Origin of the sequence: Alkalibacillus salilacus, from assembly GCF_030812915.1 — a bacterium.
Classification (GTDB): domain Bacteria; phylum Bacillota; class Bacilli; order Bacillales; family Alkalibacillaceae; genus Alkalibacillus; species Alkalibacillus salilacus.
This window is the reverse complement of record NZ_JAUSTQ010000006.1, coordinates 1-115343: the sequence shown is the minus strand read 5'-3', so window position 1 is coordinate 115343 and position 115343 is coordinate 1. Positions and strand designations below refer to the sequence as shown.

Sequence of the window (115343 nt, the reverse complement as noted above, 5' to 3'; positions counted from 1 at the left end):
AGAGTTAATTCCAAGTGCCAAAAAACCAGTTTATAGCAAAGCCATCTTTGAAGATGTTTTACATCGCTATCAAGTTGCACCGGAGAAAGCTATTTCAATCGGCGACAATTTCATGAATGAAATCGCCCCAGCTCTTCAATTAGGAATGTCAGCATTATGGCTAACAGATACGCAAGTAAAACCAGTCGATGACAATCGATTAAAACTAGTCGAAACGTTAAGCAACCTTTAATTAAGAAGATTCTTCAATCCATTCTCTTAAAAATACTGGCAGAAGATTGTATTCAAAAATATCATCTGGATAATCGATGACACCGTCGTACTCTGTCGCAATGTCCTGAGCTAATTCATTTAAATTGCCCATGTAATCTTGGTAAAGAAATTCGAAGCTCACCGTTTCTTCTGGCACAAGATTATGTTCGCAAATTTTCGGATCCATATAATTGACATACGTACGACAAGGAAGCGGTCGTGATTCATAGGCTAGGCATGTATTTGTTTCAGTGTCTAATAAGGGGCATGGTAACCATTGTTTACGGTAATCAAATTTAAACTGTTCATCGTCGAAATCAAGCGATTCAACATGTGCTAATTTGTCTTGATACGTGTCGAAATACTGCTTCAAATGCGCTTTAATATGCTCTCGACGCTCTGGTTCCATTTGATTAATCGCTGTTTTTAATAAATCTGCTTCTAGTCTCGTGACAATAATCGGAAAATAACAGCAAAACGCACAGCCCATGAAACAGGTCGGTGACATTCCCATATGATGATCCATTTGGTTCATTTGAACCGATACTTCACCTAGTAATTTATGGTAACCAGCTACAAGTTGATCTTTCGGTTGTTTATAAGTTTTGGCTTCATCTTGTTTCGCTTCAAATTCTCCTTCATCTAATTCGTAGGTTTGGAGCGTTTCAAGACGGTTTTGCACGTCTTTAAGTGAGCGGTGTGACATAATATTAACCTTTCTAAACTTTATTATTTTCATCGACATGAATTCATGTTATAGTTTATTTTGGTGCTTGATTTGTTTTCATTATAACGAATCAAACAACACAATACCTAATAAATTCTACGGTTAACACTTTTGTCTGTAAAGTTTTGATGGTAGAATTATCTCTGCATACTTTTAACGTGAAGAAGGAGGGCTTGATCATGTACGTAGGCACAAAAGGTTGGTACGTATCTGAGCTTAAGAAATTAGGCATTAGCAATTATGAAGGTCGTAAAATAGAGAAATATGACGCATCTACACTTGCAAACGTGTTACAAAGCAAGCAAAAGTAAAATGTTACAGAGGTCAGAGCCTCTGTAATTTTTTTGTCAAATTTTCTTAAACGCATAGGTTCATAAATCATGATACACTTACGAAATGTATAGGTAGATTAAAAATAGAGATGGAGGCATCATCATGTTTGCAAACGCAGAAATAGGAATCGACTTAGGGACTGCAAACCTGTTAATATATAGTAAAAGTAAAGGTGTCGTCTTTAATGAACCATCTGTTGTTGCCGTTGATTCACAAACTGGTAACGTTTTAGCAGTGGGACATGAAGCGAAAGATATGATTGGTAAAACACCTGCCAATATTACATCAATTCGCCCTTTAAAAGATGGTGTGATTGCGGATTATGAAGTCACATCACAAATGTTGAGTGAAATGTTGAAAAAAGTTAGTAAGAAACTAGGCATGTCGATGCGTAAACCGAATGTCATTGTTTGTGCACCAACCGGATCAACTTCCGTTGAGCGTCGTGCAATTGAGAATGCGATTAAAGAATACGGGGCAAAACAAGTCCATATCATTGAAGAACCACTCGCAGCAGCTATTGGAGCAGGTCTACCAGTAGACGAACCAATCTCAAGTGTTGTTGTTGATATTGGTGGGGGCACAAGTGAGGTCGCCATTATTTCTTTCGGTGGTGTCGTTTCTGCACAGTCCATTCGCGTTGGCGGTGACCATATTGACTCAGCAATTATTCAATATGTTCGTAAACAATATAATGTGCTTATTGGTGAACGAACGGCTGAAAACATTAAAACAGAAATTGGATATGCTCTCGTTGAACACGAACCTGTTATTATTGAGGTCCGTGGACGTGATCTAGTCGCAGGACTGCCTAAGACTGTGACATTGGATTCACATGAAATTCAATCAGCTATTCGTGAAACACTCGAAAACATTTTACAAGCCATTAAAGCAACACTTGAGAATTGCCCACCTGAATTAAGCGGTGATATTGTCGACCAAGGTATTACTGTAACTGGCGGTGGCGCTTTGTTAAATGGCATGTCTGAGTGGTTATCAAGCGAAGTTGATGTTCCTGTTCACATTGCTGAAAACCCACTTGAGTGTGTTGCAGTTGGAACTGGTAAATCACTACAAATGATTCACAAATTACAAAAAGCAAATAAATAAACGCTGTACAATCCCTACAAAATGATTTTTGTGGGGATTTATTTATCTAATCAATAGCTCTAACACTTGAAAAGATTTAGTTTTAGTTATATACACCGTGCTCCTCTCTTCTCGCTCTATAGCCTATGAGTTGCTTAATGATACACATGAATACTCAAGTAAATGTTTACAATATAAGAGCCTTATCCGATCTACAGCACATCTCACGATAAATTGTCACACTTATGATAAAATTATATTAGTAGTCAAAGGGGGTAGGCGATGTTTTTACAATCTTTCGGTAATGACGGCATTATTTTCCTCGCCGCATTATTGCTTCTTAGCGGTATTATTGCTGCTAAATTCTCTAGCCGCTTAGGCCTCCCGTCACTCGTTCTCTTTATTGCTGTTGGAATGATTATTGGTAGTGATGGTTTAGGTATTATTTATTTCGATGATGTAGAAATGGCACAACTCATCGGTATTCTCGCACTTATTATCATTTTATTTGAAGGTGGTCTACAAACGAAGTGGTCAACGGTCCGCTCTGTAGCATTTTCTTCAATTTCCCTTGCCACATTAGGTGTACTTGCGACAGCTATGCTAACAGGGGTGTCTGTTTACTTTGTACTCGACGTTTCTTGGCTTGAGGCCTTTCTATTCGGGGCAATCGTAGGCTCGACAGATGCTGCTGCCGTATTTGCGACATTAAAAGAACGAAACATTAAAGCTAAAATGGGCGCCACTCTCGAGGCAGAGTCAGGTACAAACGACCCAATGGCGATTTTCTTAACTCTCATGTTCATTGAATTGATTACCAATGAAAGCACTAGTTTCTGGTTAATGATTCCTTCCTTCTTCTGGCAAATGGGAATAGGGCTCGCTTTAGGTCTTGTATTTGGTAAATTAGGTTCATTAGCTATTAATCGAATCAACTTAGAATCAGGAGGCCTTTATCCAGTCCTAGCGATTGCATTTGCATTAATAACTTATAGTACCGCTTCAGTCATTGATTCAAGTGGTTTTCTTGCTGTTTACGTGGCAGCACTTGTGATTGGTAACTCTGAACTTACTTATCGCTATTCTATTTTCCAATTTAATGAAGGAATTGCTTGGACCGCTCAAATCATGATGTTTATTATCTTGGGGCTTTTATCTTTTCCAGAACAAGTCTTTCATCCAAGTAATATTTTCGCAGGTCTAGCCATTTCATTCGTGCTTATTTTTATTGCAAGACCTATTGCTGTTTTCATTTCAACTGTCTGGCTCAATTACAAATTCCGCGAAAGGTTATTCCTATCGTGGGCAGGTTTACGCGGGGCTGTACCGATTGTTTTAGCGACATTTCCAATTGTGGCTGGAATTAATGGGGCAGATGAATTTTTTAATATCATATTTTTCGTTGTCTTAACATCCGCATTAGTACAAGGTTCTACCATATCTTATGTAGCAGAAAAACTTGGCTTAATGGGACCTAAGAAAGACACACCACACCATTCAATCGAGCTTGTATCGATTGCTAAGGCGAATGCTGACATGGTCCAATTCCAAACGAACCGTGATAATGCAATCGTCGGTTATAAATTACATGAAATCGATTTTCCTCAAAAGGCTTCAATTGCAGCTATAGTAAGAGGCGATGATCTCGTCACACCATATGGTGACACCGAGATTAAAGCTGGCGACTTTTTATACATCCTCGTATCTAAACGAGAGCATGCCGACCTAATGAAGTTACTTAATCAAAAAATTAGTGGCCCTCAAAAAAGTAAACGTAAAACGAAAAAATAAGCAAGCGACACCAATCCGTGTCGCTTGCTTATTATATAGGGAGATATTTACGAGCTCTATTGGTAATATAACACGCGTTGATCATCATTGTGGTTACACAAAAATTAATTATATATGACAAATGTTACAATTTACAAAATAATTAAAATAGTAACGATGAAGCCAAGCACAATCACAAATAAGCCAATATAAATTTTAATTAAATTAGGTATGTTCTTCCTTAGTGATTCTGTTTCATATTGCTGGGATTGTTGAATCTCATCTTCAGCCGTCACGCCTCGTTGTTCACGACTCTCTATTTCACGATTTTGCTGTTTCGCCACTTGAAGCGTCATGACTAAGGCAATGACGAATAACACAGCTAACAGTAACAAGGTAATCCAAAGCATTCTCCATTTCCCCTTTCTTGCTGCCATTATAGCATTTAAAAAAGAAAAGACGGTCTAAACCGTCTCTAATTAGTCTACTGTCATTAATTGATACGTATCTTTCCCAAGTGCTTTCGCTCCATATAACGCGTTATCAGCCATTTTGATTAAATCTTCATCAGTGATTTGATCATGATTTGGAAAAACAATCCCTATACTTGTTGTTAAATTGACAACCTTATTATCAATATACCAATTACCTTCTAGTGTGTCTTGAATCCGTCTAACGACCTGAATGACATCATCTTCTGAGTGAAGCCCTGTAAGTAATGCTATAAATTCGTCTCCACCCATTCGGGCAACTAAATCGCCGTCTCGTAAATTGGACTCAATCCGTCTGCCAAACTCCTTAATCACTTCATCACCAAAATCATGTCCATGTGTATCATTGATAGGTTTAAAATCATCAATATCAAACATGAGAACAGCAAATTGTTCCTCACCACGGTCTTCACTTAAGTAATCAAGCATTTTCTGTTTAAATTTACGGCGGTTAGGCAAATTAGTTAACGGATCATGATAAGCAAATGATTTCAATTCGTCTTCATAGGCTTTACGCTCAGAAATATTTCGGGTAACAACGATCATTTGGTAAAAATGACCATTTTCATCAAATATCGGCTTCGCCTGTAACTCGAACCACAACCAATCTCCGTTTATATGTTGTTGACGGAAATCCATCGCAATCGGCTGAGCCTTTCGCTTAGCATGATCAAAAGCATTCAAAATGCGACTACCATCTTCTTCATGAAGTTTATGCAAGAGTGATTCTCCAATAAATTGATCTTCTGAATAACCTAAAATAGTTCTATACGATGGGGAGGCGTATTGAATAATGCCATGATCATCTACAAGCGTAATTAAATCATGAGAACTTTCAGCAATTAATTGGAAACGTTCTTGATTCTTCATTAGAGTCCGCTCAGCATGTCTTTGTTCTGTGATATCTTTTAGGATCACATAAACTCCGACAACTTCTTCTTCCACAATGATTGGTGTCATTTTAATATCTATATCTAGTTGATAACCATTAAAACTTGTATTTAACTCAAAAGATTGAGCCTGTTTTTCTAACACCATTTCGAACGCCGCAAATCCATATTTACGTTGTTCTTCGTCCGCAATAACAGTTGCTGGTTTCCCTAATAATTCCCCTCTATGATAACCTGTCAATTGTTCAAAGGCTCGATTCACTTCTAACATTATACCTTCTAAATCTACCGAAACAATTGCATCAGTATTATCAGAAAACAATGATTTATAGCGCTGTTCACTTAGTTGAATATGACGTTTGGACTGTTCTTTTGCTAACTCAGCATGTCGATAATCCGTAATATCACGCACAGAAGCAAGGATGTGAGTACACTCACCATCTTCATTTACTAATGGCATTAATGTTGTTTCACTAATTAATTCATTGTGACTAGTCGAATGAAAGTAATCCTCATATACTACTTTTTCATTCGATTCCGCTGCTTTTACATACTCAGGGTACATATTATAATAATGCTCTTCAGATAATACTTCTTGTAATTCTTTACCTATATCTTTATCAGTAATGCCTGTTTTCTCTTTAGCTAGATCATTAACCATTTCGTAATAGAATAGGGTATGACCCTCCACACGCATCAAGAAAATTAAATTGTCGAAGCCACTTTGAACAACTTGATTTAATAGCTGTTTATCTAGCATATAAATCCTCCAACAAACTAAACAATAGCTAGCCATAACAAACCAGCCTACATTCTAATAGTTATTACTACCTATTGTAAAACAAAATCTTTGAATTTGCTACCATTCGCGGTATATAGGCGTTTTAAAAATTATGACATCTTTCGATAAATTTCACAGATAAGTATATATTGACACATTTTCGACAACCTTAATGAGTATATAGAATTATACTCGTGAAAGGATTGACATTATGAATGCGCAAAACCATGAACCTATCTGGAACCAAACTCGTCATTTAAAAGAATACCCTCCCCTCTCTCAAAACGAATCAACAGAAGTCGCTATTATTGGCGGAGGAATCACAGGTATTACGGCCGCTTATTTACTCCAAAAAGCAGGTAAACAAGTCACCATTGTGGATCAAGGGCGTTTTTTAAACGGTACAACACTACATACCACCGCTAAAATCACAGCACAGCATGGTTTAATATATGATCAATTGATCAACAGCTACAATTACCAAACAGCACGGCATTATTACGAAGCTAACCACGAAGCCATGCAGCTTATTCAGTCACTTATCCAAGATGAACAAATTAATTGTGACTTACAACAACACGATGCTTATCTCTACACTGAAACAACAGAAGGAATCACCAAAATTGAAAAGGAGTTCGAGGCTTATGACCGACTTAACATCAATAGTCAATTAGCGGATAGTATTCCATTTAATCTAGAAATTGAGAAGGCTTTAATAATGAAGAATCAGTGGCAATTCAATCCGACTGCTTACTTAAGTTATTTAATACAACGGCTTGATCAAGGGAGTACTAAATTATACGAGCATACAGCGGCCAGGACGATCGAAGAAAAATCTGTGATTATGGAGGACAATACGGAATTAACAGCAGATCGGATTCTCATTTGTACGCACTTCCCTTTTTATACCGAAAATAAATTGTTTTCAACACGGCTTCATGCTGAAAAATCATACGTGATCGCTTTTCCAACAGCAGATCCTTACCCAGGTGGTATGTATTTAAATATCGATTCACCTAAGCGTTCAATTAGAGAAACCACAATCAATGACCAGTCATACATCTTGTTTGGTGGTGAAGGTCATAAGGTGGGACAAGGCGAAGATATGTCAACGCATTATGACGCCTTAAAACGGGATGCTAAAGCCATTTTTTCCAAACAACCCATTGATTATCAATGGTCGACTCAAGACCTTGTTACCGTAGATAAAATTCCTTATATCGGTCCAGTTTCAAAAGAACAACCTCATATATTATTAGCGACAGGTTACCGGAAATGGGGTATGACTAATGGTACGGCAGCAGCTAAAATGATGGCTGATGATGTATTAAATAAAACAGATCATAAACAAAATATTTTTTCACCCTCCAGATCGAGTGTTACTAAAGGAATAACTTCATTCATTAAAGAAAACACAGATGTTACGAAGCACTTGCTCAAAAACAAATTAAGTCATCCTAAAGGGGATTTAGAGGCTTTAAATCCTGGCCAAGCAACGACCTTGTTATTGCATGGACAACGTAAAGGCGTTTATAAGGCTGATACTGACCAGATTTATATGGTCGATACCACTTGCACTCATGCAGGATGCGAAGTAAATTGGAATAGTGCAGAACATACTTGGGATTGCCCTTGTCATGGTTCACGTTTCACATATAAGGGTGAAGTTATTGAGGGACCGGCCAAAGAAAACTTACACCATGAACAATTCTCTATAATTGATTTAATGAAGTTAAATGCATCACAAGACAATAAATAATTTTCTAATAACTTTTAAAGTTGAGTTTTGTTAAAATCCAGAGTTAAACCTTTCAAATTTAACATTAAACTTTACCAAAGTCTTGAGTTAAAATAGGGATGGAAAAACAAAAATTCTTATAATTTCCAAAAGAGTTATTAAAAAATTCATCCTAAATAATTGCAACTGAACCGTCCAGATAGTATAGTATTGAAAGGGAAAAAGCTATATACCAAAGAGGGATGATGCTATGGGGAAAAACTCTAGAAAGATTGAAATTCTGAACGCGGCCTCGCGGATCGTTGACGACAAAGGTATTTTTAACTTAACACTTGAATCAGTAGCAAAAGAAGCAGGCATTAGTAAAGGTGGTCTTCTTTATCACTATCCTTCAAAAGAAGCGTTAGTTCAAGGGATGGTTGATCACTTAGCTAATAACTACCGCACCAAAATTGCACAAAACGTTGAAGATGACCCGCTTGATAAAGGAAAATGGACGCGTGCTTTCTTAAATGTCACCTTTAATCAAGGCTATCCAAATAAAGAAATGCATTCTGGTCTACTAGCAGCAAAAGCTGTAAAACCTGAATTATTAGAACCCCTTCATGATGCCTACGAAGAATGGCAAACTAACATTGAAAATGACGGATTAGACCCGATAGATGCCACGATTATTCGTTTAGCCACTGATGGAATTTGGCTATCAGAACTGTTCGAAACCTATCAAATCGACCCAGAACAAAAGAAAGAAGTTTATAAACGGCTTCATAAGTGGATTCAAGATATGTACATTTCATCCGAGCACAATCCATAATTAACTACTCATTTGAACGACCACTGCTAATTGGCAGTGGTTTTTTTATTTTTCTTCACCCTCTTTCAAATCCCTTGCAAATCAACACTTCTCACCACTTCACTTTCGACAATATTCCCAAAAATTCAAAACTAGCTGTTGATTAAAAACCGTCCAGATGGTAAAGTACAAAACAGAGTTTCATACCGTCCGGGCGGTAAAGTAAATAACCTTACGAATAAAACATTGATTATGAGGAGGATTCAATTGGCACAAAAAGTAATGTTAACTTCCGCTGTCACAGGTGCTGGTGATACTACTGGAAAAAATCCAAACGTACCAGTTACACCAAAAGAAATAGCCGAATCTGCAATCGAATCAGCCAAAGCTGGTGCAACAGTTGCACACGTTCACGCTCGTGACCCTGAGACTGGTGGCATAAGTCATAATCTTGATCATTATCGTGAAATTGTCGATCGCATTCGCGAATCAGAAACAGATGTTTTGATCAATATCACCTCAGGTGGTGGCGGCGATTTCATTCCTAATCTAGACACACCAGCTGCTGGCGGTGATGGCACTGATATCCAAACACCACATGAACGTCATGAACCAGTTGGCGAATTATTACCTGAGATGTGCACGCTTGATTGCGGAAGCACAAATTTCGGCAATATGATTTATATGAGCCCAACTGATTGGCTGAGAGAGCAAGCCAAACTCGTTAAAGATAGTGGCGTCAAACCTGAATTAGAATGTTTCGATACTGGGCATATCCGTTTTGCAAATCAACTCGTTCAGGAAGGACTAATCGATGGCGATCCAATGTATCAATTTTGCTTAGGTATTCCTTGGGGCGCAGCATCAGATGTCGAAACAATCAGCTACATGAAAGGTCGTATTCCAGAAAACGCTGAATGGTCAGCATTTGGTATTGGACGGATGCAGTTACCAATGGTGACTCAAGCTGCTCTATTAGGTGGAAATGTTCGTGTTGGATTAGAAGATAATATCTTCTTGAAAAAAGGTGTGCTCGCAACCAATGAACAACTCGTCGACCAAGCTGTCCAACAACTTCAAACGAACAATATTGAAATCATGACACCACAAGAAGCACGTGAGAAATACAACTTAAGACAACCACACGGAGGCAAGTAATATGGCGAACGAACAAACATCTAGAAAAGTCGCAATCATCGGAACTGGTGTCATCGGTAATGGCTGGATCACTCGTTTTCTCGCTAATGGATTCGATGTCGTAGCCTTTGACCCAGCTGATGGTGCAGAAACTCGCGCAAGGCAATCAATAGATCATGCATGGGAATCCGTTGAACAACTCGGCCTCCATGAAGATGCTAGTCGCGACCGCTTAACATTTGTTTCTTCCTTAGAAGAAGCTGTACTTGATGCGGATTTAATTCAAGAAAATGTGCCTGAACGAACAGAGCTAAAGCAAAATGTTTTGGCAGAAATCGATCAATTCGCTAAACCCACTGCCATAATCGGTTCAAGCACTTCAGGTATTAAACCAACTGAACTACAAGAAAAGATGAAATACCCTGAGCGATTCGTTGTGGCTCATCCATTTAATCCTGTTTATCTATTACCACTTGTTGAAATTGTTGGTGGTGAAGAAACCACAAAAGAATTTGAGCAACAAGCTTATGCATTCTATGAGTCAGCTAGCATGAAGCCAATGATTATAGAGAACGAAATCGAAGGATTTGTAGCTGATCGTCTGATGGAAGCTTTATGGCGGGAGGCTTTACATTTAGTTAATGATGGCATTGCTACAACGGAAGAAGTAGACAAAGCTATCACTTACGGTGCAGGACTCCGCTGGGCACAAATGGGTCCATTCATGACCTTCCATTTAGCTGGAGGTCAAGAAGGCATGCGCCATATGCTTAAACAGTTTGGTCCTGCGCTAAAACTACCTTGGACTAAATTAGAAGCGCCTGAACTGACCGAAGAACTACAAGAACGAGTCATTGCAGGTTGTGAAACACATGCTGGAGATCGGTCAGTAGCTGAATTAGAACGACAACGCAATGAATTTCTCGTTAAACTCATTGATTTAGTAGAAGATTATTGGCCTTAAGCGAGGTGAAACCATGCAACCATTCAAGTATCAAGATCATGTTCATCCAGAATGGGTCGATTACAACGGACATATGAATGATGCCGAATATGCTCGGATGTTCAGTCATGCTGTAGATGCATTTATGGACCATATCGGACTAAACCATGAAGTCATTGAACAGGAAGCCTATACAATTTTCACACTTGAAACCCATTTATGCTACTTAAAAGAAGCACACGAAAATGAACCGTTAATCGTACAAGTGCAATTAATTGATCATGATGCCAAAAGATTACATGTGTTATTTTCCATGACTAATGAACAAAACGCACTGATTGCAACAAGTGAGCAAATGCTAATGGGAATCGATCAATCGATCGGCAAACCAGCACCATTTATCGAACCAGTCCAAGCCAATATTCAATCCATTTGGCGTGAACATGAACATTTAGACAAACCGAAACAAGTTGGAAGAACGATAGGGATTAATCGTCAAAAATAATCCTCCTCTTCCCTTTCGAAAAAGGAGAATGTTTATGAGTAAAATTTCTGTAAGTCACATTACAAAAGTTTTTGGTCAAAACCCGAAACAAGGATTAGAACGATTAAATCAAGGCTATTCAAAAGATGAGATATTAGCTGATACAGGCAACACTGTCGGTGTAAATCAAGCTTCCTTCAATGTGGAAGAAGGTGAAATATTCGTTATTATGGGCCTTTCTGGCAGTGGTAAATCAACGCTCATCAGACTTGTGAATCGTCTGATTGAACCGACATCAGGTCATGTTTATATTGATGATGAAGAAATCACCAATATGAATAAAGAAGACTTAATTGAAGCCCGACGTCAGAAATTAGGCATGGTTTTCCAAAACTTTGGCCTATTCCCTCACCGAACTGTGATCGGTAACGTCGCTTATGGTTTAGAAATTCAAGGTGTAGAGAAAGAAAAACAAATTGAAAAGGCTAAACAATCCATCGCAGACGTTGGTCTTAATGGTTACGAGAACAGTTACCCTAGCGAATTAAGTGGTGGGATGCAACAACGTGTAGGTCTTGCTCGTGCACTTGCAAATGATACAGATATATTACTAATGGACGAAGCTTTCAGCGCACTCGATCCACTTATTCGTAAAGACATGCAAGATGAACTACTTCGTTTACAAAAACGACTCGGCAAAACCGTATTATTTATTACACACGATTTGGACGAAGCACTTAAGCTAGGGGATCGGATCGCTATTATGAAAGATGGCCAAATCGTACAAATCGGTTCGTCTGAAGAGATTTTAGAAAATCCTGCAAACGATTACGTGAGCAACTTCGTTAAAGACGTTGACCGTTCCAAAGTATTAGATGCATCACAAGTCATGAGACGACCTGAAGTATTAACGACATATAAAAACGGACCACGTACAGCCGTCCGTAAAATGGAAGAGTTTGGAGCATCAAGTATTTTCGTAGTTGACCGTGATGAACGTTTCCAAGGTTTATTAACGATTGATGATGCGATCCGCTCTCACAAAGAAGACATACCTATGGAGGACGTATTAAAACAAGATATTCATAAGACAACACCTGACACACCTTTAAATGATTTGATTGGGATTGCTGTAGAAACGAAGTATCCGATTGTTGTACTCGATGAAGACAACAGATTACTCGGAATTATTTCTCGGGTCTCTATTCTTTCAGGGCTTGTTCTAGGTAAAGAACATGACGAGGAGGTGACTGAAGCATGAACTATTTCTACTTTCCGTTAGAACAATGGACAAATACTTTCGTGAATGAATGGTTTCTACCAACATTTAGTAGTGCATTTGAGTCAATTAGTGTTGTCTTGAATAGTTTCGTTGATTTTGTAACCAGTTCATTATTATTTATTCCAGCTGAATTATTCACATTGATCCTGGTTATAATCGCTTGGCGACTAGGAGGTAAAGGTCTAGCCTTCTTTACATTAATTGGCATGCTTTACCTGGGCTCCGTCGATATTTGGGAAGAGTCAATGAATACACTATCCATTGTCATTGTATCCACCTTTGTCTCATTAGTAGTCGGTATTCCAGTCGGTATCTTTAGTGCTATGAACAATAAGGTTCAAGCGGTTGTAAGACCGACATTGGATTTCATGCAGACACTACCAAGTTTCGTTTACTTAATCCCTGCCGTTTTACTATTCGGTTTAGGTGGCGTGTCAGCTGTGATTGCAACATTTATCTTCGCAGCTCCACCTGCTGTCCGTATGACAAACTTAGGCATTCGACACGTACCAAAAGAAGTAATCGAAGCATCAAAAGCATTCGGTTCTACGTCAAAACAGCTTCTATTTAAAGTCCAATTACCACTTGCTGTACCAAGTATCATGGCAGGTGTGAACCAAACGATTATGTTATCACTATCGATGGCTGTAATCGCTTCAATGATTGGCGCTCCTGGACTGGGAGCAACAGTATTAACATCCATTTCACGGGTTAATATTGGCCTCGGCCTTGTTGGTGGTTTAGGAATTGTTGTACTAGCGATTATTTTAGACCGAATCACTCAAGGAATCGGTCAAAATACAAAATAAATCTATAAAACTATAAAGGAGAGATTTTTCATGAAGAAACTATTAATAACGTTTACAGCATTTGCTCTAATCGCTCTTGCTGCGTGTGGCGGATCTGGCGACAGTAACGGTGAAGGTAGTGGTGACAATAGCTCATCAGAAGATAAAGGGACTATTACGATGGGAGTTACCCCTTGGAGCAGTACTGTGCCTCCTACAAAGATTGCAAAATTAATCATTGAAGATATGGGTTACACAGTTGAAGAGACACAAGCCGATGTAAGCTCGATTTTCATGGGACTTTCCCGTGGTGATATTGATGTATACATGGATTCTTGGATGCCTGTCCACGAGAACTACTTTGATGAATATGAAGACTCAATCGAAAGCACTTCTATCAGTTATGAAGATGCTTCATCAGGTCTAGTTGTTCCTTCATACGTTGAAGGTATCGAAACTACGGCTGATCTTGAAGGAAATGAAGATATGTTTGGCAATGAGATTTACGGTATTGAAGAAGGTGCTAGCGCAACAGAAGAGATCGATAACTTTATTGAAGCAAACAATCTTGATTTCGAACAAGTTAACTCATCTGAAGGCGGCATGATCGCTGAAGCACAACGTAAAATCAGCAATGAAGAACCAGTTATTTTCTATGGCTGGAGACCACACACGATGTTTAATGAGTTTGATTTGAAAGTGGTTGAAGATGAATCAGGTGAATTTTTCGAATCATCAACTATTCATGTTGTAACAAACAATCAAGTTTCTGAAGATCATTCTGACGTATATGACTTCCTTTCTAATTGGAACATTGCGATTGAAGATGTCGAAGAAATGATTGTTAAAATTGAGGATGGACAAAACGAAGAGGAAGTTGCACAAGAGTGGATCGATAATAACCAAGATAAAGTTGATGAAATGCTAGGTAACTAAACTCCCCCTTTTAAATAATCAAAATTGGTCTGCCTTTATACAAGGCAGACCTTTTACTATCAAATTCTATTAAGGAGTGACATGATGTCTGAACAAATCATAATCGAACGTGATGTCCCTTGCGAATTACGTGATGGTACAACATTATACGCCAATGTCTATCGTCCGAATCAAGACGGTGAATGGCCAGCTCTTTTAACTCGATTACCCTACAACAAAAATCTACCCAACTTCTCTCATCGTTATATTGATCCAATTCGAATTGCATTAGCTGGTTATGTCGTGATTATCCAAGATGTACGTGGGCGTTTTTCATCTGAAGGAGAATTCCATCCCTTTCAACAAGAATTCTATGACGGACATGACAGTGTCGAATGGGCTGCTTCATTGCCCTACAGCAATGGTAAAATAGGTATGTTTGGCTTGTCTTATTATGGGTTCACACAACTATTTGCTGCGATGACAAATCCTCCTTCGTTAAAAGCCTTATTTCCTGCATTTACAGGTCATGATGTTGTGAATGGCTTCTCACATCGAGGTGGTGCAATCGAATTAGGTAAGCTACAAACTTGGATCTTGGACTCAGTTGCACCCGATTATTTAAAACGCAAGCAGTCAGATACAGAGTACGAAAAAACAGAAGAAATACTGATAAATGACCTAGACCAAATTTTACAGTGGCATTCCTACACACCATATGAAGCATGGCCACCCGCTAAAAAACATTCCGCCTTATATGATTTATACGTTCGTTACATGAACAATAATCTAATGGAGAATGAGGATCAATTTTCGATTGAGAATGTGAATATTCCCGGGCTGCATTTGGCTGGTTGGTATGATTGTTTTCTAAACCAAACCATTGATAATTATGCTAAAATACATCCTCAAAATGAAAATCAAAAATTAATCATCGGTCCTTGGGGGCATGGCGTTTTTAGTCCTTTTTTCGGTGAGCGTTATTTCGGATTAAAAGCATCAGATGACCAGATAAACGGCCAATACGATCTCACGTCACTTCATATTGAATGGTTTAATTATTGGTTAAAAGGAACTTCTAGCGATTTAGTTGACTATGAGGCACCTATTCAGTTATTCGTTATGGGAGACAATCAATGGCGTTCTGAATATGAATGGCCACTAAATCGAACAAATTACAAACCACTGTATGTCACCAATGAAGGACTAGACTTTCAACATCCAAATGAGACGAATAGTTTTTCAACATATGATTATGACCCTAAAGATCCAGTGCCTACAAAAGGTGGTCCAACGTTATTAATGCATAATGTCAATACAGGACCACTTGATCAACAAAGTATAGAATTACGAGATGATGTACTTGTTTTTACAAGCGAGAAGCTACAGAAACCTCTTGAAGTCACTGGACCTGTAAAAGCTAATATTTACGCATCATCAGACGCCATTAATACAGATTTTACTGTAAAAATAACAGACGTACTGCCAGATGGTCGTTCAATCAATGTCACTGAAGGAATCGTTCGAGCCACACATCAACATCCCGATTTTAAAGCTAATCAAATAACTTTATTCGAGATTGATCTTTGGGCTACAAGTCAGGTCTTTTTACAAGGGCATGCCATACGCATCCAAATCTCATCAAGCAACTTCCCTGTGTATGACGCGAACCCAAATACAGGCGTAACACTCAAAGATACAACTGAAATCCAAACCGCTCACCAAACTATTTATCATGATCATGAACACCCATCGCATATCCTTTTACCGATTATTCCAAGGTAATTAAAAAGTCGCACCCTTAACTGGATGCGACTTTCTTATTTGCCGATAAACATTTGTGTCCAATAAGTTTGACCGCCGTCTTTTACATAACCAACCCCAATATGAGTAAAGTCTTCATGTAAAATATTTTCGCGGTGACCTTCGCTGTTCATCCAACCTTCCATCACTTCTTCAGCCGTACGCTGACCTTTTGCTAGGTTTTCTCCAGCTTGTCGGTAAGTTAATCCAAATTCATCCATCATATCGAACGGACTACCATAAGTTGGTGATTCGTGAGCGAAGTAATTATTAACTGCCATATCACGCGATTTTTCTCGCGCTACAACACTTGCTTCTTCTGAGAATTCTAAACGATTCAGATCATGTTCTGCTCGTTTTTCATTTACAAGTTCATGAACTTCTTTCTCTAATTCTTGGATCTCAAAATCAGCCGTATCTATATCATTCGTCGTTTCTTGGTTTTCCATCTGACTTGGGTTAAACGTTGGTGTCGCCTCTTGATCGAGGTTCATTAACCTATCTGCCATATCGTCTACTGTATTAACAACCTGCAAAGCCACTGACTCGAAATCAATCGACGAAAAACGTTCTTGCGCATCTTCAGTCGCTTCACCGATCGTAACACGGTCTTCTCCATCTGTGATCAGCTGTTGAACCGGAAAGAAATATAAAATTCCGAACACAATAGCTACGACCAACAACATTCTAATCATAGTTATGGCCCCTTCTGTATAGTAACTAACTACATTATACGCTATTTCTCCCTATAATTAACATGAAAAGCTTGGGAAATCGAAAAAATGATGCACGAGTGGGAGGACTTGATATTGAGATCATGAAAATAGTCTACTGAATTGACATTAATCTTCCTATTAGTACGAGTAAGTCAGTTGTGGTTTTATTAAAAAACACAAGCCAGAATGTTCCGCTTGTGTTGATCGATGGAGCATATCGGGCTCGAACCGATGACCTTCGCGCTGCCAGCACGACGCTCTCCCTGCTGAGCTAATGCCCCGTATTCAATTCCAAAAATATTATAGCACACGACTTATTCGCTTTAAAGAACTTAGGTAGATTTCGAATTAATTTCAAATTTCCCCTCAGTTTTGAAATAATCAATCGAATTTATCTCATAAATCAACTTAGTATTGAAATAACTTAGAGAAGTTATTTCAAAATTAAAGAGGATGCACTAATAGCACATCCTCATTCTATGAGCTTCTATTTAGTAATGAACATTTGTGTCCAATACGTTGTTCCTTGTGATTCTACATAGCCAACGCCGATATGCGTGAATTGGTCGTTTAAGATGTTTTCGCGGTGCCCTTCACTATTCATCCAACCTTGCATAACAGACTCTGGAGAGCGCTGTCCTTGCGCAATGTTCTCCCCAGCACGACGGTAATCGATTCCGTAATCTGACATCATATCAAATGGAGAACCATACGTCGGCGACTGGTGACTGAAGTAACCTTGGTTCGCCATGTCTTGTGATTTATCGCGAGCCACGTTACTTAGTTCCTGTGAACGTGTTAAAGGTTGTAACCCACGTTTCTCTCTTTCTTCATTCACTAGATTGACAACCTGTTCTTCGAATGAATGCCCTTCTGTTGACTGATCGACTTGCTCTTGATCTGTTTGATTAGATTCTTCTATTTGATCATTCGCTTGTTCTTGCTCTGTTTCTTGTTGATCAGTTTGATCGGTGTTTTGATTCTGCTCAGGCTGGTTAAACCAATCCCAAACATTGAACCAATTTGTATTATTGAATTGTACTTGTTCATACTGTTGTTCAATATCAGCTGAACTTGGTGTGACAACAAACACCACTGACAACATGACCATTAAGATCGTTAATCCTGTTGTTCTTAACATCATAAGTTCCTCCTTTTTGTTGACCCCCAACGCCTATCAGTATGGGGGGTGACCTCGCAACAGGACAAGAGTATTAAGGAAACCAAATTATGGATGCTACTCAGAATCATTCAAATTCCTGACACAACAGGATTTCATAGCTTTTTGGTAAGTTATTCAAGTGTCTTTGTCGTTCGTCTCTGTTAAAGTTTAGCATTGCTTTTATATTGATCTAGCACTAAGTTGTTGAATTGTGAGAAGCGAAGGTGGCGACTCCTGGTCGGCTAAAAACGGTCACGTCCTGTGACCAACGTCGACATTAGACCGTCCGGGTCGTCACGGGAATAGCACGAGTCTCGAGACCCCGCAGGCTGCGCTTTTTGGCTGAGGAGGCTCGAGCTGTGCCCGCGGAAAGCGTCCACCGGGAGCGTATCACAATCTCGACAACGGACTTTAACAAAGGTTGTCATTTAAAATCACCACTATTAAAACTGCCATTCAGGTTTCATTGACCAGACTAGTAGACCAATCCAGGCCACTAACGTCCATCCAATTAATAGATTAGCAACAACAATCAAGGTACGATGCGGATGCTGATTATTGATCGCAAAAAATGTTGGTGTTAAATAAAGCAGTAAGCTCATAACACCTAAGATCACGATTGCTATTACTAAACCTGTCATCAAACGTCACCTCATTTAGCTCTCATTCATGTTAAGATAAAATCAAACTTTTTTCTAAAGGAGAAATCAATATGTTAAAAACATTCCAACTCAAAACAGACCATCATGACCAAATGGTTGATGTCACTGACGAAATCAGATCATGGATCAAGCAGATTGGCTTACAAGACGGCGTTATTGTTGTTAGCTCCATGCATACCACAGCTGGTTTAACCGTGAACGAAAACGCCGATCCTGATGTCAAAACGGATATGCTTAGACGATTCCGTGAACTTTATCCTTGGAATGACTCACAAGACCGTCATATGGAAGGCAATACAGCTGCACATATGAAGACAAGCACAGTCGGCCATGCTCAAACATTGATTATTGATCAAGGTGAACTCGTCTTAGGCACCTGGCAAGGCCTTTATTTCTGTGAATTTGACGGTCCACGTAACCGCAAATTTATTGCAAAAGTGATCGGGTAATGACAAAGCGTAGCCAAATGACTACGCTTTACCCGCTTCTTTTTTAGCTTCTTCTTCGACGCGTTCCATAAACGTCGTGAGTACTTGATCATTACTTTTTCGAGACATCAGCTTCATCATCAATTTTCCGAACCAATTAGTCCCTTCATTTTGCCCTTCATAAATAAAAAGTGTCTCTGATTCACTTTGTTTTTTCAGTGTATATTCGGTTTCAATTTTAAATGCCTTTCCAATCGAAAACTGAATACGCCAATTTTTTTCATCTGGTTGGTCGCTATGTTTAATCGTTTCAACAATGTATGTCTCAATACGTTTCCCTTCTTGATAAGATTGTTCGTATTTTGCGCCGACTACACCCGGCTCACCTTCAATTATTTCGTGCTTCACAACGTTTGGCATAATTCGTTGAAGTTGATCTGGTTGAAATAACGTCCATACATAATCAATATGGACAGGAATCACTCGCTCTTCTTGCCATTGCAACATCAAATATCAGCCTTTCTTTCGAAAATGATAGTTTAATTGTTACATAATTGTTATGACAACACAACGTTTAGTCTTTAGCTCCATCGGGAAATAATCAGATACTGAGGTGATCAAATGACACAACATATTTATATCATTCGTCATGCACAAGCGACTGGTCAAGAACCTGAAGCACCCCTAACCACAATAGGTGAACATCAAGCAGACAGTTTAGCTAAATTTTTAAATCAATACGAGATCGATCGAATTGTAACCAGCCCATTTATACGTGCTGTCCATACGATTGAACCCTTCGCCCGAGAACACGGTTATCCGATTGAACTAGATCGAAGAATTAGCGAAGGATTAATTAAAGAGAGGCAATTTTCACGATGGCTCACACATTTAAACAATCAATTTCAAGATGTCTCGTTCACACCAATCGAAACTGATTCGCCAGAAAATAAACGAAAGCGTGCGATTGAGGCCATAGATGATATTAAGAAACAGTCTAACACCCCAACAGCTATTGTATCTCACGGTGGCATTATTCCACTGCTGTTCCACCATTTCGGTTACGGGGCTGCCTTCTCTCGTCTCACAAACCCAGATGTTCATCTATTAACGATTTCTGAAACGGATACTACAATCGAAAGAATTTGGCAACCTTACTAACCTACATCTCAACTAGATGTAGGTTTTTTGATTAAAAACCGAACAATTTTAATTAAACTTATAATAAAGTTCATTTTTTACCTCAAGCCTATTGAATTATTATACTCAATCCGTTATCGTATTACTTGGAGCGAACAAAAACCAACAAAGATTATAAAACATTCGTTTTTAGGAGTGATTTATCATGAACACATGTTTCGATTATGAAGATATTCAATTAATCCCGAATAAATGTATTGTCCAAAGCCGTAAGGAATGTGATCCATCTATTCAATTTGGTCCACACTGGTTTCGTCTTCCTGCCGTACCAGCCAATATGCAAACGGTGATCGATGAAGACCTAGCTCAAACCCTAGCCCAAAACCATTACTTCTATATCATGCATCGTTTTAACCCTGAACGTCGTTTCAATTTCGTGCAAACAATGAAACAAGAAGGGCTAATTGCATCTATAAGTATTGGTGTCAAAGAAGAAGAGATCATGCTTATCCAAGATTTAGCTGCTGCAGAACTCGAACCAGACTATATTACAATTGACGTTGCTCACGGGCATTCCGACGCAGTCATTCATATGATTCAAACGATTAAGCGTGAACTACCTAACAGTTTTGTCATCGCGGGTAATGTCGGCACGCCTGAGGGTGTAAAAGATTTAGAAGAAGCAGGTGCTGATGCTACTAAAATTGGAATTGGACCTGGGAAGGCTTGTATCACGAAGTTAAAAACTGGCTTCGGTACAGGTGGGTGGCAATTAAACGCTATTCAGTGGTGCGCTGAAGTGGCCACCAAACCGATTATCGCAGACGGCGGCATTCGCACTCACGGTGATATTGCTAAATCAATTCGTTTCGGCGCATCTATGGTGATGATTGGATCACTTTTCGCTGGCCATGATGAATCTCCTGGTGAACTCGTGACTGTAGAAGGTACTACCTTTAAGACTTATTTCGGCTCTGCTTCTGAATTTCAAAAAGGCGAACGAAAAAATGTCGAAGGTAAGAAACTCCATGTACCATATAAAGGCGCTCTACAAGACACTTTGCAAAGCATGACTGAAGATTTACAGTCAGCGATCTCTTATGCAGGTGGCACAACTCTCGAAGCACTAAGAACAGTTGATTATGTCATGGTTAACAATACGATTCGTAACGGTGATTAACTTTTGACAGCGACTTAGTCGTATCGGTTATACTATAAATCATAGTATAACGACAACGAGGTGAAACAAATGACCAAACAATCATTCCATACACAAATCGTGCATCAACAAATTAATCAGTCTGAAGCAACGACATCGAAAACAACGCCGATCTATCAAACTTCAGCCTTTACATTTAACGACCTTGACCACATCGAACAGTATTACGATGGTGAGGTGCCGTATCTTTATACACGCGAGAACAATCCCAACAACGCAGAATTAGGCCAAACCATTGCCCAGCTTGAACAAGCACCAGCTGGGGTTGCGTCCTCTTCTGGCATTTCGGCGATTATGGCCGGAATTTTATCCGTCGTTCAAGCAGGCGAGCACATTGTCGCGGCACAGGATCTATATGGCGGTACGCAACAATTAATTACCAAACAATTATCAAGCTTAGGAATCGAGTATACGTTAGTCGACTTTAGTTCTTCTGATGCTATTAAAGAAGCAATTCAGTCGAACACGAAGCTATTGATGACAGAGTCAATCACTAATCCATTTTTACGTGTCGAGAATTTAAAAACAATCGTCGAGATTGCAAAGGGTCATAACCTCAAAACAATGGTCGACAACACATTCGCCACCCCATATTTATTAAACCCTTATACATGGGGAATCGATTTAGTTGTACATAGTGCGACGAAATACATTGGTGGTCATAGCGATGTGACATCTGGTGTCTTAGTCGGGGATAACGATTTAATCGCCCTAGCCAACAAAAAAGTTGTTGGACTTGGTATGAATCTAAGTCCTTTTGAGGCATGGCTAACAGAACGCGGGGCGAAAACGCTGGCTTTACGTATGCGTGAGCAATCTGCCAATGCTCAACAAGTGGCGATGCATCTCGAAGAAAATAATAGCGTGAAGCAAGTCTATTACCCTAAGAATGTTTCAAGTCGTGGCAATGGTGCAATCGTCACGATTGAATTGGCACATGACCTCGATGTAGCAACATTTTTCAAATCACTTGGTTGGATCAAAATTGCTCCAACATTAGCTGGTGTAGAAACAACTGTGTCCTACCCAAGCAAGACCTCGCACCGAGCGTTAACGGATACAGAAAAAGAAAATCTCGGCATTAATGATTACGTCGTTCGTATTTCAATCGGTATTGAAGAAGGCGATGATATTGTTAGTCAATTAAATGAAGCCATTGCGAATGCTACAACAACTTAATGTATTAACCAATTCGTCCACCCCGCTTCGCTTTATAAATAACAAACTAAAGCGCTCAGAAAATATTCTGAGCGTTTTTTAATCATTAATTTCCAGATTCAATGACAGTACTCGTTACTTGAACACGGCTCCTTCTAGTATTTCAATCACCCTTACAAATTGTGTATTCTGATCATTTCTCCAATATTTAAGCCTAACCAAGCACCCATAAACGGAAAAGCATCGATAGGAAAGTTAAAGATTGCAGTTTCATAATCCTCAACAAACGTTAAAACTGTGACAATGATACTTAACAAACTCATGAAAAGTAACTCGATTATTCTTCTTCTTTTCCAGCGTTTCTCTCCTAATTGAGTTCTATCAAACTCCTGCACCCGCCTATTTGTCTTTGTACCAACAAACTTTCCTGTCGTTAGAATGTACAAAGTGCCAGCTACTATTATCCATAATAATACACAAAACATTCCATAAAGAACGAGTACATTTCTATTCTCGGCAAAATAACCGATCAGCACGAATAACAACAGCATCAAAAGATTGAATTGGATTAATTGCTTCGTTTTTAAATGTTTAACTTCTTCTATATCCCATTCTGTTTCCCCCATTTTATCTCCCCTTTTTTCAACTCTACAACTTATTAGACATAACTACTCCACCTGTTTAAGAACATGATTTATAATTTTTGTAATAAAATCGTTTTATATTGAAAAATCAATAGGCTTTTCAATACATTATTTAATCAACTTTTCTTAAGGTGATTTTTTCTTCTTTCTTAGAGTTTTTATCCCCTTCCCTCCACTTAAAATCGACAAGAATATCATGACCTTGCTCATTCAATAACCAAAACCGATAATTTCCATAGTTAGATTCTACTTTTTCGTCACCTGATAGATGATCCAACTCTTTAGAAATTTTTGCTCGATTTCCTGTCGTATATGTACTAATAACGATGGACCTTATATCCTCTTCTCCTTTATAGGTGAATGTCGCATCAGCATTTCCATAAACATCCTCTGCCCCCTGGGAATAAACCCCGGTAATATTTACTGACCAATTATCTGATTCACCTTCAAATGTAAATTCACGTTCGTGTTCATCTTCTGAACAACCAGTTATAGCAATTAAAATGATCAAAAATAACACTATAAGTTTAATCCTCAAATTATTCTCCCCTTTATTTAGCATTAAACCTAACCGTAAAAGTTTTATCTTTTTCAACCAACATTACATCCGTTAACACAATAAGCTAGCATTTCCGAAGAAGACAATATAATATTTAAATAAGTTTTATCACGGTTTAACGATCGTGCCCTGATGAAAGAACATTTGCCACCTACCATCTCTAAATTTCCAGATGGTACTTCTTAACGTATCCTGTTGGCGTGTTTTATCTTTAACTCGGTATGTAGCTAATACAACATCAGAAGATAGTAGGCTTATTTCAAAGTCATTAAGGGATAAGTCTCGAACCCCAACTCCATCTTCTCCTATACAATCCTTCTTATAACTAACGCCCCCAGAACTTCCAAATTCAATGAAATCATCTGCTAGCAATTCTTCAAAAAAGTCACTAGAAATTCGGTTATCTGGCTTTAAATGACTTCGCTCCATATTTTCTAGATGCTCTCTAAGAGTTGCTTTATCAATTGTCAACTTCTCACACCCACTTTTTCTAGATTTTTTACACAAAAATTCCAAACGCTAGTTTAAGTACAACTTTTTACACTAATTTCTCACACCCAATTTTAACATAATTTTCTTTTTATCTAGATTTATATAAATATTTAATAGAATGATTAACTAGCACTCAATTAAATCGGTATTACAACAAAAAAACACGTGAATTCGATTGAGAATTCACGTGTGAAATAGCCTATTTTAATGTCAGTGTGCACCTTTATGCAGAAGCTGTTAGGCAACCGCAACCATCTTAAATCAACCCTAATTTTTTCAATCCTTGCTCAATACCATCTCGGTCAGCATCAGGCGTTATATATGATGCGGTTTCTTTCGCACGGTCGTGACCATCCTCCATCGCAAAGCTGTGCTTGAATTGCGCTAACATTTCTAAGTCGTTCAGAGAATCACCGAAGACAACGACGCGGTCTTCTGGTAAGTCAACTTGATTGAGCACATGTTGGATCCCTTCTGCTTTTGATCCCCCTTGAGGAATAACATCAACTGAATAAGGGTGCCAACGGATAAAGTCAAATTCAGGATAAGCCGCTTCATACTCTTGCTCTTCTCCTGCTTTACAAAACAGTAACCCTTGATATATATCACGTTCTTTATATGTCGGGTCATAATCAGCTATTTGTCCAAGTTTCAATGTCGCAATCGCCTCTGACACATAACTACTCGATTGAACATTGGCTTTCATATCTTCTTGATCGAGGTACACCATAGGATGATCGTTTGCATTTGCTTGTTCCACCATACGTTCTAAACTGTTAGGCTTAAGTGGATTGTGGTAAATTGCGTCTCCATCTAACACTACATATTGCCCGTTAAAACTAATATATGTATCAATGTTTAGCTGCTTCCTTACATGTTCGTACATAAACGGAGCTCGTCCAGTTGCAATCGCGACGATATGCCCGTTTTCCTTTAACGTTTGGACCGCTTGTCGTGCTGATTCAGGTACACTTTTAGACCGATCAAGCAATGTCCCATCTAAGTCAAAAAAGATGATGTGTTGGTCCATCTAACTCCCTCCTATTTCCTTAACTGTCATCTAATCATTCAAATTTTAACATATTTCATTTATTCCATGCTCACTTGTCATAAAAGCGTTAAGTTTTCGGGTAAATAACTTGTTTTAGTACGGGAACTTTGGTACAGTAAAATTACAACTTAAACGTTCTTATTTTAAACGAATTTAAAGTAAGGATAGAGGCGCAAACACCATAAGTACTTGTGTTGAGGAGAGTGAGCTCTTGCGATGCATGAGGAAAGGGGGATTTGCCGAAGCTTTATGATGCTCACAGTCATGAAGCTGGTTCTGCATTAAAGAAGTGCAGGGCTGTCATATAGGCTACTATATGGAGGGCTATCTGACTTAGGACATTTTGACGTTCTAAAGCAACAACGGGCCCAGTCGCTTCGTTGTTGCTTTTTTGGTCCTCCACACCTAGAAGGACAGGAAAAATATTAACAAAAGGTGTGTGATTAGATGAATTTCGGACAAGTATTAACAGCTATGGTAACCCCATTCGATCAACAAGGTGATGTTGATTTTGATGCAACACGTACACTCATTAATTATTTGTTAAACAATGGTACTGACGGTTTAGTCGTAGCCGGCACAACAGGTGAATCACCGACATTAACACATGAAGAGAAGTTACAGCTTTTCCGTTTTGTAACAGAAGAAGTCAATGGCCGCGTTCCCGTCATTGCCAATACAGGATCTAATAATACGCGTGCATCTATCCAGTTATCACAAGAAGCTGAATCCATTGGTGTCGACGCAGTTATGCTCGTAACTCCTTACTACAACAAACCTTCTCAAGAAGGAATGTTCCAACACTTCAGCACAATCGCCGAAAGCATTGAAACACCTGTGATGCTTTACAACATTCCAGGCCGTAGTGCTGTTGGTATGACAGCTGATACGATTGTTCGCTTATCTCAAGTTGATAACATTGTATCTATTAAAGAAGCGAGCGGTGATCTTGATCAAGTAACGACAATCATTAATCAAACTAGTGATGATTTCACGCTTTATACAGGCGAGGACAGCCAAACACTTCCTACATTCGCAGTTGGCGGTATTGGTGTGGTATCTGTTTCATCGCATATTCTCGGCAATGAAATGCAGGATATGTTAAACGCACATCGAAATGGCGACACGGCTTATGCTGCTAGAATGCATGGATATGTGATGCCGTTTATGAATGCAATGTTCTCAGCACCAAGTCCAACTCCAGTTAAAGAAGCACTTAATCAAATTGGAGTACCTGTCGGAAGCGTCCGTCTCCCTCTCATCCCATTGAATGATACGGAACGCCAAGCCTTAACACCTCTTATCCAAAGTTATACAACGAGCCAAGATGTTGGCTAATATAATAGACCAGCTAAAGATTTAAACTTTAGCTGGTCTACTTTTTTGTTTATTGTTAAACTAATATAAAATTGTTGCCGCTAGGAGGATCACTTTGGTTGTTACATATATTCTTATCGCTCTTGTTACTTTTGGCGTTTTGACCGAGACGATAAAAATGATTGTGCGTCGAACTTTAGGCGTTTCTAAAAGAAAATTAAAACCATTTCAACTTTATCGCATAAATGACAGACAAGGAACAATCATTATCTGGATACGTTTAATAGCTGGTTTTCTATTGTTATTCATTGGCCCAATAGCTCTACCGTACTTTACTTTCCATTTTTTATATTTTTTAGTTGGGGTAATTATTTCTATTGGACTCATCGAATTATTAACAACTGCTCATTTCGAATATTGGCACTCAGACACACCGCGCCAAGCATTTGTTACAGTGAGTGAAGCTGGCATGATTTTACTAGCTGGCGTTTTGTTCTTTGTATTCAATGTTCCTGAATTAGTCTTGGCGTATAAAGATTAACGCTCTATTAATGGGTGAATTTGATAGTTGTTTTTACCACTTTGTTTAGCTTGATACATAGCCACATCCGCTAGTTGCAATAATAGATCACCATATTCGCCATCATCTGGATAAATACTCACGCCAATACTCGGTGTCATTTGAAGCTCTGTTTCACCCAAATCAAACGGGGCTTCAAACTGACTCATAATCTCAGCCACTAAATGATCCACATCTTTTTCTAATCGAGGTACTAATACAATAAATTCATCACCGCCTAAACGGTAAAGTATCCCTTGATCTCGAACCCCTTGAGTAAGTCGTTCAGCGACATGCTGTAGCAATGCATCTCCAATTGGATGACCAAATTCATCATTAACGGGTTTGAAATTGTCTAAATCGATCATAATTAATGCCATTCGCTCGTCTTTTTGCTCAGTATTATTCACCAACTGGGTTAAATCTTCATTAAACTTCGAACGGTTCCGTAATCCTGTTAAATAATCATGGTAAGCTAAATACTGATATTGGGCTACTAATTTGAAATTTTGTCTGATCAAAAAAATATTACGAACAATCGTGATGACAAGAATAAATGCTAGTCCTAAACTCAGACTATTTAATTCCCAACCATAACTATGAAAAACAAACATTATCAGGATAAAGATGACGACGTATGATAGAATTTCTTGTCGTATTGAGAACTGATGGCCATGCTGGGATAAGTGAACGCCTTCATGGTCACGAGCGTAAAATCCAGAAACACCAATCAAAACAACCCCCAATAACCACAACGGTTGAATATAAATAGTCTCTATAAAACTTTCTATTGTCACAAAATAAAAATAAATTAAATCCCCTAAGATTAATATAAGCAGTCCGAACATACTGTACCACTTCTCATTTTCCGTTTGCCACGTCAAATTAAGTAATATAAAAACCGTAACCAAAATGCTTAAATCCAGAAGCGGATAAATGATCTCAATACTATCAAACCCAATTGACTGCTGACTCAAATCAAATAGAGGCATTATTATAAAATGCAAGCTCAATGCTAAAACAAACGTCAAGAAAACTAAGATGTTAAATACGAGCTGTTGACTTGTGTAATAACTTGTTAGAATTAACAATTTATAAATCAATGCGATAAAAAAGACTAAATAACTAAATGCCCATAACCAATTAGTTGCGAGTGTGAATTGGTCAGTTGACTGTACCGTGAAACTAATCACGTCATATAGGTTGGCTAAACCAAACAGCATCGCTCCAAAGCTTAATAATAACCAAAAATACCGATTTTGCGTGGTAAGCAACCAATATTGGCGAAATAACCAAAAAGAAACACCTATCGCAGCAATAGCGATGCTTATCGACCCTATCATTTGTCTTATTACTGAATCATCTGGTAAACCAGCAATTAAAAGAAAGTAGATACTTAACCACACGATGCTACCTATTAGAATTTTTTGTTGTTTTAGCATGGTCATCCCTCATTGTAATCGATTTCATCGCATCAAATTCATAGTCCTATATTACTATAACAATAAAACATAAAAACTGCTACTTATTTTATTGATTAATTTGTTTTTCCATTTGAGACTCATTAACACTTCAAAGCTTCAAATATGGTAAAATAGTTAAGATATGCATTATTTAACTAAAGGATGAACACTTATGTTTTCGATATCAGAAATACAAAGAGAGATTCCGTCTCATATATATTCACGCGGTTTAAACTATTATCATCAGGGGAACGTCATCCATTTTAAACACAACCCCAAAGAAAATACTTATCATGCTTGGGTTTCGGGAACTAAAATTTATCAAGTTAGAGCCTCGATAGAAAACAATACGGTTAATTGTAGTTGTAATTGCCCTGCGTTTGAGGATAACATTCCTTGTAAACACGTGGCTGCTGTTCTAATTAAAATGGCCAAAGACACAAACGCTGAACAAGATCATTATGAATCTGGCTTTGACCGATATTTGCGGCAGCAGGAACAACGCGCCAATCAAAAACGCGACTATTCGAGTGAGTTGATTCAAGCACTATCCAATCGACCAACGACAGGAAAATATCAACGGGAAACATTAAATGTAGAATTCACCATACGTCATTTCCGCCAACTTAGATTTGATGATAAATTATCAATTGAAATGAAGGTTGGAACGAATCGGTTGTATGTCGTTAAAAGTATGCGTAAATTTCTTGAAAGCTTAGACCGTGGAGAAGAACATGAATTCACCCCTAACTTTCAATACGATCCGAGTGAACACGTGTTTTCAGAAGAGGATCAGCGCGTGATTGATTTGCTTTTGCAATTATATCGAAACGATGTCTTTTATGATGGTCATTTCCAGTCACCACCCAATTCAAAAGGCATCACCGTAACGCCTGTTCTTGCTAAACCACTGATTGAAGCATTATCTTATTGTGATTGTCGTTTAGAAGATCAGCACCAATCTTATCAAGCGATTCATTGGCACAACGATGAATTACCTTTTCAATATGAGATTTACCAAGAAGAAGATCAATATCTATTTGGATTTGATAATTTTAAACACATTACGATTTATAACGAATATAACTTAGTGAAGTACGACAATTACTTTTATCCTGTCGATCAGCAGAAAATGAGAACCTTATCAGATTTAGAACAAATCTTAGCTAGACAAACTGAACCTGCTATTTCGGTCTCTAACCATCAGATAGACTCATTTATGTCTGAAGTTTATCCGCAATTAGAAGAAGTTGGCGAAGTTACACTAACTGAAGATGTGTCAGAAAAAATGATTCAACCACCGCTTCATGCGACGATGCATCTCGATTTATCAGAGGATCGGTTAACAGCGAATTTGAAATATCAATATGATAATCATACATTTGATCCTTTAACAAGTGAGGGACCTGGCGAAACGGAGCAGATCTTAATTCGTGATACTGCCAAAGAACAGGAAATCATGAATATGATTGAACAGTCAGCGTTTAAGTTTAATGGACAAACATTATACCTTGACGATGACCATGATATCTTCTCATTTTTATATGATCAGTTACCATTATTTCAAGACGATATCGACATTTATTCGACTCAACCAGTTAAAAACATCGTAAAGGATGATTTACAGACCCCAACCGTTCAAGTCGACCTTGATTCTGGTGAGAATTTATTAGATGTGCAATTTGACTTTGGCGATATCCAGCCAGACGATATCCGCCAAATGATACAATCTGTTCAGGAGAAGAAGCGGTTCTATCGTCTACCTGATGGCGCCTTTGTTCCACTTGATGACGATCATCTATCACAAGTGTCTTCCATTGTTAATGAATTAAATTTAAACGTTGATGATTTAGAAAAGGAATCCGTTCAACTGCCAGCTTATCGTGGTTTACAAATCGATGAGATTGCTGATGGTTTAAAAACACAATATAATAAAGCGTTTGAGCAACTCATTCAAGATATTAAGCAACCTGAAATGTTCGAAGCCGAAGTGCCATCCACTATTCAAGCTGATTTGCGCGATTATCAGCGATTCGGTTTTCAGTGGATGAAATCACTTAGTCGCTATCACTTCGGTGGGATATTAGCGGATGATATGGGACTGGGTAAGACGCTGCAAAGTATTACCTTTTTAGTGTCCGAACAAGATGATCGTACTGATCAAGATCGTGGTAAACCTGCGCTCATCATCGCACCCGCTTCACTCGTCTATAACTGGCAAGCAGAATTCGAGAAGTTCGCACCTCATATGAGTGTCGCGATCGCTCATGGTTCTGCCAGTGACCGTGAAAAGGTATTAAAAGAAAGTGATCACTATGACGTGATTGTTACCTCTTATCCGTCTATACGACAAGATGAAGCATTATACCGCGACCTTACTTTTTCAACGATGATCTTAGACGAAGCTCAAGCGATCAAAAATCATTTAACAAAGCAAGCTAAGGCCGTTCGTACGATTCGAGCACAGAGACGATTTGCTTTAAGCGGAACGCCGATTGAAAACTCACTTGATGAATTATGGTCGATTTTCGATGTGTTGTTACCAGGTCTATTTCCAGCTAAGAAGGCATTCCGTCAATTACCTGAAAAACAAATCGCAAGAATGAGTCGTCCGTTTATCTTGCGCCGACTTAAAGAAGATGTTTTAACCGAGTTACCAGATAAGATCGAAACTGTACAGCACTTTGAGTTAACAACGAAACAAAAACAATTGTATCTCGGTTATTTAGAACAAATTCAAAGTGAAGCTGCGAATGTATTATCGTCTGAAGAATTTCAAAAGAATCGGATGAAGATTTTAGCTGGACTAACTAGATTACGTCAATTATGTTGTCATCCATCGCTTTTCATAGAAGATTACGATGGTGAATCCGGAAAACTCAATCAATTATTAGAAATGGTTGAAACAGCCCGAGCAAGCAATCAGCGTCTGCTCATCTTCTCGCAGTTTTCAAGTATGCTTCAAATTATTCAAACCAAGCTTGACGATATGGGGGTCGATGCCTTTTATTTAGACGGCCAAACACACTCGAAAGACCGAATTGATATGGCCAATCGCTTTAATGATGGCGAGAAAGATATCTTTTTAATTTCACTTAAAGCAGGTGGCACGGGACTTAATTTAACAGGTGCAGACACAGTCATCTTATATGATCTCTGGTGGAATCCAGCTGTTGAAGAACAAGCGACAGGACGTGCCCACCGCATGGGCCAACAAAACGTGGTCCAAGTATTTCGCTTAGTGACGAAAGGGACAATCGAAGAGAAAATTCACCAATTGCAACAACGCAAACGTGAACTCATCGAAAACGTGATCCAACCTGGCGAAACAACGTTCCAAAACCTAACCGAGGACGACATCCGAGAATTACTAAGCGTCTAACATTGTTAAACAATCTCCTGACTTTGTTAAACAGTTTAATCAGATTGTTTAATAATCCAGCTAGAATGTTAAACAATTGGAGTCAATTGTTTAACACTCTTCTGCAATTGTTTTACAATGTTCTGCAAAAGTTAAAAACCAGGCAATCGCTACACATTTCCTTAGCGATTCCCTGGTTTTTATTTTCTAAGTCCCACAATACGTCACATAGTCATCATCGGATTCCTCAGGTGGATCCACATAAGCTTCTTGTGCTTCTGAGTAAGCATAAGGATCTGCTAATACGCGTAATAAATCGTCCATCACTGATAAATCGCCCTCTTCATCTGCTGCTTGAATTGCTGCTTCAACTTGATGATTACGAGGTATGACCGAAGGATTTGCCCGCTTCATGACAGCTTCAATTTGTTCTTTAGTAGCTTCTTCGCTTTCCAAACGCGACTGCCACTTCTGATACCAAGCTTTAAAGTCTTCAGTTCCAAACCAAGTCGATTCATCAAATTTTCCTAATGTTAAATCACGAAATGTATTCGTAAAATCAGCTTCATTTTCTTTCATTAATGTTAACAGCTCATCTATTAATGTTTCATCATCCGCCTGGCTAGTTTGTAAGCCTAGTTTCAGGCGCATCCCTTTCATCCACTCATCATGATAATAATCAAAAAATTGATGTACGACGCCTTCTGCTTTGCGTAACGTTTCATCATCCTCATCGCCAATTAAAAGCAACAACGTCTCCGCAAAGCGTGCTAAATTCCAAGCCGCGATTTTCGGTTGATTCCCATACTTATACCGGCCATAAAAATCAATCGAGCTAAACACCGTTTCCTGATTATACGTATTCATAAATGCACAAGGTCCATAATCGATCGATTCACCGCTAATCGTCATGTTATCCGTGTTCATCACGCCGTGAACAAAGCCGACTAATTGCCATTGACTAATCGTTTTAGCTTGGCGTTTGACAACCTCATGTAGCAAAAATAAATATCGATTATCAGCTTCTTCGTAACCTGTAAAATGACGTTCTAACGCATAATCCGCTAGTGCTTTTAAGTCATCATAACTTCCAAACTGCCTTGCGTATTGAAAGGTTCCAACTCGAATATGACTATTTGCCACACGTGTTAATACAGCACCAATTTCTGGCGCATCACGTTGAATCGCTTCGCCTGTAATCGTCACAGCTAAACTCCGATTAGTCGGAACCCCCAAGCCATGCAAGGCCTCGCTAATCATGTACTCGCGAAGCATCGGACCTAATGCTGCTCGACCATCGCCCCCACGAGAATATGGCGTTGCACCAGCTCCTTTTAACTGAATATCATAACGAGAACCGTCCGACAACACATGTTCACCCAATAGATGCGCCCGACCATCACCTAGCATCGTAAAGTTTCCAAACTGGTGCCCTCCATAAGCTTGAGCAATCGGGTCAGCTCCCTCTGGAAGCACATTACCTGCTAATTGCTGCACACCTTCATCTGATTGTAATACATATGGTTCTAGCCCAAGCTGTTGCGCTAAATTCCCATTTAAGAACACCAGTTGTGGATCCTTTACGGGATTCGGTTCGACATGTGAATAAAACAATTCCGGTAGTTCTGTATATGTTTGTTCTAAATTCCAGCCAATCTGACTCATAATATCCCTACTTTAATTACGTCTTTAAGTTTATATAAACACAAGATCATTAATCATGTCTAAAAAATCGCTTGTTCTCCATTCGACAAAAGCACTCGAATATTATCGAATTTTCTCACAAAAATAATACGCATTTCCTAGCAAATACCACAAAATGTTATATTAAAACAAAAATATTTAAACTTTTGTTGAAAGATATGGACATTTGTATAACATCATGTATACTATTCCTTGTAGTAAAAAAAGAATTTTCAGCAAGATGCCCTATCAGACCAAGCAGGAGGATTAGTAGTGTACGATATAAGTAATTCAACATTAATCAAAGCTTATCAACAAGCGACCAAACAAAACTTAGCTGAAGATTTCATCAAATTAATAGAAAAAGAACTCCATTTACGAGGTATTGATCCAGATGAAATCAAATAATTTAATATGATGTGTTTAGTATGGACATGGATGGGGTACATTATAATTAACACAACACATTTGATTAAAGTTCCCCCTTTTTTCTCACAAAGAAAGCCTTAGTCGTGACACAATATTACAATCCGACTAAGGCTTTCTTAATGTTAGTTATATTTATCAAATCGATAGGTAAATACAATCCAAGTCATGATTAATGCTCGTTCTATTTCATCATCCAATTTAATTTTTGGATGAAATAATTTCTCACCATACTTCCCCTTAGAGATTTCACCTATTAAAGTATTTCCTTCATACACTTCGATATGTGCACGTATACTTTTAGCTTGAAAAGTAAACTGATGCCCATCCATTTCGAGGTGCATAACCTCTAAAAAGCGTGACGCTGTTTTTAAATTAACATCAGTTGAGATCCTAGCAATACTTTTATCATCTTTGGATATTTGATATGCGTCATTTTTCCAATCCGATTGAGTAGTCGATACATGATACACTGCCGCTGGATTATTAAACTTAAACGTTAAATTCAAAAACCACAATCCTGGTGTGCGCATTAAATCAGCCACTACTTTGTGCCATTGACGATGATATACACGATGATAACTCGCTTCACACCTGCCGTAATGAAATATGTATTTCTCCCCCGTTAACCACTTTTCACTAATGGATGTCGCCCAAGGTTTATGAGAATGCTCGGGTTCATATTGTTCATCGCGAGTATTTAAACGTCGCGAGAACCTATAAATAACAGGTGCTGCAATTAATAAGAGTGAAGCTAATATTAATTGGTTCATATCAAATTCACCCGTCACTTGCCATCGTAGAAATATCCCTACAGATGCTGCAATAAATAACGCTATTAATTTAGTCATCTCTCTCCTCCTTTCAAATAACCTTAACAAGAACTACAAAATAAAAAAGGCGGTGTAAACACACCAGCCTTATACAATTCAATATAAAATCACATCGTGTATTCTGCTAATATCAAATACGATTGTCCTTGATCAAACTCGTTTCTCCAACCAACCCTTTAACACTTGCGCATGATTTTGTTGCGTGTTCTTTGAGGCAAAAAGTAACGTGACATCACCGTGTTGCAATTGTTCACTAATAGTCGTCACTGCTTCTTGTACGCCTTCAGCACTTTCTAGCTCATCACGATAAGCTTTCTTAAATGACTCCCAATCCATTTCTTCATCATGCAACGACTTCCGTAATTCGTTGCTCGGGGTTAATACCTTTGGCCAGTAATCTACTTGGGCCCTTTCTTTTTTGATTCCTCGTGGCCATAAACGATCCACTAATACTCGATAACCATCCGTCTCAGCATAATTATCATATACACGTTTTAAACGAATCGATGCCATCACGAATACCTTCCCAACTATCTAGTATAATCGCTATCTTATTAAGTTTAGTTTATAAAACGATGCCGAACATGACAACCATTAGCTACCATTTATTATGAACTTTTCCGCAAAGCCAAATACTCGATCGACTGATGTAAATGTCCATGTTGATCCAGTAATGGACTTCCATGTTCAGCAATCACCATCCTAATGAAAATATCCGATCTATTAAAAAAGAGCGCAATTCTTAAATAAAATTGCACTCTTTAAATCGAAAAAACATTTGATTAGCCCAGCTTACTATTAATTTGATCAATCTGGTTTTTCCAGTAAAAATAATGACCTAGCCAAATCACCATGAATATAACCGAATAAATCAACGTAACAGTGAGAAGGATCCCCCACTCTAATGGAAACCATTCTGCCCATATACCTAAACTTAGGAAAGTCGTAATCGCCACAATAAAATGTAAACTACTAACGGATAACAAATTATCGCTTTTTTCATAATACCAACCTAACACTGTATTAATACCAACAATCCCCACTGTAGCAACCATATTTCTAAACAAGAATATTGGACTAATTAAATCATAACCCATTGCATCTGTGATGATCCAAGTGACAATAACCATCGCATTAGCCGATAAAGACACAACAAGTAATAAAGTTAATAATTTCTTTTTAATCATAATAAAGCATGCCTCACTTTCTAAATAAGATATTTTTAATTTTCTTTGTGTAAGACCTTGTTGAATAAACCTTTTCATCACTCTTGAGGTGAAGAATAATCCGCCCGCCAAACGTATACTCAAATCGTTTAACCCATTGTAAATTGACAATTTCAAATCTTGATATCCTTACGAAATGGTTAGGAAGACGAGATTCAATTTCATAGAGCCTCTCCTGAACCTTTTGTTTTCCGGATTCAGTGTTGGCATAAACTGCTTTGTTTTCTGTAAAAAAGAAATGAATTTGATTTAATTCTATTGGCGAAAAACTCGACCCTTCTTGGGTAATAATCATATTCGACGGAAATGGATCTTCAAATAACTGACTGACTTTATCCACATACGAATGATGCGATTTAGTCCGTAAAATCGTTAAGTCATCAGGCAATGAATCATCGTACTCAACTTTTAATTCCATCAACTCATCCTTTCTGTGTAAATCGTTTAATGATGTGTTTTATTTAATTCACATTATATAGATGACTACATTAGAACGGAAGGCGATTCAGATGAAACGTCCATTTGAAGTGACGAAATGCAAAGTGATTCTGATGAAGATCCTTCTATCATCATTAAGTGATCCAATCAGTAAATAAAATCAGCTTCCACCTTGCGTTTAGTTCCAGTTAATGGAATAATCTTACTTAAATACTAGTAGTCGAATGGGAGTGGATCATATGGATCACGAAGCTTTATCACAACGGTTCAAACGATTTGCCGAAGAATGCAAAGGATCGAGCGAATTATATGAGTATCTCTCCTTAGAAATAGCTTCAGATGACCAACTACTTGAACTATCAACCTATGTAAGGGAAGGGCAACCAAAACCGAATATGCTATTTGGAGTTGTTCATCATCTGTTATTACAAGGCGTGGATCATGAGTTGAAGAATTATTATCCTAGCATCACCAAAAAACCTAAAAACAGCAAAGACTGCTTTCCTGTTTTTAAAGATTTTTGCACAGAGAATCGAAACCAAATTATAGACCTGCTGAGCAGTAAATTAGTACAGACGAATGAAGTAAGACGTTGCGCTTATCTTTATCCAGTGTTTCATTATGCTTACAAGCAGGTGAACAAACCCTTAGCCATGATCGAAATCGGAACCAGTGCAGGCCTCCAATTAATGTGGGATCAGTATAGTTACGCATATGGAAGCGACGAGGTATATGGCGATGTTGAATCAACCGTACATATTACATCTGAAATAAAAGGTGAACTGCCAGAAATACCGAGGTCAGCTCCTCCAGTCACAAACAAAATAGGCATCGATTTAAATATTACTGATCTTAACGATGACGAAGAATCTAGCTGGCTTAAATCTCTTATTTGGCCAGAACATGTAGAGAGGTTAAAGCTTTTCGATCAAGCAGTTGAACTATTTAACCAACAATCAGTTAGCCTAATCGAGGGTGATGGCATATCAATGCTTAATGACATCGCCAAGGAAATACCTGTCGATCAAGCGATATGTATTTTCCACACACATGTGGCAAACCAAATCCCCAACGATCAAAAGCATGAATTATTAAATAAGATTGAGCAATTAGGTAAAGAAAGAGACGTCATTCATGTTTACAACAATATGTGGGAGCAATCCTTGCACCTTGATTACTGGGTCAATGGTAAGGAGACTAAGCTTGTTGTTGGTGATACCGATGGTCATGGTCGTTGGTTTGAATGGAATTTAGTTGAGATGTCTGAGGTGAACTAGATTTTCTAATCTTATTCGATTATAAAAACTCTGATAAATTCGACGAAGCATAATAGTCTAAAAGGAAAAAGCCAATCGATTATCATCGATTGGCTTTTTTCTCAAATTATTTCGTATTCGTAAATCCACCATCAATCCGAATGACATCACCATTTACATAGCCAACATTAGACGTCAATAAAAACGTCACGAGTTCTGCGACTTCTTCTGGTGTACCTAAACGTTTTTGTGGAATACCTTGTTCAGCGTTTTCTTTCATTTGTGGGTTGTTGTCGAAATACTGTTTAACCATCGGTGTTTCAGTAGGACCTGGCGCAATCGCATTCACACGCAGACCATCTTTAGCATATTCAGCAACCATACTTTTCGTCATGCCGACAATGCCATGCTTTGTTGCGGAATAGGTAACGACTGTATCTTGTCCAATGACACCTGCACTTGATGATGTATTCACAATCGATCCGCCACCATTTTTCACCATGACATCTGCTACGTAATGCATGCCATAAAGAGCACCTAATAGGTTGATGCCGACGATCTTATCAATTTCTTCAATATCTGTATCTAGGAAGTACTGTCCACTACCAGAGATTCCAGCGTTATTAAAGAAATAATCGATTGATCCAAATTGTTCAACAGTTTGGTCGACATAGTTTTTGACGTCTTTTTCTTTCGATACGTCTGCTTTAATAAAGGTTGCATCAGCTCCCGCTTGTTTGACGATTTCAACGGTTTCCTGTCCACCTTCTTCATCAATGTCGACGACAGCAATGTTAATGCCCTGTTCTGCTAGTTTTTTCGCAGTTGATTGTCCTAAACCACTGCCGCCACCAGTAATAATAGCTGTTTGACTCATGATTATACCTCCTCTAAATGAATCTATAATCAGTATTCCTTTATTTTGAAGAACTAAAACAATGTGAGTCAGTTTGTTGTGACGAATATATGAAGCGTTTAGTTACTTCGGGAGCAAAATTATAGACACTTTGAATTATTTAATATGATAAAATTGCATAAAAATAATTATAAGTGAGAGGAAGGTATAAACTATTTCACTTTCACCAAAAAAAGGCTTTTGGTCAACTATTTTAAGCATTGTAGGAATCATATTACTTATAGCAAGCTATTCTATTTCAAAGACCCCCACTTCTCCCGAAAAAATCTTTATAGGAATCTTATTTTTCACAGGAATTGTATCTATGATGGCAAGTATTGTATTGGGTATTGTTGGGATAAAGTCTAACGAAAAAGGCTTCTTAAAATACACAGGAATATTAATCGTAGCACTTTTAATTATAGGGTTGGCACTTACGCCTGTATTAATGGGACTTTTCGGGTTCAGGGAACCATAGGATTTAAATTCGAGCTTTGAAATAGACGGTAGTCACTCTAAGTAGTTCAGTTTTGAAATATAAGATTTAAATGCTAATTGTATAATCAGTGGAAAATATGAAGTCACTTAACATTTATATGGTAAAGTAAGTTAAAAGTGTTTTAAGTAAGGAGGGATTTTGATGATGGTTGTAGCACCTTTCTTAATGGCTTTAATACCAGGGATTATTGTATTGACACTCACGTGGTGGTTCAATAAAAAAGAGTTTCATCAATTTATAAGGATATTACCCGGAATCCTACTAATTATAGCTGCTGCCATTCTCTTCTATATCGGTTTTGTTCACATTAGGGGTTTCGAAGGGGCAGCTTATGGCTTTCTCAGTTTCTTCTTAATTATTTTTGCTATGATATCTTTTACAATCGGTAATAAGGACACTGATAAACGGTAGTTAAGCAGTGTCCTAACGAGTGCGCTAGTTGTTGAAAAATGAATATTTTCCGCTAAGAAAGTTGCTCTCTTTTGTAGTTCAAAAACGCATTAGATTTTGAATGAATTTGTCCAAAAGACTATGTCATCAAAAAAGAGGAAAGCACTCAGCTCTCCTCTTAAAGTAAAGTCTATTCAATTTGACACCGAAAATGCATGGTCTTCTTTGATGCCTTGGTGTTCTTGAAATTCATCTAGTAACGCTCGGACTTCATCAGTCGATTCTGTCTCCATCAGCTTATTTCGAAGCGCACTTGCGCCGTGAAAGCCTTTGACGTAAATTTTGAAAAAGCGACGTAATGGCTTAAAGATGCGCGGTTCAAGCTCTTCTGAATACTTATCATGCAAATCCAGTTGCAATCTTAATAAATCCAGTAACTCTTCGCTCGTGTGCTCTTGCTTTTCTGTTTCAAAAGCGAATGGATTATGGAACACGCCACGTCCAATCATAACTCCATCAACGCCATATTTCTCAACAAGTTCTAATCCTTTTTGTCGATCAGGTATATCTCCATTAATCGTTAGCAATGTATGTGGTGCTACTTCATCACGAAGCTTCTTAATCTCAGGAATCAGCTCCCAATGCGCATCGTAGTTACTCATTTCCTTCTTCGTGCGTAGATGAATCGACAAGTTCGTAATATCTTGCTCAAACAAATGCCTTAGCCAATCATGCCATTCCTCAACATCTGTATAGCCTAAACGTGTCTTCACACTAACTGGGAGGCCACCTGCTTTGGCTGCTTGAATAAGGTCAGCCGCTAACTCAGGACGGCGGATAAGCCCACATCCTTTTCCTTTAGTGGCCACGTTCGGTGCTGGGCATCCCATATTAATATCGATCCCACGATAACCCATCTCAGCCATGCCAATGCTCATCTGGCGGAAATATTCAGGCTTATCCCCCCAAATATGCGCCACAATCGGCTGCTCATCTTCCGTAAACGTTAAGCGACCGCGCACACTCGCACGACCTTCTGGATGACAATAGCTCTCTGAATTTGTAAACTCCGTAAAAAACACATCCGGCCGAGCCGCTTCACTAATCACGTGACGAAACACGACATCCGTCACTGCTTCCATTGGCGCCAACACGAAAAACGGCTTCGGCAACTCATGCCAAAAATTATCTGTCATCATGCTTCGAACCCTTTCCTTGAAATCTCATTTATAAAATAAAGTCATTTATTAAAACCTTTAATAAAACCATTATATACTTTAATGGGTTCAGGCTCAAAGTGCAAGGGAAATACGGATGGAAAATATAAATAGCAATGTTTGACTTATTCACCATTTCTGTTATTCTTTTTGCGCTTTAACATTCTATCGATTAACCAATAAAAAATTGTAGCTAATATCGTCGCGATGATGATGTCTAATGAACTTTGATTAGAAGCAGAAATCAGAAAGTTATAAATCCAAAGACCAATTAACATAACTATAAAGAACGTCAAATAGAATAACATTTGCTTTAGACCCCCCATTTATTTAACAAAAACGACTGCGAATCATATCTAGATTTCGCATGCGTTATAATTTCTTTGTTGCAACTCTGAAGTAACCCAATTGAGAGTAATCCTATGTTTAGCTAGTCTAACTCAACTACTCTAGAAACATTATTGCCACACGCTTTGCATTCACCTTTCAACACGATACCTGCTTCATGATATTCTATTGTAAAGCCAGTAATCGTTGCACTACCTCTACAATTTGAACAAAAGACATTCGTTATCAATTTCTCTCGAATATCTTTTGGTATTGATAACCATTTTTTATTTGCTTCCATAATCAACCCTTCTTTTTTAATAACGTCACTGACTCAATATGTGTTTAGATAGAATGGTGATACTGAAACGCACTTATAATGTTTTGCGTAAAGAATTATCCCTTAGAAAAGGACATTCAATTGCCAATCCCATTCATGCACAGTATCCTTAGAACTGTGCATCAAATGGGCGTTCACTGAACATTCCACAACGAGAGCGCTATCTTAAAAGTACTTTTTCTATGTGTAAAACAACTAGAGTAGGAAATGGGAAGACGTCCATATTAATCATTGGTCAATGGTAATGAACAAGCTTCATGTTCACGATATGCATGAAAATAGGGTTCTAAAATATAGTTATCAACTAGAACTTACACACTTTATTTGACAGACCCAAGGAGCTTGATTATCAAAGCTCCTTTTTATTGTGTTATTTTTGATATTAATTTATATGTCATTCCAGCGTTTATTATTGACCATTTAAGGGTCTACTTCCACTGTTTGTAATTGTTTTTACTCCAAACCGAACCCCTTTAGGAGAATGTATCCTCTGTGTTTATTTTATTAAAACGCATCTCCCTTAAATTACCAATTACACACATTTGTATATTTGTTATGATATTTTTTTAGTTATTAAACAAAATACTTTTAATATAAATATAATTTATGTAAGGAGGATAAACATTGGCTAAGAAATCCATGATTGCAAAGCAAAAGCAATCACAGAAATTTAAAGTCCAAGAGTACACGCGTTGTGAGCGTTGTGGTCGTCCACATTCTGTTATTCAGAAATTTAAATTATGTCGTATTTGTTTTCGTGAGTTAGCTTATAAAGGGCAAATTCCTGGTGTTAAAAAAGCAAGCTGGTAAGTCAACCTTGATAATTGGGGTTGGCTTTTTTTAATCTTTTCATTTTATATATTTACATATTCTTTTCTAAAATAAAGTTATTCTTTTAAACCCTACCATTTGTTCCTTTTCACGGAAATTGATAAGAAGAACGGATAAGTTCATCTCGTTAGAAGCATCATAACATATGGCACAGTAACTAGAGCAACAAGGAAGATTAAATGCCCAAAGGCTTCAACAAGGGAACCAAGGCATCCTAAGTGGTGCCCAATCATCAACTAACGGTCTTAGCCAATTTGGTGTGGCACCAGCTGATTTTCAATCATGATATGCAGGAACGAATGTTGAAGAGATAAGACAACAAATTCAACAGTCTGCACAAAACAAAAATAATCAATAAAATGTTTTATTCATTAAACTAAATAATTTAAAAAGCTGAAGCATTGAACCGACCCCAAAAAGTTAGAGTTTCGTCTAACTTTTTGGGGTCACATTACATTAATCAGGGTTTTTATTAAGTAAACTTACGATGTAGCGTCCTTTAGATTAGAAAAGATGATGAAAGAAATAGAAAAGATAGGAATTCGAAAATTAAACATTGAACAAGCCAAAAACGAATGCTTTCCAGGAAAGGAAACGTAAGAGACAACAAAGGGGAAATCGTAAATAACTAATGATTAGATAGGCTCCACATCTTTGTGGGACTCTTTTTATTTTCCTTGTATAAGAATTGAAAGAATTAGAAATTAATGTAGAGAATTAACTAAAAGGTGGTTTAATTATGGAAATAAACGAATTATTGTTACGCATTGCGCTTACATTTGTACCCTTGTTTCTATTAGCAAGAATTATGGATCGTAAAGAAATAAGTCAAATTACGTTTTTTAATTTCATATCAGCAATCGCAATCGGTTCCATTGCAGCAAACCAGGTAGTGAATCAAAATTTAACGATTCTCAATGGTATGATTGCCTTGATTGGCTGGACTATATTTACTTTACTTATGGATTTAATTAATATAAAGTCAAAATTCTCTAGGAAGATTACGACTGGTGATCCTGTTATTGTTGTTAAGGAAGGAAAAATAGTTGAAAACGCCTTACGAAAAAGTAGATTAGACATGGATTCTTTGTCTGCTATGTTACGACAACGAAATGTATTTTCAATGGCTGATGTCGATTTTGCCTTCTTTTAAACAAACGGGAAGCTTTCTGTTTTGAAAAAGGAGAATAAACAAACAGTCACCAAAAGTGATATGAATATTTTAAACAATCATGATAAAAAGTTTCCGATTACCACTCAAATTATTAGTGATGGAAAAATTCTTTTAAGCAATTATCCAAATTAAATATAGAAGAAGAATGGGTCAATGACCAGTTACGCCAATCTTAAATTACATCTATCTCTGATGTATTTTTTGCAGAAGTACAGCAAGACGGTTCGCTTTTTATCAATGTTAAAACATTAATTAATAATTACGAAAAAATGCTAAAAGTCCCAAACTTCCTAATTTAAATCTTAGATTTGCAATTAGGCATGGGACAGCATTTTTATCTTTTTACGAGTTTCAACCTTACACATTACGGCTTTAATACAACTTTAATACAGTTTTCCATTTTGGTATCAAAAATCTCGTATCCGCGCTTCGCTTCAGCTAATGGTAACGGGTGTGTAATAATATCACTTAAGTCTACCTTTCCGTTAGCAATTAGGCCATGTAAATGTGGCATAATATGAACCACTGGTGCTTGACCCGTTCTGATGTTAACATTACGATTGAAAATATCACCGAATGGAAAAGCGTTATATCTGGATGCGTAGACACCTGTTACCTGTATATTCCCGCCTTTTCTTACAGATTGGGTAGCCATCACCAAAGCACTCATCGTACCTCCTTGGAGTTTAAGACCTGTTGCGAGAAATTCTAAATCGGTCATTTTCCCATCCATGCCAACACAGTCAATCACAACATCTGCGCCACCTTTAGTAATCTCGTGAAGATATGCACCTGCATTGTCATAGTCCTCAAAATTAATCGTTTCCACGTTATTTGTTCGTTTGGCATGTTCCAGACGATAACCAACATAATCGACGGCAATGACACGTTTGGCTCCCTTTAGCCAAGCAAATTTTTGTGCGAGAAGACCAATGGGGCCACAGCCTAGAATGATAACCGTATCTCCTTCTTTCATACCGGAATTCTCGACACTCCAATATGCAGTTGCACCAGCATCCGAGAGCAAGACTAGATTATCATCATTAACCTCACTATCTTCTGGAATCTTAAAAGGAGTAACATTTCCGTAAGGTACACGCATATACTCCGCCTGTCCACCTGGATAGCCACCTGTTGTACCAGAGTAACCAAAATAGGCGCCCATTTCTCCATTATCATTAGAGTTATCACATTGACTTTCTAACTGATTTTTGCAGAACCAGCACTCTCCGCAACTCACATTAAAAGGAATTACCACGCGGTCTCCCTTTTTCACTTTCGTCACATTTGGCCCGACTTCTTCCACTATCCCCATTGGTTCATGACCAATGATATAATTTTCTTGTATGTTAGGGATCATCCCATGGATGAGATGTAAATCAGAACCACAGATTGCTGTATTGGTTAATTTTACAATTATATCATCTGATTTTTGAATACTAGGAGCCTCAACATCTTTAACAATAACCTCTTTTACGCCCTGAAACGTTACAGCCTTCATATATCTTTTTCCTCCATTTGTCTAAATTATTGCGGTGGTGTTGGAAATAATCCTTTTCTATTGTTATTTTCCGGAAATAGAGTTAACCCAGCTATATCAACAGCTGTCTGTGCAGCTTTTAAATCAAGTATTTGTTGTTCACTTACATCGTATGGATGAAACCATTTTTTCACCATCATTAAATCGATTACCTCTTTTTGAAAGTCAATCGCTGCATCCATTTGATTTCGAAGCATTGTTCTTACTTCTGGGCTAGCAGCCTCTGTTAAGGCCACAGAATAGTTACGAATCAACTCCTTAACCGTTACTAATAAATGAATTGCTATTGCAGAATCTATTTGTTCCGGCATACCAACCGAATTTATTGGATCTAAATAATCATTCATAAAATGTCACCTCGCTCACTTTGATTCGCATATGGATAAATTCGTTGCAATTCTTTGATGTCCACAACAGTCATATCTACATTTTTTTGCATTAATGCCCGAAGTTCCTGATCAAAAACAACCCCTTGCATGAGCTTAGATTTAAGTAGTGCAACTGTTTTCATATTTAAAATTTCATGTAAATCCATCGTTTCGTGAAAAGCTAGATCTTCTTTACTCACAATGACTCCTCCTCACTTTTTATGATATTTTGTCCATCAAAGGCCACCCTATACATCATCAGGTTTCATTCCTTTGCATAATATTTTTTGAATGACATAATATATGGGCAAAACATATCCGTTTAAGGAGTTGGTGGAATGGAAGGTAAATTGGCTCTCCATGAACGACTGGAGTTACATGAAATTTTAACATTCAAAAATATATGCTTAACGAAAGCCGCAACCATGCAAGGATTAGTCGGTGATGAGCAATTAAAAGAAATTTTGTCTATGGATGTAACAAAAGGGAAGAACCATGTGGAACAATTAACACACTTACTAGAAAATAGGGATGTGGAATCATGACAAATATGCTACAAAAAATAGCTGGCATGAGCGGAATGACCGACCAAGTAATTGCTACAGATTTTTTAATCTCCACAAAATCAGCAATTCGAAACATAACATTTGCCTTAACTGAGTCCGTCACACCAGAAGTAAGAGATGTTTTACGAGAGCAACTCAATTATGCAATGGAAGCCCATGAAAAAATTACTCTTTACATGATGGAAAAAGGATATTATAACCCAAGTGATTTAGACGAACAGTTATCTGTAGACGTTAAAGCATCAAAGGCAGCGTTAAAGATAGCAAAAGATTAAGGGCTTATCCCTACTTTTTAGACTTGATTTATAAAAGTCGAACAATACCTTACCTGATGTTCAGGAAAGTCCAGAAGCTAACAATCTTCGATACCAGACTGAGACATCTAAAGAGTTAACAGAAGTGAAATTAAATAATAACAACAAACATCAAAATAGCGAATAAAAAAAGGAGTAAAAAACCTAGGTGTACCGAAACTCGGATTGTCTATCATTGAACTATACCCCAGTTAGTGGACTGATTAAAAAAGTCCCTCACTGGGGTTTATTATGTTATTTAACTTTCACTGTTATAGTGAAATTAACCGTAACCAGGACGCTTAATCAAAGGAAGTAATTCGTATATCGCAGTGGAAATACACTTCGCTTTCCATGGGCACGACTTCAACTTCCCAAAGTTCATTAGCGTTCACTTTGGGTGATTTTCAGCTTTGAGAGATATGTTATATGTTTTTTATAATATAAGAAAGTGATATCCGTTAATAGTACCTTACCAGACTCTCCTTGGTCGAATTCCCGATTCAATAAAATATCGCATATCTTATGTTCTTGTGTCGCCCGAGACATTTTCTGGTTATTTAACCAAGAAAAGAGTAGAAGAACACCGGTCAAGTTCCACGATATTGTGTGGAAGACAATCACCTTGTAATCATTGACAAGGATATGTGGAAAGCCGTACAACTTGTGATGGGGAGAAAAAAATTTGCTGAGAAAAATAGTCTGAAATAGATCTACTCTCGTCATGGGCGAAGCCGGAAAATAACATGATATAGTCAATCTATACTTTAACGCAAAACTTAAAAACACTATATTTCTAATTCTTTTCCGCATAAAAGTAAGACCCCGGGGGCTCAAAAAAAACCCCGAACCATTAGGTCCGAGGGAACATAAAATACACTTCATATATAGTTAAAAATCGCTAAACCTATTGATACAAAGCTATTTCAACTCTATCAACGCTACGCACTCAACGTGTGTAGGGTGCTGGTTGTAGACAGTTAACTAATTAATAGGTAGTAGAGTTCACCAGCTTTTAAACCTAAGAAAATGTAAGGCCATACCCTTAAAATGAACGGTATTTTTCACTTAAACGCGCTTAAGTGATTATTAAGATGATAGAGCAATAAAACCGCCATTATAAAACTTTTACCTGTCAATCGAATTATTTGACGACAATGTCCAAAAAAAGTATTATGAGTATATAAAATAGCTGGATGCGTTGAACATCCTGCTAAGCAGCCGAAACATCACAAGGTTTAGGTTGTTGTTACTCTTGAGTGTTTTTCTTTGAACTACCTTGCTTGGCTAAGCAAGGTAGTTTTTTGTCTACATAAGGAAATGTTCCATATATACGAATGTGATTGAACCAATGAGCCAAATCAAATAATTCAATGTCAAGCTTTTGTTGATCAATAAGATCAGCACCCCTAACAAACCCACCCTTAATCGTTTTAAATGTAGCTTCTGCAGCGGCATTATCGTGCAGGATCCTTTATTACTCAATAAGCGATCTATATTGAATGTGCGAAGTGCGTCAATTCACTTCTGTGATCTGTGTGAACACCTTAGAGTCATATCAATTCTCTTGGGTAGATGTAAAAACACGATGAACTAACGCTTCATATCTATTTGTTCCTAATTAACTGAACACCTCATACTGATCCTTCTAATCAGTTAACTCTGCTTTAGATACAAGATAATTCACAAAAGCAGAACAAGCCACAAGCATGAACTTAGCATCCTCAAATGGAACATTAGATGAATCCGTCATTGCGTGGCGAATCCCACCACTATCACTGGTATAACCATATATGCTTCTGAACCCATCCTTTAAAGCTCCATGGATCTCTAAGTCATATTCCCTTTCGATTTTACTCAATGCTTTTCCTAACTCTGCGTTTGTGTCATTTAAAATCAATCTTGCAACAGCCTCAACAGCACTTATGGATTCCTTAATCGAGTTTCTATAATCTGGGTTATTTCGATCGGAAAGTAAACCTAAAGCATTTTTCAAGTGCACTTTAGCATATTGCACCCTATTACTATTTATTGCTTGTTCAACTTCTTCAATCTCGACACCATCTATAATAGGAGTTAATACACCTTCTACTAATCTATACCCCGACACTTCCCTTTCCAAAGTATCATTACATCTACCAGTAAAATTGTTAATATTATAACTATAGTTTGCTACAAATTCGATAAAATCATAGACTTCATACCAATATGCATTAAAAAAGTAATCCTTTATTTTACCTCGAGTTCTGTTCACTTCCTCTGGTAATGTATCTATTGTTTTTTTAAAGAAATCCTTCCATAATCTTCGGGCCATCTCTAATAGGTTATCATCTTCATATAAAAAAAGCTCATCCCATCCATCCTCAAAAGAACTATAAAACACATTCCACAAACCATTTCTTAAATCCTCATCCATCGACTCGATTTGAAACGTGTTCTTGACTTCAGTATATCCATATCTCTGAGAGAAACTTAAACTCATATCATCACCTCAAACAACATTTTTTATTTTCTTTGAATAAAACACTATTAATCAATCTAATATATATCAACAACAATAAAGGAGGTGTACACATGCAACAAGACAACTTCATTTCACAGTCTCCCAAAAAACGCGTGGAGATCGTAAACAATCTATTACGTAAGGAAGAGTATAGTTTACAAGATGTTGCAGATGAGCTTGGACTGAAATACTCAACATTTACAAAGGTCATGCAAGAAGATGACTATGTCTATATCAAGCGTGATAATCAATATTATAGGTTCGTGCGCGATGAAGATATGATCACTACGACTGAAAAGTCAGATGATGAGTTCTCCTACTTACTTGAGAACCTCGACACTCTAAAGTCAATCATCGAAGATCGTAAGGCTCATAGTGACCTTATATTAGATAAGCGTATCTATCGCACCGATTCTAAGCCAGTAACCAAAAACTTCCGCATTTCTGAAGACATTCATGGTCGATTCGCTCAATTATGTAATGATTATTATCCTCATCTAAAAATGCAAGATATTGTATCACAGCTGTTATTAGACTTTATCGATCGTCATAGTGATTAATACAAAGGGCAGTGCTATCATGGTGAATAGACTGCCCTTTGCTGTGTTTTAGCCTACCTTGTTGTCATCTCTTGATAAACTTCATCAAACATAACGTTCATAACTGTTTTCTTAAAGTCTTGGTCTTCTAACATCTTCATGAAGAACTTCTCATTTTGTGACATTCTATCAATCACTACATCCAAAAATGCTTCTTCATAACTAAACTTGAAGTTATCTTTAGTGTTAACACGTGCTTTTTGCGTTAAATCATCATTACTAATAATATCCTCTTTAATCTGTTCATAAGACAACTTGTCAGTTTCTGTGAATTCCGTACCAAAACGTTCATTCAGTCGCTCAATAATGGAAGACAGCCTTTCTGTTTCTTCTTCTTGAGATGAACCTGCCCCGAACTCTGTTGGTGATAATTTATGATCTTCATCATCTGTTCCTAAAGCAATGGAGCCTTCAAACACTTTTTCATTTCGATAATAAGCCAGTGCAACATCATCTGCTAAATCAATGCCATCTGATGCTTTTTTGGGTAACTTTTTGAACAGATAATTCAAAAATACATACAACTTGTGTAATTCGAGATCAGCAAAAGGACCTATCTGCAACACAAAAGAATATGTTCGTATATATTTAGAACATGCTGCTTTAAAGTCATCTTGTTGTTCTTCATTCAAATCATCCTTAAAACGACTAACAGCTTTATCTAAATACGAATTTAACTTCTCTTGCACTTTAGCATTTCTCTGTTTACCACTATATTCGATATTTACGACTTCCTCAATTTCACTTTCAACGTAGACCTGAAAAGCATCTAACTCTGTTTGAATGTCATAAAGGATATTAGGATCTGTTGTATCCTCTAATTGTGTGGCTTCATAATATGGCTCAAATGCTTTTTGGATATCTTCCGCCTCATTTGCAAAATCTAAAACAAATGTGTCATTCTTGCCTTTACACGTCCTATTTAATCGCGATAATGTTTGAACAGCCTTTATCCCATCCAACTTCTTATCAACATACATAGTGTGTAATAACGGCTCATCAAAACCCGTCTGGTATTTTTCAGCAACTAATAAGACTTGGTAATCATCACTGTTGAATTTATCAGGTAATTCACCTTCACTAAAACCATTAATGCCTGCTTCTGTATAATCTACACCGCGATCCTCAACTGTCCCTGAGAAAGCAACAACTGATTGCAAGTCGGTGTAACCTTTTTCCTTGATATACTTATCAAAGGCATGCTTATATCTCACCGCATGTAATCGACTGCCTGTGACAACCATTGCTTTTGCTCTACCACCTATCTTATGCTGTGTCACTTGCCTAAAGTGTTCAACCATAATTTCAGTTTTCTGAGCGATGTTGTGGGGGTGAAGTGAGACGAACCTTGCAATTGATTTTGACGCTTTTGAACTCCCGACTTCTGGATCGTCATCGATTTGTTTAGCCAGCTTAAAGAAGGTTTTGTAAGTTGTGTAGTTTTTTAGTACATCTAATATGAAGCCCTCTTCAATAGCTTGTCTCATCGTGTACTGGTGAAATGGCTTAGGTATTCCTTCCTGATCATAAGTTCCAAATTTTTCAAGCGTTTTCTGTTTAGGTGTTGCAGTAAAAGCAAAGAAAGAAATATTACTCTGATGACCACTCTTTGAGATCTCTTCTAAAATACGGTCTTCTCCATCTTGCAACTCTTCCTCCGTCAACTGCTCTTCTTCCATTGCATCTTCCAATGTTTTATTTGATAACAAGCTCGTCATAGCCCTTGCTGATTTACCACCTTGAGAGCTATGTGCTTCATCGATGACAATTGCATATTTACCATTAGCGATCTCTGATACTTGATCTAAAATAAAAGGGAACTTTTGTAGGGTAGTTACGATAATTTTCGCCTTGTTTTTGACTGCCTCGGCTAATTGTTCTGAGTTTTTCTCAATCTTCTCAACAAAACCCGCTTTATGCTCTAACTGATAGATCGCATCCTGTAATTGCTTGTCTAACACCCTTCTATCCGTTACCACAATAACACTATCAAACATCGCTTCATTATGCTCATCGTGTAGTTTAGCCAAGCGATGGGATAACCAAGAGATGCTATTCGTTTTACCTGATCCCGCGGAATGTTGGGCTAAATAACTCTTCCCTGGCCCTTCTTGTTTAACATCATATTCTATTTGTCTAACGGCATCTAACTGATGATAACGAGGGAACATGAGCGTTTCTTTTTTATCGATAACATCACCATTGCTATCCTTAATGTCTTCCGATTCCAGGTACATAAACCTAAAAACAATATCTAATAGACTATCAGGCTGCAAAACCTCTTTCCATAAATAAGAAGTCTTATAGTCATTATAGACGATAGGGTTTCCAGATCCACCATTCACTCCTTGATTAAAGGGTAAAAAGAATGTTTTACCTTTATTCAATCGTGTTGTCATGTAAACATCATCAGTGTCAACTGCAAAGTAAACTAATGCCCGTTTTTTGAATTGGAACAATGGCTCACGCGGATCACGATCGTTCATGAATTGCTTCTTCGCATCGTCAACGGTCTGCCCTGTTAAGTGATTTTTCAGTTCCATGACAACAAGAGGCAAACCATTTAAAGAAAGAAGGATATCAATGCTATTGTTATTGCTGTGACTGTAATATACCTGTCTACTTACTGTGAAGATGTTTTGTTCATATTGTTCCCATAGAGTGCGATTCATGGTTGATACAGGTTTATTAAAGGCTAACATTAATCTGACACCATAGTCCTTGATCCCGTGCCTCAAACAATCAATCATGCCACGGTTATGCAATTCCTTTGATAGACGCTTGATGATCTTTTCCCTATAACCTTCTTTATATGCTTTCTTTAAACGTTCCAATTGCTTCGATTGGGTCGCTTCTAAGAACTGAAAAAACACTTCTGTATCAATGGCATATTTTTTTAACTCTTCTAATGATCCATCAGTTAATGTTCGTTGTATATAACCTGATTGAATCAAATCATGCTCAATGTTCTCTTCAAACCCTCTTTCAGTGTGATCAATTGACATTTTCCTCCTCCTTTCTTTCTAACGGATGCTCACGGACATCAATTTTTCCTGTGACAGCTTCATAGATGAGTGATTGGCGATATTCTTTTAATTTTTTAATCACTAATTTTTCATTATTAATTAATGATTCGATTTCATTCACTTTTTCATTCAAGTAATTAGATATCATTTTCTGCTCTTGAATATTAGGTAATGGAAAAGCAAAGTTTACAAAGGTGGCTTGATATAGGTGTTTGATTGTTGAACCAGTTTCTGTGTATTTAATATATTCTTTAAAAACATCTGAGCACAATACCCAGTACATGAATTCAGTTAAATAGTTTTTATTTATACATCTTGTTACGAAAACACCACTATTTAGTATTGCTTTTTCTGGTTTATCTTTAACAACAGCAACCTTTCCAATAGATCCGTCTTTTGTAATTAACAAATCATTTTCCTTTAACTGAATCTCTGGAGCTTCTTCATATCTATCATTACTTATACGATAACACGTATCCCAATCAACGATTCCATTATCAAAATCTGTTCCAGTTACTAAATATGGACCTTCGTCAATAAATTCATCGGATCGTAAACCTTGCCAACCAATCCTTCCTTTTACATAAGTTGAATATTTTATTTTAGTGATATTCCAATGTTTTGGTATACTCCCGATCCATCCTTTACCTGATTTCTTCAACTCTTTTTCATTTTCTAACCCTTTTGTAACTGCCTCCGTTATGACAGCTTGCCTTGTTTCCTTCAAAAGCTTAATTAAACGTTCTTTATCAGATATTAATTCATCAATCTCTGATGTTTTTTGATCGAGGAAAGAGACTATTTTATTCTGCTCTTCATTTGTAGGTAGGTATAGCCTCAATGATCTGATTAAATTTTGACTAATATTCGGTTGTCCTCCACCTCTTGATAAATTTATAATTGCAGGTCTATTTGCCATGAACCAATAAAACACAAATTTTTGGTTACCACCTTTGAAGTCACTTAATACACAACATGCCTGGTTTGTCGTCATGAAAGTGTTTGTTATCCCTAATTTACCTATTGTAGCACCATACATAGCAATAACTAATGAACCTTGGGGATAAATTTTTAGAGTTGAATAATCCTTTAATGCTTCAGAAGATATATTTTTTTCAACTCCATCTATTATACTATCATTAAGATCACCAGTATTAAGCCAAGGAATATTTCCATTATAATATTTTAGTTCGGTAGATTTAGGAGTAGCTCCACTACCGATATCATCGAATAGCCAACTGACTTTTTTCCTTTCCCAATGTGCTGGTATTTCTGGCATCCATATTTCTTCTGTTTTTTTGTAATGCAGATAATTTCTTAACCGCTTCATCCCTCCATCACCTTCTTCAACTTATCCATAATACTCTCTTCCAATTCTCTTATTTCATTCGAGATTTCCTCTGAGCTCCTCAGGCTTGTGTATTGATAAAAGTGTCTGGTGAACGGAACCTCATAACCAACCTTAATACTTCCCTCATCTATCCATGCGTCTGGTACATGTGTTTTTACTTCACGTTCAAAATAATCATGTATGTCTTCTTTTAAAGGAATGTTTTCTGTGTCTCTTAAGCCTGGATCTGCCTCAGGATTCCCCTTTTTATCCAAACAAATATCGGCTGTTTCGTCTTTTTCAGACAGTGCTGATAAAACTGCCTTTTTTAAGATTGCATTAAACTTAATATTTGCATCCTTAAAGGCATCGTTGAGTATCCCCTCAAATGCTTCACGGTTTTTGTAAAGTTCATCAATTGTTAATTCCTGAAGAACCTTGACAATGGCTTGTTGTTGTATTTCACCTTCTTCTACTTCTTTTAATCCAGCTTCACCTTTTTTCTTAGATTTAACTAAATTCTGAAATGCTTTTTCATCATACAGACGGTGAATACGATCTTTATCTACTTTGAAATTTAAACGTAAGGGTCTTTCAATAGTGACCTTACGATAACCAAAGTCTTCATTATCAAATATCTTACTATGTTCATCTTCCCGAAATGCCCCGTAAAGACGTGTTATATAATCAATGTCTTGCTCAGTTAGTTCATGCCGTTTTTCACCAAGGCTTTTTTTCATCTTCTTGTAAAATTCAGTTCCATCAACTAATTGTATTTTTCCTCTTCGATGGTCAGGTTTATTGTTCGTTAAAACCCATATATAAGTTGAAATGCCTGTATTATAAAACATTTGATCAGGCAAGCCGATAATACCTTCAACCAAATCATTCTCAATCAAATGTTTTCGAATATTACTTTCCCCTAAGCCAGCATCACCTGTAAACAGTGGACTGCCATTAACAACAATTGCTAAACGTGAGCCATTTGGGTTTTCGTCTGAGACAGGCTTCATCTTGGACACTAAATGCTGTAGGAATAATAACTGTCCGTCATTGATTCGAGGCAACCCAGCGCCAAAACGACCATTATAGCCTAAATTTTCGTGTTCATCATTCACTTCCTTTTGAGCAGGTTTCCATTCTACTCCAAATGGTGGATTTGTTATTAAATAATCAAATGTCTCATTAGGAAACTGATCATTCGATAAAGTATTGCCAAAAGCTACGTTTTTGGCCTCTCCGCCTTTAATAAGGATGTCTGCCTTCGAAATCGCATACGATTCCTCATTGAACTCCTGGCCAAAGAACTTAAGGTTTGCGGATGGATTATATTCATGAATATAGCTTTGCGATACAGACCCCATGCCACCTGTACCTGCACATGGATCATATATGGTTTTAGTCAACCCCTCTGTTGTAAACACTTCATCATGGTACATAAATAACAAATGTGACATTAAATGAATGACTTCACGTGGTGTATAGTGATCACCCGCTTCAGAGTGTTCGTTGAAGCGACGAATTAACTCCTCAAATATAAAACCCATTTCAACATTAGAGACTGTTTCAGGGTGCAAATCAATCTCACTAAAACGCCTAACCACTAAATATAAGACATTGTTACGATCCATCTTTTCTATCTGAGTATCAAAATTAAAGAAATCAATGATGTCCTTCGCTGATTGAGAGAATCCGTTTATGTAATCACGTAAATTATCAGCAATATTATCTGAATCATTTAACAGTTTTTTGAAATCGAATTTACTCACATTATTGAACTTTTGCTTGGATGTACGATTTAAAATCTCATCTCGAGACTCGTCAGGTAGGTGCTTATACTTCTCATACTGTTCTAATACATCATCTTTCGTCTCTTCTAAAACACCATCAAAGCGCCTTAATACTGCCATTGGTAAAACCACTTTGCCGTAATCCTCTTTTTTATAAGGGCCCCGCAATATTTCTGCTATTGACCAAATAAAGTTGACTTTATTATTAAAATTATCCATTTATGTTTGCCTCCCTGTAAAATACCCCTTCTTACTTTACCATCTTAACAAAGGATAAATGATTTATGTTAATTCGATTTCGTTTTTATGACAACATTATCAACAATAATAGAGCAAAAAAAAGAGAGCAAACCATTTTGCTCTCTAATTAAACCTAAATTTGATTAATGAAAGTGCGTGCTCCAGGATTACTGTAATAGTCAGGATCTATTATTGGCCCAAATTGATTTAAAATGCAGTTCATTACAAAGTTATTTAAATCAATCACAACAGCTTCCCTCTGCTTTTTCAGTTTCTTACGTGAAAAATAGGGGTAATTACAAAGGTACTGCCTTTCATCTTGTTGCCATTCCCTCACATCATTAGTCACTCTCTCTATAAATTCAGCAGCAGATTCAGTATCACTATTATGGACTACAGGGGTTTCCGTTATCAAACTATCCCCGCCTTTTAATGATTGATTTCCTTCATCAATTTCATTATAGATCTTTAATGAATGATTCAGCTTATTTATATCATAATAAGCCCATTGTCGCTTTCTTTTAGCAATCACATTCCTTTTAAGATGTAAATGAGCTACCATCAAATTTTTTATACTCAAAAAGTTGCCTTCATCATCTAACAAGTGTTCTTCAATTATATCCTGCACCACTTTCTCTAACGGTTCTTCTAAAAGCTGTCGACAATAAGAACGCAAATCCTCATCGATTTGCTCAATAACCTGTGTTATTATGCTTGGGTTATCATTTAGCTTACATCGCACTTTGACCCTCTCCCTAATATTTCATTTTTTCTACGCTTATAACTATATCATGAATTTCTTTATAATTGAATATATGTTAAATTATATGATTAATAGAATTATTTGTAAAAAATAAATGACAAATTATTAAAATGGAAGTTTTTGCCCCTTTTTATGGCAATCCCTTATTGATTGGACATCATCATATAAATCTTGCAATGGATTCCTTAAATACATGGGGGCATCTTTATAATTCTTAGGGATCGAAAGAGGATTAATATTGAGACTATATAAGCGTTCAATACGGGCATTAAATGTTTTCATATTTTTTATCTCTTGCTTTTTCAATGGCGTATCCAGATTACCTCGAGACACCTGAACTAAAAAATGCTTCAGCTTTGACTTCATGTTCGGATTAAACGTTGAGACATTTATCAGTTCTTCCGCTTTTTCGATTTTATAAAAATCTCCTTTCAGATAAATGGGTAACAGATAATCAGTGAAGTATCTATACTTCATGTCTTCTTTGAAATAGTCCTTAATAGATGCTTCTACTGGTTCAGTGCAAACATGAGCATTTGCACGATAATCAATATGCTTGTCTGTCAAAGAGACTTCATAGCGAAGCACATCTTGCTCATAAGTCTTTATCGGCAATCCCTTATCGTTTCTTTCAGCGGTTTTGTCATACAGTTTTGTTAAAACCGAGCCTGAAGAATGATATACAGTCGTACTATACACCTTAAACGAATCTTCCTGTTGGGTGCCTGACTTCAACTTTTGATATTTAAAGCTTTTAGTCATTTTCCTATACAGGTGTAAAAGAAGTGAACGTTCAACTTCACTCTCAACGACCACATCATGTTTATAATCGATACGTTTCAACCTGTGATACTCATAGTGACGAGCGTGATTAAAGATACTCATTAGCATCCCTCTGATATGCGATTCTACTGTCCCATACATTAGGTCATAAAACTCACTTAAACCAAGTAATTCAACCACGTCAATTACCATCGATAAAAACCATCGACTATTTGCAGCCTGATAAATGGAAAAGGTCGTAGATGGATATGAAGAATGTAAGTAGTCATTGATCTTAAGTGGGTTAATCCCTCGTGCATTAAGCTCATATACTTCATCATGGGAAAGGGGAAAGATCACTTTCATTGTATGAATCATTATCAGTAACACTCCTTAGTAAGTGTTGCTCAGGATTTCAAATTTGAATAATGAAAACTGTCACAGCAACACCTCAATTGATTAGGTTGTTCAAAAAATTACTGCGTTTAGGGTTATATTTATTTCTTGTTAAACCAGTGACGCGGTAATATATTTCTAATCATATAGAGGAGCAGATTTTTTATAAATGCATTTTGTGTTTGAGGTTGTTCGAGGTCTATTAAAGCGAGTAATGAGGTTAGGAAGTAGAGGATCATTTTATCTGTCAAAGAAATAAAGGGGTTTTAGAATAAATAATCTATCCCATCTTTTGCTTTTACAATTTAAAAAGTTAAAGTTATTCAACAAAAAAACACCTTTACTCATTAAGTAAAAGTGTTAGTAGAAATACTATGTTTATTGCCTTTATCATTCGAATCCATTGATATTTAACAATCAGGCTTTAAACAAGGACATTCCCGCATTATGAACCCTGTTTAATGCATCCTCCACTTTCGATACATCCCATACATCTTCATTAAAGCTTACAATGATTATTTTATCTTTTAGTGAATCATTCAATTTATAACCACAAGTATCAAGCAATTTCGCTGTCTCTTCTAAACTAAGTCTCATCGCGATAGCAATAGCAATCAATTTATATTTCGTTCCTTTTGAAACGCCATTCACTAAATTATTCACATAATTATATGTAAGACCTGATCTCTTAGCGATACTTGATTGTGTCATTTCTTTCTCATACATCAGTTCGTTTAAGTATTGACTTAATGTAGGCATTGACTTCTTTGACCGGGATAAACTTGACTCCATTCTCTTCAATTCACCTAAGCTCAATCCTTTTCCAGGAGCATGGCCTAATGTAGAGACAAAAACATTATCATCAGTCCACAAATAGCGATAGAGCGTCTTGAGGTATTTATTAACATCATCATTGTCAACGCCATATTTAATAATATATATATTTGATTCTAATAGTCTATGCTCTTCATTACACAAAACACATCACCTCAATCAATGATTTTCCCAAAATTTTTGGGACATTTATATTTTATTATTTTATAGACTATAGTCAAAGTCATCATAAACTAATCCTTATATTAAGGTAACAACATTATTTGAACAGAAGGAGGTTTTCCTACATGTACGTAAAACGTTACTTTCAGAACCCAAATGACGAAAACAGCCAAGGTATTGAATCAATTTTAATATCAATCATTGATTCAGAGATTGACAAGATTATCCAAGATGCATATGATAATGCTAAGGTGAATTCTACTACCTCTTCTATAGGAGAGGATGTAGCATGAAAGCTGGTGTATATGTCCGTGTATCAACTGAAAAAGAAGGACAAAAAGAGTCACCAGATAACCAAAAGAATTTATTCCTAAATCTTTTACAAGAGAAGGGTTGGGACCTCTACGATTTTTACGTCGATTTTGAATCTGGAACAAAAGCAAGAAAACGTAATGAGTTTCAACGGTTGGTTAAGGACGCTGAAGAAGGCAAACTTGACATCATACTCGCAAAGGAACTCGGGAGACTTGCTCGAAGTGGGCGATTATCCTACAGCCTAAGAGATTTGTATCTTCAGCAAGGGATACACATTATGACTCTCGATGGTGCGATTAACTCTCTAAATGATGATCTGGACAAATTCGGTCTCTTTGCCTGGTTTTATGAATATGAAGCGCAGACAGCAAGTCGTCGCATCAAAGATACACTTAAAACCAAAGCCTTAAGTGGGCAATTTATGGGAGCTACTCCTCCATATGGTTACAAAGTAAGTGAGGGACACCGACAACTCATCAAACGAAATGATGAGACAGTTGAAGTTGTTAAACGAATCTTTAGTGACTATATTAATGGTAAAGGGTATGACAAAATAGCAAGAGAATTATCTGAAGAGCGTGTTCCGACACCATCAAATTTAGCAGGAAAAAAGAATCCAAGTTCATTTTGGAATGGGTCGTCCGTGAGGATAATTTTAGAAAATCCGCATTATACAGGTGATCTTGTTCAACAACGAGAAACATCTATGTCTGTTACAACCGATGAACGTAAGCAAAATCAGCCTAATGATCAAGTTATTATCGAAAACACCCATGAAGCAATCATCTCTAAAGAGGATTTTAACCTTGTTAAATCTCTCATCGAACAACGTAAGAGACACCGACCCGTAACTTCAAAACACCTATTCACAGATATAGCGAAGTGCGCTAAGTGCGGTAAATCAATGCATTTCAAACAAAATAGGAAGGGATACGTGTGCGGCAACTTTAATAAACGTGGCATAACAGCCTGCACAGATCACCATATTCGCGAAGACGAAATAAAACGAATTATTAAATCCGATATCAAAAAGCTATATAAAAAGCTAAACCAAAAGAACTTCATGAACACTGTGCAGAAGAAGATAACAGATATCTTAGCTAAAGATCAGAACCAATTGGCTAAGATTGATTCTACTATCGATAAGTTGCATAACGAGAAAACTCAAGCTTTAAAAAAGAACATGGCTGATGAGATCTCTAAAGATGATTATGATAGATTAATCTCAGCTAATAACAACGAGATTGAAGACCTTCTTAAACAAAAACATGAACTATCTGGAGTCATAGATAATCAAAGTGAAGTGCTTGATATTCAAGAGTTGCATAAAGCACTTGAAACCTTTCTAAGTGATCCAGTGATTACAAAAGAAACGCTAAACAAGCTAATTGATAAGATTGAGGTTGAAGAAAATGGGGGCTTGAGCATCTATTACAGATTCTCAGCCCCACTCATTTCTTCTACTTTTTTTGAAGCAACGCACAGCACTCCACATGACTAGACTGCGGGAACATATCGACTGGTTGGATTTCCTGTGTTTCATATCCGCTATCCGCTAAAATTCTTAAATCACGTGCTAATGTCGACGGATTACAAGATACATACACGATTCGAACTGGTTCCATGTCAATCATTGCTTGGAGTAGTTTTTCGTCACAGCCTTTTCGCGGTGGGTCAACGACGATCACATCAGGGTTAAGTCCTTGTGCTTTCCACCATGGCATAACTTTCTCAGCTTCACCTACGAAGAAGTCCGCATTGTCGATATGGTTGCGTTTGGCATTAGCTTTCGCATCATCAACAGCTTGTGGGACGACTTCGACGCCGTAAACTTGTTTCGCATGTTGGGCTAAAAACAATGAGATCGTACCTATCCCACAATATGCGTCGATGACTGTTTCTTTACCTGATAACTGTGCATATTTTAAAGCTTGATCATACAATTTTTCAGTTTGCTCTGGGTTCACTTGGTAGAATGAGTGGGCTGAGATGGCGAATTCTAAATCGTGAATGCGATCAATAATCACATCATTTCCCCAAAGTGAATGCGATTTGTCACCCATGATGACATTGGTTTTGTCTGCATTGATATTTTGGATAATTCCTTTAATGCTTGGGTGAAGCGCTTTAATTTTTTCAATGAATTCTTTTTGCTTAGGTAGATCCTTTGTCTTCGTCACGATGACAACCATCATTTCGTTCGTATGTTGACCGGTGCGTAAGACAATATGGCGAATCACACCTTCATGGGTTTCTTCGTTATAAGGCTGGATGTTTAACTCATCAATAATATCACGAATGCCGCGAACCACTTCATCGTTTGCATCGTTCTGAACGGGACAAGTATCCATATCAATAATATTATGCGTTCGTTTTTGGTAGAAACCAGTAATGACTTTACCATCACGCTCGCCCACTGGGATTTGTACTTTGTTACGATAGTTCCATGGTTCGTTCATCCCAATCGTTGGATGAACAGGCACGTCTGGCATTTGCGCGATCTTTTTCATCACGTCTTGGACTTGGTTTTGCTTCATCGTTAACTGACGTTCATACGTCATATGCTGGATTTGGCAGCCGCCACATTTATAGAACACATCACATGGTGGCTCGATTCGATGCTCACTCGTGTCATAACGTTCAATTAGTTTACCGAACGCTAAATTTTTCTTCACCTTAATGACTTTCACTTTTGCTGATTCACCTGGTAATCCATACGGCACAAAAATTGGGTAGCCGTCTAATTTCCCGACGCCTTCCCCTTCATGCGTTAAATCACTAAACGTTAAATCTATATATTCATTCTTCTTCACTGGCGCACTCGTTTTTCCCATGGTCACCCGTCCTTTTATTTAACTTGCCTCTATTATAGCTAAAACTTGATGCGCTTAAAAGTTAAAGTCCTTATCTAATTTTAGTTACTAGCTGCTGGGATGGTATATAGTATAAAGTTGATGGTATTTATGCTCAACTCGATGATATGTGATCCCCACTCGATGGTATTTGCGCTTAACTCGATGATATCCTATTCTCACTCGATGATATCCGCGCTCAACTCAATGGTAAACGACATACCGCGATGATATGGCCCTTCAGCTCAATGGTAAAACCGCATAACTCGATAATATTTTCTAATCACTACAGTCAAATCCCACCCTTCTACAAGAAAAAAGAGACCTTCCCTTAAGGCCTCTTTAATCTTCGGGTAAAAAGAATTCTATGTGTCGGTATAAGTTTTCAAATGTACCAGGCAATTGTCCACCATATTCACCGTCTAGATTGAGCTGAACATCATCTTTAGCTTCAACGGTGATATGTTGCGCGCGTTTGAAGATAATATGGTCATCATGAATATGATTTCCTCTTAATGCTTTATTGGCGATCATGACAAATTCAGCGATATTAGTAGACTTCATGATCAGTAAATCAAAATAACCATCATCCATTTCGGCATCTGGTGCTAACTTTTCAAAACCGCCAATTGAATTCGTATTGGCAATTAAGAATAGCATGATGTCACCCTCGAAAACCTCTCCATCATATTCAATCTTCATATGAGTCGGCCGAATTGATGGTAACATTTCGATTCCTTTTAGATAGTAGGCGAGTTGTCCGACAGCTGTTTTTAATTTACTTGGAACTTCGTAAGTTAATTCCGTTAATTTGCCGCCACCAGCTATATTCATGAAATGTTTGTCATTTGCACGACCGATGTCTAACTTTTTCGAATAACCATTTTCGATAATGCTCATCGCTTGATCAACATCTCGTGGTACACGAATCGCACGTGCAAAGTCATTCGTTGTCCCCATCGGAATAATACCCAACTTAGGACGATGTGATTGCCTTGCAATACCATCGACCACTTCATTTACGGTTCCGTCACCGCCAGCTGCTACAATGATGTCAAATTCACGTTCGCAAGCTAGTTGAGCAGCATCCATCGCACAACCTTCTCCAGTTGTAGCATGAGCTGACGTTTCGAAACCTGCTTGTTCTAACCGTGCCAATACGTCTGGCAAGGCTTTCCGCATCGCTTCACGACCTGAAGTCGGATTATAAATGACGCGTGCCCGCTTTATTGACATAGCTTCACCTTCATTCCCCTCATGTTTTCAACCAATGTTGATCCATGTTATAACCACTCTAATACTTCTAATCGATTACCAAATGGATCATGAACATAAATTCGGTTGGCACCAGGTAGCTTATCATCCACAGCATAAGTCACCCGTTTTTCATCTAAATGCTGTTTAAACGCTTCTAACCCTTTTATTTCAAATGCAGGATGCGCTTTTTCTGCAGGATAAAATGGTTCCTCTACCCCAACATGTAACTGCTGGTTACCAAAGGCAAACCAGACACCACCATTGGCTTTTAACGCCTCAGGTTTCTCCATTTCTTCAAATCCTAAAACACCTGCAAAAAATTGACGTGCTTCTTCTTCTGAGTCTCTCGGTGCTGCTAATTGTACGTGGTCAATGCGTCTAAAAGTAAACGACATCTGACCACCTCCTCTCACCGTAATTGAATTTTAGCGTTTATCCATTTCTTCTAAGATGATCTTGTTAACCATTGGTGGATTGGCTTGTCCCTTCGTTTCTTTCATGACTTGACCAACTAAGAAACCGAGTGCTTTATCTTTACCATTCTTATAATCTTCAATTGATTGTTCATTATTGTCTAAAATACCCGTAATAATCTCACGTAATTGATTTTCATCGGAGATTTGAACAAGACCTTTGTCTTTGACGATTTGTTCAGGATCGCCACCATTTTGAACAAGCTCTGTCACAACCTTCTTCGCAAGCTTCGATGATAAAGTTCCTTCTTCAATTAAGTCGACCATCTTGGTTAAAGCTTGAGGTGTAATCGGCAGTTCGTTCAACTCCAATTGTTGCTTGTTCATATAAGCAGAAATATCACCCATGAGCCAATTCGTTGCTTGTTTTGGATCCGCACCGTGTTCAATCGTCGCTTCAAAGAAGTCGGACATTTCTCTTGTATTAGTCAGTACACTCGCATCATACTCGTCTAAACCGAGATCATGCACGTAACGATGACGACGAGAGTCTGGCAATTCTGGAATCGCCTCACGCACACGCTCTTTCCAGTTCTCATCGATATAAAGTGGGATTAAGTCTGGCTCAGGGAAATAACGATAATCATCAGAGCCCTCCTTAACACGCATGAGCACCGTTTCTTTCGTCTTTTCATCGTAACGACGCGTTTCTTGTAGCATTTCGCCACCCTGACGCAAGACCTTTTCTTGACGTTTTTCTTCGAATTCAAGTCCTTTTTGAACAAAGTTAAACGAGTTTAGGTTTTTTAACTCTGTTTTAACACCAAATTCATCTTGGCCATATGGACGTAGTGAAATATTGGCGTCACAGCGTAGTGAACCTTCCTGCATTTTTACATCAGATACGCCTGTAAATTGAATCAGATTACGTAGTTTCTCTAAGTAAGCATATGCCTCTTCAGGTGTGCGAATGTCTGGTTCAGAAACAATTTCAACCAACGGCGTCCCTTGACGGTTATAATCAACGAGTGAATAACCATCATCACCGTGCGTTAATTTACCTGCATCTTCTTCTAAGTGAAGACGTGTAATACCAATTCGCTTCGTTTCCCCGTTCACTTCTATTTCAATATAACCATTTTCACCAATTGGTTGGTCAAACTGTGAAATTTGATAAGCTTTTGGATTATCTGGATAGAAATAGTTTTTACGGTCGAATTTCGTATCTGTCGCAATATCACAATTAAGTGCCATCGCAGCTGTCATCGCGTAATTGACTGCTTCCTCGTTTAAAACAGGCAACACACCAGGATAGCCAAGGTCGATTGGATTGACGTTGCTGTTTGGCTCATCACCGAACGCATTTGGACTGGGACTGAAAATTTTCGATTTTGTTTTCAACTCAACGTGGACTTCTAAACCAATAATTGTTTCAAAGTTCATGACTTGGCACCTCCTAGTTGTGGTTGCTGTTTATGATGATCCGTTGCTTGTTCATAGGCATGTGCCACTTTATAGACTGTTGCTTCATCGAAGTGTTTCCCGATGATTTGTAAACCAACTGGCATATCATTCTCAGGATGGAAACCACAAGGCACTGAGATTCCTGGCACACCAGCTAGGTTAACTGGAATCGTCATAATATCATTCGCATACATCGTTAATGGATCATCAATCTGATCACCGACTTTAAATGCAGTGGTCGGTGCGGTTGGACCAATCACGACATCGTAGTTTTCAAAGATTTGATCAAAGTCTTGCTTAATTAGCGTACGAACTTGTTGCGCTTTTTTATAATAAGCATCGTAATAGCCTGAACTCAAGGCGAATGTTCCGAGCATAATACGGCGTTTCACTTCTTCTCCAAAACCTTCGCTACGAGATTTCTTGAACATATCCATCATGTCCTCAGCATTTTCAGCACGTTGACCGTAACGAACACCGTCAAAACGTGCTAAGTTAGCTGATGCTTCTGATGACGCGATCATATAGTAAGTTGCAACAGCATACTCTGAATGCGGTAAAGATACTTCTTCCCAAGTCGCACCTTGTTGTTCTAATACATTCAATGCTTCACGAACTCGCGCTTTAACATTCTCATCAACACCGTCACTAAAGTATTCTTTCGGGACAGCGATTTTCAACCCGTTAACATCACCTGTTAAAGCATCGCTATAATTCGGGACCTCTACATTCGCACTTGTCGAATCCATCTTGTCTTGTCCAGCAATGACTTCTAGAATTCGGGCGTTATCTTCAACTGTTCGCGTTAATGGTCCGATTTGGTCTAGAGATGATGCAAAGGCAACTAAACCAAAACGTGATACCCGGCCATATGTAGGCTTCATACCAACAACGCCACAATAAGAAGCTGGCTGACGGACAGATCCACCTGTATCAGAACCAAGTGCAAATGGTACTTGTCCTGCTGCTACAGCTGCTGCTGAACCACCACTTGATCCACCTGGTACATAATCTGTATTCCACGGATTGCGTGTCGCTTGCATGCTAGAGTTTTCCGTCGAAGACCCCATCGCAAATTCGTCCATATTTAATTTACCAATGTTAATGGCTTTCGCATCTGATAATTTTTGTACGACTGTTGCATCATATAATGGGTCATCTAAGTTCGATAAAATTTGGCTCGAACATGTCGTACGAATGCCTTTCGTCACAATATTATCTTTAATGCCAATTGGCATACCGAATAACGGTAATAATTGATCGTCAGAATCTGCTTCATCTAATGCTTTCGCTTCGTTCAAAGCCTTCTCTTCATTCAAGGTCACGAACGCTTGAATCTCATCGTCAGTTTCACGAATACGGTCATAAACTGCTTGGACGAGTTCTGTTACCGTGACGTCTTGATTGTTTAACTTTTCTTGTAACTGTTTAATGGATAAATCTAAAACAGACATCGTTTATAACCCTCCTCTTAATCTAGAATTGATGGCACACGAAATTGACCGTCTTTTTGGTCAGGCGCATTTTTTAGTGCATCTTCTTTTGAAATCCAGTCTTTCGGTTCATCTGCACGCATGACATTTTTCATATCTAATACGTGTGTCGTTGGCTCAACGTTTGTTGTATCGAGCTCATTCAATTGCTCAGAAAAGTCGATGATCGCACTCAATTGCTCACTGTATTTCTCTGCTTCTTCCTCAGAAATAGCGAGACGAGCTAGATCAGCAACGTGTTTTACTTGGTCTTTTGAGATTTTCGACATCCGTTACACCTCCGTACAAATTTCACTTCACAATACTATTCATCATAGCAAATTTACCGTTATGATGGCAATATTTTCACCATGCTTATTATACCATTTATTACCCGGGAAATATGTGGTGATTTGCAAGAAAAAGTCGAGCTCGTTTATTTGTCTGTCGAAAATTTTATTATGAAAATTTTCTGATTTATGTGACACAAGCTGTTTTTTATTTTATACTATTATTTAGACTTACGAAGTATTTTGAGGAGGTTTCAATTCATGGCTAATCGATTAACACGTCAAGAAGTACCAACAGAACAGACATGGCGCTTAGACGACCTATTCACATCGAATGCAGAATGGGAGAAAGCGCTGAACGACTTAACAGAATTAACACCTAATGTGACACAATATAAAGGAAGGTTACACGAAGGGGCCGATGTACTAAAAGCTTGCCTTGATGCACAAGCAGAACTCCAAAAGAAAATGATTCTTGTCGGGACGTATGCTAATTTACGTTCATCTGAAGACGGAACAAATCCGGAAAATCAAGCGATGTCAGCAAAGGTATCCTCAACATTTGCTAAGATTCAATCAGAACTAGCGTTTTTTAATTCTGAAGTCTTAGCATTACCAGATGGCACAGTCGAACAGTATTTAGAAGATAACGATGACTTAAAAGTCTATCAGAACACTTTAGAAGACTTACTAAAACGTAAACCTTATACACTAGCACCTGAGACAGAGGAAGTACTTGCATCACTAGGCGAAGTCCACTCCGCTCCATATATGATTTATCAACGTAGTAAATCATCAGATATGGACTTCGAACCATTTTCGACAAGTGATGGGACGGAATATACCAATTCATTCGCATTATACGAAGACGAATACGAAATGTCAGCTGACACTGAAGTTCGTCACAAAGCATACGAATCATTCGTAAACACTTTAAAACAATATGAAAATACTTATGCCGCCACATATGCAACACAAGTCAAAAAAGAAGTAGCGCTTGCAAAGGCACGTGGCTATGAATCTGCGACGCAAATGTTATTACAACCACAAAAAGTAACGGAAGAGATGTATCACAACCAACTTGACGTCATCCAAGAAGAACTCGCGCCTGTGATGCGTCGTTTTGCAAAACTCAAACAGGAAGCGTATGGATTAGACAAACTTCATTTTGCTGACTTAAAAGCGCCTTTAGATCCTGAATTCAATCCTGAATCATCTTATGAAGACGTCTCTGAGACAATATTAGAAGCGCTAAAAGTGATGGGACCTGAATACACAAACATTATTGAGCGTGGTCTTAATGAACGTTGGGTCGATTATGCTGATAACGTTGGTAAATCAACAGGAGCATTCTGCGCAAGCCCTTACGGTGTTCACCCGTATATATTATTAACATTTACCGGTCAAATGCGTGGTGCCTTTACCTTAGCACACGAACTCGGCCACGCAGGTCATTTATATTTAGCTAATGAAAACCAACACATCTTTAACACACGTCCGTCGACTTACTTTATCGAGGCACCGTCAACGATGAACGAACTATTGTTGGCTGATCATTTGCTGGAAAATACAGATGATCCGCGCAAGCGCCGTTGGATTGTATTACAACTATTAGGTACGTACTATCATAACTTCGTCACACACTTGCTTGAGGGTGAATTCCAACGTCGTGTTTACGCTCTAGCAGAACAAGGCGATCCGTTAACAGCGAGTACATTAAAACAACAAAAAGGTGAAACGCTACGCAACTTCTGGGGTGATGATGTTGAAATCGATGAAGGTGCTGAGCTCACATGGATGCGTCAGCCACACTATTATATGGGCTTATATCCATACACGTATTCAGCAGGCTTAACCGCTTCAACAGCTGTCTCACAACTGTTTAAAGAGGAAGGCCAACCAGCCATCGATCGTTGGTTAGAAGTATTGAAACTCGGCGGATCGAAAACACCACAAGAACTCATGAAGTATGCTGGTGTCGATATGACAACGCCTGAACCAATCAAGAAGGCAGTTGTTTACGTTGATTCACTCGTAACAGAAGTCGAAGAAAGTTATCAAACACAATAAATAAATTAACACGCCTACTTGAGCAAATAGCCAAGTTAGGCGTGTTATTTTATCGTCTTTCGATTTCATATCCCTTATCTTCTAACAACGACCTTATATTATCCTCACCAAAGAAATGCATCGAACCGACCGCAACCATGATTGTTTCATTATCACGCTCCGTTACAATCTCATCAATACGATCAGCCATCTTTTCATCACGTTTAAACAATAATTCATTTAAATATGTTTCCTCATGTTCAGGGTTATCAACGTCTTTTGGCACGACACGTTCATAATCAAGCAACTCTTCTTCACCAGCCCGAAAAGCTGTTACAGATCGCTCTAACATCTCCTCAGAATCCACTTCTTCATTTTGTTTAAACACTTGTTCTAACACATACGTCTGATAATCCAAATCACGTGCCCGCACAGACGTTAGACGTTCTTCGTAATTTTCCAAAGCGATCGAATCGGTTCGATCATCTAACACATTGCCATATAAATAATTCTCGACACCGAGATTATAATCGTAGTCTGACTCCATAATCATCAGCTCGTTATATAAATCTTCCACTACCCAAGGCTGAAATTGATTCACCATTTCATACTCAACCCCTGGGTATTCTGTTACATCTTCTAACTCATCATGGTACTCAGCATCAATATGCTCGTCTAATTTCTGTCCAGCTGGCAATCGCATATGTGGTCTTTGTGCTGCCATCAATGCTTGCCTATTTGCTTCAGAACTATTATCAATCTCCGTTAACAACAAATCCGTATGATCCATTGCATCCTCGATTTCATCTCTAAGTGGATACATTTCCTCCACCCCAATATGAACTGTACCTAAGAAGTAAATCTGGTTCCCATCATGTTCTGCTTCCCAGAAAAACCCTTCACTCTGTTCAGGAACCTCTACATCGTCAACCTCCACAGCCTCATCCGATTGACAGCCTATAATCAGTGTGATGGCAACTATTACACTCCATAATATAGCTCGCTTCACAACCTCACTCCCCCACCTACACATTAAACAATAATCATTCTTCTGATTACTTTATTTTACATGATTGAGACATATAAATGAATGAAAATTCAATAATTTTATACTAAAATAGAACTTATACTCTTTGAATAAAGGCGGATTATAATATGAAACGTGTAGCCGTATCCCATAGTGGTGGAAAGGATTCGATGTTAGCTTTGTACCACATGTTGAATAAGAACGATGTCATCGTGGACCGTTTAATCGCCACAATTGATGAGAACAACCGTCGCACAAGTGTTCATGAAACTAAGGAATCTTTAATGAGTTTACAAGCCGACGCACTTGGACTTCCACTACAGAAAATCTACATCCCTTCAACACCGTCAAACGATGAGTATAATGAGCGAATGTATGATGGTTTGAGAAAAGCTGAGCAAGACGGGGTCACTCATATCGTTTATGGGGATATTAACTTAGCTGATGTGCGCGCTTTTCGGGAGAGTCAATTAAAAAACTTGCAACTCGACGCAATCTTTCCACTTTGGCAACAATCAACCACAATCTTAATCAATGAATTTTTGTCATTAGGCTTTGAAACATGGATCACCACCATTGATCCAAACAGAGTTCCTAACGACTTCTTAGGAGCACGATTAGATCACGAAACATTACAAGCACTTCCAGATTCAATTGACCCTTGTGGTGAAAACGGAGAATTTCATACACTTGTTGTAGATGGTCCTCTATTTCATCAATCCTTACCTGTTCAACTAAGTAACACAGTCATAGAAGGAGCATTTTACACATATCACGATGTACAACTGAAGGATTCATCAACATAATAGCAGGATAAAATAGATTAACCACGAAATAGTAACTAGTAGATAAATTTGAACACATACAGAGGTGAATGTTTTATGGGCAGTATTGAATTAGATATGGTTGTAAGCGACAGTTTAGAAGCTTTGAAAGTATATGAATACGTGTTTGACTTGGAAGAAATTAAAGCAACCAACTTACCCAAAGGGCAAAATGAAGTCTTATTCACATTATACAATATGCAGTTTCATTTATTAGATGAAAATCGCGAGGCGTATTTAATAGCACCAACACCTGAGGACCCTAAGACGAGTTGGGTCAATGTAACTGTTGATGATATCAATAAGACCTATCAATTTGCAATGGATCAAGAATGTACCGAAATCCAACCAGTGACAGAAATGGCTGATATGGGCATATCCAATGCGATTTTCATGGATCCTTTTGGTTATGTATGGATGTTACATGAAGTGCATGAAGAAACGACCTTTGAAGAACGCGCAGCTATGTGGGAAGAATCACAAGAACAATAATATCAACCCAATAGAGTTGTTTCTACTTTAAAGGCCAACAAAGTAAACCCCCAATTTATTCAGAAGTATCTTTGAATAAGTTGGGGGTTACATCATTAATAAGCTTCTATAATCTGATCACTAACGACATGGCTCTAACCTTTCTCATACAATAGATCTGTTACTGACTTGTTTCCGTCCGTTTATGTTCGATCCCATCTAACCGCTTCAATAACCCAACACCAAACTCATGAGACACTTCCAGATTTTCATTATAGATACTATTGGTAGCTTCATAGGCTGATGATCCATGCTCTGAAAAATCCAAACCTGTAACTTCTTCCTCGCGAGAAACTCGTATAGCGCCTAAACGTGTAACAGCATACAACGCGGTTCCTGTCGCGATAGATGTCCATAGAATGACACTTAGTACACCTATAAGTTGTGTCGTCAGCAATGCAACACTTCCGGAATAAAACAAGCCACCTTCTACTGCAAACAATCCAACAGCTAATGTCCCCCATATTCCACAAATACCATGAACAGTAATAGCACCAACAGGATCATCAATTTTCAGAATGCGATCAAAGAACTGAACCGCTTCAACTAAAATAATACCTGCAATAAACCCAATAACAATCGCTCCTATAGGCGAAACATTTGCCGTCCCTGCCGTAATACCAACTAAACCAGCTAAAGCACCATTTAACGTTAACGTGGCATCCATGGTTTTAAATTTCATATAAGAATAGAACCCTGAAGCTACAACACCAGCCGATGCCGAAAGTAATGTTGTCGCAATGACAGAAGGTACTAAACTTGTGTCTGCCGCTAATGTACTTCCACCATTAAATCCGAACCAACCAAACCATAAAATAAACACACCTAACGCCCCAATTGGTATACTATGCCCAGGAATCACGTTCACTTTACCTTTAGCATATTTGCCAATTCGAGGACCTAATACTAATACAGTCATCAAACCACCTACTGCACCAGTTAAATGAACAACAGATGAGCCAGCGAAGTCGACAAAGCCTAAATCAGCTAACCAACCGTCACCCCAAATCCAGTGACCCACAACAGGATAAATAACCCCTGTCATAAATAGCGTTAACATCAAATAAGAACTTAATTTCATGCGTTCTGCTACAGAACCTGAAATAATCGTCGCACACGTAGCTGCAAACATCGCTTGGAACACAAAGAATCCAATTTGATCAGTATGTCCTTGCAATAAAAATCCAGATGTTCCTATGAATCCACCTAACGTATCACCAAACATTAAACCATATCCAACTAAGAAGTATAAAACCGATGCAATTGATATGGTCATCATATTCTTCATTAAAATATTTAAAGCATTTTTTGAACGCGTAAACCCTGTTTCCACCATCGCAAAGCCTGCGTGCATAAAGAATACAAGAAAAGCTCCTAACATCATCCACGCCATATCAATCGAATCAACAATTGGTGCCAACTCTTGGCTAGTTGTCGCAAATGTGGTCATGCTTGGAATTAATAGTAATACCATTAAAATTAAACTAATTTTCTTAATCATCTCGCATTCCTCCCCTTTATTGTAATGCTTCCTTGCCCGTCTCACCTGTTCGAATCCGATAAACATCTTCAACAGCTGAAACAAATATCTTGCCATCACCCACCTGATCCGTTGAACAAGTTCTGGAAATGATGTTAGCCGTAACATCTACATCATCATTATCAACAACTAATTCAACTTTCACTTTAGGATACAGTTTTATTTCATATTTATTTCCTCGAAACACCCCTTTCTGACCTTTCTGCTGACCACAACCAGCCACTTCTGAAATCGTCATACCCTTAACACCATGTTGATCAAGCTCTTCACGTAGTTCTTGGAATTTTTCTGGGCGAATGATTGCTTCTAGCTTCTTCATAAAAGACCTCCTTAAGTTTATGTTAACTTTCTTAACACTAATTGTTATTAACATACATAATATAATTAATAATCAGAAAAATCAAGAGGTTTTTTGAATTTTATGTTAGGAAAGTTAACATAAAAAATCGCCAAGCCTTTTCGACTCGACGATTTTTATATTTATTGGATAGCTTCACTCACGTCATATTGCGATAAATCTAAATCAATCTCTTCACCTAATGCCAAATCAGCTAAGACTGACCCGAGATAAGGGCCTGCCGTTAGACCTGTTGCGCCAAGTCCATTAGCGACGAACAATCCTTCATATCCTGGCATCGGTCCAATAATTGGTAAGAAACCTGGTGTGTAAGGGCGAAAACCAACACGAGTTTCTAGAATCGAGGCGTCTTCTAAGCCGGGGGCAATGGTTAGCGCTTTATCTAAGATATCGCGAATAGCACTTGCAGTCGTGCGATGATCGAAATCTGCGTAGTCAGTTCTTGTAGCCCCTGCCACGATGCGCCCGCCTGCAAATGTTAACAAATAACCATTACTAGGCGGCATAACAACTGGCCAGTCACCCGTATCTTCCCCGACTAAATCCAAATGAACAATTTGTGCACGTTGCGGTGTCACTTCATAATCAATACCGACTGGTTTGACTAATTGTTTCGACCACGCACCCGCTGTATCAATAACTTGATCAGCTTCAAGAACCTCACCTTGAATACCGACTTGTTTAATTTGATTGCCATCAGCAATGAGTCTTGCTTCACCTGTACGAATTGTCGCACCGTAATGAATCGCACCTGATAATAGGGCATCGCGCATTGCACGACCATCCACTCTTGCACCACCACTCACATAGACGCCACCGTATTCCTCAGAAATAGGCGGAAACATCTCGCGCACTTCATCAGGATTTAATCGTTTAATCTCACCTATTTCTGGTGCATCTTCTTTCCGTTTTTCTGCGCGTTCTACCATTTGATCTAACTTATTTTCATCGGTATGTAGACTAATCGTACCCACTTGTTTGTAACCTGTCTTGCGCATACCATTCGCACGCAATTGGTCAACAAGGTCTGGATAGTAGCGCGCACCTCGTTTGACTAGCTCATACCATGCTTTATTTCGACGTTGTGACAACCACGGGCAAACGATTCCTGCCGCTGCGTCAGTCGCTTGACCTTCATCTTTTCGATCAATTAGTGTCACGTCTTCACCTTTTTTTGCTAAATGATAGGCGGTTGAAGCACCTAATATACCACCACCGACAACAACGGTTGTCATAAGCTCATTCCCTTCTTTTATCAGTTAAAATGGTTTCGTAATCATTAGTATTATAATAACAATAAATAGCGTGTTTTCGAAATATTCAACTGTGTATAGTCTTTTGGCTAATCGATCATAATCAACTGGAATCATATCGTCTGTCGCATCTGATAACAATTGTTTGATCGGATTTGAATACCATTTTAAAACAGTTGGTCCCATGGCTAAAGCGATTAAATATAATATGAGACTGACGACATACCATCCTTGCTCGAATAACGATGGATTTAATGCCCCCATCCAAAGACCTGTCACAAGAAGCAATGTCCCACCTACCATAACAAAGTAGTGCAGTTGACGTTTGACTTGATAGCCATATCTCAATTCAGCTAAGGTTTTCGCTGATTTAGTCACTCGTGTTAAGACAAAACCAGGCCCCATTCCGATAATGGCAGAAATGATATGTATAAGGACTAAACTTTCATATAAAGACATGGGAACACCTCCAAGATTATTATAGCTTGAGAACGTGGCCTTGCTCGTGACAAATCGTGACAACAAGCGTACAATTTCAAGTAATAAGGAGTGATCGATATGCAACAGTTGATATTTGAAGAAAAATGGGACAAAACAATTGCCGAAGAGGACCGAACATGGATCGAATCGCAATTTGAAAACATTTCGTTTGATGATCACTCAGGAATAAGTTTCACTGTATTAAATCACGCTTTTAATCATCGTAATCATTTACTCGTAACTGCTCTTGTTCATAATTGCACGGATCAACCTGTGACAATTAAAGACCAATCCATGACGTGGGGGACTCAAGCGACAGGTACATTTACTTTGCCTGTTGCAATAGATGCTAATTACTCCATGCCGTGGACATTTATTTTCACAGATTATTCAAATGAAATCGACCAAGATGCTGAACTAAACATGATCAGTACTAACTAAATAACGCAACTATTTTCATTTTTGCATCAAGTTTGTTGCATTGTGGCGCAAGACTATTAAAATTTGACGCAACACTTATTAAAATTGAATCAAAACCTCTCAAATCTGGCGCAAGCATCACATATTCTGGTGCAACAAAGAAGAAGCATTAAGCACAAAAACCTCTCAAAGGCTCGCCCTTGAGAGGTTTTTACTATCTTTATAGCATTTCAGACATTGTCTTAGCTTGCATGAAGTTGTAAAGGTAATCAGGTCCGCCAGCTTTCGAGTCTGTACCAGACATATCGAAACCACCAAACGGATGATAACCAACAATCGCCGCTGTACAACCACGGTTGAAGTAAAGGTTACCCACATGGAAGTCTTCGCGGGCAATTTCTATATGGTTACGATTATTAGAAATAACAGCACCTGTTAAACCATAATCTGTGTTATTCGCAATATCGATTGCTTCGTTAAAGTCTGTTGCTTTCGTGAAGCCAACAACTGGTCCGAAAATTTCTTCTTGTTGCATGCGGGATTTTGGATCTAAATCCGCAAAAATGGTTGGATTGACGTAATAACCATTTGTATCGTCACCGTCACCACCAACAACAAGACGACCTTCTTCTTTACCAATCTCCATATAGCTCATAATCTTATCGTAAGCGCTTTGGTCAATGACAGCACCCATATAATAATTCTCTTTCGATGTGTCACCGATTGATAGTCCTTTTGTGATTTCTGCCACACGATCTAGCACTTGGTCATAGACATCTTGGTGAACAACGGCACGTGAGCCAGAAGAACATTTCTGTCCTGAGAAGTCGAATGCTGATTGAGCAATAGCCTGAGCAGCTATTTCTAAGTCCGCTTCACTGTCAACCACAATCGTATCCTTACCACCCATTTCAATTACAGTACGTTTCAACCATTTTTGACCTGGTTGGATTTTTGCTGCTTTTTCATGAATACCGACACCTACATCACGTGAACCTGTGAAACTAACAAAGCGTGTGTTAGGGTGTTCAACTAAGTGGTCACCGACTTCGCTACCGCTACCAGGAATGTAGTTCACAACACCTGATGGCATGCCTGCTTCTTCTAATACTTCCATGAACTTATAGGCAATGACTGGTGAGTTAGAAGCTGGTTTCAATAGAACTGTGTTTCCAGTAACCATTGGTGAAACCGTTGTACCAGCCATAATCGCAAACAGTAGGTTCCAAGGTGAAACAACAAGGCCAACACCTAATGGAATATATTCAAAACGATTATTCTCACTTGGACGGCTGTTTACTTCGCCACCTTTATCGATTTCTAACATTTGACGTCCATAATATTCTAAGAAGTCAATGCCTTCAGCCACGTCACCATCTGCTTCTTTCCACGCTTTACCAGACTCTTTAATTGCCCAAGCGTTGAATTCATACTTACGACGGCGAACGATAGCTGCTGCGCGGAATAAAATATCAGCGCGCATCTGTGCAGTAGATTTACGCCACCATTCAAATGTTTCATCCGCAACGTTCATTGCTTTTTCTGCTAGTTCTTTATCTGCTTTTGATACCGTACCGACCACTTCATCTTTGTTGTTAGGGTTAATTGAAGTGATTTTCGCATCTGTATAAATACGTTCTCCACCGATAATAAGTGGATAATCTTTTCCAAGTTCTTGTTCGACCTGACGAAGAGCCGCTTCTTGTTTTTTAGCGTTCTCTTCAACCGAAAAATCCGTAAAAGGTTCATGCTTATATGCTTGTACCATGGAAAAATGCCTCCTCTAAACGATTTTACGCCTATTACAGCGCTTCCATAAACTATTTTAAACGAACACTGTTTGCTAATCAAATAAAATTGCAGTTTTTTCAGATAAAAAAGTAACGCCCTCTTCATAACAACCCTGTTATAAGAGGACGTATACTGACTTAAGCTCATGATAACTTATTAATCATGATAAATATGATGTGTAATTTCTTCTCCTCCAGCATCCCTAAACAATACAGCTTCTTGACGTGAAGCTGATTCAACTGTAACTTCTAAGTCAAAATAAGATGGAAAATGCTCAGCCATTAATGATGAAGCGTGCTGTGTAAATCCAATGACTTCTTGTTTACCATGAAACTCTACCGGAACATTAATCGACAACTCCTGTAGCTCTCCATCTTTATAAAAACCTCTACCGATTACCCCAATATAGTTCGGGAAATAGTCTGAGACATCTTGACTAAACCCAGTGAACATTTCGGAGTCCTCATAATAATTGTCCTCTGCTTCATTTGATGGGAAAAGCACCGTTTTCTCATCCAACGATTGCCATTCATTAACCGTCATATCATTGGGTTCGACAACGGTTTTCGTAACAAAACTACCTGGCACCGAAGCGTTTGGGCTATTTTCACGATATAAGGCAATCATGATAGGCACATCCTGCAACTCTTCCATTTCACGAACTCGCTCTAAAATTTGACCCGCTGTTTCTTTACCAATCTGTAACATTTCACTTTTATCAATAGCGACATTATTGGTCGGTCCATAATTCACACTAAATTGATAGTCTGATTTAAGCGCAATGCCTATTGATACGCCTGCTAGTTCGACTCTATTCTCTTCAGCTCGAGTCAAATAATTTTGTTCTAGAATATGTGAAACAACTCGTGGATTCTCTTCTTTGTATGTTTCTAACTCATCTTCCAAAGCTTCAACTTCATCTTCCGCCTCAGCATCTTCCAAATCATCTTCTAAATCTTCAGGTCGATCAGGGTTGAAATCATTTATCCAGCTAAAAACTGTGTCTTCATTTAAATATTGCCCCTCTTGAAATAGATAGTCATCTGGTGAAAAAGGATCCTTCGATAATCGCGTCAATCCTTGTTCAAACTCATCGATATCATAACGGTTGGATATTTGATTGGTGATTGTCCCTCTCGCAGCACTTGGTTGATACGGTAAAACCATTCGATAATCATTTGTATCTAGCCGATCAGGTGAAACAATCATTTGTTGATCTTCTTCTGTTTGTTCCTCTTCATCCGTTTCTTGAACGACTTCCTCTTCCGAATCAAAAGTCGGACTACACGCCGTCATCAATATAACCAATAACGGCAATCCAAGCCATTTACTCATTTGTGTCAATCATTACGCCTCCAATGCTTCTAACAATTGCGCTTCATCCCAAACCGTCACATCTAATTCTTGAGCTTTATCAAATTTCGATCCTGCATCTTCACCAGCAATTAATAGATCCGTTTTTGAGCTAACACTACCCGTGACTTGTCCACCTAATGCTTCTATTTGTGCTTTAATATCTTGACGGTTCATATCCGTAAACTTCCCTGTGATGACAACGGTTTTATCATAGAATGGTGAGTCCTCACTTGCTTCAACTGTTTCACCTAAATACGTCATGTTCAATCCAAGTGATTTCAACTCAGTAATCAACTGTTTGACCTGATCTTGTTCAAAATACATCGCAATCGATGCCGCCATTTTATCACCTATATCATTAATAGCTTCAAGTTCCTCTTTATTAGCCGTCATGAGCTGATCCATTGTACCAAATTCCGCAGCTAATGTATCTGCTGCTTTACTACCAACAAATCGTATGCCAAGGCCGAATAAAAGACGTTCAAGTGAATTATCCTTCGATGCCCCAATCGCTTTAAGTAAATTATCAACGGACTTCTGACCCATACGTTCAAGTGGTAACAAATCATCTGGCGTTAATTTATATAAATCAGCAATCGTATGAATTAATTGATGGTCAAAGAGTTGTTCAACCACCTTTTCACCTAATCCGTCAATATTCATCGCATTACGCGAAACGAAGTGGATGAGGCCCTCTTTTAACTGAGCTGGACAATTTGGATTAACACAGCGCCATGCGACTTCTCCATCAACCTTCTCAAGTGGCTCCCCACATTCTGGACAGTTTTCTGGCATGCGGAATACTTTCTCATCACCAGTTCGTTCTTCTGTTACAACACGTACGACTTCAGGGATGATATCGCCGGCCTTCTTAATCACGACCGTATCATGTAAGCGAATATCCTTTTCGATAATTAAATCTTCATTATGAAGGGAAGCCCGTTGTACGGTTGTTCCAGCCACTTGAACTGGTTCTAAAATGGCTGTTGGTGTTACAGCTCCTGTACGTCCAACGCTTAATTCAATATCATGAAGCGTCGTCACCGCTTCCTCAGCCGGGAATTTATAAGCGATTGCCCAGCGCGGATTTTTCGCAGTAAATCCAAGACGTTCTTGTAAATCAATTGAATCCACTTTAACCACGATGCCATCGATTTCGTAATCAAGTTCGTGGCGTTTAACCGTCCATTCTTCGGTATACGCAATGACATCTTCTATCGATTCAAAGGTCTGTGTTTGCGGGTTAATTTTAAACCCGAGTTCCTTCATATAATCAAGTCGCTCACTATGAGAAGCTGTTGTCGCTGCTTCCCATTCGCCTACACTGTATAAAAAGATATCCAAATTCCGACGGGCAGCGATTTTCGGGTCAAGTTGTCTTAATGAGCCAGCTGCAGCGTTACGTGGGTTAGCAAACGGTTCATCTCCGTTTTCTTCACGAGCTTGATTGAGAAACAAGAACGATCGCTTAGGCATAAACACTTCTCCGCGCACTTCAATCGTTTCCTCTTCGCGAATTTTAAGCGGAATGCTTTTAACCGTTTTTAAATTTTGAGTAATATCTTCACCTGTTTTCCCGTCACCACGAGTGGCGCCGCGAACAAACTGACCATTTTCATATAATAGTGAAACCGCGAGTCCATCGATTTTCAGTTCGCACACATAACGAACTTGATCACCGACACGTTCCTTGACACGACGATCAAAATCACGTAATTCTTGGGCATTAAATGCGTTTCCTAGGCTTAACATCGGAACATTATGATCGACTTTGACGAACTGATCGAGCGGTTGTCCACCTACACGTTGAGACGGGGAATCCGTTGTTTGAAACTCAGGAAATTCTTCTTCTAGGGTAATCAGTTCACGTAATGCTTTATCATAATACTCATCAGTGACACTCGGGTTATCTAGTACATGATATTCGTAATTGTATTGGTGTAATTCGTCTTGTAACGCTTCAATACGTTGTTTCGCTTCGTCGCGATTCATGGCTTGCCACTCCTCGTTATAATTTTTCAACCGGAGCAAATTGGGCTAACAACCGTTTAATACCAACAGGTGATGGAAAGGCGATGTCAACTTCAGCGTCACCACCAGTTCCTTCTACTCTCACGATTGTGCCTTCTCCCCACTTTTGGTGTTTCACTTTGTCACCGACTTGAAATGTCGACGGGTCAGCTGGCTGTTCTTTAATCGTCTTCGCCCGTCGCTTCGGCTTGTCTTGCTCCTGCTGCGGTTGATTCTTTTTGTCGGCCAAAGCTTGGATTGCGTCTTCAAAGGATTCGTTAGATGACTCAGAACCTTGACTAATTTGGCCTTCTTGTTGACGTAAATCTTCAGGGATTTCATCGACAAATCGGCTTTTCTGATTAAACTGTGTTCGGCCAAAAAGTGTACGCATCGATGAATATGTTAAATACAATCGTTGTTCTGCACGGGTAATCCCAACATAAGCTAACCGGCGCTCTTCTTCCATTTCTTCTTCATCAAAGATCGAACGACTATGTGGGAAAATATTTTCCTCAAGTCCAATTAAGAAGACAACAGGAAACTCAAGCCCTTTCGCTGCGTGCAGTGTCATGAGTGTCACTTGTTCTTGCACATCATCGTCTGATTGATCTAAATCAGACACTAAAGCAAGATCGGTTAAAAACGCAATTAAACTTGTGTCTTCATTCGCATCTTCAAACTGGCGCGTCACCGTCTTGAATTCTTCTAAGTTTTCTAGACGGCTTTGGGATTCAAGTGACTTGTCTTGTTTCAGCATATCTTCATAACCAGAACGTGACAGCACCTCGTCAACAATTTCAGTTACCCCTAAAAATTCCTGTTGAGATCGCCAATTTTCAATTAAATGACGAAACGCTTGCAGTTGTTGGCCAGCTTTTTTACTCACCCCAACTAGGGCGATATCTTTGACCGCTTCATATAGCGATAAATCATGCATTTCTGCGTGCATTTGTAGCTTATCAATCGATGTTTTACCAATACCGCGCTTCGGAACGTTCACAACACGGAGGAAACTAATGTCATCATTCGGATTCGTGATTAATCGTAAATATGCAAGTAAGTCTTTAATTTCTTTACGGTCGTAGAATTTCGTGCCACCGATAATTTGATACGGAATATCGGATTTCACGAACACATCCTCCATCGCACGTGACTGGGCATTCGTCCGATATAAAATCGCAATATCATCATAGCTAAAACTATGTTCCTGCGTGAGTTCCTGAATTTGATCAAGTACATAACGCGCCTCTTGCTTCTCATCACGCGCTTCATATAAGCGAATACGCTCGCCACCATCATTCTCTGTCCACAATTCTTTCGGCTTGCGCGATGTGTTACGTTCAATGACGTCGTTGGCTGCTTGCAAAATCGTCTTTGTTGAGCGGTAGTTTTGTTCTAGGAAAATCGTTTTCGCATTCGGATAATCTTTTTCAAAGGATAAAATATTATAAATATCGGCCCCGCGCCATTTATAGATCGACTGATCGGAGTCACCCACGACACATAAATTTTGAAAGCGATCGGCTAGCTTTTTCACAAGTTGATATTGCGCTTTGTTCGTGTCTTGATACTCATCGACGTGAATGTATTGGAAACGATTTTGATAATATTGGAGCACTTCGGGTACCCGGTCGAATAGGAAGAATGTTTCCATGATTAAACTATCAAAATCAAGTGCGCTATTCTTACGTAAAATCGTTTCGTATGTGTCATAAACGGACGCGATTTGTTCGTCATAGTAGTTATTCGCTTCTTGTTTTAACTGTTTCGGCGTGATTAGTTGATTTTTCGCTTGGCTAATTGCCCCTTGAATCGCGCGTGGTTCGTATTGTTTCGGATCTAGATTTTGAATACGCAATGCTTCTTTAATCGCCGTCTTCTGATCGGTCGCATCATAGATTGCAAAGTTTCGATCAAGACCAATACGGTCACCATCACGTCGTAAAATCCGGACACAAAGAGAGTGGAACGTCGACATCGTAATGTTCTTCGCATCTTCACCTACTAGTTTCTCCACACGGTCCTTCATCTCGCGTGCTGCTTTATTCGTAAACGTAATTGCTAATATATTGTAAGGTTGAACTCCCTTTTCCGCTAATAAATAAGCAATACGATGAGTGAGGACACGGGTTTTCCCACTACCAGCTCCTGCCATAATAAGAAGTGGTCCCTCTGTATGTTTAACAGCTTTCTGTTGCTCAGGGTTCATCGCATTTAGAATATCGTTCATTGTCATACTCATGACGTTCCCACCTTTTATTGTTCTACTTGCTTTACGGCTTCTACCGTATCAATCGCTCGGTTAATATCGCGGTAAATCACATCACCGACGACAATGATCTGGGCATGAGCAGCCATTTCCTTCGCTTGCTCAGCCGTTTCGATTCCGCCACCATAAACTAAAACTGTCTTTTCAAGCTCATGACTCACCCGCTTTACTAATGCTGAATCGCCATAAATACCACTGTATTCTAGATACATAATCGGAAGTGGCATTAAATGTTCGATTAAGCGCGCATAAGCGACGACATCTTCAGTGTTGACGGCTGTTGCATTCGTATATTGATAAGCTTTGGATGCTGGATTTAGCATGATGTAACCTTCCATAAACAGCTCGTCCCAATCTATCCAATCACCATAGGTCTTAACCGCTTGATGGTGTAAGTCAATCATCCATTGTTTATGACCACTGTTTAAAACGGTCGGGATTAGATAATGATCGAAACCTGGCGTAATCGACGAAAGATTAGAGACTTCTAACAGACATGGAATGGGATACTGTCTGACTCGCGCTAATAAATTTATAACGTCATCTAAGGTGACATCATCTGTGCCACCAATCATGATCGCATCTGTGCCAGACTGACAAACCGCTTTTAGGTCAGCTTCAGTTATGTATTTGTTCGGGTCTAATTTAAACATGTGACGCCAATTATTAAACGGTTCACTCACAGTCATTCCTCCAACATCCTTCTAACCTTATCTATTATACCAAAAAACCCCCTCATCTTTCATTGTCCAATCCGAGAAAAAGTGACAATCTGTTAGCTAAAACGTTGAGAAAACATATATGGTATGCTAGTATATATGAGAATAAAATTAATAAACATATGATGACAATGAAGGATTAATAGTAGCATAACCCACTACCAACAAGCGATTCAGGGATGGTGCGAGCCTGGAGTATGGTGATGTGAAACGGCAATCTGGAGTGATCGCCTGAAAGTGGATGTGCTTGCCACATCAATCAGGGTGGAACCGCGGGAAATACACTCTCGTCCCTGAGCTATTCGATTAGCTCTTGGGCGGGAGTTTTTTAATGCTATTGCAAGAAATATTTTGGGAGGTTTTCAAATGGCTCAAGAAATGGACCATATCGTCAATCACTGTAAGCATCGCGGCTTTATTTTCCAAGGCTCCGAAATTTACGGTGGCCTAGCAAACACATGGGATTATGGACCACTTGGTGTTGAATTAAAGAAAAATTTAAAAGACGCTTGGTGGAAAAAGTTCGTCCAAGAATCACCGTATAATGTTGGACTTGATTCAGCAATTTTAATGAACCCTAAAACATGGGAAGCAAGCGGTCACTTAGGTAACTTTAATGACCCCATGATCGACTGTAAAGACTGTAAATCACGCCATCGTGCCGACCATTTAATCGAAAACCATTTCGAGGCAAAAGGTGAAGAGCGTGTCGTAGATGGCTTACCATTCGATGAACTCGTGAAAATTATTGAAGAAGAAGGTATCGTCTGCCCTAATTGTGGTTCAAGTGAATTCACGGACATTCGCCAGTTCAACCTAATGTTCAAAACGTATCAAGGTGTAACGGATGATTCATCTGACGAAATTTATATGCGCCCAGAAACAGCACAAGGAATTTTCGTCAATTTCAAAAACGTTCAGCGTACGATGCGTAAGAAGCTACCATTCGGGATCGCCCAAATCGGTAAAAGTTTCCGCAACGAAATCACGCCAGGTAACTTCATTTTCCGTACTCGTGAATTCGAACAAATGGAAATGGAATTCTTCTGCAAACCAGGTGAAGAACATAACTGGTTCGATTATTGGCTCGATTTCTGCCATAACTGGTTACTCAACTTAGGTCTTGATCAAGAGAAAGTTCGTCGCCGCGAACACGATGAAGACGAGCTATCCCACTACAGTAACGCAACGACTGATTTAGAATACGAATTCCCATTCGGTTGGGGCGAACTATGGGGCGTCGCATCTCGTACGGATTACGACTTAAAACAACACGCTGAACATTCTGGTGAAGACATGGAATATATCGACCAAGAAACAAACGAACGTTATATCCCATATGTCATCGAACCAGCCTTAGGCGCGGATCGTCTAGCACTGTCATTTTTAGCAGACGCTTATGAGGAAGAAGAACTTGAAGATGGGTCGTCACGTACAGTCATGCATTTCCATCCAGCTGTCGCACCATTTAAAGCAGCCGTCTTCCCATTATCGAAAAAACTAGCTGACGAAGCACAAGAAGTCTTCCAAGATTTGGCTCAAGACTTCATGGTCGATTACGACGACGCTGGCTCAATCGGTAAACGCTACCGCCGTCACGACGAAATCGGTACACCATACTGTATCACCTATGATTTCGATTCCAAAGAAGACGGCCAAGTCACTGTCCGTAACCGTGACACCATGGAACAAACCCGCATGCCAATCGTGGATTTAAAAGACTTTTTGCAAGATAAAATTCAGTACTAATTAAGAATGATAGCATTCTAGTATTAAGTAGTTCAGTTTTGGCGTACAAAATTTTAATTTGTACCCTTAATTGAACTACTTTTTTATACGAATTTGTAGTTATAAACGTAAGGCTTATTGTAATACAATTAGTTTAACTATTTGAGGAAGTTTTTGGTGATCACAATATATATGGTAAAATAAGTTAAATATCGTTGCTCAAATTAGGGGAGGGGATCTTATGGATATTCCATTTTATCTACTGATGGGAATTCTTTTTATTGGACTTGTTATTTTCGGTATTTATGAAACAAAAAAGAAAAATGAAGTGAAACTTGAAAAGATTAAATTAGAACGAGAAAAAGTAGCGTTAGAGCAAAAAAGAGCGGAAAATGAAAAAGAATAATATAACGCTATTTAGAGTTCTTCAATTAACGCCACCCGATTGATTCATTTCACCTTTATTGGTATGTCAACACTGAACTAGACAAAAACGTTGAGGTCTCTTAGCTTGAATTCAGCAGGTGTTAAATAATCCAGTGACCCATGAATTCGAAGGAGTCTTTAAAAGGGCGTGAAGTTGTCGATAGAAAGCCAAAGAAACGTGGAGGTAGAGATAAGAAGCGAAGGATTAGCAACCTCAAAATAGCCGTCGTCGTGGCACAAGACCATAATGGACAAGTAATTGCTCAAAAAGCAGGCACTGGTCGTGTTAGAGCGGAAGATATCGATGCCGTTATTGGGGATTTTATAGACTCAACTTCTTTGTTGTGCACAGATACAGCTACACACTACAAGAAGTTTTTCTTATTAAGGAACTCAAACACGAGACCTTCAACATATAAACAGATACCATAAGCGATTGAAGGACTGGACGCAAAGGTTCCAAGGCGTGGCAACTAAGTATCTGGACAACTACCTTTATTGGTTGAACTTCCTTCAACAGAGCAAGAAAATGGCGACAAAAGAGCGAGTAAATCAAATGCTATCAAGCGCATGTCATAAATCTAATTTGATTACGGTTAAATATTTGCGTGAGATGTAAAAAAGCCACCTCCAAAATGGAAGCGGCTGCGCTCGTTAATAAATAAGCACTTCTGTTATTCAAATGGCTTTTTCTTTTCACTTGGATAATCAATTGAGTTGGCTATTTCAACTAACATTTCAGGACTGACTTTTTCTGAAATTCTTTTAGAAATATTAAGCATATATTGCCAATCATCTCTTTCAAAGACGAGGGCTACAAACGACTCCGAAACGTTAATAAACTTTGCTTCATTTCCATATTTTAGTTTAAATACTTTAACAATGCGCTTATCTTTGATTGGAATTTTATGTTCAACAGGTCGAACAAAGATAAAATAATGATTTTCTGGTGACTTATCATTGAGAAATTCCAATTCAAGATGGTCGTTTATGTCACCATCTGCATCAATAAACCTTCCGAAATGATGTGTAAAGTTTAAAGGTGGAAGCCTAAGAGGTAGTTTTAGGTCTTGGTTGAAATGATGCTCAAATTCCTTAACGGCTTCTTCAACTGTTTTATAACCAATTTCAGGATATAACTCTTCAAAAGGTCGAGACTCGTTAATTGTTTTTGCAGAAGCTGTTTCATTGTTTACCCCACAAATAAAGATACTGAAAATAAGCATTACAAGAAATATTTTTTCTTCAATTCACATCACCCCAAACTATATTTAGGTATTACTTTAACCTGCAATTTATCAATTATTCATTTCCCACTATCTGTTTAGTAGAAGAAGCAAACACATCTAAATGATACTATAAACTAGTAAGTAAGCTCATTTTATAACCATTAGCAACAATCTTTACGAAAACAGCCATTCATAATCAACTTCACATTTATTACCAACTACTTTTGTCCTATATTTTTAGTGAATGTGTACAAGTCATGTAGATGTTCAAAGCCAACTTTTTTATATAAATTAATAGCATTAACATTAGCGGAGTTGACACATAGTGTGATAGAGTCCATTCCCTCAAATGTAAATAACCACTTTAAAGCACCCGTTAATAATTGCGCTCCTATTCCATTACCTCTTTCGGACTTCTCAACAGCAAAAAATTCAATACTTGCTTCACCAAATTCGGGTTCTGCCTCAACATAAATATATCCACAGAGTTGACCTTCATTGGTTATTATAAAAACTTTTTTATGATCATCTAAACGTTTAATAATCTGTTGACCATTATAATAAGTGTTAGGGAAAGCTTCATCATGAAGTTGTACCATATCTACGAAATACTCAGGACTCAACTCTTCAACAGAAGTGCTTTTTAACTCATGACTATTAGTACCCTGGAATATCAATATTGTTTCATCACTATACTTTTTAAATGAAAGAGAGCTTGATAGTTGACACACTCGAGTATTTTTTACATTCGGAAACATCTCCAATGAGTCTATCTTCTTTGGAAGCATCTCGGCCATTTTCTTCCACATTTCATAAACAATATTCCACTTCTCTCGTAAAATAAATGGTCCCCATATTTCGGCACTATTATCATCGAGGTCTGCATCAAATCCCAAAACCCCTACTAGTTTATTACCCTCGTATGCTACAACGAAACTATCAGTATATTTAACATCTGAAATATCATTTACCATATATTTTGCAATTTCGTTCTTATCTTTCCCGCAATAACCAATATGTGATTCTTCACTAATATTCATTTGTGATATAAAACCCGACACTGACCCAAGATCTTCTTTATCAATCATTCGAATTTCTAACAATTTAACTCCCCCCTCCTCAAGTACAATATATCTCTTATTAACTTATCCCGCTCAATTAGTTGAATAACGTCTTTTAACTTATTTTACCATATATAAAATTATCGCCCTTAAATTTCCTTGATTAATTATCCAATTTGAGTTGCAAAAAGCCTGACAGTTTAACTTACAATCACATATAAAAAAGTAGCTCAATTAGGAGTACAAATCTCTTTTTTGTACTCCTAAGCTAAACTACTTATTGCAGGCAAACGACCTTTTTTATCATTTTAAATAATAATTGCGCTTACATCGAGTCGGTCATTTTTCATTAATAAATCAAAATCAGTAATTGGTATAAAAGTAGAATTAAACAGTCAAAACAGCTAGTATAATAGAGACTATACCAAGTAACATTAAGCCAAATAACACTAATTTCTTACCTAAATCACCCTTCGAATATAAATAAACAGAAACAAGATAAATAACAGTAGCGATTGAAAAAAATGAAATTCCCGTTACTGTCTTTTCACTTTCATAATCACTAAAAAGAAAATGCAAGATTATTGCAGGATAAGAAATTAAGGCGATTAAATAATGCAGTTTTGAGCTGTTCATATAATTTCTCCTTATTACAGTCTGGTTAAACTAGCCTGTATCTAATTGAATAACATTCTTCATCGTGTTTCAAAAATTTATCAAGTATCTCTTTTTTTTTCGTCATTAATAGTTTAATTTTAAACACAATTGCTGTGTTATTAGGCAATCTAGCACCAAATAAATATGTTAAACTTAGCTCAGATTAAAAAAGGGGGGGGGAATAAATAATGGGAAATAATTTATCAATTAAAGAGCTACTGTCACAAAACGAGATTTTAGAAGCATTTCCAGTGATGAAACAACTCCGAAGTCACCTTGATAAAAAAACATATCTTGATTTAGTTTCTGATGCAAAAGATAAAGATCGATATAAAATGTTTGCTTTATTTGACGAAGAAACAATAGTTGCAGTCACTGGTTTTAAACCGATGATCACCTTATACTACGGTCGATTTGTCTGGGTTTGTGATTTAGTCACTGATCAAAATAGTCGCTCTAAAGGTTACGGAGAAAAATTACTTACATATGTTCATGAATGGGCAAAAGAAAATAATTATGAAAGTGTTGCGTTGTCCTCAGGCATACTCAAAACTGACGCACATCGTTTTTATGAAGATAGAATGGATTATGACAAAGTAAGCTATGTTTTCAAATCGTCTTTAGAATAAATTGGTATCAGCTTAATATTAGAAAAGTAATTAAAAACGTTTGGAGCAAGCTCCAAACGTTTCCTCACATCAAATACTCAATCATCGACGTTGCAATCGTAAAGTAAATCAACAATCCAAATATATCATTCAATGTTGTAATAAACGGTCCTGATGCGACAGCTGGGTCTATTTTCAATCGATTAATGATGAGTGGAATGATTGAACCTGTCAAAGTCGATACGCTGAGTGTCAGCATAATTGAAATACCGACGATAGCAGCAATGACGTAGTTTTGTTCATAGAATAAGATAATTAATAAAGCAATCGTCACACCACTTCCGGCTCCGATCATAACACCCGTTAACAATTCACGTCGTAACACACGCCAGACGTTGCGTTTATCAAACGTACCAAGCGCAATATTACGTACCATAACAGCAAGTGATTGCGTACCAGTATTACCTGCAGCGTCCATTAATAGTGGAATGAACGCAGCTAAAATCACGATTGTTTGCAAGGTTTCCTCAAAATAACCAATCACTTCAGCTGTGATCAGTCCTAAAAACATCAACATAATAATCCATGGCGCACGTTTTTTCGTAGATTCCCAAGCAGTAATGTCCGCACCTGTTGCACCACGTACAGCTGAGATTTCTCCAAAGTCTTCTGTTGTCTCATCTTCAATGACGTCGATAATATCGTCGACAGTGATAATCCCGACTAATCGATTTTCCTCTGAGACAACTGGTGTCGCTAGGAAATCGTATTTTTGCATGAGGCGAGCGACTTCCTCTTGGTCTTGGTAAGATTTAACCGATACGACACGTTGGCTCATCACATTTTCGATCACTTCACTCGGGTCACTTGTGATTAAATCACGTAATGAGACAACGCCGACAAGTCGCCCATCTGTATCAACAACATATAAATAATAAATTGTCTCCGCTTCAGGTGCATCATTTCTTAAATTAAGCATCACTTGCTGAACGGTGTCCGTTGTTTTAATCGCGATGAATTCAGTCGCCATTAACGCACCAGCTGTTTCTTCATGATACTCCATAATCTGCTGAACTTTTTCAGCTGTTTCTTCATCCATTTCATTCAAAGCGGTGGATACTTCTTCATCTTCCAGTTCTTCCAAATAATCCGCGACATCATCGGAAGCCATCTCATTCAATGTTAAGATCCATTTGTCACGGTTCATCTCCGCCATAATCTTTTGCTGCTCATCGACGTCTAAACCTTGAAATATATCCGCTAATTCTTCAGGCGTTAACGTATCATAGACACGCTGTCTGATTTCTAAATCCTCTAAGCCTTCAAACCATTCCACTTGATCTTGAATATGCAAGGATAAGAGCGATTCTCGAAACGTTTCGATATGGCCTTGTTGTAACAATTCTTGTAACTGTTGATATAAATTTAATTTCGTACTTCGACGCATAACCATCATCTTTGTGACCTCCTTTAATCGTTCAACGATTTAAAGTTCGTGATTATTTCAGTTTCCTTGTATGTTCTATCTGTCTATAAAAAAACAAACTCGCCTCTCTCAAACATGGAGAAAAGCGAGTGGTCAAACGAGTATCATAAACTTAAGTCATCTTCCTCCAATCGTTTGAGCTTTAGCACTGAGCGGCATAGGATTAACCAGCTACGTTAAAAACGACCTTATGTCGATCGTTATTGCTGACCCATTGGCGTCTTTGGACGTTTTTGGGCAGTAGCATATCTCCGCACAGGAGCCTCACCTAACGAGGATTTATTAATTTTCACTATTATATCTTACACATAAAAACACCCTGACGTCAATTAATCCGCGCTACACGTGCCTTTTAGGAATATGCTATAATAAACCATTATGACTCACTTCGAGGGATCTTTATGTATAAAAATGCTTTATTTGTTGCAATTGGCGGGGCAGTAGGGACTCTATTAAGATACTCAATTGATCTATCATTCCCAAACACCTCTACACTGCTTGTCAATTTAGTCGGTAGCTTTTTACTCGGAATATTCACAGCTTATACAATTGAAAAAACTATCCCTGAATGGCTTAAAGTCGGCGTCGGCGTTGGCTTATTGGGTGGTTTCACAACTATGTCTACCTTTGCGAGCGACGTGTATGCCTTGGCTAGTAACGATGTTTGGTTAACATCAGTTGGCTACAGTTTTATATCAGTAGCAGGTGGTCTTATACTAGCCTTCGTTGGTTACCGTTTAATCCATCGAGGTGAACGCGCATGAATATTCTCTTGCTAGCTATCAGTGGCGGTTTAGGTGCAGCTAGTCGCTATATGATTGGTCAAACGATCATGCAAAATCGCTCCAAACAGGCACTTCCCCTCGCAATGATTGTCGTGAATTTATTGGGTGCAGTTGGATTAGCGTTGGTCAGTCAATTAGAAGGTTTCCTTTATCTAGTTTGTGGTGTCGGCTTCTTCGGTGCATTCACAACATTTTCAACCTTTAGCGTGGAAGCTATCCAGTTAATTGAGAAACGTTATTTTACCCAATTTTGGATTTACACACTCGTCACAATTCTCGGCTCTATCAGTTTGTTTTCATTAACAACATGGATGATTCCATAACAAACGTTCATCGCCAAAGTGGTGATGAACGTTTTTAGCGTCGACTTTATGAATGGGTTGCAACTCATTGTAGATTGCTTGCATCATCCTTTGATTTTGTTGCTTCATAATACAAATTTGTTGCGTCAATATTTGAGTACCTTGCTTCAGAATTCAAACTCCTTGCACCATATTTCAGAAAACTTGGGTCACTTTTCTTCTCCGTTGAATCAAACGCGTCTTTACTTGCGTCAAACTAAACTACCTCCACCTGCACTTGGCCGATTCGCTCAAAATCTGCTTGGTAAAGACCTTTTTCAAGCGGTTTCGGTAGCATGAATGTTCCTGATGAAACGACCATGCCAGCTTCTAAACGTTGATTATTTCGAGCTAATGCATCTATCAACCATTTCACGGCATTTAACGGATTTCCCATCACATCATTAGAATTTCCTGTGACTAACAGCTGTTGATCTAAAGAAACATGTACGGTCAGGTCATTGAGTTCAGCCTTCGTTAAACCTTCTTGCGCTTCACCGACAACCACTTTTCCTGCCACCGCTCGGTCCATCACAATTTGGTTCAAAGCTAACTTCGGAAACCAATCTTCATAACGCGAATCAGGAATTTCAATGCCTGGTGCGATTCGCGTTTTCTCTAAAATCGTTGTTTCATCATCATCTGGATCAATCTGTCTATCAATTAAAAACATTAATTCTACTTCAATCAGTGGTTCATTGAACGCATTAATTTCAACAACGTTATTGGCAATCGAATCCTGCAATAAAGCGCCATAAAGCGGTTCGTTTGCGCCAAATAAATCTTGTGTTTCGCCACTTGTTAAACTAATTTTATAACCAGCAAGTGGATTACCTAGCTTATCTTCTTCCTCAACAACCTGCCTCTGTAATTGATAAGCTTGTTCTAACGATCCCGCACCCACTTCGACACGTGATAAGGCAGGACCACCATGATAGGCTGCATATAATTGATCGACTATACTCATATTATGACCTCCTTAATTCGCGTTCGAACGAGCAACAACGGGGTATTCTTGACGCTTTTCTTGATAAACTTGCCAAGCGAACCAGCTAATCACAGCCAGCCATATAATCGAACCTAGAATCATCGACAGACTATAGTCTAAGCCAAATCCTTCTGGCGCATAAAAGATATACGTCGAGACCACACCCGTCATAAATGTTGCCGGCACACTACAAATCCAGTGAAACTTAGCTTGTTTCAATAAATACATAGCTCCTGTCCATAACATCACCGTCGCTACGAGCTGATTGGTCCAACCAACATAACGCCATAAAAATGAATAGTCTATTTGAGATAATAGAAAAGCCGGAAGTGCCACTGGAATAATTAAAAACAACTTCGCCTTGCGCCCGTTAAGCGATCTTTTCGTCATTTGACGTAGCATATCACCTAACATCATTCGCGATGACCGAAGCGCTGTGTCACCAGTTGTAATTGGCAAGATAATCACACCTAAAATCGCCAATATACCACCTAAAGTCCCAAGCGTCGTCTGACTTATTTCATTTACTACTCCTGCGGCACCGCCTGCAGTCACTGCTTCCTGCAAACCGCCTGTATTACCGAAGAACGTCATACCTGCAGCGGCCCAAATTAATGCAATAACGCCTTCACCAATCATTGCACCATAAAACACTTTTCGACCTTCTGATTCTTTTTTAATTGTTCTAGCGAGAATTGGGCTCTGTGTACTATGAAAGCCTGAGATCGCACCACACGAAATCGTCACCATCATCAGTGGCCAAAGCGGTAATTCACCTGGATGCATACTCGCGAAAGTTAAATTCGGAATCGGGTGTTCAAACAAAAATAACATGCCGAACCCAATCGCTAAAGCCATAAAAATTAAAATGCCACCGAAGACTGGGTACACCTTTCCGATAATTTTATTAATCGGGAGAACCGCTGCCACTAATAAATAAACAAAGACGAGAATAATCGCGACAGTAAAGGTCAAAGGCGTTAATTGGGCAATTAGCTCTGCAGGCCCCGCCGTAAACGCTGCTGCCACCAACACCATTAAGGCAATGGAAACGATGTTAATCGATGATTGTGCATATTTTCCTAAGTACTTTCCGACCAGCGTCGGATATTGCTCTCCATTATGTCTTAAGGACATCATGCCAGCGAAATAATCGTGCACAGCCCCCGCAAAAATCGATCCTAATACGATCCAAACAAATGCAATTGGTCCGTAAAGTGCCCCCATAATGGCACCGAAGATCGGACCAAGCCCAGCGATGTTCAATAACTGGATTAAACTACCTTTCCACCAACTCATCGGACTATAATCAAAACCATCATGCTTTTCGTAGGCAGGCGTTCGTCGTGAATCGTCTGCCCCAAAAATTCGTTCAACCACCTTTCCGTACGTTATGTAACCAACAATCAAAAATAAGATGGATGCAAGAAATGTAAGCATCACTGGACCTCCTTTCAAATTCTTTAGTTTTAGAAAGCTTAAAACATTAACGCTTCATAGCTTTGAGTTAGAAAATTTAAACTGTATTCTACTCCCTTGAATTGGTATTTTCAACCGTAAATTAAACAATTTTTATAATTTTCAAATAAAAACGCTTACATTATTAAAAAGGGTTGAAACTTGACGAAACGTGTATTATGATAACGATTAAAATTTTCTGTAAATAAGGGGATGACAACATGGCTGAACAATCACTATCTGTATTCAAAACCACTTCCTATCAAGAAAAACCTAATGATCATGAACTTTCGTTTGGGCGAACGTTCACTGACCACATGTTTCTCATGGATTACTCCGAGGAATCAGGATGGCATGATGCGCGAATCACACCATATCAACCGCTTCAAGTCGACCCTGCCGCAATGGTATTCCACTATGGTCAATCCGTATTCGAAGGACTAAAAGCCTATCTTAGCCCTGAAGGCGAACCACTACTCTTCCGCCCTCAGAAAAACCTTCAGCGACTTAACCAATCAAACGAGCGACTATGTATCCCTCAAATTGATGAAGATTTCCTTTTGTATGCATTAAAACAATTAATTCAGATTGAAAAAGATTGGATTCCAACTAGCGAGGGCATGTCTCTTTATATTCGTCCGACTGTTATTTCAACCCAACCGTTTCTAGGTGTTGCACCATCAACGAATTATACATTGATGATTATTCTCTCACCCGTCGGCGCTTACTATAAAGAAGGAATTAACCCTGTCAAAATTGCTGTTGAAAATGATTACGTGCGAGCAGTTAGAGGTGGGACTGGTGAAGCCAAAACGGGCGGTAACTATGCCGCGAGTTTGAAAGCACAAGAAGTTGCAGCTCAAGATGGTTACGCACAAGTGCTATGGCTCGATGGTGTTGAAAAAAGATATATTGAAGAAGTTGGCAGTATGAACGTCTTTTTCAAAATCGGTGATGAAGTGGTCACCCCGCAACTAAACGGTAGTATTTTAAACGGCATTACCCGCGATTCAGCCATGGCCTTACTCAGGCATTGGGGATATCATGTGACAGAGCGAGTAATCACAATCGATGAACTTTATACAGAATACGAAAAGGGTAATGTTCTTGAAGCTTTTGGAACAGGAACAGCTGCGGCGATCTCTCCAATTGGACAGCTCGATTGGGGCCATAAAGAAATGGTATTCAATAACGGGGAAACAGGACATCTCGCGAAAAACTTATACGATACACTCATGGGAATCCAATACGGAAAAATTGACGATCCGTTTGATTGGGTCATCAATGTAAATACTGCGGTTTCAACTAAGGTTTCCTAGACAAAAAACGACCAGCTTAACTCATTAAGCTGGTCGTTTTTATTTGCGTCAAATTCCGTTATGTTTGTTTCAAAATTGATCTTTGTTGCGTCAGAAATTCAGTCCCTTGCGTCAAATTTCAATTGTCTTGCACCAAACTCAAACTCCATTGCACCAAAATTGAAAAGACTTACGCCATAATGACTTTTCTTTGCGCCAAACTAAAATGTCACGATCAAAAAGAGTACGATCCATCCTTTTACTAACAAATATAATTTTTTCTAAACTAGTTTAGCCATTTAGTTAAGTAGGCCCCCCATTAATAAAACAAAACCAAGAAAAACTGATAAACTAAGTGTAATAACCATTGTAGACACACTTCTTGCCAGATCCATCAAGTTTCTAACCCCAGATAAACCGAATATACCAAACAGGAATGTGCATAATGTTATACATAGAACGATAGTTAAAGGATAGATACCTGCTATAGAATCACTAAACCAACCTGAAAACGAAACTGTTAGAAACAAAAATACACAAATAACAGAAAAGATAAATGACCAAACGTTGGCTTTTTCTTGCATTTTATCCCCCCTTAATATCTCGTTTCTAAAGTCAATGATCTCACAAGTTAGTTAAACAATATGCTTCCTTTCATCTTACCACATAAATACAATTAGACTTTCAATTTCCAAGACATTTTTTAAATCAAAATTCCTCATATAAAAAAGTAGTACAAGTAAGGAAATTTACATATTTATTCCCTTACTTGTACTACAGAATTTTAATCAATATCTTTTTATTTTATGATTGTGATTTTTCTTCATGAACACGGTCAAGCACTAATTCATAAGCGTCATTGCCATAGTTCAAGCAACGCTTAACACGTGAGATTGTCGCTGTTGAAGCACTTGTTTCTTCCTCGATGCGTTGATACGTATGGCCTTCGCGTAACATACGCGCGACATCTAAACGTTGTGCTAACGCTTGAATTTCATTCACTGTTGCCACGTCATCGAAAAATCGATAACATTCTTCAACATCTTTTAATTGTAAAATCGCTTCAAATAATTGGTCTAATTCGCGACCGCGTAATTTATCAATTTGCATGTTTTGCCTCCTTCGTTACTCGTATGTAACGGATTCAGTTAATCCTGGCGATTCTGGTACAATGTTGACCCATGTCTGTCCTGGTAATAATTCTAACGGTTCACCGTCAACCATTGGTGTCATGACATCGTTCACGGTTTCCCATTCAATCTCTTTCAACTTGCCTTCTTGCAAGGCATATCCTTGGCCACCTGATTGAATATCTATTTCACGGCGACCAGCATCATCAATGACTTCATGCCCTGTTTCGTATATTAACACATTTTCAAGGACAATCGGGTCACCCGTGACTAAATCACTGTTCTGTTGGCCGTCGCTTGAGCGAACGTAGCCACCCTCGTTTTCATCATATTGATACGACACGCTACGATTGGACGAGTAAGTAATATTAACCGACTCAGCTGTTTCACCTTCAACTGGTTCATCATTATTGACGGATCTGAAATTATAGCCTTCATGCTCCATTTCAGTTTCTATGCCTTTGTTTGATGCTACGTCATGTGCATTATTTAAGAAGACATATGAGTTGTGAGGAGCTTGACGATCAGAGGATCGCCTGAATAAGTGTTTATCATCATCATGATAAGCACCATTTAAATTATCAACCCAGCCGTTACGTAAATCTTCTTCAATGAAATTGGCAGCTCCATGGTAGATATATAAAGCATCATGGGCCTTAGCTGTTTCAATATAATACGAACGCGCACTTCGAACTGGACCGACTTGCTCTGGCAATTCACTGTGGTACAACGCCACAAGTCGCGTAATGTAACCTTCAGCTAAAAATTCATAAACGACATCAGCATCCGTTAATCCAGTTTGCGGTCTTGCAGATGGATGATTATTAACCATTACCGCAAGTGCTCGTCGATTAATTTCTTCGTCAGCCTCTTCACCTGTTAACGGATACGTGAATTCAGGTTCTGACGTCTCTTCTGATTCTTCAGATTCGTTCGATTCATCTGTCTCTTGTTCTTCTGTTGATGACTCATCTTCTGTTGATTGCTCTTGCTCGCTTTCTTCCCCACCGCTACAAGCTACTAACACGATTGTAAGCACTAGCGCCCATAGCCAAATCATCTTTTTCATATTCAACACCCTTTTTGTGAATGGTCTAGTTTTATTTTAACGCATAACAGAAGGAAAAAGTATCTCTTTTTTCTTAATATCCATTAAACCTTTTGGTGTAATACGAATATATGGAAGATGTGTTGATGATAAAAACAACAATGTATAAACCGGGTCACTATAAGAATAACCGTGTTCTTTTATCAATGTTTTCAGCTCACGTTCTTTAGCCATCAATTCATCCATTGGTAAATCTGACATCACCCCTTGTAATGGGAGTGGTAACTCGTAAATAATGTCGCCATCATTCACAACTACAATCGCGCCACCTAATGCTTTCATCCGCTCGAATGCCATATTCATATCGTCTGTATTTTTACCAATTAAGACGATATCGCCTGTATTAGAATAAGAGCTCGCCAGGCCTCCAATTGATTTCGTATACCCTTTTAAGAATGAGGAAATACGCCATTCGCCATCGCGGTCCATTAGCATCACATAAGCTGTATCATCTTCTTCAGGTAACTGTTGACTTTGAGATTCTGATTTCACCGGATATGGCTTCAAAATCACGTCATTTAACATTTTCATTCCAATTGGTGATGAGAAAATTAAATCATCTTCACGTAACGACCAATCGATATTCAGCTCACTAAATCCGTAACGCAACCATTCAATATCAGGCGTTAATCGCTGAAATGCATAGCCATCAAACGTAATCCATTCGCCTTTAGCTAATACGGCTGTGGGTTCTGGTTGATCTGGAGCTTCCAAGAAGTTGATATGCGCAATACGACCAGGTGCGATACTGCCGAGTCGATGGTCAATCCCGAAATAGCGCGCTGAATTGATGGTTGCCATGGCATAAGCCTCTTCTGGCTTAACACCTTTTTCAATTGCAATTTCTATACAACGATCGATGACACCTTGTTCATAAAATGACGGTGTTGAACCATCTGTTGTAAAGAACAAGTAATCATAATATTCGCCATCATATGCTTTTAAATCATCTAGAATATTAGGCAAATCAGGTCGAATTGAAGAGTAGCGTAAGCCCGTATAATAACCTAAGCTAACGCGATTATAAACCTCATCACCGGAGATCGACTCATGGTCACCATCCGCTCCAAGTAATTTTAATTTCGCCAATGTTTTTATTGAGGCTCCTGGGAAATGCCCCTCCACTACTTTACGGTGACGTTTCGTTTCCTGCATCCAATATAAACCGCGATCATCTTCATTCAGTATTTCAGGCCAATTAGTCAACTCACCACCATGCATAACCGCATCATGTGAGAGCCAATCTAAAACTGTCTCATCATTAATTAATTCTTCCTCATCTCTTAACTCCGACTGCGAATCAAACCTTGCACTCCAGAACATGGATACTGGTAATGTTTGCGAATCGTCCAGTAAAGAAAACGCTTTCTTTTTTTGCAATAATAAAAGAAGCATCAAATTATCATTAACAAATGTTGTCGTTCCACGCTTTGATGCATATTCCACAAATGAATGGGGATTATATAACTGAAATGGGTGCACATGAGGTTCCACATATCCAGGTACAAGATATTGTCCAGAACAATCTTTAATTTCCGTTCGATCTGACACGTAGTCTGGCATATCGTCACCAACGTACACAATGCGATCTTCATATATCCAAATATTCGCTTTAATCCATTGCTTTAGAAAAACATTCAAGTAGGTCGCATTTTTTAAGACGAGAGTAGGTGCAATGTCGCCATTAACCACGGCAGTATGTTGTCTAATTTGTTTATTTCGCCATCTGTATAATTGTTCTTTCATAATCCATGCCTCCGTTTATCAACGTGCACTATCCACTTATGTAAAATTTTAATACATTAAACTCTTGAAGGGAAGGGTAAAATGGGAAAACAAAACATCGGAACCATTAATGCATTAGTAAGAATAACATTAGGATTGTTCTTCATTAGCTACGGAACAGTCAAAGCAACTAAACGCCCGTGGCACCAACGTTATTATATCTTGATTCTTGCGGCAGCTATGAAGGTCGCTGAAGGAATTGTACGCTATTGTCCTGTAACCGACATGGTGAAAAAGCAAATTAATGCCAATTTACCATTTAACTTATTTTCTGACCCAACGAATATTGAAGGCGATTCACCTGAAGACAATCAATCGTCGGGAGAAAATCAATCATCCCAATCCACTAACCCACCAGTTACGGATTAAATACAATTATCAAATACAAAAGTCCGAACCGTCTTCTGTACGTGTTCGGATTTTGTATGTCATCATGATCAAATTATTCATCCTTTACAGCTTGAAAAACAATTTCCTGTTCCACAGGCTCAGCTTCACCTGATTGTTGCTCTTCAAACACCGGCTTTTCAATACGTTTAATCGGCCGATACCCTTCTGACTGCATCTGATTCAAACAATCATCAATCGATTGATAATCACTGACTCTGAATTTTTTCTTCTTCACGTTTCAATCGACTCCCTCTAACTTTCTTCACCCAGAAACCACCATGAATCTGGCGTGGTTCATACGCAATAATAAATGCTTTCGGGTCAATTTCCTTAATTGATTTATATAACATTAATTCATATTTACGTGGTGTTAGCACTTGAATCGCCAAACGGTCACCTTCCATGCCATAAGCATACCAACTCGTCACCCCATAACCACGATTTCTTAGAGATTCAGTAAATGGAATGCTAGGATCGGACGAAATCACATTGACCGTAATATAGCCGACTGCCAATTTTTCTTCAACTTTCATACCGCTAATAACACCAACACCGAAACCGAGCGCATAGGCAATTAAGTTTTGGATTTCACCTATGTTATCCAAGACTAAACCTAAACCAACTGTATAAAAGGTGATTTCAAATACACCAACAGATGCTGCAATATATTTTTGCCCTTTTAATGTAAAAATAGTCCTAACAGTTAATAACGATACATAAACAATGTTAACACCAAAGATAATCAATAGCATTATAAGTCCAGATTCTAACATGTAGGGCCTCCTCTTCCAATAAGATCCAAACGCTTGTATAGTGCATATCGTAAATGATTATTCGGTTAGATTACAAGCGAACACTCTTATTGTCAATACTTCATCATTATTGTACACAGCATTTATTATACGGCATGCACTTTCGAATCATGATAATTGATATTTTGCATGTTTCACTAATGAGTGACAAAAAAATTATTAGGTGGGGCACTGTTGATCAGCCGACTTTTTTCTAATGTCGGCTTCTTCCAGAATATATCAGCGACTTCGCACATATATCAGCGAAATCACAGATCTGGTCGCAGATATATTTTACTTATCAGCATCTTTTGATTTATTTCAGCGCCTCGCGAAATTTATCAGCGCCATCCTAGTATTATCAGCGAGTTTCTCATTTTATCGGCGCCATACAATATATGTCAGCGTCTCACGAATTTTATCAGCGACTCAGCTAAATTTATCAGCGACCATTATATGACGAGCTCATTTTCATGGGAGTCGCCGATATTTTGTAATATCAGCGCTATTTGAAATTTATCAGCGCTATTCTGATTTTATCAGCGACTTTCCCAATTTATCAGCGCCATTTAAGATTTATCAGCGACATCCCATTTTTATCAGCGAGATTGGATAAAATATCAGCGACCTGGTTAAATACGAGCTCAGCTAAATAAAGCTCATGTTCTTAAGCCAAGAACATGAGCTAAAATTTTATTCAGGTAAGAAAATAAAATATAGTAGGAAAATCACAAATAGCACATACATAACAGGATGTATTTCTTTCGCTCGACCTTTCACCAACATCGTAATTGGATAGAAGATAAAACCGATCGCGATTCCTGTGGCGATACTGTAAGTCAGTGGCATCGCAATTAAAGTAAGGAACGCTGGCACAGCAATTTCAAATTGTTCCCACTCAATATGACGCAAGTTGGCTGCCATTAAAATTCCGACAATAATAAGTGCTGGTGCGGTTACTTCTGACGTCACAATTCCTAATAACGGTGAGAAGAATAATGCGAGCAGGAATAAAATAGCTGTCACCACTGAAGCAAAACCTGTCCGGGCACCTGCACTAACACCTGTAGTTGACTCGATAAATGACGTCGTCGTTGATGTACCGAGAATAGAGCCGGCTACTGTTGCTGTTGAATCTGAGAATAATGCACGGTTCGCACGTGGTAACTTACCGTCTTTCATCATACCACCTTGTGTTGCGACAGCGACAAGCGTTCCACCTGTATCGAAGAAGTCAACGAATAAGAACGTCATAATAACCACAAGCATTTGCAGCGTAAAAATCTCACCAAAATTGCCAAATGCCGCTCCAAATGTTGGTTCTAAACTTGGCACACCGCTTACAACATCATTCATGCCCGACGGTGGATCGATTAAGCCAACAAGTATCCCAGCTACGGCTGTGATGATCATGCCGTAAAATACGCCACCTTTAAATCCGATCGTTAATAATATAACCGTTGCGACTACACCGAAAATCGCAAGTAATGTATATGGATCCGTAACATCTCCAAGCGTTAAATACGTATCTTGATCCGCTTCAATAATCCCTACATTCGTTAAACCGATAAACGCAATATAGACACCAATACCTGCACCAACCGCTAGTTTTAAATTATTTGGAATTGCATTAATAACTTTCTCACGCACACCCGTTAATGTTAGAACCATAAATATTAATCCGGAAGCTAAGACACCAGCTAGTGCTGTTTCCCATGGAATGCCCCATTGTAAAATAACAGTGTAAGCAAAGAACGCATTTAACCCCATGCCAGGAGCTAAAGCAATCGGATAACGCGCAACTAGTCCCATAACAAGTGTCCCGATTGCACCAGCCAAGGCTGTTGCCACGAACACCGCATCTGGATCCATCCGCGTGACCCCTGCTGGCAACTCTTCTACATCCAACAAAGCTAATACGGATGGATTGACGAACAATATGTAAGCCATTGCCAGAAACGTTGTGATACCACCCATGATTTCGCGACGGTAGTTCGTGCCTAATTCTTCAAAACGAAAATAATTTTTCAACAATCTGTCCTCCCCCATTTATGAAACACTAAAAAAAGCACCCTTGAGCGTAATCGCCAAGAGTGCATACGAGGACAAACCGACATCAAAGATATTCACGTATAAAACGTGACGTACCTCTACTGTCGTTTATTAGTCACTCATAGTCGGACCATTTACGGTAGTCCGGTAGAAACTCTTGGGCCGTATTCCCAATATTATATAAGTGTTCCATATCGAATTTTGTTTACACTATTACTTTATCTTTATACAAGACTTTAGTCAACCACTATTTCGACAAAATCAGATCCGTAACCTTCTTCCAAAGGCGGTAATACTCTGATTGATCAGATTGGAAGGAGTCTTCACGATAAATGAATTGTTCATAATAATGTGTTAATTCGCTCATACTACGACCGTCTAAGATTCGATCGGCTTGTTTAGCATATTCTCGCAATGTTTCGCCAGACTTAAATGGATAGCCTTTTTTCGCGAGTAACTTCATGACAAACTGATACGATTCAGTAATAGTCGCTTGGTTAGCACGACGTTTTAGTCGTTGTTTTCGCCATGCATAGACTAACCGATCACGGTAATAAATCAATAATCCGACAATAATGACGATGATGACGCTTATCGAAATAACGATCCACGGTGAAACAGATGAGTCACCATTACTACCAGCCGCTTCAGAATCATTTCCCTCTTCCTCTTCACCTTCTTCAAGCTGACTATCAGCATCAGGTTGTTCAGATGATTCTGGTTGATCGAGTGCATCATCTTGATTGTCATCTAAAATATCGTCAATCGACTCACCAGTAGAGACGTCTACTTGGTTTTGGAATCCGATCGTCGGTTCAAATGGAACCCAACCAACATCAGGAAAATAAACTTCTACCCAAGAATGGGCATTATTATTTTGTACCTCAAAAACATCGGATCCAGCATCAGGGAACGCATCCTGTTCAAATGCTCGGTCACCACCAGTGAATCCTTTCGCCCAACGAGCAGGAATATCTAATGATCGTAGCAAGACGACCATAGACGTTGAGAAATTATCACAATAACCACGCTGCGTCTCAAATAAGAACTGATCCACATAATCTTCATCCTCATCTGGAACAGCTACATCGTCAGTCGCATATTCATAATCGCCTTCACTGAAGTAATCTTCAATGGCCTTGGCATAATCATACCGATTCTGGTCTTCTTCAGATACGATCATACCTGCAAGGTTACTCACGCGGTCAGGCAATTCGTCTGGTAACTGCAAATAAGATTCGTCTATTCCTGAATCTTCTTGATAGCTAACTGGAACTTCACGCATGGCATTTCTGGGAAAATCAGGACGATTAGCTTCTAATGAATAATCATCCTCTACAAGCGTTTGTTCACCATTATCTAAAGACAAGAGCTCATTCGTTATGAGATCATATTCAAAATTAATTTGGTCATTAGTTGTTCCCACTTGTTCTGTTCCATATATATAAGGGACTTTATTTAAATTACCAGGTTCAATCATTTGCAAGTCTAAACTTGATTCTTCTCGCGCTACAACATCACCATATTGCGAAATCTCAGGAAATTGGCCTGTCTCACTCGCGATTCGTTCACCTTCACTTGAACGCTCCCAACCATGACCTGTATAGACATCTTTCGTTTCGACTTTCCAATAGCGTTCAGCACTAGAGGTTGCATAAAACACGGTGGTATTATCCATCTGGAAGCCACCACCTAGTCGGTCATCATGCTCACCATAACCAACACGCTGAACGCCACCGAATCCAGCTCCACTTCCAAATCCATTCTCTGAAGCTGATTGTATAAACGAAACTGGGTCCGGCCATTGCGGTTCATATTTCGGGGCTGCATAGCCAATCGCAGCACTTATGCCTATCACTAATATCATCGGCGCCAGCCATTTAATAAACTGGCGAGCTTTAGGTTCTGTTAATCTCTCACTTTCAACAATCCGGTGAAAGTTAGCTAACACAAGTAACAGCGCACTTAAGCTAAAGACTCGAATAATCGCAATATTAGCTTCATACACCGTAAAAGTATCTAACACGGTTACGTATAACACTGTTAGAAAAATAAACGCAAGTGGACGTTTGACAACCACATACCAGTAATATAATAAATAACTTAACATCCATAATAATATTAAAAAGAGAAACGTTCGGAAAACTGGCGTTAATGTTTGCCAATTTTGCTGAATCGACTCTTGAACATTAATCACCATTTCTTCAAAGAACAGCTTCACCCATTCAGTAGAAAAGAAAGCTGTATCGAAAAAGACATGATGAATAAATAATAACAGGATCCCTGCTTTGATGACCGAAATAAGTCCGAATGGTAAATGAATCATTGACAAGGCAAACATGACAACAATAAAAACAATAAATAAATGAGATTGACCCGTGTCTGTGATTATATCTAATGGATAGACCCATTCCATTAAGAGAAACATACTTCCGACATAGAGCGCTAAACTAACTAAACGATTCGATTGTTCTAGTTTTAGTTTCATGATGCGCTCACCTCAATCTGTCTTTTCGTCAAACGGTCTTCATTCAACCAAGTGACACGTACGCCCCCATAATGGAGTTGATCCATGCCATGACGCTCATCATGTCCTATTAAATGCTTACTACGTACAAAGACAAGCTGTACATCAACTTGTTGTTGCTTTAATTGTAAAATCGTTTGATAAATAGACGTTGATAAATCATGCGTCAAGATAACAAGATGACGATCCTTTGATAAATGCCACGCTTCTCGCTTCAATTGTTTAGCAAATTGATTATCTTTCACCATTTGGATCTGACTAAGCATGCGAGTTAGTTTTTCAAATGATTGTTTCCCATGCTTTAGTGTCACGTCATCTCGTATTTTACCTAACGCTACCACACTGACATCACCGTAATCCTCATATGCTTTTAAGGAGATTGAATAAGTTAGTTCCACACCTGCTTCAAATGCAAGCCAACGCTTTTCATCTTCTGCATGACCATTCAGAATAATCGTTAAGTCCTTTTGTTTCTCTTCTTCAAATTCCTTTGTCACTAAAGCACGTTTCCGAGCTGTTGTCTTCCAATCAATCCAGGACATCTGATCCCCTGGAGCATAATCACGCACACCCGAAACGAGGTTCGTATGATTCGCTTTAACCGCATAATTCGTTTGTTGTCCTTCTTCAAATGTCGATTGTTCAATACCCAAATTGAGCGGAATTTCCCCTGGTTCCACTAAAACGTAAGCATCAGCATTCACCAGTTGCTCTCTTCTCACAAATCCTAACAAATCACCTGTTACAACTTTAATTTGATTTAAGTGGTGACGCCCGCGTGGAATCGCATCAATCTCATAATTAAACTGCAATTTCTGACGTAAGAACGGAAACATGACTGATTTTGCTTTATTCCGATTCTTTAATTGCTCTGGATAACCTAAAAACCGATATTTAAACTGCTTCGTATCATGCCACGTCACCATTTCTGGCAATTCATCTTCAACGATTAAATAAAATAAAGGAAAAGGAATACGCCTTCTAATCGTGACTGTCACCTTTAGGGTCTGTCCGGCTTTCAGATAATGTTGATGCACATGCCTTTCTATCTTCATTAATCCCATTGGGTAAAAAATCATAAAAATCGCATATAATAATATGGGAATAAAGCTAAAGAACAGGAACCAACTAACGAAACCACCTTGAAACATGCTATATGTAAATAATAGCGCCATCAGCGCTATTACTAAGGATAAGGTCACGATCGTTTTAATGGATTGAATCATTGTTTTATCCTCTTTCTACAGGAATCATTGTTTTCTTAATCAGATCTTCCAGTAATTCTTTATCAGACTTGCCTTCAAACTTCGCTTCAGCCGTTAATTGTAAACGGTGAGCAAGGACATGAGGAGCCATATACTTCACATCATCCGGAATCACATAGTCACGGCCTTTGACTAACGCATAAGCTTGAGCTGCTTTCATTAAGGCGATAGATGCACGAGGACTCGCACCTAACTGAATAAGTGGGTGCTTACGTGTATTCGCAACAATCTCAACAATATATTGTTTAACTGACTGACTGACATGAATCTGTTGTACTTCTTTTTGTTTAGCTAATAGGTCTGATTTCGTCATAACAGGTTGAACTGTTTCGATCGGATGCTCATGCGTCGTACGATCTAACATCATCATTTCTTCTTGTTTAACAGGGTAACCCATCTTTAATTTTAAGAGAAAACGGTCAAGCTGAGCCTCAGGTAATGGATAAGTTCCTTCGTATTCGATTGGGTTCTGAGTCGCTAAAACGAAGAATGGACTACTTAATTCGCGTGTCATACCATCGACCGTAATATGATTCTCTTCCATACTTTCCAATAAAGCGGATTGTGTCTTTGGAGACGTTCGGTTAATCTCGTCAGCCAGCACAACATTACCCATAATCGGACCTGGTTGGAATTCAAACTGCATATCACGTTGGTTATAAATCGACACGCCCGTCACGTCTGATGGAAGTAAGTCTGGTGTGAACTGAATTCTACGAAAATCCAAATCAAGTGATTTAGCAATCGCACGGACAAGCATCGTCTTGCCGACACCAGGTACATCCTCTAGCAATACATGCCCTTTCGCTAATAATGATACGATTGTCAGTTCAATCGTTTCTCGTTTCCCCACAACAACCGTTTCAATATTATCAATTAAAGCTTGAATTTGTGATTGCTGCTCCGTAACTTCCTGGTTCATAGATAAATGCCTCCTTAAGTTCAATGATCATCACGTTAACTATTCTATCTCTAACCATTATGGTTTCGGCTTGGTTACGTTATACCCTAACTCCCTCATATTTTCTCGGTAGTTACGACAATGCTCTTTAAAACAATTGGGACGAAAATCTTTCGGCAATTGATCTTTAAATTTCTCATAGCAAAAACAACGTTCCACTTTTGTCCCCCACTTTAAGTGCTCTTCAATAAATCCTAAAGTATAAGAAAAGTCAAAATTTTATACGTCTATAATAACATGAAAGTAGGTACATGAGTGAATAAAATAAAAGCCGCTTCTATATAGAAGCGACTTTAACAGTTATTCATCATCTACTTTGTCAATAAATGACAAGGCATATAGTGCAGCTAAACCAACAATAATATAAACCAATCGTGGAATAAATTCATCCATACCACCGAATAAACCACCTAATAAATCCCACTCAAACAAGCCGACAAGCAGCCAGTTTAAGCCACCAATAATGAGCAATATAAGTGCTGTTTTTCTCAAAACAAATACACCACCTTTCCTACTCGTTTATTAGACGCTATGTAATGGTAGTATGTTTCATATCAGCCATTTCATACACAATCTTTTTCCAAGTATAAGGTGGTGTTTATACTTATGATTTTGGTTGTTCTATAATCTCAAATAATTGATTAACACTAATGTGATCTTCAGGAGAAGAATCCAGATGCATATGAATTGTTTCACCTTGTTCATTAAAAACTAACGTTGCACCTTGAATCGAAACATCTTCAGACTTCATCGATTTCATCACGACATCTTTTTGACCTTTATTATTTGGAATGACATTGGAAATCTTGCCATTTACTAGACCTTTTAGACTCTTCATCAATAATTTACTTTTAGACATCGATTTTGCACCAACTTCACGGTAGGCTTGTTTCTCTAGATCCCCATAAAACGGAAATGGATAATCACCAAATTGATTTAAGAATTCTTGAACAAACGTTCCTTTGTGTGGTGCAATCACTACTACTTGATAACCATACTGCGACAGTTCGTCATAACGTTCACGCAACTGCGTGATATGCTCACGGCAAACTGGTCAACCAAGATGACGCACAAGAATAACAATCGATTTTTGATTCTGAATCAGACCATCTAATTCGACTGACTCACCAGAAGGTTGTTCTAATGTCGCGTTCATAGGTCTCACTCTCCTTTTAAGAACAGTCTACCCGATAGAAGTAGTCATTCAAACTATTTTGATTAGAGAGCTTGTTGGCATTATGATGGTACCGGAATAAGGTAAGACTTAACTTTTTTAATTTTGCCGTTTTTATCAGCACGATTGAATTCATATACATCACAAAACATATATGTTTCATTCTCATAATGAATGACGCCATCAACAGCTGCTGTTTTACCGTGAGTAATGATATTTTCTAAGCGCAGCTCTTGAATGTTATCTTCACCTTTTGATTGAATAGTATGCCGTAATTGATCTAAGCCGACAATCTTATCACCGCCGACATATTGCCACTCCAGATCATCAATCGCAAATTCCTGAAATGAATCAACATCACCAGACGTTAATGCGATTGAGAAATCTCTTAATAAAGCTTTACGCGGTGCATTGCCACAACTTTCTTCACACACAATATTCATGGGATAAGCTCCTTCTTTTTGAGTGTTTGCCTTTATTTTATCAATAAATGATGAGAAATAAAAAACTTACAGAAAAGCGTGATGCTTATCTGTAAGTTTAAATAGATGTAACGTTTGAAAGTTGCTATCAGCGTTTCGCGCACTGAATTTATCGGCGAAATCTGAGATTTATCAGCGCCATCCTTATTTTATCGACGTCCGCTGAAATATATCGGCAAGCGCCTAAATATCAGCTATATCAGCGACTCACCAATTTTATCAGCGCGATTTGATATTTATCGGCGCGATCTCAATTATTTCGGCGCCATCCTTATTTTATCGACGTTCGCTGATATATAACGGCGAGCGCCTTAATATCATATATATCAGCGACCTGGCCGGTATTTCAGCGACTTCATCGTTATGAAGCAGTACGCTCTTTAAGCGGGCGGTGCTCAGGTACTTTAATCGTGCTTCTCTCTTCTTTATAAGCACAATATATGAAGAAAACGGCAACGAGTAAATAAGCGACTGCGTATTGCGTGGCAGCATTGAACGCCATTTCAGAGGCGTGCATGAAACCTGTAAATGATAATCCAGCTGCAACTAGCGAGAAAGCAGCTGCTTTCACAAAGCGTCCATCAATTATAAACACGGTCACAGCACCCAAAATAATTGCGGTAAACATGGCACCTTCACCTAACGGGACGATCCCTTCAGAGATTCCTGCTACAACTTGACCGGCATCACTATTAAAACGTGTCATCACGTAGTTCGCGAAATATGGTAGCATGGCGAGCGCAACAGCCGGATAATATTTCGTTTCATTTGATTGAAATGCAGTTCCGACTAATGATAAACCGACAAAGACTAAGATCGGTGCAATCGCAGCCATCGGAATAATCGCTGATAATGCGGCGACAACACCTGTCACAGCGGCTAATCCAAATACCATCGCATTCAAAATACTATATCCACGTCCTGCGCCCATTTCTTTTGAACCAACTGATGCAATATAAACGGTTGTTGGGAATAGACCTCCAAATACTGAACCTAGCATTGTGCCAACACCATCAACAGCTTGGCATTTCCGAACATCATAACCATCACCTGCTGCATCCATCGCATCAACATTATTCATCGTTTCAATCGAGTTGTACACGGTTATCGGAATAATCACAGCTAATAAACCGACCATCGCGGTAAATAACATCGTCATCCCGTCAAACGCAGCAAGTGTCGGCAGAATCGGATACAAGCCAACATTCGATAACCCTTCAGAAATTTGACTCGGTGATTGATAGCCTAATGTGAATGCTAAAACCGTTCCAATCACAATCGCAAATAACGACACTGGAATATTAAACGGCATGGCCACTTTTCCGATCACACCCACAATAATAATCATGAGCGTCACAAGACCGACGACTGGAATTGAAAATGTATTAAATAACATCTCACCCGCAACAAATGTAATCGCGACACCAGCAAGCGCTCCGAGTAAAGCCGCTCGTGGAATTTGTTTGCGAATCCAATTACCCGCAACACTACCGATTACTTGAATCAAACCACTTAGAAAAGCTGCTGCAACTGCGATTTGCCACGCCAATTGATAGTCGTTCGTTAAGGAATGCGCTGGAACTAAGACCCCGAATAAAAAGACAAACATGACTGGCGTGCTAATCCCATACGACAACGCCGTCACATCGGTTCGCTCTTCTTTTTCAGCAAGTCGCTTCGCCATATGCGCATAATACAAATTACCAACGATCACAGCCACAGCTGCACCGGGAATGACTTGACCAAACACGATCCCTGTCGGAAAACCTAACCCCAACATCGTCACTGCAATTAATACAAAATTAGCTAAGTTATTTTGAAATAACGCGAAAAATGCATCTGTATCTTCTTTCTTAAATAATGGATAATTGACTGCTCTCTCCATCTTCATCGCCCCTTTTTATTTATTCGTTACGACTTCATCAATAAACGTAACTTCACCATTTGATAACGATTCGATTCGTGCCAGTGATTCGACTTGATAACCTTCCATCTCCAATTGCGTTCGCCCTTCTTGAAACGCCTTTTCGATGACAGCGCCAATACCGACAACTGTTGCCCCTGCTTCTTCGACAACTTCTGTTAGACCTAGTGCCGCATTGCCATGAGCTAAAAAATCATCAATGATTAAGACACGATCACCTTCAGCTAAATATTCCTTCGAGACAATCACTTGATTGAGCTCTTGCTTCGTATAAGAGTAAACACGACTCGTATATACGTCCTCTGAACCAGTTAACGCTTTTTTCTTACGTGCAAACACGAGCGGTACATCTAACGTATTCGCTGCCATGAAACTTGGCGCAATACCTGATGATTCCAAAGTGATCACCTTTGTCACCGATTGATCTTGAAATCGCTTGGAGAATTCCTGACCAATCTCCATCATTAGTTGGGTGTCGACTTGATGATTTAAGAAGTTATCCACTTTCAAAATATCTTCTGATAAAACGCGACCGCGTTCTCTAATCGCTTGTTCTAATACGTCCATAATTGAACCTCCTTTAGGCTATTTGAAAATAAAAAAAGTCGAATGCTTCAAACCACTTCGACTAAAAGTGATTTCAAGCATTCGACTTATATGAACCATACAAAATAAGTACGAAAAGCTAAGGATCTAGACCCGTTCAAACGACAGTCTACCCCTATTCGCATCCATCACTTGTAGTCAAGTCATTTACGGTAACTTGGTAGAAACTCGTGGGCCATATCCCCACTATTATACAAGTAGTTTATGAAATTGTTCGTTTATATACACCATTATACATGATAAACAGGTGTTATCAAGTTAATTTTTATAAAAACCGAATGAATTCAATACAAAAATATCTTTCATTCGATTTTTGGAAAATTAATGATTAATACATACTATAACAAACCAGTCTGACATTATCAATAGCCTTATGTATATTTTCTTTCCCTTCGTTGAGATCTTTAGTTGATAATTAAAGGGAATCTACACAGAGTATGGTGACATTTGATGCACTCAGGATATCTAGAATCACGAAAAACACAACCACTTGTTCAACTACAATCGAAGTAAAATAGTTTAATAAGAATTTGAAACAATATAGCAATCCAAACGTCCATTTAAGTAAAGGGGACAAATATAATGGCAAAAATTAAATTGTTTTTTGTACTCTTGTTATTTGTTTTTGTTTTAATAGGATGCCAAAACAATAACCTAAACCTAAGTGATGATGTTACAAGTATCGAGGTATATGAATGGAACAGCGAGGAACGGGTCGCTACTATTGATGATCAGGAATTTATTGAAGAACTTGTGAAAAAATTAGATAATGCTAGAACAGCTTCAACAGCAGAAATGTCCATTCCAGTTAACCCCGATTATGACGTGCATTTTAAAAATGATGACCAAACATTGTTTAACTTTAGTTATTATAAAGAAGTTATAAATTTAGGTGTCGAAGGTCGATATCGGAATGTTAATGAAGATACAATGTACAATGTTGAACTTCAGTTACCCCTTGAATAATTAGTTTTACTGCAGTAACTGGAGCATTAGTCTAACAAGCCAATATTACAAAAATGGAACCCCTGATATATAAGAGTTCCATTTTTTAACCTATATAAATATTAAACTTAAACAGATCTTTTTGTTTCGATAAAAACAACTTCGAACCGTCACCCATGTTATAATAGAAGTACTAAGTCAAAAAGGGTGACTCAATTGATCGAACAAGCAACACGAACCTTAAATCATTATTATGGCTTTACCTCTTTCCGCCCTGGACAAGAAGGAGCCATTCAATCCATATTAGATAATCACCACACACTAGCAATCATGCCGACTGGTGGCGGGAAATCGCTTTGCTATCAAATTCCCAGCCTCGTCAAAGATGGCACGGCCATTATTATTTCACCGCTTATTTCATTAATGAATGACCAGGTCGAAGCGTTACAAACCGTCGATATTCAGGCGACTTATATCAATAGTTCGCTCAGTGCATCCGAACAACAACGACGTTTAAGGCGGATGACAGCTGGCGACTATCAGTTGGTTTACGTTTCACCCGAACGATTCGAAACTCCGAACTTTTTACATACCTTAGACCAAATCGACATTTCATTGATTGCATTTGACGAAGCCCACTGTATTTCACAATGGGGCCACGACTTCAGACCGAGTTATCGCTCTGTCGTTCCTGCGATGAAGGAGTTATCCGAACAACCTCCTGTCATCGCTTTAACGGCAACAGCGACACAGACCGTCATTCACGACATTCAACAACTTTTATCTATTCAAACTGAACACACAGTCGTGACAGGCTTTGCTCGGGAAAATTTATCTTTTCACGTCGTTAAAGGCGTGGATCGCAAAAATTATGTTCAAAATTTCGTCCGATCAAGACCAGATGAATCGGGCATTATTTACACACCAACGCGAAAAACGACGGATCAAATTCATGACCTGTTAAACGAGCAAGGCATTAAGACTGCTCGTTATCACGCTGGCATGACGAAAGACGAGCGCCAATCCGCCCAAAAAGCTTTTATCGCTGACGACATCCAAGTCATGGTCGCAACCAACGCATTTGGTATGGGCATCGACAAATCAAATGTCCGCTACGTGCTTCATTATGCTTTACCGAAAAATATTGAGTCCTATTACCAAGAAGCAGGACGCGCAGGACGTGATGGCGTCGACAGTGAGTGCCATTTAATCTATTCACCGCAAGACATTCAGCTACAGAAATTTTTGATTGAACAATCGGATTTAGATGACTCACAACGCCAAGATGAGCACAACAAACTGCAAGACATGATCGCTTATTGCCATACGCACCAATGCTTACAGCGTTATATTTTAGATTATTTTGGTGACAAAGAGACAGATGGTGATTGCGGTAGGTGCTCCAACTGCTTAGATGAGGGCGAACGCGACGATATGACGAAGGAAGCTCAGATGATCATGTCATGTGTGAAGCGCATGAATGAATCATTCGGCATAACGATGACAGCGAAAGTGTTAAAAGGCTCTAAAAGCCAAAAAGTGATAGATATGAATTTCCATAAGCTTTCAACTTATGGCTTGCTTAATCACTACACCGAAAAAGAAATTGTCAATTTAATCAACTATTTAGTCGCTGATCAGTACTTAACTGTGTCTGACGCACAATTTCCTGTTTTGAAATTAACATCACAAGCCACAGATGTTCTAAAAAACGAAAAACAAGTTTGGATGAAGCGACCTGAACAAGCCAAGCCAGTCGAGCTCACGTTCTCTGAAGAATTATTCCAAACATTACGCAATTTACGTAAAACCATAGCTGATGAGCAAAACTTGCCACCTTACTTGATCTTTTCCGATGCGACCTTAAAAGAACTCGCAAGTCACATTCCGGAAACAGAAGCTGATATGCTTAGGATCAAAGGGATTGGCGAGAAGAAATACAATCAATACGGCGAACCATTTTTGGAAGCATTACAAGCATTTAAGGCTGAGCATGGCGATGCGATTAAAAAAACACAATCGGTAACGAAATCTGCGGCCCCATCGCGCAAAAAAGATGAACACGCTTCCGAGCAACCAAGCTACATCACGTCATTCGAATTATTTGCGAGCGGGAAAACAATTAACGACATCTCAGACGAACGTGGTCTTTCACCTAACACGATTGAGAGCCATCTATTCCGCGCCCATTCAGAAGGCTATGAGCTTGATTTTAGCCGATTGGTCACAGATGAAACGGAAAAACTTATTTTAGAAACGATTAGTGAATTAGATTTAGAAGAGCTGCGGTTCAAACCAATTAAAGAGGCGTTGCCTGATGAAGTGAGTTATACGGAGATTAAGGCGGTTTGTATGAAGCATGCGCTGTATTAACTGAAAACGGGATGATGTTTTGACATCACCCCGTTTTTTATTAAATATTCGGATATGCAGGGGGGGCAAATTCGAAAATCGATAGTTATTACCAGCATGATTTCCCTTTTACCAGCGAGTTCGGGATAGAGTCCATATAATTGTGTAAAAAGGGTCATTTTCCTCTCCACATGGTACAATGTTTTCAACCACAAAAACGATTACCAGGAGGAGAGTAT

At 38.5% G+C, this 115343-nt stretch carries 111 protein-coding genes, 1 tRNA gene, 2 pseudogenes and 4 riboswitches (1 of these 118 running past the window's edge); of the genes and pseudogenes, 44 read left to right on the top strand and 70 right to left on the bottom strand.

Annotated features, from left to right (window positions below; genetic code table 11):
• Window positions 1-232, top strand: the 3' portion of a protein-coding gene (locus tag J2S77_RS08825; RefSeq protein WP_306976547.1) for an HAD family hydrolase. 596 nt of this gene lie to the left of the window's left edge; only the last 232 of its 828 coding nucleotides appear in the window; the start codon falls outside the window, past its left edge; it ends in the stop codon at window positions 230-232.
• Here the strand turns inward: J2S77_RS08825 and J2S77_RS08820 are convergent, their stop codons facing one another.
• Complete coding sequence (locus tag J2S77_RS08820; RefSeq protein WP_306976546.1) at window positions 233-958, bottom strand: YkgJ family cysteine cluster protein; 726 nt, start codon at window positions 956-958, stop codon at window positions 233-235. It lies immediately after the preceding gene.
• Between the two features lie 200 nt (window positions 959-1158).
• Here J2S77_RS08820 and J2S77_RS08815 point away from each other — a divergent pair, with 200 nt between their 5' ends.
• The 3 genes from J2S77_RS08815 (at window position 1159) to J2S77_RS08805 (ending at window position 4192) form a co-directional block, all read left to right on the top strand.
• Window positions 1159-1290 carry a DUF2639 domain-containing protein gene (locus J2S77_RS08815; RefSeq protein WP_306976545.1) on the top strand — a complete coding sequence of 44 codons (132 nt, stop codon included), beginning with the start codon at window positions 1159-1161 and terminating at the stop codon, window positions 1288-1290.
• A 124-nt stretch (window positions 1291-1414) separates the two neighbouring features.
• Window positions 1415-2422 carry a rod-share determining protein MreBH gene (gene mreBH, locus J2S77_RS08810; RefSeq protein ID WP_306976544.1) on the top strand — a complete coding sequence of 336 codons (1008 nt, stop codon included), beginning with the start codon at window positions 1415-1417 and terminating at the stop codon, window positions 2420-2422.
• 261 nt (window positions 2423-2683) lie between these two features.
• Window positions 2684-4192, top strand: coding sequence for a potassium/proton antiporter (locus J2S77_RS08805; protein ID WP_306976542.1), 1509 nt, complete (start codon window positions 2684-2686; stop codon window positions 4190-4192).
• Window positions 4193-4323: 131 nt separating this feature from the next.
• Here J2S77_RS08805 and J2S77_RS08800 read toward each other — a convergent pair whose 3' ends face one another.
• Entirely contained in the window at window positions 4324-4581 is a 258-nt protein-coding gene (locus J2S77_RS08800; RefSeq protein ID WP_306976539.1) for a hypothetical protein, read from the bottom strand.
• A 69-nt stretch (window positions 4582-4650) separates the two neighbouring features.
• The gene (locus J2S77_RS08795) at window positions 4651-6312 is read right to left on the bottom strand and encodes a sensor domain-containing protein (protein WP_306976538.1); all 1662 of its coding nucleotides are present in this window, start codon (window positions 6310-6312) and stop codon (window positions 4651-4653) included.
• A gap of 232 nt (window positions 6313-6544) precedes the next feature.
• On the opposite strand from J2S77_RS08795, the gene J2S77_RS08790 reads away from it, so the two are divergent.
• From J2S77_RS08790 to J2S77_RS08750, 9 genes are all read left to right on the top strand, one after another.
• Window positions 6545-8092: an FAD-dependent oxidoreductase gene (locus J2S77_RS08790; RefSeq protein ID WP_306976536.1), complete on the top strand. Its 1548-nt coding sequence runs from the start codon at window positions 6545-6547 to the stop codon at window positions 8090-8092.
• A 229-nt stretch (window positions 8093-8321) separates the two neighbouring features.
• Window positions 8322-8885: a TetR/AcrR family transcriptional regulator gene (locus J2S77_RS08785; protein WP_306976535.1), complete on the top strand. Its 564-nt coding sequence runs from the start codon at window positions 8322-8324 to the stop codon at window positions 8883-8885.
• A gap of 246 nt (window positions 8886-9131) precedes the next feature.
• Window positions 9132-10022: a beta-keto acid cleavage family enzyme gene (locus J2S77_RS08780; RefSeq protein ID WP_306976533.1), complete on the top strand. Its 891-nt coding sequence runs from the start codon at window positions 9132-9134 to the stop codon at window positions 10020-10022.
• A gap of 1 nt (window position 10023) precedes the next feature.
• Window positions 10024-10965 (top strand): L-carnitine dehydrogenase, encoded by a 942-nt coding sequence (locus J2S77_RS08775; protein WP_306976531.1) that lies wholly within the window; start codon window positions 10024-10026, stop codon window positions 10963-10965.
• Window positions 10966-10978: 13 nt separating this feature from the next.
• On the top strand, window positions 10979-11449 hold the full coding sequence (locus J2S77_RS08770; protein WP_306976529.1) for a thioesterase family protein: 471 nt from the start codon (window positions 10979-10981) through the stop codon (window positions 11447-11449).
• A gap of 34 nt (window positions 11450-11483) precedes the next feature.
• A complete protein-coding gene (locus J2S77_RS08765; RefSeq protein ID WP_306976528.1) occupies window positions 11484-12689 on the top strand; it encodes a quaternary amine ABC transporter ATP-binding protein in 1206 nt (401 codons plus the stop codon).
• Window positions 12686-13519, top strand: a complete 834-nt coding sequence (locus J2S77_RS08760; protein WP_306976526.1) for an ABC transporter permease — start codon at window positions 12686-12688, stop codon at window positions 13517-13519. The genes J2S77_RS08765 and J2S77_RS08760 overlap by 4 nt, the downstream gene beginning before the upstream one ends.
• A gap of 30 nt (window positions 13520-13549) precedes the next feature.
• Window positions 13550-14434, top strand: coding sequence for a glycine betaine ABC transporter substrate-binding protein (locus J2S77_RS08755; protein ID WP_306976522.1), 885 nt, complete (start codon window positions 13550-13552; stop codon window positions 14432-14434).
• 84 nt (window positions 14435-14518) lie between these two features.
• A complete protein-coding gene (locus J2S77_RS08750) occupies window positions 14519-16198 on the top strand; it encodes a CocE/NonD family hydrolase (RefSeq protein ID WP_306976520.1) in 1680 nt (559 codons plus the stop codon).
• 35 nt (window positions 16199-16233) lie between these two features.
• Here J2S77_RS08750 and J2S77_RS08745 read toward each other — a convergent pair whose 3' ends face one another.
• The 4 genes from J2S77_RS08745 to J2S77_RS08730 form a co-directional block, all read right to left on the bottom strand.
• Window positions 16234-16911, bottom strand: a complete 678-nt coding sequence (locus tag J2S77_RS08745) for a CAP domain-containing protein (RefSeq protein WP_306976519.1) — start codon at window positions 16909-16911, stop codon at window positions 16234-16236.
• 229 nt (window positions 16912-17140) lie between these two features.
• Window positions 17141-17213 (bottom strand) — tRNA-Ala (locus tag J2S77_RS08740).
• A 206-nt stretch (window positions 17214-17419) separates the two neighbouring features.
• The gene (locus J2S77_RS08735; RefSeq protein WP_306976517.1) at window positions 17420-18073 is read right to left on the bottom strand and encodes a CAP domain-containing protein; all 654 of its coding nucleotides are present in this window, start codon (window positions 18071-18073) and stop codon (window positions 17420-17422) included.
• Between the two features lie 464 nt (window positions 18074-18537).
• Window positions 18538-18735 carry a superinfection immunity protein gene (locus J2S77_RS08730; protein ID WP_306976515.1) on the bottom strand — a complete coding sequence of 66 codons (198 nt, stop codon included), beginning with the start codon at window positions 18733-18735 and terminating at the stop codon, window positions 18538-18540.
• Between the two features lie 71 nt (window positions 18736-18806).
• On the opposite strand from J2S77_RS08730, the gene J2S77_RS08725 reads away from it, so the two are divergent.
• On the top strand, window positions 18807-19205 hold the full coding sequence (locus J2S77_RS08725) for a secondary thiamine-phosphate synthase enzyme YjbQ (protein ID WP_306976513.1): 399 nt from the start codon (window positions 18807-18809) through the stop codon (window positions 19203-19205).
• Between the two features lie 21 nt (window positions 19206-19226).
• Here the strand turns inward: J2S77_RS08725 and J2S77_RS08720 are convergent, their stop codons facing one another.
• Complete coding sequence (locus J2S77_RS08720) at window positions 19227-19691, bottom strand: SRPBCC family protein (RefSeq protein ID WP_306976511.1); 465 nt, start codon at window positions 19689-19691, stop codon at window positions 19227-19229.
• A 114-nt stretch (window positions 19692-19805) separates the two neighbouring features.
• Between J2S77_RS08720 and J2S77_RS08715 the strand changes: the two genes are divergently transcribed.
• From J2S77_RS08715 to J2S77_RS08705, 3 genes are all read left to right on the top strand, one after another.
• Window positions 19806-20345 (top strand): histidine phosphatase family protein, encoded by a 540-nt coding sequence (locus tag J2S77_RS08715; RefSeq protein ID WP_306976509.1) that lies wholly within the window; start codon window positions 19806-19808, stop codon window positions 20343-20345.
• 184 nt (window positions 20346-20529) lie between these two features.
• The gene (locus tag J2S77_RS08710) at window positions 20530-21504 is read left to right on the top strand and encodes a GMP reductase (protein ID WP_306976507.1); all 975 of its coding nucleotides are present in this window, start codon (window positions 20530-20532) and stop codon (window positions 21502-21504) included.
• Window positions 21505-21573: 69 nt separating this feature from the next.
• Window positions 21574-22722 (top strand): trans-sulfuration enzyme family protein, encoded by a 1149-nt coding sequence (locus J2S77_RS08705; protein ID WP_306976505.1) that lies wholly within the window; start codon window positions 21574-21576, stop codon window positions 22720-22722.
• 152 nt (window positions 22723-22874) lie between these two features.
• On the opposite strand, the gene J2S77_RS08700 is transcribed toward J2S77_RS08705, so the two are convergent.
• The 4 genes from J2S77_RS08700 to J2S77_RS08685 all read right to left on the bottom strand — a co-directional run bounded on the left by J2S77_RS08700 (window position 22875) and on the right by J2S77_RS08685 (window position 25426).
• Complete coding sequence (locus J2S77_RS08700; protein WP_306976503.1) at window positions 22875-23327, bottom strand: hypothetical protein; 453 nt, start codon at window positions 23325-23327, stop codon at window positions 22875-22877.
• A gap of 130 nt (window positions 23328-23457) precedes the next feature.
• Entirely contained in the window at window positions 23458-23940 is a 483-nt protein-coding gene (locus J2S77_RS08695; RefSeq protein WP_306976501.1) for a hypothetical protein, read from the bottom strand.
• Window positions 23941-24012: 72 nt separating this feature from the next.
• Window positions 24013-24333: a nuclear transport factor 2 family protein gene (locus J2S77_RS08690; RefSeq protein ID WP_306976635.1), complete on the bottom strand. Its 321-nt coding sequence runs from the start codon at window positions 24331-24333 to the stop codon at window positions 24013-24015.
• A 319-nt stretch (window positions 24334-24652) separates the two neighbouring features.
• Window positions 24653-25426 carry a Cof-type HAD-IIB family hydrolase gene (locus tag J2S77_RS08685; protein ID WP_306976499.1) on the bottom strand — a complete coding sequence of 258 codons (774 nt, stop codon included), beginning with the start codon at window positions 25424-25426 and terminating at the stop codon, window positions 24653-24655.
• Between the two features lie 178 nt (window positions 25427-25604).
• A riboswitch (Lysine riboswitch) is annotated at window positions 25605-25782 on the top strand.
• Window positions 25783-25894: 112 nt separating this feature from the next.
• Between J2S77_RS08685 and dapA the strand changes: the two genes are divergently transcribed.
• Complete coding sequence (gene dapA / locus J2S77_RS08680) at window positions 25895-26785, top strand: 4-hydroxy-tetrahydrodipicolinate synthase (protein ID WP_306976498.1); 891 nt, start codon at window positions 25895-25897, stop codon at window positions 26783-26785.
• 94 nt (window positions 26786-26879) lie between these two features.
• Complete coding sequence (locus J2S77_RS08675; protein WP_306976497.1) at window positions 26880-27305, top strand: hypothetical protein; 426 nt, start codon at window positions 26880-26882, stop codon at window positions 27303-27305.
• Here J2S77_RS08675 and J2S77_RS08670 read toward each other — a convergent pair.
• Window positions 27302-28765, bottom strand: a complete 1464-nt coding sequence (locus J2S77_RS08670) for a GGDEF domain-containing protein (RefSeq protein ID WP_306976496.1) — start codon at window positions 28763-28765, stop codon at window positions 27302-27304. The genes J2S77_RS08675 and J2S77_RS08670 overlap by 4 nt on opposite strands.
• Window positions 28766-28958: 193 nt before the next feature.
• Between J2S77_RS08670 and J2S77_RS08665 the strand changes: the two genes are divergently transcribed.
• A complete protein-coding gene (locus J2S77_RS08665; protein ID WP_306976495.1) occupies window positions 28959-32168 on the top strand; it encodes a DEAD/DEAH box helicase in 3210 nt (1069 codons plus the stop codon).
• 186 nt (window positions 32169-32354) lie between these two features.
• Here J2S77_RS08665 and J2S77_RS08660 read toward each other — a convergent pair whose 3' ends face one another.
• Window positions 32355-33812: a protein adenylyltransferase SelO gene (locus J2S77_RS08660; RefSeq protein ID WP_306976494.1), complete on the bottom strand. Its 1458-nt coding sequence runs from the start codon at window positions 33810-33812 to the stop codon at window positions 32355-32357.
• A gap of 291 nt (window positions 33813-34103) precedes the next feature.
• On the opposite strand from J2S77_RS08660, the gene sda reads away from it, so the two are divergent.
• The gene (gene sda / locus J2S77_RS08655; RefSeq protein ID WP_306976493.1) at window positions 34104-34238 is read left to right on the top strand and encodes a sporulation histidine kinase inhibitor Sda; all 135 of its coding nucleotides are present in this window, start codon (window positions 34104-34106) and stop codon (window positions 34236-34238) included.
• 143 nt (window positions 34239-34381) lie between these two features.
• Here sda and J2S77_RS08650 read toward each other — a convergent pair whose 3' ends face one another.
• The 4 genes from J2S77_RS08650 to J2S77_RS08635 form a co-directional block, all read right to left on the bottom strand.
• The gene (locus J2S77_RS08650; protein WP_306976492.1) at window positions 34382-35107 is read right to left on the bottom strand and encodes a hypothetical protein; all 726 of its coding nucleotides are present in this window, start codon (window positions 35105-35107) and stop codon (window positions 34382-34384) included.
• A gap of 132 nt (window positions 35108-35239) precedes the next feature.
• Window positions 35240-35602 (bottom strand): DUF488 domain-containing protein, encoded by a 363-nt coding sequence (locus tag J2S77_RS08645; RefSeq protein ID WP_306976491.1) that lies wholly within the window; start codon window positions 35600-35602, stop codon window positions 35240-35242.
• Window positions 35603-35871: 269 nt separating this feature from the next.
• Window positions 35872-36276 carry a DUF3021 family protein gene (locus tag J2S77_RS08640; protein ID WP_306976490.1) on the bottom strand — a complete coding sequence of 135 codons (405 nt, stop codon included), beginning with the start codon at window positions 36274-36276 and terminating at the stop codon, window positions 35872-35874.
• 13 nt (window positions 36277-36289) lie between these two features.
• Window positions 36290-36733: a LytTR family DNA-binding domain-containing protein gene (locus J2S77_RS08635; RefSeq protein ID WP_306976489.1), complete on the bottom strand. Its 444-nt coding sequence runs from the start codon at window positions 36731-36733 to the stop codon at window positions 36290-36292.
• Between the two features lie 259 nt (window positions 36734-36992).
• Between J2S77_RS08635 and J2S77_RS08630 the strand changes: the two genes are divergently transcribed.
• A complete protein-coding gene (locus tag J2S77_RS08630; RefSeq protein ID WP_306976488.1) occupies window positions 36993-38030 on the top strand; it encodes a DUF2332 domain-containing protein in 1038 nt (345 codons plus the stop codon).
• A gap of 106 nt (window positions 38031-38136) precedes the next feature.
• On the opposite strand, the gene J2S77_RS08625 is transcribed toward J2S77_RS08630, so the two are convergent.
• A complete protein-coding gene (locus tag J2S77_RS08625; RefSeq protein WP_306976486.1) occupies window positions 38137-38886 on the bottom strand; it encodes an SDR family NAD(P)-dependent oxidoreductase in 750 nt (249 codons plus the stop codon).
• A gap of 658 nt (window positions 38887-39544) precedes the next feature.
• On the opposite strand from J2S77_RS08625, the gene J2S77_RS08620 reads away from it, so the two are divergent.
• Window positions 39545-39814, top strand: a complete 270-nt coding sequence (locus J2S77_RS08620; protein ID WP_306976484.1) for a YesK family protein — start codon at window positions 39545-39547, stop codon at window positions 39812-39814.
• Window positions 39815-39987: 173 nt separating this feature from the next.
• Here the strand turns inward: J2S77_RS08620 and J2S77_RS08615 are convergent, their stop codons facing one another.
• The 3 genes from J2S77_RS08615 to J2S77_RS08605 form a co-directional block, all read right to left on the bottom strand.
• The gene (locus J2S77_RS08615) at window positions 39988-40989 is read right to left on the bottom strand and encodes a tRNA dihydrouridine synthase (RefSeq protein WP_306976634.1); all 1002 of its coding nucleotides are present in this window, start codon (window positions 40987-40989) and stop codon (window positions 39988-39990) included.
• Between the two features lie 146 nt (window positions 40990-41135).
• Entirely contained in the window at window positions 41136-41318 is a 183-nt protein-coding gene (locus tag J2S77_RS08610) for a hypothetical protein (RefSeq protein WP_306976482.1), read from the bottom strand.
• 122 nt (window positions 41319-41440) lie between these two features.
• A complete protein-coding gene (locus J2S77_RS08605) occupies window positions 41441-41638 on the bottom strand; it encodes a hypothetical protein (protein ID WP_306976481.1) in 198 nt (65 codons plus the stop codon).
• A gap of 663 nt (window positions 41639-42301) precedes the next feature.
• Here J2S77_RS08605 and J2S77_RS08600 point away from each other — a divergent pair.
• Window positions 42302-42487, top strand: a complete 186-nt coding sequence (locus tag J2S77_RS08600) for a type Z 30S ribosomal protein S14 (RefSeq protein ID WP_306976480.1) — start codon at window positions 42302-42304, stop codon at window positions 42485-42487.
• A 760-nt stretch (window positions 42488-43247) separates the two neighbouring features.
• On the top strand, window positions 43248-43661 hold the full coding sequence (locus tag J2S77_RS08595) for a DUF421 domain-containing protein (RefSeq protein ID WP_306976479.1): 414 nt from the start codon (window positions 43248-43250) through the stop codon (window positions 43659-43661).
• 385 nt (window positions 43662-44046) lie between these two features.
• Here the strand turns inward: J2S77_RS08595 and J2S77_RS08590 are convergent, their stop codons facing one another.
• Genes J2S77_RS08590 through J2S77_RS08580 form a run of 3 tightly spaced genes read right to left on the bottom strand, consistent with a single transcriptional unit; the run spans window position 44047 to window position 45790 of the window.
• The gene (locus tag J2S77_RS08590) at window positions 44047-45183 is read right to left on the bottom strand and encodes a zinc-dependent alcohol dehydrogenase (RefSeq protein WP_306976478.1); all 1137 of its coding nucleotides are present in this window, start codon (window positions 45181-45183) and stop codon (window positions 44047-44049) included.
• A gap of 26 nt (window positions 45184-45209) precedes the next feature.
• A complete protein-coding gene (locus J2S77_RS08585; RefSeq protein ID WP_306976477.1) occupies window positions 45210-45569 on the bottom strand; it encodes a spore coat protein in 360 nt (119 codons plus the stop codon).
• Window positions 45566-45790 carry a spore coat protein gene (locus J2S77_RS08580; protein WP_306976476.1) on the bottom strand — a complete coding sequence of 75 codons (225 nt, stop codon included), beginning with the start codon at window positions 45788-45790 and terminating at the stop codon, window positions 45566-45568. Before J2S77_RS08580 ends, J2S77_RS08585 begins: the two co-directional genes overlap by 4 nt.
• A gap of 138 nt (window positions 45791-45928) precedes the next feature.
• Here J2S77_RS08580 and J2S77_RS08575 point away from each other — a divergent pair, with 138 nt between their 5' ends.
• Together J2S77_RS08575 and J2S77_RS08570 are read left to right on the top strand one after the other, a co-directional pair.
• Entirely contained in the window at window positions 45929-46135 is a 207-nt protein-coding gene (locus tag J2S77_RS08575) for a hypothetical protein (RefSeq protein ID WP_306976475.1), read from the top strand.
• Window positions 46132-46431 carry a spore coat protein gene (locus J2S77_RS08570; RefSeq protein WP_306976474.1) on the top strand — a complete coding sequence of 100 codons (300 nt, stop codon included), beginning with the start codon at window positions 46132-46134 and terminating at the stop codon, window positions 46429-46431. Before J2S77_RS08575 ends, J2S77_RS08570 begins: the two co-directional genes overlap by 4 nt.
• A gap of 1267 nt (window positions 46432-47698) precedes the next feature.
• Here J2S77_RS08570 and J2S77_RS14485 read toward each other — a convergent pair.
• Both J2S77_RS14485 and J2S77_RS08560 read right to left on the bottom strand, forming a co-directional pair.
• Window positions 47699-47964, bottom strand: a pseudogene (locus tag J2S77_RS14485) (IS3 family transposase); the annotation flags it as partial.
• 133 nt (window positions 47965-48097) lie between these two features.
• Window positions 48098-48931, bottom strand: a complete 834-nt coding sequence (locus J2S77_RS08560) for an AbiJ-NTD4 domain-containing protein (RefSeq protein WP_306976473.1) — start codon at window positions 48929-48931, stop codon at window positions 48098-48100.
• A gap of 92 nt (window positions 48932-49023) precedes the next feature.
• On the opposite strand from J2S77_RS08560, the gene J2S77_RS08555 reads away from it, so the two are divergent.
• Window positions 49024-49512 carry a hypothetical protein gene (locus J2S77_RS08555; RefSeq protein ID WP_306976472.1) on the top strand — a complete coding sequence of 163 codons (489 nt, stop codon included), beginning with the start codon at window positions 49024-49026 and terminating at the stop codon, window positions 49510-49512.
• 53 nt (window positions 49513-49565) lie between these two features.
• Here J2S77_RS08555 and J2S77_RS08550 read toward each other — a convergent pair whose 3' ends face one another.
• The 6 genes from J2S77_RS08550 to J2S77_RS08525 all read right to left on the bottom strand — a co-directional run bounded on the left by J2S77_RS08550 (window position 49566) and on the right by J2S77_RS08525 (window position 58836).
• Window positions 49566-52556 (bottom strand): type I restriction endonuclease subunit R, encoded by a 2991-nt coding sequence (locus J2S77_RS08550; protein WP_306976470.1) that lies wholly within the window; start codon window positions 52554-52556, stop codon window positions 49566-49568.
• Entirely contained in the window at window positions 52546-53907 is a 1362-nt protein-coding gene (locus J2S77_RS08545) for a restriction endonuclease subunit S (protein ID WP_306976467.1), read from the bottom strand. The genes J2S77_RS08550 and J2S77_RS08545 overlap by 11 nt, the downstream gene beginning before the upstream one ends.
• On the bottom strand, window positions 53904-55916 hold the full coding sequence (locus J2S77_RS08540; protein WP_306976465.1) for a type I restriction-modification system subunit M: 2013 nt from the start codon (window positions 55914-55916) through the stop codon (window positions 53904-53906). Before J2S77_RS08540 ends, J2S77_RS08545 begins: the two co-directional genes overlap by 4 nt.
• Before the next feature lie 154 nt (window positions 55917-56070).
• Window positions 56071-56679: a hypothetical protein gene (locus J2S77_RS08535; protein ID WP_306976464.1), complete on the bottom strand. Its 609-nt coding sequence runs from the start codon at window positions 56677-56679 to the stop codon at window positions 56071-56073.
• A gap of 126 nt (window positions 56680-56805) precedes the next feature.
• Window positions 56806-57840, bottom strand: a complete 1035-nt coding sequence (locus J2S77_RS08530) for a hypothetical protein (protein WP_306976462.1) — start codon at window positions 57838-57840, stop codon at window positions 56806-56808.
• 435 nt (window positions 57841-58275) lie between these two features.
• Window positions 58276-58836, bottom strand: a complete 561-nt coding sequence (locus J2S77_RS08525; RefSeq protein ID WP_306976460.1) for a helix-turn-helix domain-containing protein — start codon at window positions 58834-58836, stop codon at window positions 58276-58278.
• Window positions 58837-58979: 143 nt separating this feature from the next.
• Between J2S77_RS08525 and J2S77_RS08520 the strand changes: the two genes are divergently transcribed.
• Window positions 58980-59147, top strand: coding sequence for a hypothetical protein (locus tag J2S77_RS08520; protein ID WP_306976458.1), 168 nt, complete (start codon window positions 58980-58982; stop codon window positions 59145-59147).
• Window positions 59144-60670, top strand: a complete 1527-nt coding sequence (locus J2S77_RS08515; protein WP_306976455.1) for a recombinase family protein — start codon at window positions 59144-59146, stop codon at window positions 60668-60670. The genes J2S77_RS08520 and J2S77_RS08515 overlap by 4 nt, the downstream gene beginning before the upstream one ends.
• Here the strand turns inward: J2S77_RS08515 and rlmD are convergent.
• From rlmD to gatC, 6 genes are all read right to left on the bottom strand, one after another.
• Window positions 60630-62003: a 23S rRNA (uracil(1939)-C(5))-methyltransferase RlmD gene (gene rlmD / locus J2S77_RS08510; RefSeq protein ID WP_306976453.1), complete on the bottom strand. Its 1374-nt coding sequence runs from the start codon at window positions 62001-62003 to the stop codon at window positions 60630-60632. The two genes, J2S77_RS08515 and rlmD, sit on opposite strands and share 41 nt — an antisense overlap.
• 360 nt (window positions 62004-62363) lie before the next feature.
• Window positions 62364-63251, bottom strand: coding sequence for a diacylglycerol kinase (locus J2S77_RS08505; RefSeq protein WP_306976632.1), 888 nt, complete (start codon window positions 63249-63251; stop codon window positions 62364-62366).
• Between the two features lie 53 nt (window positions 63252-63304).
• Entirely contained in the window at window positions 63305-63673 is a 369-nt protein-coding gene (locus J2S77_RS08500) for a VOC family protein (protein ID WP_306976451.1), read from the bottom strand.
• Window positions 63674-63703: 30 nt separating this feature from the next.
• Window positions 63704-65134 carry an Asp-tRNA(Asn)/Glu-tRNA(Gln) amidotransferase subunit GatB gene (gatB, locus tag J2S77_RS08495; protein WP_306976449.1) on the bottom strand — a complete coding sequence of 477 codons (1431 nt, stop codon included), beginning with the start codon at window positions 65132-65134 and terminating at the stop codon, window positions 63704-63706.
• On the bottom strand, window positions 65131-66609 hold the full coding sequence (gene gatA / locus J2S77_RS08490; protein WP_306976447.1) for an Asp-tRNA(Asn)/Glu-tRNA(Gln) amidotransferase subunit GatA: 1479 nt from the start codon (window positions 66607-66609) through the stop codon (window positions 65131-65133). The genes gatB and gatA overlap by 4 nt, the downstream gene beginning before the upstream one ends.
• 17 nt (window positions 66610-66626) lie before the next feature.
• Window positions 66627-66917, bottom strand: coding sequence for an Asp-tRNA(Asn)/Glu-tRNA(Gln) amidotransferase subunit GatC (gene gatC / locus J2S77_RS08485; protein WP_306976444.1), 291 nt, complete (start codon window positions 66915-66917; stop codon window positions 66627-66629).
• 261 nt (window positions 66918-67178) lie between these two features.
• Here gatC and pepF point away from each other — a divergent pair, with 261 nt between their 5' ends.
• Window positions 67179-68987 (top strand): oligoendopeptidase F, encoded by a 1809-nt coding sequence (gene pepF, locus J2S77_RS08480; protein WP_306976442.1) that lies wholly within the window; start codon window positions 67179-67181, stop codon window positions 68985-68987.
• Window positions 68988-69036: 49 nt separating this feature from the next.
• Here the strand turns inward: pepF and J2S77_RS08475 are convergent, their stop codons facing one another.
• Window positions 69037-69975, bottom strand: a complete 939-nt coding sequence (locus J2S77_RS08475; RefSeq protein ID WP_306976441.1) for a TraB/GumN family protein — start codon at window positions 69973-69975, stop codon at window positions 69037-69039.
• 146 nt (window positions 69976-70121) lie between these two features.
• Here J2S77_RS08475 and J2S77_RS08470 point away from each other — a divergent pair, with 146 nt between their 5' ends.
• Both J2S77_RS08470 and J2S77_RS08465 read left to right on the top strand, forming a co-directional pair.
• Window positions 70122-70799, top strand: coding sequence for a Dph6-related ATP pyrophosphatase (locus tag J2S77_RS08470; protein ID WP_306976439.1), 678 nt, complete (start codon window positions 70122-70124; stop codon window positions 70797-70799).
• 75 nt (window positions 70800-70874) lie between these two features.
• The gene (locus J2S77_RS08465; protein WP_306976438.1) at window positions 70875-71309 is read left to right on the top strand and encodes a VOC family protein; all 435 of its coding nucleotides are present in this window, start codon (window positions 70875-70877) and stop codon (window positions 71307-71309) included.
• Window positions 71310-71469: 160 nt separating this feature from the next.
• Here the strand turns inward: J2S77_RS08465 and J2S77_RS08460 are convergent, their stop codons facing one another.
• From J2S77_RS08460 to J2S77_RS08445, 4 genes are all read right to left on the bottom strand, one after another.
• The gene (locus J2S77_RS08460; protein ID WP_306976437.1) at window positions 71470-72849 is read right to left on the bottom strand and encodes an ammonium transporter; all 1380 of its coding nucleotides are present in this window, start codon (window positions 72847-72849) and stop codon (window positions 71470-71472) included.
• Window positions 72850-72865: 16 nt separating this feature from the next.
• Complete coding sequence (locus J2S77_RS08455) at window positions 72866-73207, bottom strand: P-II family nitrogen regulator (protein WP_306976435.1); 342 nt, start codon at window positions 73205-73207, stop codon at window positions 72866-72868.
• A 161-nt stretch (window positions 73208-73368) separates the two neighbouring features.
• Window positions 73369-74481: an NAD(P)/FAD-dependent oxidoreductase gene (locus J2S77_RS08450; RefSeq protein WP_306976432.1), complete on the bottom strand. Its 1113-nt coding sequence runs from the start codon at window positions 74479-74481 to the stop codon at window positions 73369-73371.
• A 24-nt stretch (window positions 74482-74505) separates the two neighbouring features.
• Window positions 74506-74958, bottom strand: a complete 453-nt coding sequence (locus J2S77_RS08445; protein WP_306976429.1) for a DUF2269 family protein — start codon at window positions 74956-74958, stop codon at window positions 74506-74508.
• Between the two features lie 99 nt (window positions 74959-75057).
• Here J2S77_RS08445 and J2S77_RS08440 point away from each other — a divergent pair, with 99 nt between their 5' ends.
• The gene (locus J2S77_RS08440; protein ID WP_306976427.1) at window positions 75058-75420 is read left to right on the top strand and encodes an SLAP domain-containing protein; all 363 of its coding nucleotides are present in this window, start codon (window positions 75058-75060) and stop codon (window positions 75418-75420) included.
• A 199-nt stretch (window positions 75421-75619) separates the two neighbouring features.
• On the opposite strand, the gene pruA is transcribed toward J2S77_RS08440, so the two are convergent.
• The 5 genes from pruA to pcrB all read right to left on the bottom strand — a co-directional run bounded on the left by pruA (window position 75620) and on the right by pcrB (window position 83511).
• Complete coding sequence (pruA, locus tag J2S77_RS08435) at window positions 75620-77167, bottom strand: L-glutamate gamma-semialdehyde dehydrogenase (protein ID WP_306976425.1); 1548 nt, start codon at window positions 77165-77167, stop codon at window positions 75620-75622.
• 179 nt (window positions 77168-77346) lie between these two features.
• Window positions 77347-78525 (bottom strand): CamS family sex pheromone protein, encoded by a 1179-nt coding sequence (locus J2S77_RS08430; RefSeq protein ID WP_306976630.1) that lies wholly within the window; start codon window positions 78523-78525, stop codon window positions 77347-77349.
• 12 nt (window positions 78526-78537) lie between these two features.
• Complete coding sequence (ligA, locus tag J2S77_RS08425) at window positions 78538-80538, bottom strand: NAD-dependent DNA ligase LigA (protein ID WP_306976423.1); 2001 nt, start codon at window positions 80536-80538, stop codon at window positions 78538-78540.
• Between the two features lie 16 nt (window positions 80539-80554).
• Window positions 80555-82801: a DNA helicase PcrA gene (gene pcrA / locus J2S77_RS08420; RefSeq protein ID WP_306976422.1), complete on the bottom strand. Its 2247-nt coding sequence runs from the start codon at window positions 82799-82801 to the stop codon at window positions 80555-80557.
• Window positions 82802-82815: 14 nt separating this feature from the next.
• Complete coding sequence (gene pcrB / locus J2S77_RS08415; protein WP_370871807.1) at window positions 82816-83511, bottom strand: heptaprenylglyceryl phosphate synthase; 696 nt, start codon at window positions 83509-83511, stop codon at window positions 82816-82818.
• Between the two features lie 402 nt (window positions 83512-83913).
• On the opposite strand from pcrB, the gene J2S77_RS08410 reads away from it, so the two are divergent.
• The 3 genes and pseudogenes from J2S77_RS08410 to J2S77_RS08400 all read left to right on the top strand — a co-directional run.
• Entirely contained in the window at window positions 83914-85296 is a 1383-nt protein-coding gene (locus tag J2S77_RS08410) for a glycine--tRNA ligase (protein ID WP_306976417.1), read from the top strand.
• Window positions 85297-85516: 220 nt separating this feature from the next.
• Complete coding sequence (locus J2S77_RS08405) at window positions 85517-85681, top strand: hypothetical protein (protein ID WP_306976415.1); 165 nt, start codon at window positions 85517-85519, stop codon at window positions 85679-85681.
• Window positions 85682-85830: 149 nt separating this feature from the next.
• Window positions 85831-86320: pseudogene (locus tag J2S77_RS08400) on the top strand (IS1595 family transposase); the annotation flags it as partial.
• A 55-nt stretch (window positions 86321-86375) separates the two neighbouring features.
• Here the strand turns inward: J2S77_RS08400 and J2S77_RS08395 are convergent.
• From J2S77_RS08395 to J2S77_RS08385, 3 genes are all read right to left on the bottom strand, one after another.
• Complete coding sequence (locus tag J2S77_RS08395; RefSeq protein WP_306976413.1) at window positions 86376-86927, bottom strand: hypothetical protein; 552 nt, start codon at window positions 86925-86927, stop codon at window positions 86376-86378.
• 221 nt (window positions 86928-87148) lie between these two features.
• A complete protein-coding gene (locus tag J2S77_RS08390) occupies window positions 87149-88033 on the bottom strand; it encodes a GNAT family N-acetyltransferase (RefSeq protein ID WP_306976412.1) in 885 nt (294 codons plus the stop codon).
• 345 nt (window positions 88034-88378) lie between these two features.
• Window positions 88379-88627: a hypothetical protein gene (locus J2S77_RS08385; protein WP_306976411.1), complete on the bottom strand. Its 249-nt coding sequence runs from the start codon at window positions 88625-88627 to the stop codon at window positions 88379-88381.
• A 209-nt stretch (window positions 88628-88836) separates the two neighbouring features.
• Between J2S77_RS08385 and J2S77_RS08380 the strand changes: the two genes are divergently transcribed.
• On the top strand, window positions 88837-89277 hold the full coding sequence (locus J2S77_RS08380) for a GNAT family N-acetyltransferase (protein WP_306976409.1): 441 nt from the start codon (window positions 88837-88839) through the stop codon (window positions 89275-89277).
• A 64-nt stretch (window positions 89278-89341) separates the two neighbouring features.
• On the opposite strand, the gene mgtE is transcribed toward J2S77_RS08380, so the two are convergent.
• The gene (mgtE, locus tag J2S77_RS08375) at window positions 89342-90712 is read right to left on the bottom strand and encodes a magnesium transporter (protein ID WP_306976405.1); all 1371 of its coding nucleotides are present in this window, start codon (window positions 90710-90712) and stop codon (window positions 89342-89344) included.
• Between the two features lie 148 nt (window positions 90713-90860).
• Window positions 90861-91025: riboswitch (M-box (ykoK) riboswitch) on the bottom strand.
• Window positions 91026-91143: 118 nt separating this feature from the next.
• Between mgtE and J2S77_RS08370 the strand changes: the two genes are divergently transcribed.
• Entirely contained in the window at window positions 91144-91506 is a 363-nt protein-coding gene (locus J2S77_RS08370; RefSeq protein WP_306976403.1) for a fluoride efflux transporter FluC, read from the top strand.
• Window positions 91503-91850 carry a fluoride efflux transporter FluC gene (locus tag J2S77_RS08365; RefSeq protein ID WP_306976401.1) on the top strand — a complete coding sequence of 116 codons (348 nt, stop codon included), beginning with the start codon at window positions 91503-91505 and terminating at the stop codon, window positions 91848-91850. The genes J2S77_RS08370 and J2S77_RS08365 overlap by 4 nt, the downstream gene beginning before the upstream one ends.
• A gap of 235 nt (window positions 91851-92085) precedes the next feature.
• Here J2S77_RS08365 and J2S77_RS08360 read toward each other — a convergent pair whose 3' ends face one another.
• A complete protein-coding gene (locus J2S77_RS08360; protein ID WP_306976399.1) occupies window positions 92086-92835 on the bottom strand; it encodes a 2-keto-4-pentenoate hydratase in 750 nt (249 codons plus the stop codon).
• Window positions 92836-92847: 12 nt separating this feature from the next.
• The gene (locus tag J2S77_RS08355; RefSeq protein WP_306976397.1) at window positions 92848-94296 is read right to left on the bottom strand and encodes a carbon starvation CstA family protein; all 1449 of its coding nucleotides are present in this window, start codon (window positions 94294-94296) and stop codon (window positions 92848-92850) included.
• Window positions 94297-94535: 239 nt separating this feature from the next.
• On the opposite strand from J2S77_RS08355, the gene J2S77_RS08350 reads away from it, so the two are divergent.
• Window positions 94536-95633 carry a branched-chain amino acid aminotransferase gene (locus J2S77_RS08350; protein ID WP_306976394.1) on the top strand — a complete coding sequence of 366 codons (1098 nt, stop codon included), beginning with the start codon at window positions 94536-94538 and terminating at the stop codon, window positions 95631-95633.
• 278 nt (window positions 95634-95911) lie between these two features.
• Here the strand turns inward: J2S77_RS08350 and J2S77_RS08345 are convergent, their stop codons facing one another.
• The 4 genes from J2S77_RS08345 to J2S77_RS08330 all read right to left on the bottom strand — a co-directional run bounded on the left by J2S77_RS08345 (window position 95912) and on the right by J2S77_RS08330 (window position 99596).
• Window positions 95912-96196, bottom strand: coding sequence for a hypothetical protein (locus J2S77_RS08345; protein ID WP_306976392.1), 285 nt, complete (start codon window positions 96194-96196; stop codon window positions 95912-95914).
• 220 nt (window positions 96197-96416) lie between these two features.
• Window positions 96417-96722: a YerC/YecD family TrpR-related protein gene (locus J2S77_RS08340; protein WP_167261812.1), complete on the bottom strand. Its 306-nt coding sequence runs from the start codon at window positions 96720-96722 to the stop codon at window positions 96417-96419.
• 15 nt (window positions 96723-96737) lie between these two features.
• Complete coding sequence (locus tag J2S77_RS08335; RefSeq protein ID WP_306976386.1) at window positions 96738-97811, bottom strand: DUF3048 domain-containing protein; 1074 nt, start codon at window positions 97809-97811, stop codon at window positions 96738-96740.
• A gap of 36 nt (window positions 97812-97847) precedes the next feature.
• Window positions 97848-99596 carry an adenine deaminase C-terminal domain-containing protein gene (locus J2S77_RS08330; RefSeq protein ID WP_306976384.1) on the bottom strand — a complete coding sequence of 583 codons (1749 nt, stop codon included), beginning with the start codon at window positions 99594-99596 and terminating at the stop codon, window positions 97848-97850.
• Window positions 99597-99677: 81 nt separating this feature from the next.
• Between J2S77_RS08330 and J2S77_RS08325 the strand changes: the two genes are divergently transcribed.
• The gene (locus J2S77_RS08325; RefSeq protein ID WP_306976382.1) at window positions 99678-100004 is read left to right on the top strand and encodes a YgaP family membrane protein; all 327 of its coding nucleotides are present in this window, start codon (window positions 99678-99680) and stop codon (window positions 100002-100004) included.
• A gap of 73 nt (window positions 100005-100077) precedes the next feature.
• Here J2S77_RS08325 and J2S77_RS08320 read toward each other — a convergent pair whose 3' ends face one another.
• The 11 genes from J2S77_RS08320 to J2S77_RS08270 all read right to left on the bottom strand — a co-directional run bounded on the left by J2S77_RS08320 (window position 100078) and on the right by J2S77_RS08270 (window position 111768).
• Window positions 100078-100200: an NETI motif-containing protein gene (locus J2S77_RS08320; protein ID WP_243864171.1), complete on the bottom strand. Its 123-nt coding sequence runs from the start codon at window positions 100198-100200 to the stop codon at window positions 100078-100080.
• 31 nt (window positions 100201-100231) lie between these two features.
• A complete protein-coding gene (locus tag J2S77_RS08315) occupies window positions 100232-100798 on the bottom strand; it encodes a DUF2179 domain-containing protein (RefSeq protein WP_306976380.1) in 567 nt (188 codons plus the stop codon).
• A 711-nt stretch (window positions 100799-101509) separates the two neighbouring features.
• A complete protein-coding gene (locus J2S77_RS08310) occupies window positions 101510-102847 on the bottom strand; it encodes an NCS2 family permease (protein WP_306976378.1) in 1338 nt (445 codons plus the stop codon).
• A 123-nt stretch (window positions 102848-102970) separates the two neighbouring features.
• A riboswitch (purine riboswitch) is annotated at window positions 102971-103072 on the bottom strand.
• Window positions 103073-103115: 43 nt separating this feature from the next.
• A complete protein-coding gene (locus tag J2S77_RS08305) occupies window positions 103116-105356 on the bottom strand; it encodes a transglutaminaseTgpA domain-containing protein (RefSeq protein WP_306976376.1) in 2241 nt (746 codons plus the stop codon).
• Entirely contained in the window at window positions 105353-106621 is a 1269-nt protein-coding gene (locus tag J2S77_RS08300; RefSeq protein WP_306976374.1) for a DUF58 domain-containing protein, read from the bottom strand. Before J2S77_RS08300 ends, J2S77_RS08305 begins: the two co-directional genes overlap by 4 nt.
• Window positions 106622-106625: 4 nt before the next feature.
• Window positions 106626-107582 carry an AAA family ATPase gene (locus J2S77_RS08295; protein WP_306976371.1) on the bottom strand — a complete coding sequence of 319 codons (957 nt, stop codon included), beginning with the start codon at window positions 107580-107582 and terminating at the stop codon, window positions 106626-106628.
• Window positions 107583-107921: 339 nt separating this feature from the next.
• Window positions 107922-108113 (bottom strand): DUF378 domain-containing protein, encoded by a 192-nt coding sequence (locus J2S77_RS08290; RefSeq protein ID WP_306976370.1) that lies wholly within the window; start codon window positions 108111-108113, stop codon window positions 107922-107924.
• A 112-nt stretch (window positions 108114-108225) separates the two neighbouring features.
• Window positions 108226-108648, bottom strand: a complete 423-nt coding sequence (locus tag J2S77_RS08285; protein WP_306976368.1) for an AhpC/TSA family protein — start codon at window positions 108646-108648, stop codon at window positions 108226-108228.
• A gap of 209 nt (window positions 108649-108857) precedes the next feature.
• A complete protein-coding gene (locus J2S77_RS08280; protein ID WP_306976367.1) occupies window positions 108858-109238 on the bottom strand; it encodes a nuclear transport factor 2 family protein in 381 nt (126 codons plus the stop codon).
• Window positions 109239-109638: 400 nt separating this feature from the next.
• Entirely contained in the window at window positions 109639-111162 is a 1524-nt protein-coding gene (locus J2S77_RS08275; RefSeq protein ID WP_306976365.1) for a SulP family inorganic anion transporter, read from the bottom strand.
• A 15-nt stretch (window positions 111163-111177) separates the two neighbouring features.
• On the bottom strand, window positions 111178-111768 hold the full coding sequence (locus J2S77_RS08270; protein ID WP_306976363.1) for a xanthine phosphoribosyltransferase: 591 nt from the start codon (window positions 111766-111768) through the stop codon (window positions 111178-111180).
• Between the two features lie 154 nt (window positions 111769-111922).
• Window positions 111923-112024: riboswitch (purine riboswitch) on the bottom strand.
• Window positions 112025-112389: 365 nt separating this feature from the next.
• Here J2S77_RS08270 and J2S77_RS08265 point away from each other — a divergent pair.
• Both J2S77_RS08265 and recQ read left to right on the top strand, forming a co-directional pair.
• Window positions 112390-112773: a DUF5301 domain-containing protein gene (locus tag J2S77_RS08265; protein ID WP_306976361.1), complete on the top strand. Its 384-nt coding sequence runs from the start codon at window positions 112390-112392 to the stop codon at window positions 112771-112773.
• Between the two features lie 195 nt (window positions 112774-112968).
• A complete protein-coding gene (recQ, locus tag J2S77_RS08260) occupies window positions 112969-115125 on the top strand; it encodes a DNA helicase RecQ (protein ID WP_306976359.1) in 2157 nt (718 codons plus the stop codon).
• Window positions 115126-115343 lie beyond the last annotated feature (218 nt).

What these genes read in the sequence shown, in the direction of transcription:
- J2S77_RS08575 (WP_306976475.1), top strand. Translation starts at nt 45,929, where the DNA reads ATGGAAGGTAAATTGGCTCTCCATGAACGACTGGAGTTACATGAAATT.
- J2S77_RS08470 (WP_306976439.1), top strand. Translation starts at nt 70,122, where the DNA reads ATGAAACGTGTAGCCGTATCCCATAGTGGTGGAAAGGATTCGATGTTA.
- J2S77_RS08640 (WP_306976490.1), bottom strand. Translation starts at nt 36,276, where the DNA reads ATGATTAAAAAGAAATTATTAACTTTATTACTTGTTGTGTCTTTATCG.
- J2S77_RS08370 (WP_306976403.1), top strand. Translation starts at nt 91,144, where the DNA reads ATGTATAAAAATGCTTTATTTGTTGCAATTGGCGGGGCAGTAGGGACT.
- J2S77_RS08405 (WP_306976415.1), top strand. Translation starts at nt 85,517, where the DNA reads ATGGATATTCCATTTTATCTACTGATGGGAATTCTTTTTATTGGACTT.
- J2S77_RS08300 (WP_306976374.1), bottom strand. Translation starts at nt 106,621, where the DNA reads ATGATTCAATCCATTAAAACGATCGTGACCTTATCCTTAGTAATAGCG.
- J2S77_RS08625 (WP_306976486.1), bottom strand. Translation starts at nt 38,886, where the DNA reads ATGAGTCAAACAGCTATTATTACTGGTGGCGGCAGTGGTTTAGGACAA.
- pcrA (WP_306976422.1), bottom strand. Translation starts at nt 82,801, where the DNA reads ATGAGTATGACAATGAACGATATTCTAAATGCGATGAACCCTGAGCAA.
- J2S77_RS08665 (WP_306976495.1), top strand. Translation starts at nt 28,959, where the DNA reads ATGTTTTCGATATCAGAAATACAAAGAGAGATTCCGTCTCATATATAT.
- J2S77_RS08365 (WP_306976401.1), top strand. Translation starts at nt 91,503, where the DNA reads ATGAATATTCTCTTGCTAGCTATCAGTGGCGGTTTAGGTGCAGCTAGT.
- J2S77_RS08605 (WP_306976481.1), bottom strand. Translation starts at nt 41,638, where the DNA reads ATGGAAGCAAATAAAAAATGGTTATCAATACCAAAAGATATTCGAGAG.
- J2S77_RS08610 (WP_306976482.1), bottom strand. Translation starts at nt 41,318, where the DNA reads ATGTTATTCTATTTGACGTTCTTTATAGTTATGTTAATTGGTCTTTGG.
- dapA (WP_306976498.1), top strand. Translation starts at nt 25,895, where the DNA reads ATGAATTTCGGACAAGTATTAACAGCTATGGTAACCCCATTCGATCAA.
- J2S77_RS08455 (WP_306976435.1), bottom strand. Translation starts at nt 73,207, where the DNA reads ATGAAGAAGCTAGAAGCAATCATTCGCCCAGAAAAATTCCAAGAACTA.
- J2S77_RS08465 (WP_306976438.1), top strand. Translation starts at nt 70,875, where the DNA reads ATGGGCAGTATTGAATTAGATATGGTTGTAAGCGACAGTTTAGAAGCT.
- J2S77_RS08615 (WP_306976634.1), bottom strand. Translation starts at nt 40,989, where the DNA reads ATGACAGATAATTTTTGGCATGAGTTGCCGAAGCCGTTTTTCGTGTTG.
- J2S77_RS08345 (WP_306976392.1), bottom strand. Translation starts at nt 96,196, where the DNA reads ATGCAAGAAAAAGCCAACGTTTGGTCATTTATCTTTTCTGTTATTTGT.
- mgtE (WP_306976405.1), bottom strand. Translation starts at nt 90,712, where the DNA reads ATGATGGTTATGCGTCGAAGTACGAAATTAAATTTATATCAACAGTTA.
- J2S77_RS08710 (WP_306976507.1), top strand. Translation starts at nt 20,530, where the DNA reads ATGAACACATGTTTCGATTATGAAGATATTCAATTAATCCCGAATAAA.
- J2S77_RS08520 (WP_306976458.1), top strand. Translation starts at nt 58,980, where the DNA reads ATGTACGTAAAACGTTACTTTCAGAACCCAAATGACGAAAACAGCCAA.
- J2S77_RS08585 (WP_306976477.1), bottom strand. Translation starts at nt 45,569, where the DNA reads ATGAATGATTATTTAGATCCAATAAATTCGGTTGGTATGCCGGAACAA.
- J2S77_RS08305 (WP_306976376.1), bottom strand. Translation starts at nt 105,356, where the DNA reads ATGAAACTAAAACTAGAACAATCGAATCGTTTAGTTAGTTTAGCGCTC.
- J2S77_RS08705 (WP_306976505.1), top strand. Translation starts at nt 21,574, where the DNA reads ATGACCAAACAATCATTCCATACACAAATCGTGCATCAACAAATTAAT.
- J2S77_RS08735 (WP_306976517.1), bottom strand. Translation starts at nt 18,073, where the DNA reads ATGTTAAGAACAACAGGATTAACGATCTTAATGGTCATGTTGTCAGTG.
- J2S77_RS08730 (WP_306976515.1), bottom strand. Translation starts at nt 18,735, where the DNA reads ATGACAGGTTTAGTAATAGCAATCGTGATCTTAGGTGTTATGAGCTTA.
- J2S77_RS08275 (WP_306976365.1), bottom strand. Translation starts at nt 111,162, where the DNA reads ATGGAGAGAGCAGTCAATTATCCATTATTTAAGAAAGAAGATACAGAT.
- J2S77_RS08540 (WP_306976465.1), bottom strand. Translation starts at nt 55,916, where the DNA reads ATGGATAATTTTAATAATAAAGTCAACTTTATTTGGTCAATAGCAGAA.
- J2S77_RS08670 (WP_306976496.1), bottom strand. Translation starts at nt 28,765, where the DNA reads ATGCTAAAACAACAAAAAATTCTAATAGGTAGCATCGTGTGGTTAAGT.
- J2S77_RS08815 (WP_306976545.1), top strand. Translation starts at nt 1,159, where the DNA reads ATGTACGTAGGCACAAAAGGTTGGTACGTATCTGAGCTTAAGAAATTA.
- J2S77_RS08690 (WP_306976635.1), bottom strand. Translation starts at nt 24,333, where the DNA reads ATGGAGCGAAGTCATTTAAAGCCAGATAACCGAATTTCTAGTGACTTT.
- J2S77_RS08820 (WP_306976546.1), bottom strand. Translation starts at nt 958, where the DNA reads ATGTCACACCGCTCACTTAAAGACGTGCAAAACCGTCTTGAAACGCTC.
- J2S77_RS08570 (WP_306976474.1), top strand. Translation starts at nt 46,132, where the DNA reads ATGACAAATATGCTACAAAAAATAGCTGGCATGAGCGGAATGACCGAC.
- gatB (WP_306976449.1), bottom strand. Translation starts at nt 65,134, where the DNA reads ATGAACTTTGAAACAATTATTGGTTTAGAAGTCCACGTTGAGTTGAAA.
- J2S77_RS08265 (WP_306976361.1), top strand. Translation starts at nt 112,390, where the DNA reads ATGGCAAAAATTAAATTGTTTTTTGTACTCTTGTTATTTGTTTTTGTT.
- J2S77_RS08515 (WP_306976455.1), top strand. Translation starts at nt 59,144, where the DNA reads ATGAAAGCTGGTGTATATGTCCGTGTATCAACTGAAAAAGAAGGACAA.
- J2S77_RS08335 (WP_306976386.1), bottom strand. Translation starts at nt 97,811, where the DNA reads ATGAAAAAGATGATTTGGCTATGGGCGCTAGTGCTTACAATCGTGTTA.
- J2S77_RS08775 (WP_306976531.1), top strand. Translation starts at nt 10,024, where the DNA reads ATGGCGAACGAACAAACATCTAGAAAAGTCGCAATCATCGGAACTGGT.
- J2S77_RS08635 (WP_306976489.1), bottom strand. Translation starts at nt 36,733, where the DNA reads ATGGAATTAAAAGTTGAGTACGATGATTCATTGCCTGATGACTTAACG.
- J2S77_RS08805 (WP_306976542.1), top strand. Translation starts at nt 2,684, where the DNA reads ATGTTTTTACAATCTTTCGGTAATGACGGCATTATTTTCCTCGCCGCA.
- J2S77_RS08440 (WP_306976427.1), top strand. Translation starts at nt 75,058, where the DNA reads ATGCAACAGTTGATATTTGAAGAAAAATGGGACAAAACAATTGCCGAA.
- J2S77_RS08645 (WP_306976491.1), bottom strand. Translation starts at nt 35,602, where the DNA reads ATGGCATCGATTCGTTTAAAACGTGTATATGATAATTATGCTGAGACG.
- J2S77_RS08530 (WP_306976462.1), bottom strand. Translation starts at nt 57,840, where the DNA reads ATGATTCATACAATGAAAGTGATCTTTCCCCTTTCCCATGATGAAGTA.
- J2S77_RS08355 (WP_306976397.1), bottom strand. Translation starts at nt 94,296, where the DNA reads ATGCTTACATTTCTTGCATCCATCTTATTTTTGATTGTTGGTTACATA.
- J2S77_RS08550 (WP_306976470.1), bottom strand. Translation starts at nt 52,556, where the DNA reads ATGTCAATTGATCACACTGAAAGAGGGTTTGAAGAGAACATTGAGCAT.
- J2S77_RS08380 (WP_306976409.1), top strand. Translation starts at nt 88,837, where the DNA reads ATGGGAAATAATTTATCAATTAAAGAGCTACTGTCACAAAACGAGATT.
- J2S77_RS08460 (WP_306976437.1), bottom strand. Translation starts at nt 72,849, where the DNA reads ATGATTAAGAAAATTAGTTTAATTTTAATGGTATTACTATTAATTCCA.
- J2S77_RS08330 (WP_306976384.1), bottom strand. Translation starts at nt 99,596, where the DNA reads ATGAAAGAACAATTATACAGATGGCGAAATAAACAAATTAGACAACAT.
- ligA (WP_306976423.1), bottom strand. Translation starts at nt 80,538, where the DNA reads ATGAATCGCGACGAAGCGAAACAACGTATTGAAGCGTTACAAGACGAA.
- gatC (WP_306976444.1), bottom strand. Translation starts at nt 66,917, where the DNA reads ATGTCGAAAATCTCAAAAGACCAAGTAAAACACGTTGCTGATCTAGCT.
- J2S77_RS08590 (WP_306976478.1), bottom strand. Translation starts at nt 45,183, where the DNA reads ATGAAGGCTGTAACGTTTCAGGGCGTAAAAGAGGTTATTGTTAAAGAT.
- J2S77_RS08395 (WP_306976413.1), bottom strand. Translation starts at nt 86,927, where the DNA reads ATGCTTATTTTCAGTATCTTTATTTGTGGGGTAAACAATGAAACAGCT.
- J2S77_RS08795 (WP_306976538.1), bottom strand. Translation starts at nt 6,312, where the DNA reads ATGCTAGATAAACAGCTATTAAATCAAGTTGTTCAAAGTGGCTTCGAC.
- J2S77_RS08700 (WP_306976503.1), bottom strand. Translation starts at nt 23,327, where the DNA reads ATGGGGGAAACAGAATGGGATATAGAAGAAGTTAAACATTTAAAAACG.
- pruA (WP_306976425.1), bottom strand. Translation starts at nt 77,167, where the DNA reads ATGGTACAAGCATATAAGCATGAACCTTTTACGGATTTTTCGGTTGAA.
- J2S77_RS08725 (WP_306976513.1), top strand. Translation starts at nt 18,807, where the DNA reads ATGTTAAAAACATTCCAACTCAAAACAGACCATCATGACCAAATGGTT.
- J2S77_RS08500 (WP_306976451.1), bottom strand. Translation starts at nt 63,673, where the DNA reads ATGTCGTTTACTTTTAGACGCATTGACCACGTACAATTAGCAGCACCG.
- J2S77_RS08295 (WP_306976371.1), bottom strand. Translation starts at nt 107,582, where the DNA reads ATGAACCAGGAAGTTACGGAGCAGCAATCACAAATTCAAGCTTTAATT.
- mreBH (WP_306976544.1), top strand. Translation starts at nt 1,415, where the DNA reads ATGTTTGCAAACGCAGAAATAGGAATCGACTTAGGGACTGCAAACCTG.
- J2S77_RS08765 (WP_306976528.1), top strand. Translation starts at nt 11,484, where the DNA reads ATGAGTAAAATTTCTGTAAGTCACATTACAAAAGTTTTTGGTCAAAAC.
- J2S77_RS08445 (WP_306976429.1), bottom strand. Translation starts at nt 74,958, where the DNA reads ATGTCTTTATATGAAAGTTTAGTCCTTATACATATCATTTCTGCCATT.
- J2S77_RS08720 (WP_306976511.1), bottom strand. Translation starts at nt 19,691, where the DNA reads ATGTTGCAATGGCAAGAAGAGCGAGTGATTCCTGTCCATATTGATTAT.
- J2S77_RS08685 (WP_306976499.1), bottom strand. Translation starts at nt 25,426, where the DNA reads ATGGACCAACACATCATCTTTTTTGACTTAGATGGGACATTGCTTGAT.
- J2S77_RS08325 (WP_306976382.1), top strand. Translation starts at nt 99,678, where the DNA reads ATGGGAAAACAAAACATCGGAACCATTAATGCATTAGTAAGAATAACA.
- J2S77_RS08595 (WP_306976479.1), top strand. Translation starts at nt 43,248, where the DNA reads ATGGAAATAAACGAATTATTGTTACGCATTGCGCTTACATTTGTACCC.
- J2S77_RS08560 (WP_306976473.1), bottom strand. Translation starts at nt 48,931, where the DNA reads ATGAGTTTAAGTTTCTCTCAGAGATATGGATATACTGAAGTCAAGAAC.
- J2S77_RS08410 (WP_306976417.1), top strand. Translation starts at nt 83,914, where the DNA reads ATGGCTCAAGAAATGGACCATATCGTCAATCACTGTAAGCATCGCGGC.
- J2S77_RS08760 (WP_306976526.1), top strand. Translation starts at nt 12,686, where the DNA reads ATGAACTATTTCTACTTTCCGTTAGAACAATGGACAAATACTTTCGTG.
- J2S77_RS08770 (WP_306976529.1), top strand. Translation starts at nt 10,979, where the DNA reads ATGCAACCATTCAAGTATCAAGATCATGTTCATCCAGAATGGGTCGAT.
- J2S77_RS08450 (WP_306976432.1), bottom strand. Translation starts at nt 74,481, where the DNA reads ATGACAACCGTTGTTGTCGGTGGTGGTATATTAGGTGCTTCAACCGCC.
- J2S77_RS08555 (WP_306976472.1), top strand. Translation starts at nt 49,024, where the DNA reads ATGCAACAAGACAACTTCATTTCACAGTCTCCCAAAAAACGCGTGGAG.
- J2S77_RS08660 (WP_306976494.1), bottom strand. Translation starts at nt 33,812, where the DNA reads ATGAGTCAGATTGGCTGGAATTTAGAACAAACATATACAGAACTACCG.
- J2S77_RS08750 (WP_306976520.1), top strand. Translation starts at nt 14,519, where the DNA reads ATGTCTGAACAAATCATAATCGAACGTGATGTCCCTTGCGAATTACGT.
- J2S77_RS08790 (WP_306976536.1), top strand. Translation starts at nt 6,545, where the DNA reads ATGAATGCGCAAAACCATGAACCTATCTGGAACCAAACTCGTCATTTA.
- J2S77_RS08430 (WP_306976630.1), bottom strand. Translation starts at nt 78,525, where the DNA reads ATGAGTAAATGGCTTGGATTGCCGTTATTGGTTATATTGATGACGGCG.
- J2S77_RS08360 (WP_306976399.1), bottom strand. Translation starts at nt 92,835, where the DNA reads ATGAGTATAGTCGATCAATTATATGCAGCCTATCATGGTGGTCCTGCC.
- J2S77_RS08800 (WP_306976539.1), bottom strand. Translation starts at nt 4,581, where the DNA reads ATGCTTTGGATTACCTTGTTACTGTTAGCTGTGTTATTCGTCATTGCC.
- gatA (WP_306976447.1), bottom strand. Translation starts at nt 66,609, where the DNA reads ATGTCTGTTTTAGATTTATCCATTAAACAGTTACAAGAAAAGTTAAAC.
- J2S77_RS08745 (WP_306976519.1), bottom strand. Translation starts at nt 16,911, where the DNA reads ATGATTAGAATGTTGTTGGTCGTAGCTATTGTGTTCGGAATTTTATAT.
- J2S77_RS08715 (WP_306976509.1), top strand. Translation starts at nt 19,806, where the DNA reads ATGACACAACATATTTATATCATTCGTCATGCACAAGCGACTGGTCAA.
- J2S77_RS08350 (WP_306976394.1), top strand. Translation starts at nt 94,536, where the DNA reads ATGGCTGAACAATCACTATCTGTATTCAAAACCACTTCCTATCAAGAA.
- pepF (WP_306976442.1), top strand. Translation starts at nt 67,179, where the DNA reads ATGGCTAATCGATTAACACGTCAAGAAGTACCAACAGAACAGACATGG.
- J2S77_RS08630 (WP_306976488.1), top strand. Translation starts at nt 36,993, where the DNA reads ATGGATCACGAAGCTTTATCACAACGGTTCAAACGATTTGCCGAAGAA.
- J2S77_RS08340 (WP_167261812.1), bottom strand. Translation starts at nt 96,722, where the DNA reads ATGCAAATTGATAAATTACGCGGTCGCGAATTAGACCAATTATTTGAA.
- J2S77_RS08280 (WP_306976367.1), bottom strand. Translation starts at nt 109,238, where the DNA reads ATGAATATTGTGTGTGAAGAAAGTTGTGGCAATGCACCGCGTAAAGCT.
- rlmD (WP_306976453.1), bottom strand. Translation starts at nt 62,003, where the DNA reads ATGGGAAAAACGAGTGCGCCAGTGAAGAAGAATGAATATATAGATTTA.
- J2S77_RS08320 (WP_243864171.1), bottom strand. Translation starts at nt 100,200, where the DNA reads ATGCAGTCAGAAGGGTATCGGCCGATTAAACGTATTGAAAAGCCGGTG.
- J2S77_RS08385 (WP_306976411.1), bottom strand. Translation starts at nt 88,627, where the DNA reads ATGAACAGCTCAAAACTGCATTATTTAATCGCCTTAATTTCTTATCCT.
- J2S77_RS08545 (WP_306976467.1), bottom strand. Translation starts at nt 53,907, where the DNA reads ATGAAGCGGTTAAGAAATTATCTGCATTACAAAAAAACAGAAGAAATA.
- J2S77_RS08785 (WP_306976535.1), top strand. Translation starts at nt 8,322, where the DNA reads ATGGGGAAAAACTCTAGAAAGATTGAAATTCTGAACGCGGCCTCGCGG.
- J2S77_RS08755 (WP_306976522.1), top strand. Translation starts at nt 13,550, where the DNA reads ATGAAGAAACTATTAATAACGTTTACAGCATTTGCTCTAATCGCTCTT.
- J2S77_RS08650 (WP_306976492.1), bottom strand. Translation starts at nt 35,107, where the DNA reads ATGACTAAATTAATAGCGTTATTTATTGCAGCATCTGTAGGGATATTT.
- J2S77_RS08270 (WP_306976363.1), bottom strand. Translation starts at nt 111,768, where the DNA reads ATGGACGTATTAGAACAAGCGATTAGAGAACGCGGTCGCGTTTTATCA.
- J2S77_RS08620 (WP_306976484.1), top strand. Translation starts at nt 39,545, where the DNA reads ATGATGGTTGTAGCACCTTTCTTAATGGCTTTAATACCAGGGATTATT.
- J2S77_RS08315 (WP_306976380.1), bottom strand. Translation starts at nt 100,798, where the DNA reads ATGTTAGAATCTGGACTTATAATGCTATTGATTATCTTTGGTGTTAAC.